The following is a 115,343-nucleotide window of genomic DNA, read 5'->3' as shown; positions in this document are numbered from 1 at the left end:
TAAGGATAAGGCCATGTGTTTTCTGTCCATCAATAGGCTCATTATTACAGGCGCTTCTTGCTGATATTTTTATCCATTTTGGTGGGAGGTAAGACAGATAAGCTGAAAAAGGTACGTTTATCTTTTGAGGTAAATAAGCAATAAAGCTAGCCTCTAATGGTGGGGTGAGAAACATCAACCGATGGGTCAATATGGTTATGCATTTATGTACTGGCTAACAATTTTGCATCAGGTTTTTAAGCAGCCCAATACGGTGACCATTTGTTTTACTTCTGGTTAATGAACGGCGACGTTACTAGAATAAAGCACCACATGTTTCAGCTAGCCAGCGGCGATATTAAAACTGTTTTCACCGTTTTTATTATTTAGTCATTCAAATATATAAGTGGCATAAGGGAATAAAGTTATTATTACCCTAAATTAAACTTAATTTTTGCATGTTTGATGAATTTTAAAATGAATGTATTAATTATTAATCAATTAAGTCTTTTATTGATATTCATTATTTGTTGTAAATGATTAAATAAATCTTAATCCGATTATTCAATAAAGATTTAAATCAATAATAGTGATTATTATATTTTTAGTTTTTATATATTTATAATATATATTGAAATGTTAACTTAATTTGTTTTTAATTTCATTATAAAATATAAGAAACTAAAGTTGTTAATTTAAAGTAAAATAACCATGCCTTATCTCGAATAAATTAAAGGCATGGTTATTTAATTAGTTTGCAGATATAGAGAAGGAGAGCGCGTTTTGGCTTGGCTCCAAAATTAGTTTCTGGTTATGTTGCACATTGAGTAAATCTTCACCTAGTTTGACCAGCATAAATAGTTGTAATTCTGAGGCGATTATTGCGCTATGAGAACGATGATCTCCTTTGGCAAGCGCTATGCCGAGGATCTTATCTCTTGCTAGTTTTATTACTGTTGACGGAAATAGCTCTTCAGCAATTAAAATAACGGGGTGTGATGATTTAAAAATAGGTTTTATTTTCTGTTGTAGATGGTAAAGAACTTGATTACACAGATCACGTAAATCAAGTTCACGAGCACGAATATAAGGATCGTGAAGATTTTGATAAGTTTGTGCACGTATTTGCATTTCATCAAACCAAGCTTGTTGTGTGCTGAGTTTGTTACTTTTTATGCGCTCAATAACAGATGTTATTAATTCCTCATCATCTAACATCATGATATGGCCAGTAAAAATGGCGGCAACGTGTTCGCCTATCTCTTTTTTTGCTTTTTTAGCATAATTTTTCAGATCATTAATCGTTTCATGTATTGCTTGAGTGAGCTGTTGTGTTTGTTCTTCAATAGTTAGTGTTCCTGTCACTTCGTCTGATGGAACAAGTTGAGTTTCTTGCCAAATAAAAGCAGGGGCTTTAATTGAGGAGGGAGGAACTAATACGCCATGTAATGTCACTTTATCTAAAGAAGAAGTAAGGTCTTCACCGAATCCATTTTCAGCTAACTTAAGAAATGCTGCAATGGCTTCATTTTCTTGTTCGCCAGAGGCGATTAAAGTTATCTCATCACCTTTACGAATTTGTATTAAGGATAATTGATTTAAGCTCAAAGGATTAATTCGGCGATCACCTTTAATTAACTGGTAGTCGGCTTGAAAAGTTGAAAGTAATTCGACAAGAGTGGCCGCTGGCCGAACATGTAATCCATGCGGATTACGTATCACCCAACGGGCCTCTTTACCTTGAATTTTAGTTGGCAAAGTGAGATTACTTTGAGGCTGAGAGAAATTTTCACCTAATTGAATTTTTTTTGGATATAACGATTGTGAGGCTTCTTCTAACACTTTTTCCAGTGAAGCACCTGAAGATGCAGCGACAACTGCGGCTAATGTGCCTTCAACTAATGGTGCAGAACAAAGTGTGACTTTATTAGCTATTTCCGGTTCAAGTAGTTCCAACGCGGTTTCTGTGCTTAAAATAGCACTGCCTAAATCCATCATCACGACTATTGATTGTGCATCTGCTAATGACTCTATTGCGGTCATAATTTTTACAGCATCAGTCCCAATAACATGTTCTTCATCATTAACACCTGCCGCGACAGCAAGCCGACAATGATCAGGATTAATCATTTGGCTTGCAAGTTCTGCTACACCTTCAGCAAGGTGTTTACTATGCGAAACAATAACGATATTAATCATAGCTGACCTTTTTATCCTATTGTTATTGTGTATTACGCGTTAATACTATTAACAAGCGCTTGCATTATTAGTACAACAGAAGCTGCACCAGGATCTTTATGTCCAATGCTACGCTCACCAAGGTAGCTGGCTCGTCCTTTTCTTGCTTGCATAGGAATAGTTTTTTCAGCTGCTTGTTGAGCTGAAGCGTAAGCCTGTGTTATCGCTTCTTTTATGGTTAAGTTTTGTTGATTAGCTTGTTCTAAGCTATCAATCACTGTCCACCAAACATCACACATGGTCTTATCATTAGGTTCGGCTTTACCTCTACTAACAATACCTTCAACACCGTCTATTATCATTTCAGTGAATTGGACTAAATTTAGATTTTGGCGTGATATCGTCGGTTTTGCGGCTCTAATAAAAAAGGTACCAAATAAAGGACCACTCGCTCCACCTATATTAGAGAGTAGTACCATGCCTGTATTTTTAAGGATAAAACCGATGTCTTTATCTTCAAATTCAGGTAATTTTTCTGCGACTTTTTTAAAACCCCTATTCATATTTAATCCGTGGTCAGCATCTCCAATTTCGCGGTCTAGATCGGTCAGATAATCACTATTTTGTTCAAAAAGTTCGGCACATTGTTGTAGCCAAAGAATAATTTGCTGATTTGTTAATGTCATTTTTTATTCCTTTTTAATCTTTATTAAATCGGCTAGTTAACCATCGCTGGCGTAGATACAGGGGCATCCCATAGCGTAAGTAATTCATCATCTACTTTTAATAGGGTAATGGAGATGCCTGACATATCTAATGAAGTGCAATAAGAGCCAATTAAGGTGCGTTCGATGGATAAGCCAAATTTTTTACAGCATTCAGTGAGACGATAATAAACGCCGTGAAGTTCAGATAAAGGTGTAGCACCAAGATTGTTCACTAGTGCAATAACATGATCACCGGGTTGTAGGGGAAATTTAATTTGGACTTCTTCGATCCAGTCGCCTTTATTGCGATCCCATTGTCGAATGGTGCGCTGATAATGACCATTTTCAATCAAGGTATTGAACATGGCATCTACAGTATCGTTTAGTGAAGTAAACCTCCGACGATCAATGCCTGGTTCACCATGAATTCCCACGCCAAATTCCATTTCATTTTCAGGAAGAGTAAAAGAAGGTTTTCCCGCCGCTGGAACAGTACAAGCGGTTAACGCAATGCCAATTGAAAAGCCATTATTGTTAATTTGATGACCTAGTTTAACCAGTTCATCTAAAGCGTCACCGCGCTCGGCAGCAGCACCAAGTAGCTTTTCCATTAATACCGTATTCGCTACGCCACGACGTCCTGCTGTATATAAGCTGTCTTTCACCGCAACATCATCATCAACTAAAACAGAGGCAATTTTGACACCATCATCATGTAGAAGCTCAGTTGCTGTTTCAAAATTGAGCACATCTCCCGTATAGTTTTTAACAATCATTAATACGCCTTCACCGCTATCAATGGCTTTAGCACATTCATACATTTTATCTGGAGTGGGGGATGTGAATATCTCACCAGGGCAAGCACCATCTAACATGCCTTTACCTACAAATCCGGCATGCATAGGTTCATGACCACTGCCGCCGCCAGATAACAGAGCCACTTTTCCTTTTATGGGAGCATCCTGACGTGTGACATAAAAAAGAGAGGGATGTAATTTGATTTCAGGATGAGCTTTTGCAAAACCTTGCAACTGTTCAGATAAAACATCATCAACACGATTAATAAGTTTTTTCATCTTAACGCTCCATTTGAAATGTGGCTTAGCCTAAAAGTGGAAAAATAAATTCTCCATATTAGGTCTTGTGCTTTTTTGATTAGAGACTGGATAAAATCATGACTTTTTTAGCAAAACAGCCGAGCTGCTTGTAATAAACATAAGAATTATTTTTTGTTTGGGTTAAAAATGAATCTACATCATTTATGTTTTTATAAGAACATGATAGTCAATTAACCTGCCAGAATGGGAGCAAGATCATAAAAAAAGAAGAGAAGGGAGTTACAGAGAAAAATTAAACACCTTGTAATAGTGCTAAAGCTTTTTCCCGTTGCTCTGGTGACAAGTTTTTTATCACACTTAACAAGAGGGCATCTTTGTTTTTTGCACTGGGCATTAATGTATGGCTAAAAGTAAGATTTAAAACAAAAGTGTGCCCACATTCAGGATCGCTACATGCACAATAGAGATCCGATAACTCTTTGTGTTTTCTGTTACTTTTTTTAACCATCGCTTTTTCACCACACTCAGGACAAAAAATTGTTAATACACGCATGTTGTTTTTCTCTTTTTTTATTCACTACGAGTTAGATCCTATTTTAGCTAAAATTTGTATTATAACCAGATAAATATTGTTTTTTTATATATTCATTTGTTTTCAATTACTAAAACATAGTTTAAACAAGTTTATTTGTTTTTAATGTTGTGGATATTTCGGTTAAATTCGGTTAATGGTGTTTAACCGATATTAACCGAACAACCTTACTGGCATAAAATACAAACTTTATAGATAATAACTCCAGATTAAATCACTCACAAAGATACTCAACATATTGAATTTATTTTAGATTTAATTTGTTTCTTTGATAATTGTGTGATGTGAGATAGAAAATGGATAGCCTATCTTAAATTAACAAGGAATTTAGTAGGAATATAACTTTATAGATATTTGTCTGTCATAAAGGGCATTGTGTATATTCCAAAATAAAAGGAACTTGGATTATCTCATTAGCAGTTATCTATTTCGTTGCATAAGGATGTGAGTGGCTACGAATTCCGTACAGATTATCTTATTGATACTGGGAGGTGAGGGTTCTTTTTACGGTTTTGAATACTGTAACCAGATACGAGGTATATTCATGGATGAATATGATCACACACTGATATCGTTAGTTATCGTTGGTGTTTTTATTGCTTTAGGTAAAATGCTAGTTGCTAACGAAACTATCACGTTACGCTTATTTATAGGCAGAATTATTTTAGGCTCGGCAGTTTCTGTTGTTGCTGGTGCATTGCTTATCTTATGGCCGGGTATTAATCCTATCGCGGTGTTGGGAATTGGTTCTGCGCTGGGAATTGCGGGCTATCAGTTAGTTGAAATCTGGCTACGTAAACGTGGTAATCAACTGTTCTCAGGGAAGGGAAAAGATGACACTAAGTGATAAGCAGCAACAATTTACTGTTATGGTGGCTAAGCTAATTTTATGGGCTCAATCTAATGGATATGGATTAACCTTTGGCGAAGCTTATCGAACGGCGCAGCAATCTCAATGGAATGCAAAAAATGGAAAAGGAATTCGGCAAAGTTTGCACACTCAACGATTAGCGATAGATTTTAATCTATTTATCAATGGGGTGTATCAAACACAAAGTGAGGCTTATCGTCCTTTAGGGGAATATTGGTGCTCATTAGGTGGAACTTGGGGAGGGCATTTTTCTTACCCCGATGGTAATCATTTTAGTCTTGAACACCAAGGTATTCGGTGATTTTTCTAGTATTAACGCGATATGCAAGGATTGCACTGTTGGCGTTGAGTAAGGAAATAAGCTAAGGATGGTATCAAGACAGCAGTACGTTAAAACAATGGATGTTGATAACGGCAATAGAAGAGCAGATGCATAAGGATATGCGTCTGCTCTTCAACCTATTTTTAGTGAACGTCAGGACCCGTCCATTCGGCAAATACATTTACGTAGCCACTGGCTTCTACTACGCCTAACCAATCTTCACCTTCCAATGAAAATAGCGAAACACCTTCATCCATTGGAAACGAGAGCTGTAAATCGGTGCGGTAAAAAGAACCTTCTGATTGATAAGGTTCAGGCCATGTAGTTTGTGCCCATAATGCATCTTTAAGATCTACAGGAGCATTATTACAGGCACTTCTTGCTGATATTTTTTGCCCATTTTGACTGGTATAAGAAAGATAAGCTGAAAATGGTACGTTTATCTTTTTATCTTTTGAGGTAAACAAGCAATAAGGCTGACCTCTAATGGTAGTTTGTGGGCCTTCAACCGATGCGGTAATTTTATCAGCTTGACGAAATGCACTCGTGGTAATGATGTAATCGAAGATGAGAGGAGGGGCTTTATTTCCCACTTTCCCTTCACGATAAGGTTTATTCACTAAGTCTTTAGAAACAATACTCACACCATAATCACGTGGCTTAATAATAATGGTATTAGAGGGCGTAAATTCATAAAAGCCAGACTGGGGTACTGCTGTATTGGTAAAACTAAAAGTAAATAAGTCCTGACTTTTTGATAAATCTACGTTTCTTTGAATTAACTTCTTAAGAAAGCTCTTTTTAAAGTGAACGTAAACACCCCCATCACCTATTTTCATTAATAAAGGTACAGATGTTGTGGATGAGTAATAGTAAAGAGGCGCTACACCTGCGGAAGAAAGGTAAATATCAGACGGAGCAGGTGTGAATTTTAATGTTGCTGTATCGACTTTCATCGATAAATACATGCTCGAGAACGCAGAGCCTGAAAAGTTATAATCAACCATTTTGCAAATAACTTCATCTTTACCTAAATCACAAAATTTAGATCCTAAACCTAATATTGCATTACCTTCGCTATCAACAAAAATCTCTTGTAAGGCATTGGTGGATTTTAATTTGATATGTCCTTCTTTGGTGATGGCAAAACTTTGTTCATAAACAGTCCCTTTAACAGAACGACAAGTTTCACCTAATGAAGGGTTATAATCTTTTTTGGTATAACAGGAAAAATAGTTAAAAAGCTCTACCGCGCCAATAGGAAGTTGTCGTATATACTGATAAAAAGAGTCAGAAAAAATACCACGAGGAATACCTGCTTCACCACCGTGGGTATTCATATAAGCACGGTACATACCATCATTTAGCATCTGTTGAGGTCTTTGCACACCATCAGCAGGACAATCTTTATAGGTTCTCCAACAACGGTTACCAATAAATGGCATTTTAATGGGGGAGTTTTCTAACCAAATATCAAAGTAATTATAAAGAGGAATAGAACCTCCATATCCCATATAGCCCAAGCTGAGTTGGTTAGTTGCACTGTATTTGGTAAATACGTTAGCGCCACTAAAACGTGGGTCAGTGGTTTTAGGTGTAATGAAATATTCATTATCAATATTGTTTTCAATAAACACGATGCTGTTTTTATAAGTAACAGCACTATAAGAAAATGTAGAAAAGAGAGTCAGCATTAAAAATAGGCAAGCTTTTAACATAACATTGTTTCCTTTAATCTCGACTCGCTAAAATAGTTTGAGGGTCACAAATAATATCCCCTACCCATAACACGCCACGGGCTGAAGAAAGATCAAGCTCTGCCTCACAGATTTGTTTGTCGTCTTGTTGCAATGAAATTACTGGATAACGCTTATCAACGTCCATCGCAAATTGCCCTTGAGTATCGGTTTGTGTACGCCCAATGTGATTACGCACTTGTGCACTGGCTAACAATTTTCCATCAGGGGTTTTTAAGCGGCCAAATACGGTGACCATTTGTTTTAATTCTGGTTGATGAACTGCGACGTTACCAGGATAAAGCACCACATTTTTCACTCGGCCAGAGGCGATATCAAAACTGTCTTCACTATTTTTATCATTCAGTAATTCAATTTTATAAGTGCCATAAGGCGATAACGGAATAAAGTTATTATTACCAGAAAGAATAAAGCGTTGACCATTCACATTAGCCGCAATATTCCCTTTGCCATCAATACCTGTTTTTACAATCACACCGGCATTTTCTTGTTTGCCACTGGCGGAGAAATTCATGTCGCTGTATGCAAATGAGCCTCTGGCGGTCAATGTGGTATTGAGTCGGTCATTACTTGGGCGATTCATGGTTAAGGTACCGGCGCTATATTTCGTATCAAACATGCCATAGCCATTCACAGCAAAATCGCTATCTGCACCATCTTTATCATGTAAAAGTGTTGAAACAGAAAGCCCTGCACTGCGAATAGCCGAGTCTTCAAAGTTTTTCGAGGCAGAAAGTTCGCCACGGACGTTACCATTGCTCGAAGAAACCCCCGCACTGAGCCAAGTGGCTAAAGGTAATGAGAAATCGAGGGTGATATATTTTTCATTGGTGCTGTTTTGGTTATCGTAATGATAACGCTGAACGCCGGCACGTAAACTCATTGAACCATAACGACCGGTGTATAAAGAGGTTGAATATTCAAAGCTTTTTGATTTGTTTTGGTCACGTAAATCTTTGGTATAAGAATAAGTAATTGAGCCTGCGTATTCCCAAAATTGCGTGAAATTCAGCGTGGTACCAAAAGAGTAGTTATTGGAATCATACATTGGGAAATCATCTTTCATGCTTCCTCGTTCTTTATTGACCCACAATGAACCCAAGCTTTTGGGTAAAGAATATGCCGCGGTTAAAATATTACGATGACTACCATCTTTGGCGATCATCGATTGCCAGCTGGTGGATAAAGTATCGGTTAATTGCAGATTCGTATTGCTTTCTAAAACAGCAATATTATCAAAAGCATAGGTCGAAGCCTGTAAATTTAGCCCAGAGAATACCCCTAATGTTACGGAGCCAGCTCCCCCAACTAACCATGTGTTATCGCCATTGCTGGTCGTGTATTCATTATTATTTTTTCTAACGCGTTTTTTATAATCAACATAACCAGAAAACAGTTCCCAACGAAATTGATTCAGTGTGGCGCCACGCATATTGTAGGATTTATTCACGGTTTGGCGCTGTTTTGAACGCACTTTACCGTCAATAACCACTTCAACATCCACCTCATAAATACCAAAAGGAAGCTGTGAAGTATCTACTTCGAAGCTCCCCATTGGGAAATTTTGAATGCTGACTAATTTACCATCGCGATAAACGCGTACTTCACCTGCACTAGGTAAGAACACGGTGATCGGTGTGAGTGAAAGTTGAGAATTACTGATCTTAGATGAGGCGTTATTACCGTAGCTTATCCCATACACTTTGCTGCTATTAAGTGCTGACATACTGGCGAGTGATTGCAGATTCCAAGTATTTAATAGACCAAAAGCCAAACGGCGGCCATTAAAATCACGTTCAAACATCGCGCGATAAAAATCAAAGCTTTGATTAGCGGTGCCCAAACCGTAAGCGGTTGCGCTGAGGTTTAAGTGGTTTTCAGCAAAACTTACAATACTATCAATAGATAAGTAACTGTTGGTATTGTCTTTTTGACTTTTAAGCTGATTGTTGTAAACCCCTAAATCATACGTTGTAACAGCAGAAACATTTCTAACCGTTGATTCTCCCAACATTTCAGTACGGGTTTTCACTTGCGTTGCAAGGCCCGCCTCATTGACGTCCAATGTCATGATAAAGGAGTTTAAATCAAAATTAAGCGAAGCATCAGGAGAGAGGACAATTTTACTGCTCTGATCAAATTGCTTATCTTTCAGAGCACTTAATAATTGAACCACATTTTCGTTGATCGACGCGATTTGTGCATCATCAGCATCAAAGGTCGGTGTAACGGAACTAATCGCAATATTATTATCTTTTAGTACCACGAGGGCATCGGCAATTTTATTACGGCTTTGCTCTTCCAACACAGATTGCTGTGAAAGATCGTAACGTAAGTAAACGGGGATTGTCATCCCCTCTTCCAAGGCAGTGGCGAAGACACTCGGAATAATATACTGACCAATCTTTAAATTGGTTTGGCTATATGTATTCTCAGACAATAGGCATATAGCAATACCCAGTGCCACCATGGATTTACGCACAAGTAATCCTTATAAAATAAAAATAAAAAATAAAATTAATTCACAATGATAAAGTCTTCTTTATGCCAAATACCGACAGTGGCTTTCTTACTTTGCACATCGACTTGTTGTAATTTCACGCCTAAGCCAGGCATCACGTAGTAGCGTTCATTGCAACGATTGTTTTCATTACGAGTGACGGCATTGGGCATACAATCCCCGGTGGCTACAGTACGAAATGCACTATTACCGGTGTTGTAGACTACGCGTTTTTCTTTATCGAAACGGTAGCTAAAATTTTCTTGGCGAGGCGCGACCACTAATATGGTGCTGATAGTGGCAGAGGTCGTCGCAGTGGCTGATTTTTTATTTTGGGTTGATCCATCTTCAGTGACGGGATCATCACGCCAAACTAAACGATAATAACGTTCTTGATTGTCAGCGGGGCCTTTATAGAAGATCTTAAAACTCTCAGTGGTTTTACCCGGTAAAATTAAATTAGCCGGAGAAGAAAGTAGTTCGTTATTGTCCATCGGAATAACTTGACCATTTTCTAATGGCGATGAAACTCGCTCAATAGATAAGCCAACTAAACGCGCTTGATCGACATTATTTTCAATTTCTTTAGCTAGGATCGTTTGGTCAGAGGTCATCATTTCAGTAATGGCCCCAACATGAATAGCTGCTGCGAAATGACTATAAAAAAATAAAGGACTCAAACACGCTAATATTATTTTTTTCATCACGAATCCTTCAGGGAGAGCGAATATTCGCTCATCCCTTATTGCATTAATAAAATACGTTAGTTGATTTATAACTTATGGAGCTTTAGTGAAGTCACCTTCCCAAGTTGCAGTGAATTGCACTTTTACATCGCCATCCCAGTAACCATCAGCTAAATCAGCAAATTTAGCGTCAGCACCGGCGACTTTTGCAGAAGCGATATTGAAAGCAAATTGGCCTTGACCACTAACACGGTCTTTACCGTTGTAAGCACCGTCTTGTGCTAAGAAGTCCAGACCTGCTGTGGTACCAGCTGCAACGTCAACCATAGTGGTATCTGTTGTTTTGCTTAATTCAGCACCATTCCATTTAACGCCAACTGTTAATTCGCTGTCATCTGCAGCACGAGTTAAAGTGTCGCTGATGATTTTTGAAGTTAATTTAAAATCAGTTGCTTTTTCTTGACCTTGGATTGTGATATCAAAAGCACCATCTTGAGTATTAAAGCTTTTAACACCTTCAGCGTAATTAAAAGTTAATGATTTTAATGGTGTTACAACTAACATACTTTGAGTATCTTTAATTGCTTTTGCATCCCATGAAGCAACAGCTTGGGCTTTACGAGTGTCTGCTTGAGCAAGGGTAGTCGCACCCATAATAGCAACAGCAAGAACGGCTAATGTCAGCTTTTTCATACAGTATCCTTTAATGATTATCTATAATAGAGCGGGTATCTTTCAAGCAATTAAAGCAGAAAGAAATTTTTATTTATGTTTAATTAATAATGAAAAGCACATCTTTAAAATGAATTGATAGAAAATTATTCAGCTTAAAGATTAAGTGTCTAATAAATTAGATTTTATATTCCAGTTATGACGTAAAATTTATTAATTTATATTTTCTCAATATTCTTTATAAGAAAGTAAGTGGAGTTAATACATCCATTACTTTGAAATTAAAAAATTAAGACTGGGTTTTTATTACTAATTAAAATACTTATTTTTTTACTCTTAATGAGAGTACGGAGGCTAATTTAACGAATAAATATAAGATTTTGCATAAGAATATTCTCATAGGTTTTTATGCTCACAAAATGAAGCATAAGAAATATTTATGCTTTATTGTGTTTTTTTATTAAATTAAGGTTTTTTTGATTGATTTTGTTTAGTTTTTATTATGTCTTTCTACGTGTATTCTGGCGTAATTAAACTTAAATTTGTGTTTATTTAGATTTATATTTCTATTTTTGTTTATTTTTTTATATTAAATACTATTTTTTGACTTTTAATGAACCAATTGCAAATGATTAAATAGGTTTTCTATCATTAGATATATTAATTCCTATAAAGATAATCTTAATAAGACCTTAATTACGTATTTATTCTTATTGGTCTTTATATATTAATGATTGAAACAGTAGTTATTATTAATTCAAGTGAGGTTGTTATGTGTTTAAATATATTTTAGAAAGGTAAAAATAAGATCTTATTTATTTTATGATCCAGATCAACCATGTTAAATAAATGTAAATGAAAGGTTATTTATTATATATCTTTATTTTATTAGTGAGTCTAAATTAAATTTAATATAGTTATTGTTGTTATGCGTTATTAGTTTTTATTTTTAATATATTTTTGTTTTTTTATATAATTTAATGACCATTGTTTCATTTTTTTCATTATTTATTATCTAAAAAATATTTATTATAAAAAGCCTTTAATTGAATATTGATTTTTATAATTATTTTTCTGTTATGATTGTCTAATACGTTACTAAATAAACTTAAATATTTTGCTTTTAAAATTTCCATTTGAATAATTTCAATACTTAACTTGTGTTAACTTTGCTTGATTGAGATAGCGTTTGGCTAAAAGGTTTATCTTTGGTTCAAAGTGATATCGTTGTCATTGCACTGATATTAGTATTCGCAATTAGCGTGTTTAATTAGCAATAATGCAAGCTTTGATATTATTTAGGGCTAATCAGTTGCCCTTGTATATCAGCAATACCGATGCTTGCGATACAACCTGCATTAAATTGTAAATAGTCGTCTTCAATACCATCAGAGAAAATAATGCCATTTTCTGGCATTAGCGATTCTAATTCTAAAGGAGAATTTGCATCAATAGTGCCAAAAGTAAGGGCGATGCCAGTTGTTTTACTTGGAAAGGGCTCTCTGACACTAAATTGTAGTTTTTTATCTCCCCAACTAAATCCTTGTAAAAAAGGGTGCGAGGTGTTGCCTGTAATCGCCATCGCGCCCGCTAAAATAGACTGAAACCAGCCTGTTGAGCCTAATCCAGTTGAAACAATAATCCCCGAAGATGACTGTGCTTCTTTCGCACCTTCCCATTGCAAAATATAACGCGCTGAAGTGTGGCTTTTAGGACCAATAAAGAGGTCATTTACTGCTAATAGCGATTGACCATCGTTAGTTGTTGCTTGGGCAAAAGTGACTGCTTTAAAAGGCATTTTCTCATTTAGCGTATTAATAACAGTTTGTTTTAATTGTCCAATTTCAAATGGCAGCAGTTTGCCATCCCAGCGCGATGGGTCTGGATTTATGGCAATAACTGGTTGTCCCGTAAGATATTTTAGTGTGTTAGCCACAAGCCCATCTTGACCAATAACGACCACAATATCGTGAGCAGCGAATTGATAGCTAGGTAATAACGTTCTTTCCAATAATTGAAAACGACCAAATGATTTGAGAATTAATTCTGCTTCAGTTAACTGTTTTTGATACAAATTATGTTCGTTGAGGTAATCCTTTACCTCAACATTGTTATGTTCTAAATAAAACTTGGCTTGTGACCAAGTGTTGAAGCGTTCAATTAATTCCTGTAGGCGGCTTTTGCGCATCACAAGCACAAATCTAACCTCTTTATTATTTTCCATTATTTGTTTCCTTTTTTCATAAATTGGCTGAAGAGGTCAGGGGTAATATTTAATTCACCAATTTTTCCTGAATTAAGCGCTAAGGTTTCAAATGCCATTGCCATTAATTGCTGAGAATCCATTTTGGCTAATGCCATGGCTTTTAGATTTTCAACGGGTAATTCACGGTAAGCACGCATTGTTGCCTCAATGGCATAGGCATCGGCTTGTGATTGTGTACGTTGGTTTTCAGCACTTAAAGCGACTAATTCTTTACGTTTAGCTTCTGCATTGACTTTGGCTTCTAATCGCTCTTTTTCAATTTCTGCTTGTTCACGTAATAGCGCACGCTCGTTTTCTAATCGCGCTTCTTCGATTTCTTGTCTTTTACGTTGTACCGATAAGTCAGTTTCTAGCTCAGCTTCTTTAATGGTGCGTTCTTGTTCTACTGAAAATTTACGGCGTGCATAAATAGCGTCATCCGCTTCTTTAAGTAGCGATTCTCTTGCTTGGGCTTCTAATGCTTTTAATGTTTCTGGTGAAGGTGTAATTGCCGCAATAGAGACATCAAGAATAGCTATTCCTAATGCATCTAATGACGGATGCTGTACAAGTTGTGACATCACAAAAGAGACTAAAGATTGACTCAACAACAAGGCTTCTCGTAGTGGAGTACTTTGAATTTTTGCCTGAATTAAAGTTTGAGCGATACGTACCACACGATCACTTAATTTTAGTGGATCTTCTGAGGCATACGATTTGCCATTTTTACTTAAGTTAAAATTGAGTACTTCAGCCGCTTTTTCAGGTTCTTTCACTTGAAAAGAGATCTGTCCTTGAATGCGTAAACCTTGGTAGTCCGCAGTTTGAAAATTAAAGATAAAAGGGGCTTCTTGTGCGTTTAAAGGTAATGCTGCAATTGAGGTAGTCGCCGCGTTATACCAAAAACTCAGTCCTTTACCTTGCTGGCGAATTTTGCCGTTAACGGATTTGATAATAAAGGTTGATGAATCTGCTTTGAAATAATTTAAGTTAAACATAGTACGTCTCCAATTAGTGTCCTTATGACAATAACTGAATTGTGTCTTATAGACACTATCATTGTCAACAGATTTAGTGTCTTTATGACAAAATTTGATTTTCCAACATTTCGCTCTAAAATAGAGACATCTTTTTTTAATAAAGCTGACACCATGAATGAGCAACATTTTTTAGCCAGTTATAACCGTCGTGATTTTTTATCTCCGCTTATCACCGTTGATGCGGTGTTATTTACTTACCATGAAGAAATGTTAAAGGTGCTGGTGGTTAAAAGAGGGGATCACCCTGAAAAAGGGAAATGGGGATTACCTGGTGGGTTTGTCGATGAAGCTAAAGATAGTTGTTTAGAAGAGACAGTATTGCGTAAGTTAAAAGAGAAAACGGGTGTTACGCCCCCTTATATTGAACAACTTTGTGCTGTCGGTAATAGTCAGCGTGATGCAAGAGGGTGGTCGGTTACCGTGTGTTATACCGCATTAATTGCGCATCAAGCGTGTGAAACTCATATTGAATCAGTAGACAGCGTTATGTGGCTACCTATAGAGGACGTAGCTCAAAAAACATTAGCGTTTGATCATAATGAATTAGTTGATCAAGCAAGAGAGCGTTTGAAACAGAAATCACTCTATTCAATAGTACCTGGTTTTGCATTACCTGAAGTGTTTACCTTGCCTGAATTACAGCATGTACATGAAATTTTAATAGGTAAAGCTATCCAGAAAAAATCATTCCGTAGGCGTATTGAACAAGCAGATTTATTGATTGATACCGGTGAAAAACGTGCTGAAAGAGGACGCCCCGCAAGTCTTTATCGACTAAAAGAGGCGTCAGCAGATTATCGTTTTATTCGTAATCTTGAATTTTAATCAGTAAGTTGTTTTACAAAATAGTTGGCGCCATCGCGTATGGCGTCATCAGCGACTTTCATCATACGAGAGTAATGTAAAAAGGCATGTAATGTGCCGGAATACATTTTATATTCACAAGGTAAATGGTGGGCTTCTAGAGTTTTAAATAGCGTAATGCTGTCATCAATTAATGGATCATATTGCGCCCCAGCAATAAAACAAGGAGGAATATCGTAAGTTAAGTCATTATTAAATAAACAGTAATAAGGGGCATTTCTATTGCCCAATGCAGTTAAATAGGCGTTGTCGTACTCTTCTAAATCTTGTTGGCGTAAGCCATCCCATTCACCACCATAAAGTCGGCGGCTGGTGGAATCGCGTAATCCATATAATCCATACCACAGCAAAGCTGCACAAATATTGCCACAGTGAATGTTGTTATCTCGTAACCAGAGTACAACAGCAAGAGATAGCATGGCGCCCGCCGAATCGCCCGCAAAACCAATATTTGACATGTTTATGCCATGCTTTTGTGCCTTTTGGTGGTAAAACTGACAAATTTGCGCTGATTCTTCAATTGCTTGTGGATAATATGCTTCTGGTGATAATGAATAATCGATACCAATAACCGCACATCCGCTATAGCGTGCAAGTAAACGCATAATCCGATCATGGGTATCTAAGTTACCTAAAATAAAGCCTCCGCCGTGAAGGTAAAATAGTGTTGCTGGTGTTTTTTCTACAGGTTTATAAATACGAGTTAACACTTGTCCATAAGATGTGTTAACTGAAATATCGTTTATGCTAAACATTTCAGGTGCATCGGCATTCCAATAACGTCTATCTTGGTTATAAGCAAGACGCATAGCAGGGTAATCGTTACTTTCAGGCGCTGGCTGCGGATTATCTGCATAAAATTGCATGACTTGCTGCATTTCTGGCGAAATAAGTTCTAGCACATTGATTTTATTTTTAGTTTTCATTAATGCCTCCAATTATCACTGTGCGGTATTGTAAATAATGGGGCTTAATAAACTGAGATCTTGGTAGCCAATATTGAATGTTTGTCAATAACCGAGCATGGATGAGTAGAAAATGTGATTTATCTTTTATTTAAGAAAATAGCTAAAATATGACAGATTAGACAATTTTTCTTAACTAAATAATGAAATAAAAATAAAAATAAAAATAAAAATAATTATTAGAAGTATTAATGTATATAAATCTTATATCTGATTTTAAAAGAAGAAGAATGAAAACTAAATTTATCATTTTTAGCTTAGTCAGTAGCATTTTTTTATTTGCTGATTACACCATTCAAACCGCTCAAGCTAATGCACTTGAGACACGACTAAAAGCGCAATTTTATATACAAAAACCGATACAAAAGGAATTTGATAAACAGATCGAGGAAAAACCGCAAGCCTTATCACAGCAACTTCCTTATTATCCCGCGAGAGCTAAAGAAGCAAAAATTGAAGGTAGTCTAGAGATTAAGTTTGATGTTGATGAGAATGGGCAAGTACAAAATATTAGGATGTTTGATTCTCCTGCTGTTGATGTTTTTGGTTTATCACTTCTTCAGGCAATGGAACACTGGCGTTATGAAACCGGAAAACCTATTAATAATTTAAAAATGATAATAGAGTTCAAATTATCGAATATAAACTAATTTTTTAACAAAAGCAGTGTGAAATTACATCAATAAAAAGAGAATAACCCTTTGTTAATTAATAGAATTATTCTCTAATTATCGTTAATTTGACACTAACTGCACTACAACAAGCCTTCCACCTTCTTCGGTAGATAAAACAAATTGCAGCCCATCAGTTAAAGCAATTTTATCTCCTATTGGGATTGGCTTTTTCTCTGGTAATACCATTAATCCATCAATTCGTTCGTTAACTAGCCACCAGGTTGAGTTGTGATAAACAAAATAACCCACGCGTTTTTTTTGTTCATCTGTAGTGCGCTCATTGGGGGCGATAAGGCGATTAACGTGCCACGGAAAGAGGGATTGATTGCTCCATACCATTAAGCGGTGGTCGTCAGGTCTAAAACTACCTGCTTTACGTGAAGAGTAGAGATTTAAAATTGGTAGTTGACCTTTATAAGGCGTGTGGCAATAAGGACAAACGGGATGTGTTTTCCCAGAGAAAACATACCATTGCTGTTCGCAATCGTTATTTTGACAAGGCTGAACTAAATCCACCGTTTTTACTAGTGCGGTTTCCCATTCATCAGCTGTTGGGCGTTGGGTTGGGTCGTGTAATCCCGTGATAAAGGCTCTTTCAAACAGCGGCGTTAAATAAGGACCCATAATGGTGTAAGGGATTTTTTGTGGATCAGCCCAAGGCAGAGAAGAAGGCCTCACTTGATTTAATTTTACTGTGTTACTTTTATCTGTAGGGTGTTCAATAAAAAGCGCTTTTTCCCCCATAGAAAGGGTTTCATCTCGCATTTCATCATTAAGATCGTGAATTTTACCACCACGTAATGGGTGACGATAAAATAGATACATATAAATTAGTACAGCAAGCGCATGTCGGTCTGTCGTGATATTTGGCAATATACGGTTAGGATCTTCTTTTGGTAAATGGCTGGTTTCCACTACTTCTGGTGCAATAAAATCAGGCGTTCCTACTACATCAGGCGGGTATTTTCCGGGAACAACTAAGCCATCAATATCGATAACACACGCATGACCTTGCTCAGGATCGATAAGTACATTTTTATAGCTAAGATCACTGTGGCATAAGCCAGCAGCGTGCATTCGGCGTACCGCTCGAGCCAGTAATAAACAGACTTTCAGGTAATTTAACATATTGCCACGTTCACGAGGATCGAGAAATTTATTCTGGTTATTAGCACTAGCAAACCATTTACCTTCTTTTTCTCGGCCTTTTATCGCCAGAAAGTCGTTATTTTTAGAGCCATATTTAAAGAAGAAATGCGATTGATAAGTTGGAACAACAATACCAATTTTACCTTGATGTTCTACTACATCGGTAGGCCAGCAAAAGAGATTTTTCCAATAATCGCCCCCGCTTTGTTCAAATATATTATGACGATATGCACTGGTTATCATATCGATACGATCTTTTGCCTGCACATTTTGTGGTGTTTTATAAAAGGCCACGACATAGGTTTTATCAGGGGAAAAATAGACATCTTTCATTGATCCAGAGCCAATTATTTCATTTACATACTGGATTGTTTTTCCGCTTTGTGTTGTACAGGTAATGATATCTGCCATAAAAATCACCAATTCTCTTGTTTAAATGATCACCAAGCCACAATAATGGTGCGGTCATCGTGATTACCTGCGGAAAAGAAATTTAACCACTGCGCAAGTGCTTTATCTGCATTTTCAGGTGCGGCTAAACAAGGCGATAGTTCATTAACTAATGCAGTCCATTTATCGGTGTTTTTTAAGCCGTTGTCAGTTTCAAAATAAGGGTCTGAAACACCGTCTGTCATTAAAATAAGATGAGAAACATCAGTCCATTTACCAATCATAATACGCCGATTAAAGGCATTATCATTAATTGCACTATCATCGAGAAAACGTGTTTGCCCAGCATATTCACCACTGTCAGGCACGCCTAATAAGCGCACATTACCAGTAGGACTAAATGCAGCAATAGCCCCATCTCCCATCCAAAATGAAGCGGCAAAAATAGCATCGTCAAGTTGTAAAGAAACAGTGGCTAATAATGTGGTAGAAAAAGATTTTACTGGCTCATTAACGCGTATTGCTTCATTTTTTAAGTGATTAACGGCGAGCTGTGAAGCATTGTGAAAGAGGCGAGAGAAAAAGTTTCCTACTTGCTTTTTTTCATCTTCGTTATCCCATTGATGAATGGTATTAAGGTAAGGCGCTAATGTCGGGTTGTTATCAATCTTGAGCTGTTCTTGTAGATATTCACTGACAATATTGGTGACAATACGTGAGCCTTCTCGAGAATAGCGCGCACTACCTGCACCATCAGCGACAATGAGAACATTCCATTTACTTTGCTTGTCATGATGAATATAAAAGTCATCATCACGAAATGTACCTGCATGTTCATGAGAGCGCCCACGACGGCTAGCTGCGGCAATATGTATGCCATCTTCAATAATAACTTTGCTATCAATATGTTTTTTAGGGTATGGGCTATCAGCAGGTGGCTCGTTAATTTGCCATAAACTACGAGGATCAGGATTAATAATGAGTAAGATCTCGTTACTGTAGTGCTCTTGTTCAGAAATCCAATTTACAGTCAGTGTAAAATTACCACTTTTAGTTGGTATCCCCGTTAATGATTGGGTTTTAGGATCAAAGTGAATACCTAGATCATCAGGGATTAAAATAGATCCTATTTCTGCGTTTTGATGAGTATCTAGTGTTATTTCAACAACTGAATTAAATTCAGTGCCGACTTTGGCATTTGAAATTGTAATTTGCGCAATGGGTGCACGAACAAAGGGTTTTTTAGTTAGTCGTGACGAGGCATGTTGCGGAATTTGTCCTGGTTTTAATAGTGCCATTTCTTGCGTTGTTATTTTATTTATTTCAACTGCTTCAATATTGGCTGTAACTTCTGTTTCTATTTGGGGCATAATTGCTTGTGCTGGCGGTAAAAGCATAAGTAACAGCGGATCTTCATTTTTTTGTGTATTACTTTTTTCTTGTGAGTCTTCTGCTTTTACTTTGATTTGCATCGCAATAGCATTGATAGCCTGAGTTAATTCAATATCTTCATACAGCGCAATAAGCGTCTCTTCTGATAATGGCAGACGATATTGTGTAATAACGCTCTCAATCAGCAGTTTGGTCAGCATAGCTGTTTTATCCATTAGCCTTTACCTCGTGTTACATCAAAATCAGATTGGTTGCTGTTGTCATTAAAGGCAATAGTATTATCGCACCAAGGGCAAATCACGGTTTCTGGCCCATTAACACAAAGTAGTTTTCCACATTGACAGACTGCAAATGCCGTTGCATTACCGCAATAAGGACAGCCCGGCGTACCGTGTAATTCACTGGTGTTTACTTGGTATGTGGTTGCACTGTGATCACTCCAAGTAAAATAATCTTCATTAAGGGGATAGCAACCCGTTAAGTTAAAACCATTTAAATTAAGTTTAAAATCGAGACCTGAAGAAGCCATTGGCGGGCGTTCATATTTCATTAAATAAGCTGAGCGGGTTTGATTACAGCGACCAACAAAAGTGACACAGGATTCATCATAAGCGCGAGCAATATCATCTTTGGCTAAACGAACAATATGTTCTGTTTTACTTAAAAGTGGTGGCGCTTCTTCGCCAACACTACGGCTATGAGAAACCACGGACATGGTTATCCACTTAATAAAACGAGTAAAATCACCTTCTTGTGCTTCAGTAAATAACAATACGTTTTCTGTTAATTGCGATAGCACATGTAGATCGGCGCTGAGTCCTAATCCAATAGCAATAAAATTAACTCTGTTGGCGTATTTTTCTTTCCAACGTGTGATTTCTTGTGCGTAATCATCAGTAGGACGACCATCAGTAAGAAGATAAACAACGGGTTTCCAATCACCTTTTTGCTCTGTTGTAGTTTTTTTAACTTGAGTTTCAATTTGGTGTGATAATTCTCTTAATGCGCTACCTAAAGAAGTTCCACCCCCAAGAGGTAATTGTGGTGGATAAAAAGAGACAACTTCTGTCAGTGGCACAATAGTTTTAGCCATTCCAGCAAAGGCAATAACAGATACCCAAGCAGTTTCTAGTGCATGAGGATCTTTTCTGAGATCACTAATAATCGTTGTTAGACCATCATTCATCTTTTTTAGATTTTCGCCTATCATCGATTCTGAGCAATCAAGTACAAAAAAAATCGGTAGCCTTCTCATCGTTATACCTTATGTTCTTTTATCAGAGCGTTTTATCGTTATAAAAGTATTGCGGTTATGCGCAAGAAAATATGAAATTTGACAAAGTGAGCACATAAAAATAAAGCAAAGCGCAGTAAAGACGCTTTGCTTTGTTTGATTACAATACCAATTGAATTTCAGGTGGCGGCGGCGGTAGGGTGTCTTTGTTATCTGTATTTACACCCGCACTTGAACTTCCTGATGCCACACTCGCTGATACCCACTTAAAAAAGCCTGAAAATGCATTAGAATCTAAGGTTTCTAATGCCACAACTTGAGAAGTTAATGCTTTTAAATGGTCATGTTTTGCTTTCGGGCCTACAGCACAAGCAATAATAGAACCAAACGAGCGTTTTTTAACTTCTTTGATTGCTTCACCATAAGCGTAAGAGTCTGATGGTGTGCCATCCGTCATTAAGAAAACCAGTGGACGCCAATCGCCTTTTTGATCACCATCAGAACGTTTAATATCACGATCAACGCATTTGATTAAGCATTCCAGTGCTGCCCCTGTAAAGGTGCCGCCTGAGCTAGGAACAGTGATATCAGAGAATTGAAAATCCTCTAATGCTGTCATTGGAATAAATTCACGAGCTTCATTATCGTAAGTAATAATTGAGATATGTACGCTCTCTAATGCATAAGGATCTTGCCTTAATGCATTAAGCATAGTTTGTATGCCTACGTTAACCGCATGAATAGATTCGCCTCTCATTGAACCTGATGTATCAATAAGAAGATAAACCGGTAATCTTCTCATTTAGGTGAAATCCTTTAAGTAAGAAACAAAGCTATCTGAACTTGACGGCTCACCAATGGCATTAAGTTTCCAACCGCTCTCTTCTCTGACTAATTCAGCGAAAAGCATTGAGCGTTGATTATTAAAGGCTTCTCCACCGGATAGATCAAAACGTGCCATTTCTATATTTTTGGCATCGACAGCACGAATAAAAGCATTTTGTACTTTACCAAAGTGTTGTTGCAGCTCTTTGCCATTATAAATCTGAACAATAAAGACGATTTTGGTAAATTTATCATCAAGGGTATTGAGCTTAACAATGATTTGTTCATCATCGCCATCACCCGCACCGGTGCGGTTATCACCCGTTAGCCAAATTTGTCCTGATTTATGTTTTAAGCTATTAAAGAAAATAATATCGCCATTGACTAGAGAAGGTTGGCCACCTTCAATTTGACCCAGATCGTTAACTTTGCCATTGGCACCACACAAAAATGCGATAACGTCTAAATCATACTCTTCACTTTTTTTACCAAAAAGCCCGCCAAGAAACCCACGTTTTTCTTCGTTGATATCCCAACCTAAGCCAATGGTGACAGATGAAAGGTCATATTCATTTTTCTTTAAACTAACACCTTGTCCTTTTTTTAAACTGACAGACATATTCATTCCTTTTTAAAGTACAACATTAACCTCTGGAGGCGGTGGCGGTAAGTCATCAAGATTGCTGATATCTTTTTTGCTGAGATCAACTTTCTGACTACCTACGGAAATACTGGCAGAAACCCACTTAAAGAATGACTTTATAGTCGAGGGATCTGCGGTATCTAACTGCAATACAATTTCGGTAATATTTTTAAGAATATCGGTTTGAGCAGCTTGCCCAGCAGCACATGCAATGACAACACCTGTTCGTGCTGTTTTGAATTTTTCTATGCCTTTTTTCCACTCATCTGTGGGTGCGCCATCTGTCATGATAAATACGATAGGTCGCCAATCACCTTTGGTTTCAGCTGTAGTTTTCTGTACTTCACGCTCAATGCAGTTTGTTAGTAATGTTAATGCTTCACCAAGGGCTGTAGTGCCACTTGCAGTTAATTCTGGTGATTTAAAATTGATGATATCAGTGAGTGGTACCACTTGTTGCGCAGATGAATTAAAAGTAATGATTGAAATATAAGCTGTTTCTAACGCGTAAGGGTCTTGGCGCAATGTTGATAGGAGCATTTCAACGCCATTTTTGACAGCCTCAATAGGCTCGCCATACATAGAACCGGAGGTATCAAGCAAAAGGTAAACTGGCAATCTTCTCATGCATTTATCCTGTAATTTAGATAGGAATACGCATTAATATACTAATTGATTCACGTATCCTTTCAATTGAGATTATGCTTAGTTTAATTTAAATAAGGTAAAAAGGCAGTGATGACCATCCAATATTATTAATCTGAAATAAGATCCTATAAAAAGAAAGATAAAAATAATATTAAACTAAAATTTTCTTTTTTCTGTTTTATTGATACTCGTTTTTCGAGTATTTAATAAAGAGGGTTGTTAATTTAATCTAAATTAGGATATAAAAAATCAGAAAAAAAACACAAAACAATAAAAATAAATATTTTAGACTAAATTTCTTATTTTTCATTGTGTTGCATGTGGTTAACTAAAATAATAGCATTCTATTATAATAATTAATATTTGATGAGTATCATTATTTATATTTAATTAATTATTTTTTATAATAAGGTGTTAATAGAGTTTTAATATAAGATATTTAAAAATAATCAATAATTAGTTAATAATAATTATAAAATAACTTGATATTTAGAGGGGGGTAAATATCAAGTTTATCAAATGAACAGATAATGAATAACTATTTTTCTTTTTGTGATGCAGCAAGGATTAAGTGTTCAATATAGTTATCAACTAATAATTCAACCGCTTCGCTTCGTGTTGAGTCATTTAAATGTGATAGCCTATCTATTTTACGTAATGCTGACATTTTTAATGATAATGAAACAGATTTTTTCTTATCTTTATCGAGATAAACACGACTAGCCATTTCATGGTGACGCAGCTCTTCATGTGCAGATAATGCTTCTCGCATACGGCGTAATGTTTTGTTATCAAGCTGTCCGCGCTCAGTCATTTGATAAGCACGAGAGGATTTACTGTATTTTATTTCAGCACCATAGGAGTCTCTTATCTCTTTTAATACACGAGTAAGCGTAGGCTCTGAACATTCAAGAGCTGAAATAATTTTAATTGTTGGAACCTTTTTCCCTGGGCTTAAAAGCGTTGCCAGTGTAAAGACTCTGACCTGACGAGTGCTTAGTTGCATGCTTAGTTACCACTTATCTGTAATTCGTATGTTAAAACATTCAGACATTATTATCTGATATTCTTATGTTCTTTATTTAAGAATAATTTGAAATAAGTCATATGTTAAATATAGTATAAAATAATAAGTAAAGTGAAAAAATATATTATTTTTAACATTACAACATAAAAGAATATTGCTCTTTTATTGAGCTATAACTAAAGAATAAAACTTTAGTTATAGCGGTGTAAGTAAAATATATTCAAAATAAATATCAACAACAAAAGATATTTTAAATATTAAACGTAATATTAATAGCGATAAAAATTAATATCACGTGACATTAAAGCGCTGAGCATTATTTTGTTGATTAGGCATAATGCCATAAATTTTTGCTCTTGTTAAAACACTTAGCGCCCAGCGACGATGTGTTGCGGGTTCGCACATTGCACCTTGAGATTTAAACACCGCTTGTGTGGAGTTTAATATACGTAATGCATCTGAGTGATCCGATTGAGAAACCATTAATGCTTGCTCAATTTTGTGGATCTGTTTTGGATGAATTGCCGTTTTACCAACAAGGCCATTCGCGATATCAAGTGCGAGCTCTTTATCCATAATTTGGTGATCATCAATATGCTCGCAAACAGGAGCTGTTAGTGCAAACTGACGAGCACCAAATACAGCCACTAGCATTTTTATGACATATCCCATAGGGCCATCGTAAAGTGTTAAATGACGATTTCTTCTCAGGGAAATCACATTCATTAAGTCATTTCCACCAATACGCAAAGCAATAATTCGATTATGACAAGGATGAGTAAGTAGCAAATTTGCCAGTTCAGTCATTTGAATAACATCAAATACTTCTTCAGTTTCAAGGGTTGGCATCATACACAAATGTGTGTTTTCCATGATGTCCCACCAAACGGGTAGCGACGCTTGAGTAAATTTAGGCAATACAAAACCATCAATAGCGCTGAGGTCTAAATTGTTAGTGATCCATTGGCCCATTTCGGTATGACGAGGGCGAATAAAAAGCAGTGGCCAATGGCTGCAATCACTGTTTTTCTTGCTTTGTGCCAAGGTGTTTAACAGCGTTTTTAAATTCTGTAATGCAACAGGAATATCTGCTTCACTTACCGCATCTTCTAAACAGATGATAAGTGAGCGTAATCCTGCAATTTTTTGATTAATAACAGTCTGTGCAATGTCAGTACGTGTTGCTGGCATATAGAGTGTTGCCCCTAAATTCCAAGGGGATAATCGTTCAATCATTATTTCACCTTTTTAATGATAGTCACTGCACGATATTGTCCGATAGCATCTCCAGCCTCGATAACAGCGATATTTTTTTCCTGAGCGAGATAAACCAGCAGGGCAACATCGGGATCTGTTATTTTTCTCACTAAAACATGATCGGGTACACGGCGTAATACGGCGCGTGTGGCTTCAGCAATACCGGGTTTTATACGATTGATATTTGAAATATCATATTTTTTTGCAAGTGAACTAACGACGTTTTCGCTAAGTTTTTTTAAATCTGACTGTTGTTCTTTGAAAGTCGCAATATCCACATTTGGGATATCAAGCTTATCAATAGATTTGGCTACGGTATCGACTAGATAGCGGCTGCACTCGTATTGTTTTAGGTGTTGGCAGTTTACAAAACCATGAAAACCTTGTTGAGTCCAAATTGAGCGTGAAATCAAACCAGAAACAGGTGCCCCCATAATACCAAAAGGGATTAGCCAATCTTCATCGCTAGCGCTTAACCATGCGCAGCCACAAGGGTCAGCTAATACGACTAATCGGGGTTGAGCTGGGTAGCCTTTTCTTCCTGATAGTGAACGAATCAACTCACCGGTGATTGCACCTTTTCCCGTCCAACCATCAACGAAAACAATACCTTGCGTACCGTGACGTTCTTCTATCCACGAAAGTGCTTGGGTATCAATTCCTCTATCTCTAATGATGCTGATGCCATAGTGATAAGAGGTTTTGCCCATTTTACGAAGCGTTTGTTGCAACATAACCCCTAAAGGCACGCCCGCACGCACTAAACTAGTTAAAATAATCGGCGTATCACCAAATCGCTGGATTAACGCTTTCGCTAACATAACCACTTCATTGGCTAAACGAGAGGCACCCGTTTCAAGTGCTTTTTCAAACAGATCTAAATGCCACTGAGTCGGCTCTGGCTCTTGGCTTAACATATCGGAATAGTGAAATTTACCTGATTGAATCAGTTCTTCTTTTATTTCAACAGGGGTCATTTCAATATTGACGGGTTGCAGTAGAAAATCGACATCACCCGATAAATAAGAGCCTGAAAAAGGCTTATGATCCATCATGCTTGTTCTCCAAAAATTTTGCTATTAATGGCATCTGCAAACTGACTTTGACGAGGTACACCAAACCAGCTACATAATTTCATAAAGCGATGATCACTTAAGCTATCACCTAAGCCAATAACGGGAAAAATACCTCGCTCAGCTTTTAATTTATCGAGCAAATAAGTGACCGCTTTTCCTTTTTCTATCGGTTCAGGTAGCCACGCAATATTGTTACTGTTGCGATGAATATAAAAGCCATCGGTTGAGAGGGTTTCTTCTAACTCATCACCTATAGCATTCAGTTCATCGAGTTTTGTGCTGTCATTATGTTTCATCACTAAATAAATAGGTAAATCACCATATTCATAGTTAATTCGTGCCCAACCATCGATTTGACGTTTTGCCATTACATCAGTAATAAATTTTTGTAAGGTAAGTAAACGTTGAGTATAAGCCGAAAGATGTTGAGTAATCATCGCTTGCCACTGTTTATCTGCTTTACCTTCAGGGGTTAATATGACGGCTCCATGAGTGGTTATCGACCAAGAACGAAACGGAATAGAAACACGGCTGATTTCTTCTGTACCGCGTGCGGTAACGGGGATTAAATCAGCGTGTTCCAGCAACCAATTTACTAACATGGCTTGTTCTTCAGTCATAAAACTACGAGGTTGTAAGCTTCTATCAAGCGCACCAGTTTGGTAAGGCTCTAAATTAAGTTCATCAACCATTTTGCGACGCGTTTGAAATAATGTGTCGTCTAAGTCAGAAAAAATAACCGGTTTAGTCATAACTTAGCACCTCGACAATAGGCGCCACTTTTTGTAGTGCATTAATAAGCTGAGGATCTACGCTCTGAGTTGGCGTTTCGCAGCAAAGAATTATGCGATCAAATTGCTGGTGAGCAACGTTATATACAAAATTAGGAATACCTAAACCATAGTTATCTGTAAATGTAATTGCTGACTGAATAGCAAAATTGGTTGCAATTGGTGAGCGCGTCGTTGAGCTATATTTCACTGATGCACCTTGTTTTTCAAGGCGTTCAGCAAGTAAGAATGGTTCCCAGACAAACTCGCCAGATCCTAAAACAAGAATTTTTTCATTTTCTGATGCTTGAACAGATGCGCCCAAATCATTTGCAGGCGTTGTCATTCCTAAACGCCCCCAGCTCTGTTTTCCGGTAATGGCGACATGGCCAGATGCGGTCACATTTACATTCGGCATTATTGGTAACGGTGCATCAGGGTTGGCTTCCCAGAGCCATTTTCCTTGTACTAATGAAATAGTTTTTACCGGTAATGGTGAACGCTGTGCGATAGCGTTTTCACTCCAATCGGTCAGTGTAACTGTGATAACCTGTTTTATCTGACATAGGCCGCCATCTTCGCGTAGTGCAGAAAGTAAATTGATAAAGGTATTGCCCGTGGTGGCTTCATCATCAATTAATACAACAGTTTGCGCTTGTTGCACCCATTGACGTTGCTGTGTATTTTGCGGTAAATAGAGCAAGTGATCAGTGGCATGGCTGTGATTTTCTTTAAACTCACACAGTAAATCAGCATGATCAATTGGGTGACGAGTTGATGTTAAGTACACCGCATTGTTATAACGATTTCTGACTTCATCAAAAATGCCAGCGCCAAGGCCAACTGCTGTTTCTGCCATGCCAATGAAAAGCACAGGGCCTTCAAGAGTGTCAGGAAATTGCGTAGCAATTTTTTGGTAAATACTGCGCATGGTGTTAGGTGAAACTGGAATATGACGACCTAATACTTTACTTACAAAAAGGAAAGCACGTTTAGGATTGCGTCTTTCAGCAATATCAAATAACTCATCAAGTAACTCTATTGGGCAATTTGGCGTTACGCTTAATGTGCCACAGGTAAGATGACGACGGTAAACTAAAGGGTCAGTCATACTATTCATTATTAATTATTATCCGTACTTATTAAGTTTGTCAGTGTGGAATTAAACACAACAGAATCGGTGATTGAACGTATTTTTGTTGGTGAAAAATGGCTACTTTCAGCTTTTGCCGCTTCAACACTCATTAAATTTAATTGGCGTAGGGCAAAAATTCCGGCAAGGTTGATGCCGCAATGCTGGGTATAACCAATACCGCCAGAAGGACGCATATTGATTTCAAGTAAAAGAGGACGGCCTTGATGATTATTACGGGTTTGCACATTTACAATCCCGTCGGCTTTCATCGCTGTGGCACAAGCTTTGCCCAACTCATAAGCTTCACCAGAGATTTCTAGGTGCTGAATCGCCCCTTCTTTACGACGAGCGACTGCTGCAATGACCTCGCCTTGTTCAACTACCATATCTACAGAATATTCAGGCCCTGGTAAATAAGGCATGAGCACCATTGGCTCAAAGTGTTCAACTTGTTTTAGCGCATCAAGATATTGCTGAGGATTTACTCGGCGATTTTCAGGATGACTAAAAATTGCCATTGGTGAAACCGTGTTATCAAAGCACCAAAAACCCATACCATAGATGCCTTTTACTGGTTTGATACACAAAGGGGTGTCACCAAAAACGGGGTTTTTAAGCTGCTTTTCTAGCTCATCAATAGAAGTGATACAAATAGAAGGCACCACAGGTAAACCACATTGTTCCATTGCTTGCGCAAATGCGACTTTATCATCCGCAAGTTGCAGTTGGTCAAGGTTAGTTGCGCCTGTTGTTAATTTAACACCTAATGATTCAATGTCGTTACGATGGTTTTCAAACCATGCGCAGTTTCGCCCGGTATGTATGGCATCGACATGGTGTTTTTTAACCGTATCTACGATAAATGCGAGACGTTGAGACTCATCTTGAGGTTCATAAAAAGCATTATCAGCTAGCGATAAAATCTCATTTCGTGGATGACGATGAGAAGCCAACAACGTAATTTTTTGGTGTTGTTGATCTGCAAAGCGTTTAACACTTTGAATTATATCGCGTTGGGAAGATAACCCTTCCATTAACCAAATCGTGTTGTTCATTAATCTTTATACCGTGAGATAGGTTGCTAGAAAACTTATCCTACAATCATGATGTTTCCTTTGATTAGTGTCAATCATAATATGATTTATTTCACATAAGTTTAAAACTAATAATTTATCTGATTGCTGTTGGGGTTATTCTTAATTTTCGAGTGGTTGTAATAATAAAAATACATTATATATCAACAAATTGACAAAACTTTAATCTGGAGTTGTAAAAATAAACTTGCTCAACTACTTCATCATGATATGATGATTTTCATCATAAAGATTTAAATGCAAAAGGCTTTGTTATTTCACTCTACCTCTGAAGGAAGTTAATTATGGTTTCATTAAGCAAGAATCAAACCGTTTCTCTCAGTAAACAAGCACCTACACTGAGTCATTTAATGTTTGGTTTAGGCTGGGATCCGATTAAGAAAAAAGGATTTCTCGGTGGTCTTTTCGGTGGTGGTGGTTCTATTGATTTAGATGCCAGCTGTGTTTTGCTTGATGCCTCTGGTCATCAAATCGATACCATTTGGTTTCGTAAACTAAAATCAAGCTGTCAGTCGGTTGTTCATTCAGGCGATAATTTAACGGGTGATGGCGATGGTGATGATGAAACAATTTTTGTCGATTTAAATCGTTTACCAAGCAATGTTGAATACTTGGTTTTTACGGTAAATAGCTTCCGTGGGCAGACATTTAATGAAGTTGAAAATGCTTTTTGCCGTGTTGTTGATAAAACAACAAGCAAAGAACTTGCTCATTACAAGTTAACTGAACAAGGTTCTCATACTGGTATCGTTATTGCTGCGCTACAACGCAATGGTGGACAGTGGGACTTCACCGCTTATGGTGCGCCTTGTCGAGGCCGCGTAATTAACGACATGATGCCTGATATTTTGGCTACGGTGGTGCGATAAATGAATATGACACCCGGCGGGAATCTTCCTGTACCGACGCAAACATTAATTGTCCGTATTCAATCTGGCGCAGCTGTTGATGCTTCTGCGTTTAGACTTTTCGCTTCAGGTAAAGTCAAAGGTGATGCGGATATGGTGTTTTATGGTCAAACAGCAAATGATGACCGTACTATTATTTATGCAACTTCAGGAAATAGCACTTCGTTTACGGTTGATTTAACTCGTTTACGCCCTGATGTTGATAAAATTGCTTTTACAGCAACGTGCGACGGACAACAAACTATTGCGAATTTACAACGACTCTCTATTCAAGTTGATGCCAACAATGAAGTGGTTGCCAATGGTAATGTTGAAATAAATGGACGCCAAGAAGCGGCGTTAATTTTAGGTGAATTATATCGTCGTAATGATAGCTGGAAATTTAGATTTATCGCACAAGGGTTTAATGGTGGTTTAAAACCATTAGCTGAGCATTTTGGTGTTGATATTGCTGATCCTACGCCAGCGCCAGCGCCGGCTCCGGCTCCAGCAGCACCGACTCCAGTACCAACACCAAGTAGTGTGAATTTAAGCAAAGTTTCTTTAACTAAAGAAAAGCCTGCTATTAGCCTTACAAAGCGTGATGATTTCGGCAAAATTCGCATCAACTTGAATTGGCACCGTGAAAAGAGCAATAACTCAGGATTACTTGGTGGCTTGTTTGGTGGCAATAAAGGTATAGATTTAGATATCGGTGCATTTGTTGAATTACAACAAGGTTATAAATCGGTTATTCAAGCATTAGGCAACGGTTTTGGTGATTTCCAACGTGAGCCTTATGTTGAGTTACAAGGTGATGATCGTACAGGTGATATTTCTGGTGGTGAGTGGATCTTCGTTAATGGGCGCGAATGGAAGAATATTAAGCAAGTGCTGATTTTTGCTTTTATTTATGAAGGCGTACCAAATTGGAGTAAAACAGATGGTGTCGTCACCATTCATGTACCTGACCAACCACCTATCGAAACGCGTTTAACTGATGGTAATAATGGCCGAGGTATGTGTGCCATTGCTCGATTAGTTAACGAGAACGGCTCGATAAAAGTTGAACGTCTTAATGAGTTTTTTAAAGGCCACCGTGATATGGATAATGCCTATGGGTGGGGATTTCGCTGGACAGCCGGTTCTAAGTGATCTAGTCGATAAAAGGAAAATCAACATGAGTTTTTTCAATAAATTAAAAGAAGGTTTTAATTCAGGTCGTTCTGAGTTAGCTAAACAAGTTAATCGCTTTAAAAACAAAAAGTTTATGCAAGGTACCGTTGCCGTTTGTGCTCGAATCGCGATTGCGAGTGACGGTGTAAGTTCAGAAGAAAAACAGAAGATGTTGGGTTTTTTAAAAGCATCGGATGAACTTAAGGTATTTGATACTTCCGAAGTTATCGAATTCTTTAATAAGTTAATTACGAGTTTCGAGTTTGATACTGAAATCGGTAAAGGTGAAACGATGAAGTATATTTTGGCGATGAAAGATCAGCCAGAAGCTGCGCAATTAGCTATTCGTGTTGGTATCGCTGTTGCGAAAAGCGATGGTGATTTTGACAATGATGAAAAAGAGGCTGTGCGTGCTATTGCTATTGCATTAGGTTTTGAGCCCGCAGAGTTTGGTTTGTAATTAATTTAATATAGGGAACCGTCCAGGAATTATTATGGTATCCACACATATTGGTTTTCCGACAGAAACTGTCATTGTTTTTATCGTACTTGCGATTGGCGCTATTTTTATCGACTTATTTATGCACAGAGCAGATAAGCCGGTTTCATTGAAGAATGCCATATTTTGGTCGTTATTCTGGGTTGCCATTGCAATGGTATTCGCAGGATTCCTTTACATTCATCATGGTTCAGAAGTCGCCAGCCTATTTGTAACGGGTTATGCGTTAGAAAAAGTACTTTCTGTTGATAACCTGTTTGTCATGATGGCTATTTTCTCATGGTTTGCAGTGCCAGATCGCTTCCGCCACCGTGTGCTTTATTGGGGGATTATCGGGGCTATCGTTTTCCGTGGAATTTTCGTTGCTATCGGTACAGGACTATTAAGTTTAGGGCCATATGTTGAAGTTGTATTTGCGCTAATTGTTGCTTGGACGGCAGTCATGATGCTGAAAAGTGGTAATGAGAGTGAAGAAATTGAAGATTACTCACAACATCTCGCTTACCGCTTAGTAAAAAGATTTTTCCCGATATGGCCAAAAATCAGTGGTCACGCTTTCTTATTAACACAAAAAGAAGTTGATGTTGAGCTGGCTAAGCCAGAAAACAAAGATGTTACGATAGGGCGCGGTACCAAAGCGGCATTATATGCAACACCATTAATGTTGTGTGTTGCTGTCGTAGAGCTTTCTGATGTGATGTTTGCTTTCGACTCTGTTCCCGCTATTATCGCAGTAAGCCGTGAACCACTTATTGTGTATAGTGCAATGATGTTCGCAATCTTAGGCTTACGTACGCTCTACTTTGTGTTGGAAGCGTTAAAACAGTACCTTGTTTACCTTGAAAAAGCGGTTATTGTGCTGTTGTTCTTTATTGCTGCAAAACTTGGTTTGAATGCAACCGACCATATCTGGCAGCATGGATATAGCATCTCCGCGACAACCAGTCTGTTTGTAGTACTTGGTGTTTTAGCTCTTGGAATTATTGCAAGCTTTGTATTCCCAGAGAAAAAGGAAGATGAAGGTAAAAAAGAATAATCAATATTCTTGAGAAATCAGAATATAAAAATCTAAAATTAAAGAGGTTAAAAAATGAGCGTTTCTCTTTCTAAAGGTGGTAATGTCTCTCTGAGCAAAGCAGCCCCAACGATGAAAAACGTCCTTGTCGGACTAGGTTGGGATGCCCGTTCTACAGATGGTCAAGATTTTGACTTAGATGCATCTGTATTTTTGTTAGCAGCGAATGGAAAAGTGCGTAGCGATGCCGATTTCATTTTTTATAACAACTTAAGATCAGCTGATGGTTCTGTTGTTCACACTGGCGATAACCGTACTGGTGAAGGCGACGGTGATGATGAAGCACTGAAAATCAAATTAGATATGATCCCAACTGATGTCGATAAGATTATCTTTGTTGTCACTATCCATGATGCTCAAGCGCGTCGCCAAAGTTTTGGCCAAGTATCAGGTGCATTCATTCGTTTAGTTAATGATGACGATCAAATTGAAGTCGCTCGTTATGACTTAACTGAAGATGCATCAACAGAAACCGCGATGTTATTTGGTGAACTGTATCGCCATAACGCAGAGTGGAAATTCCGTGCTGTTGGTCAAGGTTATGCTGGTGGTTTAGGCTCTGTATGCGCACAATACGGCATCAATGCCTCTTGATAGATTGTTATGAGATATTAATCACTGACAGCCATTATAAATAAATGGCTGCCAGTTTACTCAATAAAGTAGGAGCTTTGATATGGCAGTTTCCCTTGTTAAAGGTGGTAATGTTTCACTAACTAAAGAAGCACCAGCAATGACTGTTGCAATGGTTGGTTTAGGATGGGATGCCCGCGTGACTGATGGCGCTGAGTTCGATTTAGATGCGTCAGTATTCATGGTCGGTGAAGATGGAAAAGTACTTTCAGACGCAAGTTTTATCTTCTTCAACAACAAAGTCAGCCCATGTGGCAGCGTTGAACACCAAGGAGATAACCGTACTGGGGAAGGCGATGGCGACGATGAACAAGTCAAAATCAGCTTGTCAAAAATCCCTGCTGAAGTGAAAAAACTGGTATTCGCAGTGACTATTTATGATGCTGAAAACCGTAAACAAAACTTTGGTATGGTAAGCAACAGTTTTATGCGCGTTTATAATAACGACAATAATACTGAGATTGCTCGTTTTGACCTTTCTGAAGATGCATCAACAGAAACTGCGATGATTTTTGGTGAGTTATATCGCCACGGCGAAGAGTGGAAATTCAAAGCCGTAGGCCAAGGTTTTGCAGGTGGTTTAGGTGCTTTAGCCGCACAGCACGGTGTTAATATCTAAGTTAATGTGTTGATTATTGTTTATTAATTAAGCATTACATAAAAAAGCCCTCGTTTAAAACGGGGGCTATTTATTTTAATCGCTTTATTACTCGTTATATGTTGATTGCCGGTTATTTTTTTACAGTCACTTTGATTGGCGATTTTTTAGCCTGTGTGTTTTTTGTATGAAAATGACGCCAATGAGGATCTTGAGCAGCTAACAGCAATTCATGATCACCGCGCGAATCACCCCATGCCCTTAAATGGTATTGAGTTAAATCGCCATAAATACCTTCTAAACGCTGTATTTTTTCACCACAGCGGCAGTTATTACCAATAATTTTGCCTGTTAATTTACCATCAATGACTTCAAGTTGAGTGCCAATAAGTTTGATGCCTAATTTATCTGCAAAAGGTTGTAGCACCATTGCTGGTGATGCAGAACAAATCGTGACTTCAGCACCAATATTCACTTCTTCGGCAACGGCAATCAGTCCTTTAGGGCGCATTAATTTAGCCCAATAAAGTTGGCAAAAGGCCTCTGCTTTCTCTTTTAACCATTTTTCATCAATGTTGGTTAAAAAGGTTTTTATTAACACTTCTTTTAATTCATCACGCGTCAGTTTGCGTCTAAAACAACGTAATGTTGGCAACACCATTTTGATTAAACGGCGTGAAAATTTACGTTTTCCAAAAGCAAACTTTAAAAAAGGAATAAAGCTGTCGTGATAGGTTAGCGTGCCATCAAAATCAAACACTGATAACGTTTTTACGGTGTTTTTTGAGTTTTCAAACTGAGGTTGCATAGTAGAGTTAAGCTCCGTAAATCATCAGGGTTCGAAGAAAATTTTACTTATTATATCATTGTTGCAGAAATGAGGTAGAGGAGAGAACGGTAGTTGATAATCGGCTAGATAAGCTCTTATTGTTTTATTATGTTTATTCTTAATAAAATATTAGCTATTAATTAATAATAATATTTGTCGAATTTTTTAATAATCTATTAAATATTTTTTTAAAAAGATGAATAAAATAAATAATAGAGTTTTTTTATTATATAAAAATAATAAGATTAATTAAAATAATAACTTGAATTTATTTTTGTTTATTCAATTAAAAAGAAATTTAGCCGATAAGAAATAAGTTTTAGTTAATCCAATTATGGCGGTGGAATTTATTGTGAATATTAAAAGAAAATCTCAAGTTGGCACGGCGATATTATTGTTAATATTTTTTATCTCATCAGGAGTATCGTCTTTTCTTATTTATAAAATGCAATCTAATTTTGTTCAGGTTGAAGCGCTCTCTACGCGTTTTATTGATCTACAAGAAGCGCGATATAATTTGGCGATAATACGCTCGAATATCAACAGTTTTATACAAAACAAAGAAAGTAATAATGCTTACCGTGATGAAATTATTCAACAAAATAAGTTACTTATAACAACATCAAAAAGTATCATTGCCCATTGGGTGAAAGAGAAAAAAATGACTGATGATGCACAAAAAAGTGCAGAGAAAGTCGCTAAATTATTTAATAGCCTTGTTGATAAACTAGTATTATCGCTAAATAATACAGGCTCACTAGTGTTTAACGATAAAGTATTTCTTGCAGATTTTAATCAACTGTCTTCATTGTTCGATAATTACTTTACTATTACCTCAAAAAATAATGCCACAATTAGTTTTCAGCAGTCATTAATGACTAAAATTTCTGTTTTTTCGACTGTTTTGTTATTTGTTATTACATCAATTCTTTTATGTCTTGTTATTCGGTGGGTAAATAAAACATTTATTTTTAATCTTAATTTACTGTCGGAAATACTAAAGAAAGTGGGTGAAGGTAATTTAATCTTCACATTACCAAACAAGAGAGATGATGAGTTTGGCACTTTATTTTTACATGTTAGTGAAATGCAAAGTGCATTAACGTCGACTATTTTTACTGTTAAAAAAGAGACGTTGGAGATGAAAAAAGAAGCAACTGATATTGCATCAGGCAATCAAGAGCTTTCATCTCGCACTGAAGAACAAGCTAGTGCATTGCAGCAAACAGCTGCCAGCATGGAAGAGATAAAAACAGCTGTTGCTAATAATACAGAAAACACAGTATTGGCTAATGATATCACCACAGAAGCTAATAGCATTGCTATGGATGGCTCAAGTATTATGAAAGATGCTATTAATTCAATGAAAAAAATAGAAAATGGTGCTGTGAAAGTGGGTGAAATTAATGATGTGATTAATAGCATTGCGAGCCAGACCAATATCTTAGCCTTAAATGCGGCGGTGGAAGCGGCCAGAGCGGGTGACCAAGGTCGAGGTTTTAGGGTTGTTGCTGCCGAAGTAAGAAATTTAGCGGCTAAAAGTGCAGAAGCAGCAAAAGAGATCCATCAGATTATTAAGGAGTCTATGGCGGATGTTTCTCATGGTACTGTGTTGGTGAATAAAACCGGTGAGCATATGGAGGCAATGGTTTCTTCAATAACCAAAGTGAATAAAATTATGCAGGGAATAAGTCTTGCCTCTGAAGAGCAACGATTGGGTATTGAACAAATAGCAGTCGCAATTAATCAGATGGATACAGTAGTACAACAAAATGCATCATTGGTTGATCAAAGTGCGACATCAACCATGATGTTAGACGAGAAAGCACAGCTTTTAATGGATAATGTGGCGGTATTTCAGATTGAGGAACAAGCGTAATTGAGACTGAAATAATTCACTCCGATAGACTCTATTGGAGTGAGATTTTTAGGCTGTGATGGTAAATAGAATAACGATTAATAATATTCAATCATAAAAGTGGCTGCACCGTTAGCTGAACCTGCTGATAGTCGGCCATCAGTACGAATATAACGTGCACGTAATGGAATATTGACTGTATCTGCTTTATCTTTTTCGGGATAATTTATATTAAGTTGCATCCTTGCAATATTAGTTAAATTAAAAGTGCTGGGTTGAATAGAGCCAATTTTAATTAATGAGCAATTTAATACTGGGTGCGCCCAATATGTTATACCTTCTAACTCTTTTTTTGAAAGGACACGTTGGCCTTTCTAAGAAAGTTTAGAACATAAGCTATTTCTATTTGTATAAAATACTATACCAAGAGCAGTGTTATTGGTTCTATAAACATTGGCAGAAATACCAGAACTAATAGCAAGGGTTCTTGTTATATTTATCATTTTTAATTCTTGTTTTTCTAAATAATGAACATTTCCTAACCCTGTTTAAGGAACGTTAAAACCACACTTATAGCTTCGGGTATAACTCTCGTAATCTATTTACCTTGATAAAGGACAGAACCTATAGGCATCAGATCTAACATAAATTGCGCCATTAATTATCATGGTATGAGTCTCTGGGGATCAATAACGACACTTCAATAAATAAATATAAGCTATCCGTAGCAAATAATTTCCCGAATCTAAATTTAAATAATTAAATGTTTTATTTTTATGGTAAGCACTTAGCAAAGTGAAAGCCTATTTATTATTTTTTACTTATCAGATGAACAATAAGTGATGTATCTAAAACTGCGGAAATACAAATTACTCTTTTTGTGTGTATTGGTTGTAGATTGTGGTTGTAAGATTACTCTGAACAAATTTTAAATTTGCACTATATGATAAAAATAAATGATTGAATTTTTATTTTTTATCGTTTTTTATTAAAAGCAATAACTATAAAAATCGATCTAGCGTAATAATCTTTATAAGAAATATCTTTCTTTAATAGGACTGTTTTCTATGTTATTTAAATCAAGAGCTAGGTGTTTTTACTTGGTTTTTTCTCAGGGAAAAATGTTATTAATTTACCTTAAGGTATGCGAAATAATATTTACATTAGAAAAATTTTTTGATTTTATCTTATGTAATCTATTGTTAAATAAAGATTTTTAAAATTAATGATATAGAAAATAGGCTGAAGAGCCCAACAAATAGCGAATAATTAGCAAATAATAGAAAAAGATTGTGTTATTGGGCGATATAAAAATAAAAGAGGATCCCATGTCAGAGTAAAACTCTGAATTTAATCACTGATGAAGAAATTAAAAGGAAAAATATACCGATTATTCTGATTAATGAGTAAATAAAATCTATTTCTTGCCGATATAAGAGTGGGTTTTATCAATTGATTACTGAGGTAGATAGTTTCATGAGTATAGAGAGATCGGCTAAAGTTGGTTCCCTTATTTTATTACTAATTTTTTTAATGTCGTCGGCATTGTCATCATTTTTTATTTATAAAATGCAAGATAACTTTGAGTCGCTTAACTCATTGAATACGCGACTCACCAATGTTCAAGAGGCAAGATATGAGTTAGCAACGATTCGCTCTCATGTTAATTACCTTATGTTAATGCAGAGTATGGATAATAAAGAGACGACGACAGCTGCTATTGTTGCAGAAGCTAAAAAGTTGGCAGTTGAATCTAAAGCAACGATTTCACATTGGGTGCAAGTAAAAAAAATTAGCCCTGATGCTCAACGAAATTCAGAAGAGCTATCTGTATTATTCTTTGCGCTACTCGATGAGTTAATCGACCCTATCGACACGATGAGTTATCAAGAAAAAAATCTATCTGGTGATTTTAATAGGCTTTCAGATTTATTTGATGAATACTTTATTATCACCAAAGGTGTTAATGATAGCATTGCAGCGCAACAAGCGTGGATGGTGCAACTTTCCATCTATTCAACGATTATTGCCTTACTGGTTATGTTAACGTTACTTTATGGCGTTGTTCGTTGGGTGAATAAATCTTTTATTTTTAATCTTAATACGCTGTCTGACATTTTAGCGAGAGTTGGTCAGGGGGATTTAAGTTTCTCTTTACCGAAAAAGAGAAAAGATGAATTTGGGGTTTTATTCTCTAACGTGGGCGATATGCAACAAGCATTAACTTCAACAATAAAAATTGTTAAAGAAGATGCTATAGAGATTAAAAAAGGTTCTGCGGAAATTGCTTCGGGCAACCAAGATCTTTCATCAAGGACAGAAGAACAAGCAAGTGCATTGCAGCAAACAGCCGCGAGTATGGAAGAGATAAAAACAGCGGTTGTGAATAACACAGATAATGCGATGCTCGCTAATTCTATTACTGCGCAAGCGCGTGAACTCGCCGTTGATGGCTCAAACATTATGAATGATGCCATTGACTCGATGAAAAAAATCGAGATTGGTACATTAAAAGTCGCTGAAATCAATGATGTGGTTAATAACATTGCAAGTCAAACAAATATACTGGCATTAAATGCGGCGGTTGAAGCGGCTCGTGCGGGTGAGCAAGGGCGTGGATTTACTGTTGTTGCAACGGAAGTCAGAAACTTAGCCGCAAGAAGTGCAGATGCGGCTAGAGAAATTAATCAAATTATTAAAGCATCAGTAACGGATGTGGCTCAAGGCACAGAACTTGTAAATAAAACGGGGGCTCATATGCAGGAGATTGTTTCTTCAATCACTCAAGTGAGCAGCTTAATGCAAGGCATTAGTATCGCCTCTGAAGAGCAAAAAGTCGGTATTGAGCAGATTGCAGTTGCTATTAATCAGATGGATTCTGTCGTACAACAAAATGTTGCTTTAGTGGAACAAGCTGCAACTTCGACAATGATTTTAGATGAGAAAGCACAAAATCTAACGGATAAAGTGTCAGTGTTTCAAATTAAAGAACAATATTAACTTTTGAAATAGCGCTTTAATGTTCGTATTAAAAACAAGCTCACTTTGATAGCAATATTGAAGTGAGTTTTACTATTTGTAAAAGGCGAATACGTTGTAAAAGGCAAATACGATGAACATTCCTTCATGAAAATCTGGTTCATATTTGCAGATATGAACCAGAAAGATAAGGTTATATTACTAAATAGGAGCATTAGAAACGTGATAGTTTATGAATGATTTATTTGATACGTTAATCATAATTCAGCAGCCTCCATAACGGTACTTAGCACGGAACCCCAAGTAAATGAAGATGAAGGAAGCACTGCGGAAGCTTCCGCCAGTTCATTATTTATATTTGTCATGGATAATCCCATAACAAGATGAGGTAAACTATTTATTTTTGATGGAGTATAGCCTTTATATGGGTCAACTGATGACTGTGTTGTTTCTACAGCATAATGAGGATTTGTAATAGTTTCTTGAATAATATCACTCCCTTTTTTAGTATAGATAGTGACAAGCTCTATTAATTGATTTGGAATATTCATATATGCAGAATATTCTTGTTCTGCCGTTAATACGGCTCTTAGCACGTCACTGACACGCTCCTCAATTTTATCATGATAATAATAGACAGTATCTAATGCTGAATAGAAATTATGCGTAGCTCTTATTTGATATATATAAGATTTATTGTCTGTTGAAACATTGAGTAAATCTTTTGCGAATTTTTCACTTGATTTAAAATTTGATGTTGTCGGAATAAATGCAGAGTCTTTACTTCCTCTTCTTCCTGAAACACCATTTACATGAGCATGAAAATTAAGATTATTCCCCCAAGCAAAAAATCCTTTTTTAAACACTTCTTCTGGTGGTCTTGAATCTGCTCGATATACTTTACTGACAGGTCTTGCGTGTGATAGTTGTATATTAAATAAAACAAATAATATAATTAAAATTATTTTTTTCATTATAACCTCTTATGATTTTATAAATACTTTATAGAGTTATGTTATTTTCCTTTTTATTTAATTATAATTTTTTGTATTTTTAGGTAATTAATTTTTTGATAATCCAATCATATATAGGGCATCTTTACCAGGGAACGTGTTTTCATTCCCAACGCATATGGCTATATTTGTTTGTGTCAGATATGAAACCTTAGCTATATCGTAAAGCGCAGTTGCATTGTATATAATACCATAATGATATGTACCACCAGTTGTAGGCTTAAATTTTATATTGGCGGTTAAAACTGGGTTTTTCCCATTATTATAACTATTAGTTACAACCGTGAGGCTGATAATTTTGCCATTTTTTACAGTTCCATTTAGGGTTTTGCAATAACCATCAAAATCAACGCCGGCATATGATAATGCTGAAAAAGAAAGAAGACCGATAATAAATAAATTTTTCATTTATAACCTCTGTGTTTATTTACGATATTTATATGTGATTGTTGCTTATTCCATTAATTTAATAACAGATGTTTATTGTCGAGCGTGGTATGTACATCAATATAATGGAAGCGATTTAAATATACAGAGGTGGGTTATTTTTAAAATATGTATTTTTAATATATTGTAGTGGAAAAATAATAATTATAATGTGAATGAGTTGTTTGAGGATTTTATCTAGTATAGATGAATATAAAAATAATATGTTGTATTTTTCTGAGGAAAATATTTTTTGTAGATAAAAGGATTTTAATATTCTATTAATAAAAAGATAAAACTTGAGGGGTGTAAAAGAGAATATGATAAAAGATTGATGAATTAATAGTAAAAAAATTTCGTATTTACGTGAGATTGATTATCCATATTTTATGTGAGAGCAATTTAGAGAATATTATTTTTCAGTGGGTTATATATTTTTGAAACTGAAATAATTAATAAAATTTATTTTTGAGATGCTTGATTAACATAGAGTAGGTGAGAATGGATTATCTGGCTTTATTGTTTTTTAATGGTTTTTTTATTCTGTTTGTTTTTTATTAATTATTAAATTTATTACGACTAATTATTTTTAAATAAAATCGATAACTTTTGGCTTTCGGAAGAGCTAGATAAAAAACTCTGTCGCCATTTGTCTATAAAAACAAAAAAGCCACTTACTAGGAAGTGGCTTGATGTGCTGATTTAACAGCTAAAATTTGGTGGCCCCTACTGGACTTGAACCAGTGACCAAGCGATTATGAGTCGCGTGCTCTAACCAACTGAGCTAAGGGGCCTTAATGGAGTGTGATTATACGTGTCATTTGGCACGAGGTCTAGCCTTTGAATGACTGTATGCGCAATTAATGTGCAATATAAACGAGAAAATAATTAATAAAATAATAACTGTTATATCAATAACATAGTTGAGATGTGGAGTGAGCGATAATTAAGAGTGGAAAAAATATAAATAAAAAGGTTCTTTTTTATAAAAATAGGGGGAGCTGCTTTTGTTCATTTTATTTCTATGATTGAGCTCATGATAAAAAAACGCCTGTGATTTAAATTTCACAGGCGTTTTATTTTGAGCTTCAGTCACTAAAGATAGTTAGTGAAACACAATCATAGATTACTCATCTAGGAAGCTACGTAAGACTTCAGAGCGGCTAGGGTGGCGTAACTTACGCAGTGCCTTCGCTTCAATCTGACGAATACGTTCGCGGGTAACATCAAACTGTTTACCTACTTCTTCCAAGGTATGGTCGGTATTCATATCAATACCAAAACGCATACGCAGGACTTTCGCTTCACGTAATGTTAAGCCAGCCAGCACTTCATGTGTTGCTGAACGTAAGCTTTCTGATGTCGCAGAATCCAGTGGTAATTCGAGAGTAGTATCCTCGATAAAATCACCTAAATGTGAATCTTCATCGTCACCGATAGGGGTTTCCATGGAGATTGGCTCTTTAGCAATTTTCAGTACCTTACGGATTTTATCTTCTGGCATCAGCATGCGTTCTGCTAACTCTTCTGGTGAAGGTTCGCGTCCCATCTCTTGCAGCATTTGGCGAGAAATACGATTCAGTTTATTAATCGTTTCAATCATATGTACCGGAATACGAATGGTACGAGCCTGATCGGCGATAGAACGAGTGATAGCCTGACGGATCCACCATGTTGCATAAGTTGAGAATTTATAACCACGACGATATTCAAATTTATCAACCGCTTTCATCAGACCAATATTCCCTTCCTGAATCAGGTCAAGGAACTGTAGGCCACGGTTAGTATATTTTTTGGCGATAGAGATAACCAAACGTAAGTTTGCTTCTACCATCTCTTTTTTCGCACGACGTGCTTTCGCTTCACCGATAGACATACGACGGTTAATATCTTTAACCTGTTCGATAGTCAGTCCAGTTTCAACTTCAATTTGCTGTAGCTTTTGTAAACTACGTTGTACTTCTTCTTCAATACCAGCCAGTTTTTCAGACCAAGGTTTATTCATTGCGCGAGCAGCAGTAAACCATGTGTCGTTGGTTTCGTTACCAGTAAACAAGGTAATGAAGTTTTTCTTAGGCATTTTCACTTGGTCAACACAAAGACGCATAATGTGTCTTTCTTGTGCACGAACACGATCCATCATGTCACGCATGTTGTTAACCAGATAATCAAACTGTTTTGGTACCAAACGGAACTGTTTGAATATCTCAGACAACAGTAAAATTTCAATTTCTGTGTCTTTATGGTTGCGGCCTTTAGCTTTGATTGTTTGACGAGTTTTTTCGTATTGCTCACGAAGTTCTGAGAATTTTTGACGCGCTAATTCAGGATCGATGCTGTTATCATCATCGCTATCACTGTCGCTATCGCTCTCTTCGTCTTCGTCCTCATCCTCGTCATCCGCATCTTTTGCGATTTCTTCGTCTTCTTTACCTAAATTAACATCTTCGCTTTCTGCCACTTCTTCAGCATTAGGATCGATGAAAGCAGTAATTAAATCAGAAAGACGAGCTTCACCGGCTTCAACACGGTCGTATTGTTCTAGTAAATAGGTAATAGCTTCAGGATATTCTGCAACAGAGCATTGAACTTGGTTAATACCATCTTCAATACGTTTTGCTATATCAATTTCACCTTCCCGGGTGAGCAGTTCAACAGTACCCATTTCGCGCATATACATACGCACAGGGTCAGTTGTACGGCCAATCTCAGATTCTACACTAGACAGTACCTGAGCTGCGGCTTCTGCCGCATCATCATCAGTGTCATTTGAATTTTCTGCCAGCATCAGATCATCGGCGTCAGGTGCTTCTTCCATAACCTGAATGCCCATGTCGTTAATCATCTGGATGATGTCTTCGATTTGATCTGAATCGACGATATCTTCCGGCAGATGGTCATTGACCTCAGCATAGGTCAGGTAGCCTTGCTCCTTACCTTTAGTGACAAGTAGCTTCAGCTGTGACTGCGGGTTTTGCTCCATAAGACGGTATCCACACTTCAAAGTAATTTGGGTTGGTGTCGGTCGGCGATAACTGTTCAGCCAACAATAACTACGGAGGGGCATTTTCATGTCGATTGCTACGGTCCCCTCAGCGTAGCAAATGTAGGTTTATTTCCTACCGATAGCGGCAATTAAGCCGTGTTTTTAATCTTAATTCTGGTTTTACTTTCTGACACGCGCCTGTATTATCAAACGGACTTCTTCGCGCTCATCTTGTGTCAGACCTTCAGTTCTTTCTTTGGCAATAAGTGAGTTTAGTCGCTCATCCATTGCTGTTAAAAATAGATGGTCTAATGTATCTGTAAATGTTTTTTCTGCAATTTCATCTATATCTATATCGTTCCACATGGCCAGTTTTTCAAGTTGTTTACCGAATTTATTCTCTCTATAGAGTTCGATAATTTGCCCCGTATTAAGGCCTGGCTGAGCTTGGCAAATAGAAACTAATTCAATAAATAGTGATAAACCTGCAATTTTTTCAGCATTTAGCCCTTCAAGTGGAGGAACTAATTTAGAAAATTCCGGATTCTGTATCAATAATGCAATTAATATACGCATTGGTGTTGTGCGTAATTTAGTTGCTTGATAAACATTTTCGTGATTTACCGGATTTCTACCAAATAAGCGATCCATTTGCTCAATATCAGGGTTACCCGTTAAGCTTCCCAGTTCCCTTAATAAATAAAGACGTAAGGTTTCACTTGGGATCTGATCTATTAATGGTCGAGCTAAACTATATAACTTACCATTACCTTCTTGGGTGCTAAGATCCACTTGTGGAACCAGTGAATCAAATAAAAATGTTGATAATGAATGTGCTTGCTCCATACGTTGTTCAAATGCGTCTTTGCCTTCTCGGCGAACCAGTGAGTCAGGATCATCGCCTTCAGGTAAAAACATAAAACGTAATGAGCGTCCATCGTTTAAAAAAGGAAGCGCTGTTTCTAATGCTCGCCATGCGGCATCGCGTCCAGCCCTATCTCCATCATAGCAGCAAATAATGTTATCTGTTGTCCTAAAGAGCAACTGAATATGTTCTGCTGTTGTTGATGTGCCTAACGAAGCAACGGCATAATCAATACCAAACTGCGCTAATGCCACAACATCCATATAACCTTCAACAACTAATAGCTTTGTGACGTTATCATTAGATTGTTGTGCTTCATAAAGTCCGTAAAGTTGACGTCCTTTATGGAAAATCTCTGTTTCTGGTGAGTTTAAATATTTAGGTAAATCATCACCTAATACTCGACCACCAAAAGCAATCACTCGGCCACGACGATCTCGAATCGGAAACATAACCCGTTGTCGAAAACGGTCATAAGTACGACCATTGTCATTTGTTATTACCATACCTGCTTCAAGAAGTAGGGTTTTATTATCGGCATTTTGTCCAAAACGTTTGAGAACATTATCCCAACCTGCGGGTACAAATCCGATAGAGAAACGAGTAATAACATCTTCACTGAGTCCACGATTAGCAAGGTAATTCCTTGCTTCTTGTGCTTGTGGCGTATTTAGCATACTGCTGTAATAGTGATTGAGTTTCTCCATCACTTGATAGAGATTTTGTCTCATATGTCGTTCAATAGGGCTACTACCAGTTCCTGACTCATAAGGAACTTCTAACCCATGCATTGCTGCTAACTCTTCAATCGTTTCGACAAAATCGAGTCTGTCGTAATTCATTAAAAAATCAATAGCATTGCCATGCGCACCGCAACCAAAACAGTGATAAAACTGTTTGTCGCTATTTACTGTGAAAGAGGGCGTTTTTTCATTATGAAACGGACAACACGCTGAATGATTCTTGCCTTGTTTTTTTAACGGCACTCTAGCGTCGATAAGATCGATGATATCTGTTCGAGCTAATAAATCATTGATAAATGAACGTGGAATTCGTCCAGCCATAAGCCCTTTTTACGCCTGTTGTTGAACGAGAATAAGCCGCGCTTTCATGAGAAAGCACGGCCTTTAACTGCGACTACAGTGTCTGCATAAGTTGCGGGATAAGCCGCAAAATATTAGTACAGACGAGTACGACGTGCGTTTTCGCGAGCTAATTTTTTAGCGTGACGTTTTACTGCTGATGCTTTAGCGCGTTTACGCTCAGTCGTTGGTTTTTCATAAAACTCACGACGACGAACTTCTGCTAATACGCCTGCTTTTTCGCAAGAGCGTTTGAAACGACGAAGAGCAACGTCAAATGGCTCGTTTTCACGTACTTTGATTACCGGCATGTGCCTCTCACCTCAATAGAAATCGGTTTGCGCTGGCATTATTTAAGCCAGCCGACATTTAAAATGGTGCGGAATTTTACTTCAAAGCAGGGCACTTTGTAAAGAGATGCACAAAATTGAAACGCAAACTCTCACTTTAGTGTCTTTTTTAATAAGAACATAAAGCGATAGTCGCTAACCACACATTTAAATTACATAAAATAGGTGGATAATTATAGACCAGAAAAAGAAAGTTGTCACATGTTGCTGTGTAAAAGATGTTGCGAAGGCATATAAAATCACCGAAATAATGATACAATTGCCACATTACGCGATTACGCGAGGAAGAATTTGGAAAGCGTCATGCGAGTTTTAGGTATTGAAACATCTTGCGATGAAACCGGTATCGCAATATACGATGATAAAGCCGGTCTATTAGCGAATCAACTTTATAGCCAAGTAAAACTTCACGCTGATTATGGTGGGGTTGTGCCTGAGCTTGCATCACGAGACCACATTCGTAAAACGGTTCCTTTGATTCAAGCCGCGTTAAAAGAAGCTAATTTAAGTGCAAAAGATATTGATGCTGTGGCATATACCGCAGGTCCTGGTCTTGTAGGGGCATTACTTGTTGGTGCAACTATAGGCCGCTCTTTAGCTTTTGCTTGGGATGTTCCTGCTATTCCTGTCCATCATATGGAAGGCCATTTATTGGCGCCAATGCTTGAAGAGAGAACACCAGAGTTTCCTTTTGTTGCTCTGCTGGTTTCTGGCGGGCATACCCAATTAATTAGTGTAACGGGTATTGGCGAATACGTCTTATTAGGTGAATCTATTGACGATGCTGCGGGGGAAGCTTTTGATAAAACAGCTAAATTACTGGGATTAGATTATCCTGGTGGGCCAGTGTTATCAAAAATGGCGCAACAAGGTGTTGCTGGACGATTTGTTTTTCCTCGACCAATGACAGACAGACCAGGGCTTGATTTTAGTTTTTCTGGTTTAAAAACCTTCGCGGCTAATACTATTCGTCAAAATGATGATTCTGACCAAACTCGCGCCGATATTGCTCGTGCTTTTGAAGATGCGGTAGTTGATACTTTAGCAATAAAATGTCGTCGAGCTCTAGAGCAAACGGGTTTTAAACGTTTAGTCATGGCTGGTGGTGTAAGTGCTAACCGCACATTACGTGCGAAAATGGAAGCAGTAATGAAGCAAATTGGCGGAGAAGTGTTTTATGCGCGCCCTGAGCTTTGTACTGATAACGGAGCAATGATTGCTCTGGCGGGAATGATCCGCTTTAAAGGCGGCACTGAAGGGCCTCTTAGCGTTACAGTGAGACCACGCTGGCCATTAGCTGAATTACCCGCATTAAAAAGTGAATAAAGTATTGATAAATACTTTTAGCGCCCATTAAAGTAAAAAAAGCCACTTAATTAGTGGCTTTTTTTACTATCAAAAGAGTTACTCAATAAAATCGACGATTAATCCTCTTTTTCTTGCTCTTTTGCTTCTTGAATAATTTCTTTTTCGGTCTTTTCTGTCTTTTTCTTTAACTTATGCCAGATACGGCTTTCTTGACCGCGCCATAAACGTTGAATATTGTCGTGATGACGGTAAAGTACCAGACATGATAGTAAAGCAACGGGATAGGTGAATTCGGGTTTAAACCACCAAACGTAGAATGGCGCTAATAGAGCACTGATTATCGCACCCAGTGAAGAATAGCCACTGAGTAGCACAGTAAGAAGCCATGTTCCTGCGATAAGGCCACTTAAATCCCAACCAATAGCAGCAATAGCGCCAAATGCGGTCGCAACACCTTTTCCACCTTTAAAGTGGAAAAAAACAGGGTAGATATGGCCAAGACATGCGGCTATTGCCACGATCCCAAGATAAAATGGAGGCACATTTAAATAGTAGGCGATCCAAACGGGGATCATCCCTTTTAGGACGTCGCAAATAAGTACTGCGGCAGCAGCAGCTTTACCGCCGATACGTAAAACATTAGTGGCACCAGGGTTACCAGAGCCAAATTTTCTTGGATCAGGAAGCCTCGCCAGTCGGCAAATCAAAATCGCGCTGGAGATTGAGCCGCACAAGTAGGCGAAGATGATCATTCCAAGTGCGTTAGCACTCATTTGTATTCTCCAATGTTTATGTAAGTTCGTTAGACATGTATGGATAATACGCATATTTCATCAGAAGTGGTATCTGATGGGCAGAAAAAATAAGAGATGGCGTGATGGATATCGTATTTATTGAGCAATTATCCGTAATAACCACAATCGGCGTTTATGATTGGGAAAAAACAATTAAGCAAAAGCTAGTGTTCGATATCGAAATGGATTGGGATAACAAACGCGCATCCCAAACTGATGATGTCACTTATTGTTTAGATTACGCAAGTGTAAGTAATGCAATTATTGATTATGTTGAAAATGGACGTTTTGAGTTAGTTGAACGTGTTGCAGAAGAAGTGGCACAGCTTTTGATTACTCAGTTTGCGGTACCTAGAGTGAAAATTAAATTAGCGAAACCTGGCGCAGTCGCTCAAGCCAAAAGTGTTGGCGTGATTATTGAGCGTCAAGCTTAATGATTTCGCTATATAATTTCGCTCTATAAATAATGCGGATTAAAGTCGCGATTTCCATTGGATAATCGCGATTTCTCTTTGTTTTGTAAGCGCTTCTCTAATGGCAATGCCTTTTAAGCCACTTGCAATAATTGGTTTAATATCCACACTATTGGCGATATTAAATGCTTGCTGAAGAAAATCTCTTTGTGGATAAACGAGAGTTTCTAAACCTTGACGCCCTCTTGCATCCGCTTCACTTACCATCGCTAATTGAGAAACGCGCTCTGGTTTACGCCATGCATCTATCGCATCGAATAAACGGATCACTTTCGAAGGGCGCATTCTGTCAATACGATGAATATGATCGTGGAATCTAGCCGTTAATCGGGCTAGGTCACGAATATGATTTGGTATGCGATAGCGTTGACATAATGCTTCCACTAAAGGCACACCCGCAGGGCCGTGATCGTGATGATGAGGCCATTTTTCCGCTGGGGTTAATCCTTTACCTAAGTCATGGCAAAGTGCACTAAAACGCACTGCAATATCATCAGTTAGCTGACTGGCAATATTTAATACCATCATGGTGTGAATACCGGTATCTATTTCGGGATGCCACTTTTCTGGTGCTGGAACACCGAATAATGCGTCAATTTCAGGGAAAAGCACCTTTAATGCACCACATTGGCGTAAAACATCAAAATAGACTTGAGGAGCTTTACTCTCTAGGGCTTTTTCTGTCTCTTTCCAAACGCGTTCGGCAGTTAATGCATTCAGTTCTCCACTTTGAGTCATCTTTTGCATTAATAGCAGCGTTTCTGGTGCGACTTTAAACCCTAAGGGAGCAAAGCGTGCTGCAAAGCGAGCAACCCGCAGAACTCTTAGTGGATCTTCAGAAAATGCGCTGGAAACATGACGAAGTAATCTGGCCTTGATATCGTCTCTACCATGATAAGGATCGACATATTCACCATCAACGCAATAAGCAATAGCGTTGATGGTTAAATCACGCCGTTGCAAGTCATCTTCTAAAGTCACATCAGGAGCCGCATAGCAAGTAAACCCAGTGTAACCAGAACCTGATTTTCGTTCTGTGCGCGCTAACGCGTATTCTTCATGAGTCTCAGGATGAAGAAACACAGGGAAATCTTTCCCAACTTGTTGATAACCCAACTCTAATAGTTGTTTGGGGGTTGCACCAACAACCACCCAATCTCTATCTTTTACTGGCATATTTAACAGTTGGTCGCGTACAGCACCACCGACAAGGTATGTTTTCACTGGATTATTACCCTTAATACTGTGCTTTTAGTTCATCCAACGATCATTACGTTTGCGACGGCGTGGAATAATATGAGGAAGGATCAGACCCAAAACAAGTCCAGCACCTGCAACACCACCACCATACATAAACCACTGTAAGATAATATCGCGCTGTCTGTCATCTAGCTGTTGATTAGCAAAATCGAGCTTTTTCTCAGCAACCGCTAATTTGGTTCTCATTTGCTCATTCTCTTTTTTCAAACCATTGATGATATCATCGCTGCCTGAAACTTTATTTTGCATATCTATCGTACGCTGATTCCAGCTTTGATCGATATTGGCAAGTTTGTCACGTAATGTTTGGATCTCTTTTTCCATTGCTGGGATACGAGTACGCATACTTGGTTGTGTACTTAGCTGATTTTCAGGTAGCCAAACAACACGATCTTTATCGTCTTTGATTTGCACATAACCCGTTGCTGCATTACGCGAAAGTACAGTAACGGTTGAGCCTGAATTTAAAGAGCCTAAAATTCGATACTGATTTCCTGGTCCACTATGGACATAAGTGGATAATTCATCGGAAACATAACGAGTTTCATTTGCGTGTGAACTTAGTGAAAAGCCTAAGCCAAGTAAGGAAATAAAAAGTAAGGGTAATTTTCGCATTATGTTTTCAACTTTTTTATCTATACAAGAGAATATTTTTACTGATACTAAAGAGTAAAGTTTGCGTAAGCAAATAGTAAACCAGAATGAGAACAGTCTTAACTGATGGAATATAGGGGAAATCTGCCTTTTATTCATCCGCGTAATAAGGCTATCACTTGCTTAATGAAAAATCGTTAAATATTTTACTAATCAATTGATTTACTTAAGGGAAATAGAATGAGCCAAATAGAGACAGAATTAAAACTCAGTGCGATATCCGCCGCTATTCCTCATATTATTCAGCGAATTTCAACGCTTCCTCATCAGCATAGCATCGCTAAAAAGCTGACTAATCTTTACTTTGAAACACCAGATAATCAAATCCGTCGTTGGGATATGGGGCTACGTATTCGTGGGGTTGATAATCACTACGAAATGACAATTAAAACAGCGGGTAAAGTTGTTGCGGGCTTACATCAACGTCCTGAATATAACGTGAAATTAGAACAACCAAAATTAGATTTAGCACGTTTTCCCGCTGAAATTTGGCCGCAGGATTGCGATTTATCCCAATTAGAAGCGCATTTGCAGGTATTATTTAATACCGATTTTAATCGTGAAATTTGGTTGGTTAACTACCAAAATAGCCAGATTGAAGTGGTGTTGGATCAAGGTGCGGTTCGTTCAGGTGAAAATGAGCTGCCTATTAAAGAGTTTGAACTAGAGCTAAAGGCAGGCAATGTGTCTGATTTAATTGCTTTAGCCACATTTTTGGGTGAAAAGGGCGGATTACGCCTTGCTTCTCGTAGTAAAGCCGCAAGAGGTTATTATCTAGCAAAGGGTAAGCCTGCATTAACCTTGAGTGTCGTTAATTTATCCCCTGATGAAACTATCGCTCAGCAACTCACTAAATGGTTGTCATCAATTCAATCTTTAGAAGAAGCTATTTTTGCTAATCCAACACCGCCGACAATCACAATGCCTGCAATGTTAGCGTTATTTTCAGATTGGTGTAAAAAACAGCCTGAATTACCGGCGTCAATGCAGCAAGCGTTAAGTGAGATGTCACCGTTATCATTTACATCAGCGACTGATTATTATCATGTGCTGTGGTTAAGATTTAAATTAGCGTCAATGGCGTGGTTGCTATCTATTGCTTAATTTACTGATAATTTGAGAGCCTATTTATGTCTGCTATCGATGTGTTTCAACAATTGTGGGATAAAACACAATGCAGTTTATCTTCTTCGCTCAATGAGTTAGCACCTTTTAGTGAGCAAGAGCAGCAGTTTTTAACTTTTAGCCCCTTTGCGGCTGAGCATTTGCGTGTAAACCCTCAATGGTTAATCGATATTAGGCAAGCTGAGCCAATAGGTTCTGAATGGCAAACGTATGAAACTCAATTATCAGAAAAACTAGCAAATATTGATAATGAAGATGATTTAATGCGTATTTTGCGTCAATTTCGTCATCAACAATTAGTGCGCATTGCGTGGCTACAGTTTTTTCTGTTATGTGATACGCCTTGTACGCTAAAACAGCTCAGTGTATTAGCTGAAACCTTAATTTGTGCAGCAAGAGATACGCTTTATCAGCAGTGTTGTCAGCAGTGGGGCACACCTTGTGATAGCGCAGGAAAACCTCAGCCATTACTTATTTTAGGAATGGGAAAGCTCGGCGGTTTTGAGCTTAATTTCTCTTCTGATATCGACCTGATTTTTGCCTATCCAGAAAATGGTGCCACTCAAGGCGGACGCCGTGAACTCGATAATGCGCAATTTTTTACTCGATTAGGGCAAAAATTAATAAAAGCGTTAGATCAGCACACTATTGATGGCTTTGTTTACCGTGTTGATATGCGATTACGCCCTTTTGGCGAAAGTGGCCCCTTAGTCATGAGTTTTGCTGCGCTAGAGGATTATTATCAAGAGCAAGGGCGTGATTGGGAACGCTATGCAATGATAAAAGCACGGGTTTTAGGGGCAGAAAAAAGAGATTATTGCCAGATATTACGCCAAATGCTGCGACCTTTTGTTTATCGCCGTTATATCGATTTTAGTGTGATCCAATCACTACGTAATATGAAATCAATGATAAGTCGTGAAGTTCGTCGCCGCGGTATGATCGATAATATTAAATTAGGGGCTGGTGGTATTCGTGAAATTGAGTTTATTACGCAGGTATTTCAATTAATTCGCGGTGGTAGAGAGCCTGAATTACAAAGTAATTCGTTGTTATCTGTGCTAAAAGTTATCTCGAAACTTGAATTATTAACTGAAGAAGAGACGGCGCAACTGACTGAAAGTTATCTTTTTTTACGCCGATTAGAAAATTTATTACAATCTATTGGTGATCAGCAAACTCAAACTTTACCTGATGATGAAAATGATAGAAGTCGCCTTACTATAGCGATGGGTTATAACGATTGGGCAACGCTTTATCAGAACATTGGTCAGAAAATGCAGGCTGTTTCTATTATTTTTACTCAATTAATTGGTGATGATGATGAAAATGAAGATGAAGCAGATCTTTCTGCGTTTAAAACATTTTGGTTATTAGGCCATTTCCCTGAAGGTTCAGCATTATTTCATCAATCGCTGACTCAAGAAGAAATTGAAACCCTCTGCCAGACATTACAGATTTTTCGCCAAGATATTGGCAAACGAACCATTGGGCCAAGAGGACGCGATGTTCTTGACTTATTGATGCCTAAATTATTAGCCAAAATCTGTCAGCAACCACAATCTGCGATGATATTGCAGCGAGTCACGCCTCTTTTACTCAGTATTGTGAGTCGCACAACCTATTTAGAGTTAATACAAGAATCTGATGAAGTATTAACCCATGTTATTCGTTTATGTGCCGCATCGCCTATGATTGCAGAGCAATTAGCACTGCATCCCCTGCTATTGGATGAATTACTCGATCCTAACTCGCTCTATCAGCCGCTTCCTTTAGATGCTTATCGTGATGAGTTACGCCAATATTTACTTCGCGTACCAGAAGAAGATGAAGAACAACGCTTAGAAGCATTGCGGCAATTTAAACAAGCACAACTTTTACGCATTGCCGCTGAAGATATAACCGGTGTATTGCCAGTGATGAAAGTCAGCGATCATTTAACCTATTTAGCAGAAGCTATTATTCATGCTGTGGTTCATCAAGCTTGGTCATATATGGTAAAACGCTATGGTGAACCGGAACATTTAGCCCATTGTGATGGTTTAGGTTTTGCCGTTATTGGGTATGGGAAATTAGGCGGTTGGGAATTAGGTTACAGTTCTGATTTAGATTTGGTATTTTTATTGGATTGCCCACTCAACAGCGTGACAACCGGTGAACGTTCTATTGATGCTTGCCAGTTTTATCTACGTTTAGCCCAGCGAATTATTCACTTATTTAGCACCAGAACCTCTTCAGGTGTGTTGTATGAAGTCGATGCGCGTTTACGGCCTTCTGGCGAATCAGGCATGTTGGTGAGTACTATTCAAGCGTTCGATGAATACCAAAAAACACAAGCATGGACATGGGAACATCAGGCTTTAATTCGTGCTCGAATGATTTATGGTGATGATGAATTGCAACAGCAATTTTTACGAATTCGTCATGAAATATTGTGCCTTTCGCGTGATCCGCAGGTATTGCAAGATGAAGTAAGAGAGATGCGTAAAAAAATGGTGCAACATTTAGCGCCAACACAAGCCGATAAATTCAATTTGAAACTTTCTGCTGGTGGCATTACTGATATTGAATTTATCGCTCAATATTTAGTGTTACGTTTTTCTCATCAATATCCAGCATTAACGCGTTGGTCTGATAATGTGCGTATTTTTGAATTAATGGCGAAATATCAAGTGATGACAGAAGAAGAGGCTCAAGCATTAACACATGCTTATGTTACTTTGCGTAATGAGTTGCATCATCTTGCGTTGCAAGCACTACCCGCGATAGTGGATAGCAGTTGTTTTATACCCGAACGACAAAATGTATTACAAAGTAAAATGAAATGGCTCGATGAATAGCATAGAGAATATGAAACCAATAATCTGATGTGTTTCTCTATTTGGTTATCGAGTTATGGTATTATTTGGGCTTATTTGAAAAATAATGTGGAGTATGGGATGAAAGTAACGCTGCCGGATTTTAATAAAGCCAATGTGCTCGTTGTCGGTGACGTCATGTTAGACCGCTATTGGTATGGCCCAACAAGCCGAATTTCACCTGAAGCCCCAGTACCGGTGGTTAAAGTGGATACAACCGAAGAGCGTCCCGGTGGTGCGGCTAACGTTGCTATGAATATTGCTTCTTTAGGCGCTAATTCGCGTTTAGTTGGATTAACAGGTATCGATGAAGCAGCAAAAGCATTGAGTAACACATTAAGTCAGGTCAATGTGCGTTGCGATTTTGTCTCTGTTGCTACTCATCCAACGATTACTAAATTGCGCGTACTTTCTCGTAATCAACAGTTGATCCGCCTTGATTTTGAAGAAGGTTTTAGCAATGTTGATCCACAGCCTATTTATGAACGTATTGAGCAAGCCTTGCCTTCCATTGGCGCATTAATTTTGTCGGACTACGCTAAAGGTGCACTTTCTCATGTTCAAGAGATGATCCAACTTGCGAGAAAATCTGGCGTGCCTGTTTTAATTGATCCCAAAGGTAGTGATTTTGAACGTTACCGTGGTGCCACATTATTAACACCAAATATGTCTGAATTTGAACAAGTAGTTGGCGTTTGTAATAGTGACGAAGAATTAGTCGAAAAAGGCGCTAAGCTGGTTCAAGCGTTAGATCTTGAAGCGCTATTAATTACTCGTTCAGAACGAGGTATGAGTTTAATTCGTGCCAATGAAGCGCCATTACATTTACCAACACAAGCACAAGAAGTTTATGATGTCACTGGTGCTGGTGATACGGTGATTGGTGTTTTAGCGACCTCTTTAGCAGCCGGTAAATCATTAGCTGAAGCCTGTTTCCTTGCTAATGCAGCGGCAGGTGTAGTTGTTGGTAAATTGGGTACTTCTACTGTTTCGCCTATTGAACTTGAAAATGCTATTCGTGGACGTTCTGATAACGGCTTTGGGATGATGGCGGAAGAGCAATTAAAAAAGGCCGTAGAATTGGCTCGCCAACGTGGCGAACGCATTGTCATGACAAATGGCTGTTTTGATATTCTTCATGCAGGGCATGTAAGTTATTTGGCTAATGCTCGAAAATTAGGGGATCGCCTAATTGTTGCGGTCAATAGTGATGCTTCTACTAAGCGCTTAAAAGGCGAAACTCGTCCGGTTAACCCATTAGAACAGCGTATGACGGTGCTTGGTGCTTTGGGTGCCGTTGATTGGGTAGTGGCTTTTGAAGAAGATACGCCACAGCGCCTAATTGCTTCTGTATTACCCGATATTTTGGTAAAAGGCGGCGATTATAAGCCAGAAGATATCGCAGGCAGCAAAGAGGTTTGGGCGGCCGGTGGAGAAGTTAAAGTCCTTAATTTTGAAGATGGTATTTCTACCACAAATATTATTAATGCGATTAAAAAGAAATAATAGTGTTAAATCATTAAATATTAAAAGCGCTCTTAGGAGTGCTTTTTTTTGTGTGAAAAAGCGTATTAGCAATAATATTCTTTTATGATAATAATTATTGTTCTCTTTTTAAATGATATTCAACAATATAATCTTGGGTATTACGGTACATGATCGAGTAATTAATATAATCACCATGAACGCTATATGACAATGTGCTAAGTCTTAATATAGGTATATTTATTTCAACTTGTAGTAGCTGGCAGATATTGTGATCAGGAATGATAGGATGAAAAGTTTCATAACTCCCCGCAATTTTTATTTGGCACACATTTTCAATAAAATCAAATTTAGAACCTTCTAAATGTTTTAAGGTTAAATTGCTAAAATATTTTACTGGCATATAACTATCTTCCAGAATAAGAGGTTTATTATCGACGTAACGTATTCTTCTAGAATAAAATATGCGTTCATTAGTATTAATTCGTAATTTACTTGCTATGGATAAAGGGCAGTGAATAACACTAAACTCAATAACTTCACTTTTAACGTTATGTCCCGTATTTGCCATTAGCTCTACAAATCCTTTTAAGCTGGCATTTTCATGATGAAAATCTTTTTCTTTTATATAAGTTCCTGAGCCATGTTTTCGCTTTAATAATCCAGCATCAACTAAAACATCAATTGCTTTACGTACAGTCATTCTTGAAACACCGTATTGCTTTGCCAATATTTTTTCAGCCGGTAATGCCTCGCCAATTTGATAACCTTCTGAGTTTATTTGTATTCGCAAGTTTTTTGCTAGATTTTTATAGATCACTTTTATACCTCTTAAACTGTTAAAAATAGACATAAAAAATTTAGGTTTATTTAATCTAATTGATTGATAAATAAACTGTTCAATTTATCAGTAAAAATGTGAACGTTATCAAAAAATAAAAAGAGATCTGCAATTTTAGTAAAAAGTAGATCACTTTAACTAAAAGATTAATATGAATTAGATCACGAATAAATTATTTTTACTGAGAGAATAAATAAAAAAGCACCTAATCTAATTTTACAGAATAAAAATGAAATAAATCGATACTCATTTAAGTGGCAGTAAATAAGAGGATATTTTTATGCTCAGTCAAATACAACGATTTGGCGGAGCAATGTTTACCCCTGTCCTGCTATTTCCTTTTGCAGGTATTGTTGTAGGCATTGCTATTCTATTACAGAATCCGTTATTTGTTAGTGAAGCGTTATTACAGCCCGATAATTTATTTGCACAAATTGTTCATATTATTGAGGAAGGCGGTTGGACTGTTTTTCGTAATATGCCTCTTATTTTTGCAATAGGTTTACCAATAGGTTTAGCCAAATCAGCACAAGCAAGAGCATGTCTTGCTGTTATGGTGAGTTTCTTAACTTGGAATTATTTTATTAACGCAATGGGAATTGTGTGGGGCAATTATTTTGGTGTCGATTTTAGCAATGAAATTGGTGGTAATAGCGGACTAACCATGATTGCTGGAATTAAAACATTAGATACAAGTATTATTGGCGCTATTATTATTGCTGGTATTGTAACGGGAATACATAATCGTTATTTCGATAAACAATTGCCGGTTTTCTTAGGTATTTTCCAAGGCACTTCTTATGTTGTTTTAATTAGTTTCTTTCTAATGTTGCCATTAGCATGGGTAACACTGTTTATTTGGCCTAAAGTGCAAATTGGTATTCAATCCTTACAAGTATTTATGGTGAGCTCAGGTTCATTAGGGGTTTGGATATATACTTTTCTTGAGCGTATTTTAATTCCTACAGGTTTACATCACTTTATATATGGGCCTTTTATTTTCGGCCCTGCGATAACTGAACATGGTATTCAAGTCGATTGGGCTCAGAATATGCAGTATTTCAGTCAAAGCACACAACCTTTAAAAGCGTTATTTCCTGAAGGTGGGTTTGCTTTACATGGTAATAGCAAAGTCTTTGGTTCAGTGGGGATTGCTCTTGCACTTTATTTTACGGCGGCACCTAAAAATAGAGCGAAAATTGCTGGGTTACTTATTCCTGCAACATTAACCGCAGTTTTTGTTGGAATAACAGAGCCATTAGAATTTACCTTCTTATTTATCTCACCTTTATTATTTGCTGTTCATGCCGTATTAGCCGCTACGCTAGCGACTACGCTTTACCACTTTGGTGTTGTTGGAAATATGGGGGGCGGAATTATCGATAATTTCCTTCCTATGAATTGGATCCCAATGTTTCACAATCACTATGGAATGATTATTACGCAGATAGTTATTGGGCTTATTTTCACTGTTATTTGGTTTGTGGTGTTTAGAACGTTAATTATCAAACTTAATTTAAAAACACCTGGCCGAGAAGAAGACGAAGAAGAAATAAAACTCTATAGCAAGCAAGATTATAAAAATAAGAAAACCCAGACTTCAGACACTTTAGCGTTATCTAAAGAAGAACAGAAACTGGCATTCCCTCAAGGCATTTTAGATGGCTTAGGAGGAACTGCAAATATTAAGTCTTTAAATAACTGTGCAACACGTTTACGTATTGAGGTTATGGATGAAGGTAAAGTCAATACAGACAGTTATTTCAAGGAGTTAGGTGCCCACGGTGTAGTGCGGAAAGGTAATGCTCTGCAAATTATCATTGGGCTACATGTCTCTCAAGTCAGAGATAAAATTGAACAACTTATGAAAGAAGATACCCAAAATATCACCTTGTCGGAGGCTATATAATGAAGAAGTTCTCAGTCGTAATTGCAGGTGGCGGTAGTACATTTACACCAGGTATTATTTTGATGTTACTTGAAAACTTAAAACGTTTTCCATTAAGAGCCATCAAATTTTATGATAATGATGCACAACGGCAAGAGACGATTGCTAAAGCGTGTGAAATTGTTCTTAATGAAAAAGCGCCTGATATTGAGTTTCTCTATACCACAGATCCTAAAACGGCTTTTACGGATGTCGATTTTGTCATGGCACATATTCGTGTTGGTAAGTATCCAATGCGTGAAAAAGATGAAAAAATCCCTTTGCGTCATGGGGTATTAGGGCAAGAAACCTGTGGCCCTGGTGGGATTGCTTATGGTATGCGCTCTATTGGTGGTGTTTTAGAATTAGTTGAATTTATGGAGAAATATTCCCCAGATGCATGGATGCTAAACTATTCTAATCCTGCCGCTATTGTCGCAGAAGCGACACGCCGTTTGAAACCCAATGCGAAAATTTTAAATATTTGTGATATGCCAATTGGTATTGAATCACGCATGGCTCAAATCGCAGGATTGAAATCTCGTAAAGAGATGCGTGTGCGTTATTATGGCTTAAACCATTTTGGCTGGTGGACTCAAGTTGAAGACCTTCAAGGTAATGATTTATTACCCGTTATTCGCAAGCATGTTGCAGAGCATGGATATATCCCTAAAGTAGCGGGAGAACCTGTTGAAGCAAGCTGGAATGATACTTTTGGTAAAGCTAAAGATGTGTGGGCGTTAGATCCTACTACCATGCCAAATACCTACCTTAAATATTATTTATTCCCTGATTATGTTGTTAAGCATTCTGATCCTAAACATACTCGTGCTAATGAAGTTATGGAGCACAGAGAGAAGAATGTATTTGATGCTTGTCGAGCAATTACAGCAGCAGGTAAATCATCAGCAGGTCATTTAGAGATTGATGAGCATGCTTCGTATATCGTCGATTTGGCAACCGCGATAGCGTTTAATACGCAAGAAAGAATGCTGTTGATTGTGCCAAATAATGGCGCGATTATTAATTTCGATCCTGAAGCAATGGTTGAAATCCCTTGTATTGTGGGAAGTCATGGGCCAGAGCCGTTGGTTATGGGAAAAATTCCATTATTTCAAAAAGGGATGATGAGCCAGCAAGTCGCTGTTGAGAAATTAGTGGTTGAAGCTTGGATTGAAAAATCATATTTGAAACTTTGGCAAGCTATTACGATGTCAAAAACAGTACCAAGTGCAACCGTTGCAAAAGCAATATTGGATGATTTAATTGCCGCGAATAAAGATTATTGGCCTGAATTAAAATAGTCGTAAATTATATAACAATAACCCTGTATCTTTTTATTATGGATACAGGGTTTTTTATTACTGGATAATAAAGTGGAAATTTACGCTTTATTTTCAGTTGGCGTTTCTACCACTACTTCAGTAATTTCAACTTGGGCCACTTGAGTTTGTTGTCCCGCTTCTAACTCATTTAAACGTTGCTCTAAACGTGATAATTTTTCACGAGTACGTAATAGCACCTGTGTTTGCACATCAAATTCTTCACGATTAACGAGATCTAATTTGCTTAATTGAGACTGTAGAACAGTACGAATTTTTTTATCAACATCATCACCAAAATCTTTTAGTCCTTGTGGAAGAACATTTTGGATCTGGCGTGCGACCTGTTCAATTTTTTTTGGGTCCAACATGGGAAGTCCTCATTAATAAAATAGAAAGCTAGGTTAAGTGTAATATGTAGGCATTGGGAATAAAACCAGATATGAGGATTATTGTTACTTTTTTATTATAAAGAGTTAAATAACACGTATATCGTAAAACGATTATGTGACTCGACAGAGATTGTTACTGATAGATCATTGCCTCTTATTATTTTAAAGCGTATAGTTTCGTTGTTAATCTCAGGGCGGGGTGTAAGTCCCCACCGGCGGTAAATACCTAATTATTCAGGTAAAGCCCGCGAGCGCTTTGCTTTGCTATTGCAATTCAAAGGTCAGCAGACTCAGTGTAATTCTGGGGCCGACAGTTAAAGTCTGGATGGGAGAGAGTAAAATAGCATCAGTAGGATAATTGTATCCACCTCTGTTGTTTCTGCTTATTTATTGAGCAGAGATCCACTCCTAAGACTGCCCTGATTCTGGTAACTTTCATTAATTATTGAGGTTTTTTTTACCATGAATCAGACGCTACTTTCCGAATTTGGTTCTCAAATTGAACGTGTAGAACGTGCTATTGAAGCGCTTCGTGCTGGCAACGGTGTGATGGTGCTTGATGATGAGGATCGTGAAAATGAAGGCGATATGGTTTTCGCCGCACAAACAATGACAACTGAGCAAATGGCAATGTCTATTCGTCATGGCAGCGGTATTGTTTGTTTATGTATTACAGAAGAACGTCGTCAACAACTTGAATTGCCGATGATGGTTGAAAACAATACCAGCCATTTCCATACCGCATTTACAGTGACAATTGAAGCAGCACAAGGTGTAACAACGGGTGTTTCCGCTTCAGACCGTTTAACGACAGTTCGCGCAGCAATGGCAGATGATGCTAAGCCTGGCGATTTAAATCGTCCTGGTCATGTCTTTCCATTACGTGGTCAACCTGGCGGTGTATTAACCCGTGGTGGCCATACTGAAGCTTCTATTGATTTAGCCACGTTAGCAGGGTTTAAACCTGTAGCGGTGCTATGTGAACTCACTAATGACGATGGCACAATGGCAAGAGCACCTGAAGTAATTACTTTTGCTAAAAAGCACAATATGCCAGTACTGACTATTGAAGATTTAGTCGCTTATCGTCTTCGTGAGGAGAAAAAAGCTGGCTGAAAATAATACGTTGTAAGCGACACTGAAACACACACACACTTATATCAAGCCGTCTGAGGAAATTCAGGCGGCTTTTTTCATATTTTTTGAATAACTATTTCATACTTCTTTGACTATATTTCAAGTAAGAAGGCAGTATTCTATCGCCATATTATAACAAAGCCATAAGAGGTGATTATGCACACAACAATGATGCCGGCTCTGTTTATTGGACATGGTAGCCCAATGAATGTATTAGAAAATAATACATATACTCGCCTCTGGACGCAGTTAGGAGAGACACTTCCTCAGCCTAAAGCGATTTTGGTGATTTCAGCACATTGGTATACCGAAGGGACTTATGTGACGGCGATGTCTCAGCCAAAAACAATTCATGATTTTTATGGGTTTCCACCTGCACTCTATGAAATAGAGTATCCTGCAAAAGGTTCGATCAGTTTAGCGGCATTAATTGAAGATCTGATTGATCCAATTAAATTAAAGCTCGATATGGATCAATGGGGATTGGATCATGGCAGTTGGGGAATACTCGAAAAAATGTATCCTAATGCTAATATTCCTGTGGTGCAACTAAGCATAGATGCTCACCAATCTGCGAAATGGCATTATGAGTTAGGGCAAAAACTCACTGAATTGCGTAAAGAAGGTGTGTTAATTATTGGCAGTGGGAATATCGTTCATAACTTAAGAATGATGGATTGGCAAAACAGCGATGCAACGCCTTACCCGTGGGCATTGGCTTTTAGTGATACGATAAAAAGCAGCTTAGAAAGTGACACAATGCAAGAACGTTTATTTACAATATTATCGACTGAAGAAGGGCGCTTATCACACCCAACAGCAGAACATTTTTTACCTGCGTTGTATATTTTAGGTTTAAGGCAACCCAGTGAAAAAGTAACGCTATTGAATAATGATATCGTCAATAAATCATTAAGTATGATGACATTTCAAATTGGATAAATTCATCAAATAAACTTGTTGAAGAGCAGAAAGAGGCTAAATTCACTTTGTGGGATTTAGCCTTTTTATACTTAATTATAATGGTTTTGTATCAATCCAAAATAATATGTGGATAGAAACGAGAGAGATCTTGCGTAATCAGTTCTCTATCTTCTCTGATACAAATACCAGCAGATTGATCATTTACCAGCCAGCTACCAATTAAGGTGTAGCTATCGCCAAATTGTGGCAATGGATGGAAGTCTTGAACAATAAAGCCTTCTTCACCATAAGGGCCATCTGCAACCGCAATATCTTTACCATGATCAACGATACGAATATTTGCACCTTCGCGCGAAAACAGCGGTTTAATCACATAGCGAGATAATGATCCTGGCGCTTTACCATTATAAAAATAAGCAGGTAGCAGATTTGGGTGATTAGGGAACATTTCCCAAAGCATTGGCAATAAGGCTTTATTAGAGATAATGCTTTTCCAAGAAGGCTCTAACCAACGAATACCCGCATCAGCGAGTTTGGTTGAAAAGTCTTCGCGAAACATAAATTCCCACGGATAAAGCTTAAACATATTACTAATGATTTGATCTTGAGTATCTGTTAATTCACCGCGCTCACCCAAGCCAATATCTTCAATAAAAACAAAATCTGTTGCCACTTGTGCTTCTACCGCACAATCTTGTAGATATTGTACGGTACCGCGATCTTCTTCAGTATCTTGACAACATGCCATGTGCAAATAGCGCATACCATATTGATCACGTAATTGTGCAAAGCGGTCAATTATCTTTTCTTGAATGCTATTAAATTGATCAGCATTTTGCGGTAAACGACCTGCATTAACTTGGTCTTCAAGCCAAATCCATTGAAAAAAGGCAGATTCATACAGTGAAGTTGGTGTATCTGCGTTATTTTCTAATAGCTTCGCGGGGCTTTTACCATCGTATGCTAAATCAAGGCGTGAATAGAGTGAAGGTTGTGACGTCTTCCATGAGTCACGTACAAAATCCCAGCAGTGGCGGGGTATTTGAAAACGAGTTAGCAGCTCTTCACTGTTTGCAACTTTATCGGCCACTTGCAAACACATTTGGTGCAGTTCTTCGGTTGTCTCTTCTAGCTCTTCAATTTCTTGCATTGAGAATTGATAATAAGCATCTTCAGACCAGTAGGGTTCACCATACATAGTATGAAAATTGAAGCCAAACTCCGTGGCTTTCTCGCGCCAGTCAGGGCGCTCAATAATTAATTCGCGTTTCATGGTTATTAGCCACCTGAACGATAGGAGGATGAACCCGTAGAGCTGCGGTTATTATTGGTTGCCGCTTGTCTCGAAACTGTATTGCCGAAACCACCACGAGTCACTGTAGAGGTTGTCGAAGGTTTTGGCGTCATTGCGGTTTTTGGTACATCCATTTGGCGACCACCGACAGCTGGGCCATAATTACGGCCGGTTGCATCAACAAATTTACCATTAGCAGGGCTTGTTGGGTTACGTGAGCTAAAGAGTGGTTGTGAAGCGCCACCGCCCATCATTCGACCCATCATATAACCTGCCATTAATGGCATAAAGAAGCTGCCACCTGAGTTAGCCTGTGCCATTTGAGTATTATCTGGATTGAGATTATTGGCATTTTCAGTACTAACAGGTTGACCGTCAATTGATGCAGTTTGTGTACACTGTGCGTCACCGAATTCTGCTACACAGTCTTCAAGCGTCGCATATTTAGGCGCAGTACGCTGAGCTTCTTGTAATGCTGTGCGATAAGAGTCTTCACACTGGGCAGCTTGTGACGGATTAGCTTGCGCACATTCTTGTGCATTCATATACAGTGAAACTGTTTCATCACTCTCTTCACATCCAGAAAGAGCGAACACAGCTGTGATTGCGATAGCGACGGGCGCAAGGCGATAAGGACGAAATGCTTTACGAAAAGCATCACGATTAATCGATTTGGTACGTTTCATTGGCATATTGGTAAGATCCATTAAAAGTAAAACGTTCAAAATAAAAGCTAGGATAGGTTAAATAGTTTATAAAATAAATAAGAAACACCTTATCACAAGGGATAACAGAAAAATTGTGATCTTTATAAGGTTGAGACAGAAGAAATCAGCAGAGTTCTCTATTTTCAAAACTATTGTCGTTAATTTTTTTAGAGGTTTAGTTTAATACAAATGGAAAAATACTATCGTAAAACATGAAAAGTACTATCGTAAAAATTAAAGTAAAAAACCGCTTATCAGCATATAACTGAAAGCGGTTTGTTATTTTTAACCCGTTAAAAGGGCGTTAACTTAAGGCGCCGGATTAATTGTAGGGCTAGTTAAGTTACGAATAATATTATCCGGCGAAGTTGAAACTTCTTGACCCAATGCATTATTTAATTGGATTAAATCACTCTCGTTTAGCGTACCGCGAGCATACTGAATATTTAATTGGTTAATTAAATAATCATAACGAGCGCTTGATAGTTTTTGTTTTGCATCGTAAAGCGTAGTTGTTGCATTCAGTACATCAACAATAGTACGAGTACCTACTTGATAGCCTGCTTCAGTCGCATCTAATGAGCTTTGCGCCGAAACAACAACTTGTTGATAAGCTTTAATACTACTGATTGATGCAGAAATATTGTTGTAAGAAGAACGCGCAATTTGCACGATAGTGCGGTAAACAGATTCTAATTGTTCACTTGCACTGGTAAAGCCATATTGAGCTTGTTCAACTTGTGAACTTGTTCTGCCACCAGTGTATAACGGAATGCTTAAAGACAAACCTATACTGTTTTGTCCAGTGTAGCTATTACGGCTACTTTGGCTTGCTGGTGGTAATCCACTACCGTGGCTGTGGTCATTAGAAACGCCAGTAGAGGCATTTAAATCAACCGTTGGTAAGTGACCTGATTGCGCTAAACGAATATTCTCGCGGGCTAAATCTTGACCTAAACGAGCACTTAATAAGCTTAAATTACGTTCTTCTGCATCTTTTAACAGTTTTTCAATTGAATCAGGTGGTGTGGTTGAAAAACGACTAATGTTTAGTGATGCAAGATTGATATAGTAAATACCGCTGACTTGGCGCAGTTTTTCTAATGCATTATCTAATTCGTTACGACCAGCAACTTCTTGTGCCAGTACGCTATCGTAGTTTGCACGCGCATTTTGGACGTCAGTAATTGCAACTAAACCTACGTTAAAACGTTGAGTTGTTTGATCTAATTGGCGATAAACTTGTTCTTTTTGTGCTTCAATAAATGATAAAGAATCTATTGCACGTAGCACATTAAAATACGCCGTTGCGGTATCTAAAATCAGCTGTTGTTGGCTAGTTTGATAAGTAACATCGCTTATACCCGCTGTTTTTTCTTGCAGATTAAGTTGACGCCATAAAGACATATTAAACACTGTCTGAGTGAGCGTTAAATTAGCACCAAGAGAGTTTGACTCGGTATTGTTATTATCGCGATAGCCACTTTTATAACCTACAGAAGCGCCTAATCCCAATTGTGGTAATAATGGGCTACGCGCTTCATTAATTTTCTCAAAAGCTTGATTGCGTTCAGCTAATGACTTACGTAACTCAGGGTTACTGTCCTTTGCTTTTTGATAAACTTGAAGCAGATCCTCAGCCTGACTTGCAGTGCTGAATCCTGCCAAACTCATCGCGACCAAAAGAGAAAGCAGTTTTTTCATTTTAATTCCTTGTTGCAACAGTTTCGCTGAGTTGCCTCTGTTAATCTTTAATTGGGATAATTCTAGCAGATTGTTTCCCTAACTAGGGGTAGCCATTTGTGCCATATCCTTTTATTTTAGATTAACCTTACATGATTTGTCGGTAAATTTCTTTAAATCTGTATTAAACGTAAGCAATAAAAAGAGTCTTAAAGATAACTTAAGGAATATTGTATGAAGAAAAAGGAAAATATACCATTTTTATACTCTCGTGATGATGTGAAACTTTTAAGTAAACGAGATTTATATAAAGGTTTTTTTCGACTAACTGAATATCGCTTTAAACATCGCCTTTTTGAAGGAGGGTGGAGTGAAGAGGTTAAACGAGAAGTGTTTGAACGTGGTCATGCTGGGGTATTACTGCCTTATGATCCACTACGTGACGAAGTTGTATTAATTGAACAAATTCGTATCCCTGCTTATGAAACTAGCGAAACCCCGTGGTTATTAGAAGTGATTGCGGGCATGGTAGAAAAAGGCGAAAGCCCAGAAGATGTTGTAAGACGAGAAGCTCAAGAAGAAGCGGGTGTTGATGTTGCGCGTTGTGAACCTATTATTAGTTATCTTTCCAGTCCTGGCGGTACAAGCGAAAGAATGCATGTGTATGTGGGCGAAGTTGATGCTACAACCGCGAAAGGTATACATGGATTAGCCTGTGAAAATGAAGATATTCGGGTTCATGTTGTGAGCAGAGAACAAGCGTATCAGTGGGTAGAAGATGGAACTATTGATAATGCAGCATCCGTTATTGCGCTTCAGTGGTTACAACTTCACCATGTTGTGTTAAGAAAACGCTGGGCTGAATGTTGATTTATTAATAAGTGCAGTTATGTGTTTTAGCATGTATTCCAAAAGGTGTATTAAAATTGACAATTATCGTTAAGTGTACGATATAAAATGAATTAAATGATAAAATGAAGTGCAAAAAGAATGATTGAGAGCGAGAATATTTCTCAGTAATCTTTTGAAATGTGTAGTGGTTAGCAGATTTTTAATACGAAAACGCGTTAAAATACAGCTATTGAAAGTGAAACAAGGAAACCTTTTGGAAAGCCAGCTTGAATTGTCGGTGACGCAGAAAAACACCGTAAGAATCTTACAAATTACAGATACCCACCTCTTTGCTAATGTGGAAACTGCTGGGCATTAATACCTATCGCAGTTATCACGCGGTATTAAACGCGATTAGAGAGCAAGGATTAGAGGTTGATCTGATTGTCGCTACAGGTGATTTAGTTCAAGACCAAACCTTTGAAGCTTATGAGCATTTTGCGCAGGGCATTGCAACCTTAACACCACCTTGTGTTTGGTTGCCGGGTAATCATGACTATCAACCAGCGATGATTGACGCTTTAAATCAAGCGGGTATTTTGTCGGCAAAACAAGTGGTTATAGGCGAAAATTGGCAAGTATTGTTGTTAGACAGCCAAATCCAAGGTGTTCCTCATGGTGAACTATCGGATTGTCAACTAGATTGGCTAACTCGTTGTCTTGAAAGTAATAAGCAAAGAGATACAGTTATTTTACTGCATCATCATCCAATGGCATCCGGTTGTACCTGGTTAGACCAACATAGTTTAAGAAATTCTCAGGCGCTTTCTGATCGCTTAAAAGGGCATTCTCAAGTGAAAATGATGCTTTGTGGTCATATTCATCAGGAAATGGATGAAATGTGGAATGGTATTCGTTTATTGGCAACGCCTTCAACATGCATTCAATTTCGCCCTCATTGCACTAATTTCACGTTAGATACAGTATCTCCGGGCTGGCGCTATCTCGAATTATCTCTTTCACCTGATGAAAAAGGAAAAATAGAAACTCAAGTTTATCGTCTGAAGGGGACTGAATTTTGCCCCGATCTTGATGCAGATGGCTACTAAGTTATGCCTCGTATTTTGTATTTGCACGGATTCAATAGCTCACCTAAATCAGCTAAGGCGCAAGCATTTCGCCATTGGCTAACGATAACTCACCCTAAAATTGAATTATTGATCCCCCAACTCCCCCCTTATCCTCAAGAAGCGGCTGAGTTGATCGAGGCATTAATAAAAGAAAATGCCGATGATAAGTTAGGATTAGTGGGGTCATCATTGGGTGGATATCTTTCTATTTGGTTATCTCAACGGTTTCATTTACCTGCCGTTGTTGTTAATCCAGCCATTCGTCCTTTTGATTTACTGCAAAATTTTCTTGGTGATAACGAAAATCCATATACAAATCAAAAATATAGATTAGAGCCTTATCATATGGATGAATTGCTCGCATTACGTATCCCCTCGATTATCTCACCTGAACTTATTTGGTTGCTTCAACAAACCGGAGATGAAATACTTGATTATCGTCAAGCGGTTTCATATCTTGGCGCATGTCGGCAAACCATAGAATCGGAAGGAAACCACGCCTTTGTTGGTTTTGAGCGTTTTTTTCCACAAATTATTCAGTTTTTAAAGATAATTTAGCCTTTCGGTCGATTAACCTGTAAAAGATAGGTTGATGCATCTATCCGAAAATTAATATCATATTGCCGCTAACACCTGTTATTATAAACAGTATTTTCAAACAGCGAACCGCAGATTAATACAATGACTCAATCAAGTTATAATGCAAAGGATATTGAGGTTCTAAATGGTCTAGAGCCAGTACGCCGCCGTCCTGGCATGTACACGGATACAACTAGACCGAACCACTTGGCACAGGAAGTGATAGACAATAGCGTGGACGAGGCGCTTGCGGGACACGCAACGAAGGTCGATGTCATTTTATATGGCGACCAATCTATCGAGGTTATTGATAACGGGCGAGGAATGCCTGTCGATATCCATCCAGAATTAAAGGTTTCTGCTATTGAGCTGATCCTAGCTCACCTTCATGCCGGAGGAAAATTTTCTAATAAAAACTATCAATTTTCTGGCGGGCTACATGGAGTAGGGATATCCGTTGTTAACGCATTATCTAAACGCATAGAAGTTACAGTTCGTCGAGATGGCAAAATATATCAAATTGCTTTTGAGAATGGCGATAAAGTTGAAGAACTTCATGAAATAGGCACTTGTGCTAAACGTGATACGGGAACTAGCGTTCACTTTTGGCCTGATGTGTCTTATTTTGATATTCCTCGTTTTTCTACCAAAAGTTTAGCTCATGTCTTAAAAGCTAAAGCGGTACTTTGCCCTGGCGTTAGTGTTTCTTTTGTCGATAAAGTTAACAATACGCAAGAAAACTGGTGCTATGCCGATGGACTAACTGACTATTTATGTGAAGCTGTCGCCGAATTTATTCGTCTACCCGAAGAGCCTTTTACTGGAAAATTTGAAAGTGATAACGAAGCTGTTGAGTGGTCAATGCTTTGGCTACCAGAAGGTGGGGATTTACTCACAGAGAGCTATGTTAACTTAATTCCAACAGTACAAGGAGGGACTCACGTTAATGGTTTGCGCCAAGGTGTGTTGGATGCAATGCGTGAATTTTGTGAGTTTCGTAACTTGCTACCAAGAGGCGTTAAATTAACAGCAGATGACACATGGGAACGTTGCGCTTATGTCTTATCTGTAAAAATGCAAGATCCTCAATTTGCAGGCCAAACGAAAGAACGTTTATCTTCACGCCAAACTAGTGCATTTGTCGCCAATGCTGTAAAGAATGCATTTATTTTATGGCTTAACCAAAATGTTCAAGTTGGTGAATTGCTGGCGGAGATGGCAATTAGTAGTGCGCAGCGTCGTATGCGTGCATCGAAAAAAGTAGTCAGGAAAAAATTAACGTCAGGTCCCGCGTTACCAGGCAAATTGGCAGATTGTACTTCTCAAGATCTTCGTTATACCGAACTGTTTTTAGTCGAAGGGGATTCTGCTGGTGGCTCGGCCAAGCAAGCGCGTGATCGTGAACATCAGGCAATTATGCCGTTGCGCGGTAAGATCCTAAATACGTGGGAGGTCTCTTCTGATGAAGTTTTAGCATCACAAGAGGTTCACGATATTTCAGTTGCTATTGGTATGGATCCTGATAGCGATGACTTAAGCCAATTACGCTACGGTAAAGTGTGTATCCTTGCGGATGCGGACTCCGATGGCTTACATATCGCCACACTGTTATGTGCTCTATTTGTTCGACACTTCCCAGCATTGGTGAAACAAGGGCATGTTTATATGGCAATGCCTCCTCTTTATCGTATTGATTTGGGCAAAGAAGTTCATTATGCCCTTGATGAATCAGAGAAAAATGCCATTTTACAGCGCCTTAGTCGTAAAAAAGGAAAGCCAAACGTACAGCGTTTTAAAGGATTGGGTGAAATGAATCCAATTCAGTTACGTGAAACAACACTTGATCCTAATACGCGCCGTTTGGTGCAACTGGTTATTGATGAAGAAAATTATCAAGAAACACTTGGTATGATGGATATGTTGTTGGCGAAAAAACGCTCTGAAGATCGTCGCAATTGGCTGCAAGAAAAAGGCGATGAAGTTGACATCGAAGTGTAAATGGATACCACAAGAGTCTGAGGAAAATATTGAATGAGTGAATTGACTCATGATGGTGTAGAGCGCCAAGCGCTCCACTTGTTTACGGAAAATGCCTATCTCAATTACTCCATGTACGTCATTATGGATCGTGCATTGCCTTTTATTGGTGATGGGTTAAAGCCTGTTCAGCGTCGTATTATTTATGCAATGTCTGAATTGGGTTTAAGTAACAATGCAAAATTTAAAAAATCAGCGCGTACAGTGGGGGATGTGTTAGGTAAATATCATCCTCATGGTGATAGTGCTTGTTATGAAGCTATGGTGCTAATGGCTCAACCTTTTTCTTATCGTTATCCATTAATTGATGGACAAGGAAACTGGGGAGCTCCGGATGATCCAAAATCATTTGCGGCAATGCGATATACCGAGTCTCGGCTATCCAAATATTCACAAACATTATTAAGTGAATTAGGGCATGGCACCGTTGATTGGATCCCTAACTTTGATGGCACGATGCAAGAGCCAAAAATGTTACCCGCTCGTCTACCTAATATTGTACTAAATGGTACAACAGGCATAGCAGTCGGGATGGCAACGGATATTCCGCCACATAATACGCGTGAAATAGGGCAAGCATTAGTGATGCTATTGGATAATCCAGATGCAGGATTATCTGACATTATGCAATATGTTCAAGGGCCTGACTATCCAACTGAAGCTGAAATTATTACTGCTCCTGACGACATTAAGAAAATTTATAAAACTGGTCGTGGTTCAGTAAGAATGAGAGCAGTTTGGCAGAAAGAAGACGGCTGTGCGGTGATTACAGCATTGCCTCATCAAGTTTCTGGCGCAAAAGTACTTGAACAAATTGCAGCATTAATGCGGGCAAAAAAACTACCTTTAGTTGAAGATTTACGCGATGAATCTGATCATGAAAATCCAACAAGACTAGTTATTGTTCCTCGCAGTAATCGTGTCGATTTAGAGCAGGTGATGTTCTATCTGTTTGTTAATACTGATTTGGAAAGAAGTTATCGCGTTAACCTTAATATGATTGGGTTAGATAACCGTCCAGCAGTAAAAGGTTTACTCACTATTTTAAACGAATGGTTGGTTTATCGTCGCCAAACAGTAACAAACCGCTTAAATCATCGCTTAGAAAAAGTGCTACGTAGATTAGAAATTCTCAAAGGCTTATTAGTTGCTTATCTAAACATTGATGAAGTGATTGAAATTATTCGTCATGAAGATGAGCCAAAAGCAGAGCTAATGCGCCGTTTTGAGCTTTCAGATATACAAGCAGAAGCTATTCTAGAATTGCGTTTACGCCACTTAGCCAAACTTGAAGAGATGAAACTAAGAGGCGAGAGCGACGAGCTTGAAAAAGAAAGAGAAAGTATTGAAAAGTTACTTGGCTCACCGCGTCGTTTAAATACCTTATTGAAAAAAGAGATAGAAGCTGACGTAAAAGAGTTTGGTGATGACAGACGTTCACCGATTCGCCCTCAAGAAGAAGCGAAAGTGGTTAATGAACAGGATATGTTGCCATCAGAGCCTATTACTATCGTATTGTCTGAAATGGGCTGGGTTCGTAATGCAAAGGGACATGATATTGATCCTAGTGCGATGAGTTATCGTGCTGGTGACAACTATCATAGTGCTGTACGTGGCATGAGCAATCAGCCAGTGCTTTTTCTTGATTCAACAGGACGAAGTTATACATTAAGCCCAATGGATATGCCATCGGGGCGTAGTCAGGGCGAACCTTTAACCAGCAAACTGACATTCCCACCTGATGCAAGCGTAAAATATATGCTGGCGGGCAGTGCGGGGCAAGAATATTTACTGGCGACAAAAGAAGGCTATGGCTCGGTTCTCTCTTATGAAGAGATGGAAACGAAAAATAAAACAGGTAAAGGTTTATTAACTGTTTCTGAAGATACTGAATTATTAGAACCGTTCTTAGTTGATGCTCAAAAGAAAAACGATCAACATTGGTTAATTATCATCACAGATAAAACCCGTATTTTAGCCATTTCAGCAGAACAACTGAATGAAATGAATAAAAAAGGGCGTGGCACTCGCTTAGTTAGTTTAGGCAAAGAGCAGGGTGATGTTATTGAGCAAATAATTTTAGCACCGAAAAATGAAGCATTAATCTTTACGGTTGATGGTCAACATGAAGTGCTAAAAGCAGAAGAAATTAACTATTTCAGTGGTAATGCGGGGGATGAACCCATTCCACTTAAACATCTTCACCCTGAAGCAGTGACGGTGATTATGTCTGAAAATGGCCTGATCCGTTGCCAGAAAGGACATAATATTGATGCCGAATCTGTTGGCTTTAAAGCTGGCGATGGTTACTTTGATGCAATAGAGGGGATGAGTAATCAACCTGTACATTTAATTGATACAACGGGGCAAAGCTATACTGTTGATATTGATGCATTACCTTCAGGTCGAAGTAAAGGTGATACGCTGACTGATAGACTTAAAATTCAAAAAGGTGCGCAGTTACGCCATGTCATCATGGGTGAAAGTACTGATAAAGTCTTAATGGCATCCGATGCTGGGTATGGTTTTATTTGTCATGTTGAAGATTTAACGTCTAAAAATAGAGCTGGTAAATCATTATTAACACTCCCTGAAAATGCGCTACCATTACCACCACAACGATTGAATAATGAATCAAGTGATCTGATTATGATCATTACTCAAGGTGGCAGAATGCTTATTTTTGAAGCATCAGAATTACCAACAATGGCAAAAGGAAAAGGAAATCAAATGGTTTCTATTCCGGCTGCTCAGGCTGCAAGTGGCGAAGATAAAGTTGCTTGGTTACGTATATTGCCAGAAAATGCATCAGTCACATTGCATTTTGGTAAACGTAAATTAACGATGTCGATGAATGAATTATTGAGCTTTAAAGCAAAACGTGGGCGCCGAGGAACTTCTTTACCTCGTGGTGCACAAACAATAGATCATATTGATATCGAAACAAATTAATTACTCTATTTAAATTAATAATTTGTGGGTCATTTGACCCACTTGTATTAGGACGCTAAAACCTATGTTAGCTATTATTCGTGGCATCATTGTCATTTTGTACACCATTATTGTGGTGACGTTTGGCATGATCTACTGCATGTTTTCACCAAGAAATCCTAAACATGTCATGACTTATGGTCGTTTATTTGGCAAGTTATCGCGCGTTTTCGGCATCAAACTGGTGGAACGATTCCCCAAAAATGCGCAAAATTATGGCCCAAGTATTTATATCGGTAACCATCAAAATAATTTTGACATGGTAACTATGTCGAATGCGGTTCAGCCAAATACTGTGACAGTAGGTAAAAAGAGCTTAGTTTTTATTCCATTTTTTGGACTGCTTTATTGGATCACGGGCAATATTTTGATTGACCGCTCTAATCGTTCTAAAGCACATGGCACCATTTCTCAAGTTGCTGACCAAATAAAGTCAAAGAAAATCTCTGTTTGGATGTTCCCTGAAGGTACCCGTAGTCGTGGTCGTGGCTTGTTACCTTTTAAAACAGGCGCTTTTCATGCAGCTATTCAAGCTGGTGTACCTATTATTCCTGTGTGTGTCTCTACAACTCAAGGCAAAATAAAGCTAAATCGTTGGAATAATGGTTATGTTATTGTGGAGATGCTACCCCCGATAGATGTATCTAAATACAATAAAGATCAGGTACGAGAGTTGGCTGAAGATTGTCGCCAGATAATGAAAGCTAAAATTGAAGAACTCGATAAAGAAGTTGAAGAAATGAACCAACGAGATTTTGCGGGTAAATTGAATTAATAGAGATAAACTTCACTTAATTATCATAATATAAGCCTGTTTTTCAGGCTTATATTGTTTTTAATGTATGAAAATACGCTATGGTATTAACTATTTTTAGGATTTATGTCACATCCGCGCTATTATGCTCCCGTAATTTCATTTAAGTCCCCTGTATTTAAACATCACAGCAGCTTTTTTTTCCTAACACAGCACTTTTTATTGCGAATTAGGAATATTTGTATTTTGTTGCGGAGAAAGTATGTCATTTAGTCGTCGCCAGTTTATTCAGGCTTCAGGCTTTGCGGTATGTCTGGGCTCAATATCTTTTACAGTTCGTGCTGAATCAGCCATTGATAAACAATTACCGATCCCTCCATTGTTAGAATCTCGCAATGGTCAGCCTCTTTTTTTAACGTTGCAAAATGTTCATTGGGCATTTAATGGCACACAAAAAGTTGAGGCTTGGGGAGTCAATGGTTCAATGCCTGGACCTACCATTAAGGTAAAAAGTGGCGATGATATAAAACTGATTTATAGCAATCGTCTTAATGAACCTGTATCGATGACGGTAAGCGGATTATTAGTTCCCGGTACTCAAATCGGTGGAGCCGCAAGGCTAATGTCTCCGGGGGCTTATTGGTCTCCTGTGTTGCCTATTCGTCAAAAAGCAGCAACATGTTGGTATCATGCTAATACGCCTTTCAAAATGGCTCCTCACGTTTACAACGGCCTTATGGGAATGTGGATCATTGAAGATGATGAAAGCAAATCATTGCCATTACCTAAGCATTATGGCGTGAATGATTTTCCTATCATCATTCAAGATAAACGAATTGATAATTTTGGTGCTCCTCAGTACGACCAAGAGGCTGCATCAAATGGATTTTATGGTGATACACTCTTAGTGAACGGTCGTGAAGACCCTTATATTGAAGTTTCAAGAGGCTGGATCCGTTTGCGTTTAGTTAATGCTTCTAATGCTCGCCGTTATGAATTAAAAGCAAATGATGGACGCTCACTTTATCTCATCGCTTCTGATCAAGGTTTATTAACCGCACCTGTTGAGTTGAAATCTATTCCTATGGCCCCCGGTGAAAGACGTGAAATCTTAGTTGATATGTCTGAGGGTAATGAAGTCACAATCACTGCGGGAGAAAACGCAGGTTTTATGGACAAGCTACGAGGTATTTTTGAGCCGTCAAATTTACTGCGTAATGCGAATATTCTCACTATTAGACCAACGGGATTAATGTCATTAATGACAGATAAAGTCCCCCAACAATTAGCAGTAGATGACACACAAATTACGTCAGCGATTCAGCCTAGAAGCATTCAATTGCATGATAGCCCCCCTGGTATTAATAATGCCCGATGGGAATTATCAAGAATAGACTTAGTGGGTAAGCAAAATGGTTGGGAACGTTGGATGGTCACGGTGCCTAGCCCGCAACCTTTTCATATTGAAGGGGTCCGTTTTAAAGTGATTAGTCATAATGGACAAAAACCATCGCCTGCTGATTTTGGTTGGAAAGACACTATATGGATTGAAAATCAAAGTGAATTATTGGTGGAATTAAAACAGCCTTCTTACGGACACTTTCCTTTTCTTTACTATAGCCAAATGTTAGAAAATGCAGATAAAGGTATGGTAGGACAAATAGAAATTACGCCTGCGGAATAACACGAAACTTAATTAAAAAAAGTGCTTTTTATTTATTATTTACTAAAGTTAAATAATCTAAAAATATTTAATTTTTAGAATTGTTAACTAAATTAAGGTTATTGTTTCCTTATGTATTGTCTCTTTATTTAATTTATTTAATTTATTTAAATATTGAATCAAGGTACTATAAATTTATTAATCGTTAATTTTTAGAGTTTGTAAAATCGTTTGTATTGATCTAACTTCGTTTCATCTATCTGTATATTTGTGATTAACTAGTCATTCTATCTATTTTTATGGATGGTTTTTATATTTTTGCGATGTCTATCAAGTAATTATTTCTATATAAAACAGAGAATCCTTACGCCTTTATTTTTGACTTCTAATTGATGTTATTAATTTAAATTTAACTAAGGTATTAGAATGAACAAAGAAATAGCTTTAAGTCATCGTCACAATTCAAAGAAAAAAAATATAATAAATAAAAATGTATTTCAACTTTCTCTTGTTGCATCAGCGCTTCTCTTTTCCGGATATTCCGTTGCTTACTCTGAAACAGGACAACTTGGCGATAAACAAAGTTGGGAAAGTCAAGAATATCAAAAGGATTGGGGACTTGCAGCCATGAATGCCTCTAGTGCTTACGCATTAGGCTTTCATGGGCAGGGTGCTAAAATCGGTGTAATGGATTCAGGCGCTTTATTATCTCACCAAGAGCTGAGTGGCTCACGTTTTCATGCTGTAAAAGCGAAAGGCGAATATGGCACAACGGGAATGCGTTATCCTCAAGAAATGGGGGGGAATTATGAAAAAGGCCAAGTATTTGACGTAGATGGCGGTTGGATAAAAGGCGTAAATGATACACACGGAACACACGTTACCGGAACAGTAGGTGCTAACCGTGATGGTAATGGCATGCACGGTGTTGCATGGGGCGCTGATGTTTATCTTGGTAATACTGGTGCGACAGACAGTAATAACTATGGCCCTTATCAAGACTATCAGTATTTTTATACTGGCTGGAAAGCGATGGTCGATGCGGGTGCTCAGGTAATTAATAATAGCTGGGGAACTAATCCGCGTATTATTAATACTATACCAACAAAAGGTCCTGATGGTGGTAATACAACAGTACATATGCCTGTTGATACCACAGCACAAACAGAATATGAATATTTTTATTTCAAGAAAGTTTATGGCGATAAACCTTCTTTTGTTGATGCCGCTTATGATGCTGTAAAAGGGACTAATACCGTACAAGTATTCACAACGGGGAATCGTGACTTTGCCCAGCCTTATTATCGTCCTCTTTATCCTTATTTTAATCCAGAAGCAGAAAAGCATTGGATTGCAGTCGCTGGTCTTGAACAAACCGCAGATAAATCGGGGTATCAATTAATTAAAGTCTTCAATGAAGCCGGTAATGCGAAATGGTGGACAGTTGTTGCACCAGGTCGTGCAATTTACTCTTCAGTTGTTGATGAAGAAGGTAACGCAGGTTGGAATACTTTTAGTGGAACATCAATGGCAGCACCACACGTTACCGGTGCTATGGGTGTTCTAATGTCACGTTATCAATCGATGGATGCGATGCAAGTACGTGATGTGATGTTTACAACCGCTAATCATCGTAATCCAGACGGAAGTTTATATGATAGCTGGACTGCGGATGAAGGAACTCCAGATATTCGTTATGGCTGGGGTACGCCTGATTTAGATAAAGGCATGTATGGCCCAGGCCAGTTCTTAGGTAAATTTGAATATAAACTTGATGCTGTGCCATTAGATGTATGGACAAATGATATTTCACAAACCGCATTAGATTTACGTGAAAAAGAAGATCTTGCATGGTTGAAGGAATATCAAGATAAAGGAATTGCAGCAGGTGGCGATTATAATTTAGGCACTGATTTTGTTATTAATGACGGCAATCCAGATCCAACTTCGCATATTGTAAGCAAAGAAGATGCTGAAAAATGGCGTAAAGAGTATTACCAAAAACGTGCTGATGCTATTCAAGCTAAAATAGATGCGGGTTTATATAACGGCTCTTTAGTGAAGAAAGGTGAAGGAACATTAGTGATGACAGGTGACAACACATATCGTGGTGGCACAACTGTTGAGCAAGGTACTTTATATGGTTTTACTGAATCATTAGGTACGAAAGCTGTTAATGTGAATGGCGGTAAATTAAGTGTTATTAATCGTTATAACGATACTTTCACTCAAAAAGGCCAATTAGCTTCTAATGAAAGCCATAAAGCGAATATTAATATCAACGATAAAGGAACTTATTTAGTTACTGTTGGGCACGATGTTAATGTTGGCGATTTGGTGCTGAATAAAGGTGCTATTTTAGATGTTGGTGCTGATAATGTAGGACAATTACGTGATGTTTATCTTAATGATAATGTTACAACCGGAACAGTAAATGCCGATAATTTAACGGATAATCGAGTTAAAACTAAAATATTAGCCGCTAATAATGATATAGCGACTAACAATGATTATGCGTTATTTGATAAAAATGTTTCCGTAAAAGATAACGCAATTACAGGTACATTAAGTAAGAAAGAAAATACTTCTTTAGCGACTTTTGCAAATAATGAAAATGGTCGTTCTATTGCTAATGCTTTAGATAGCAATGGCAGTGGTGAATTATTTAATGCAGTATTACCAATGAATGAAAAAGATTTAAGTAAAACCTATCAGTCATTGGGTAGTGACATGTATTTAAATGCGAATAACGCTAGTGTTGTTAACGTATTAGGATTAACAAGAACAGTGAAAGATCAGGCAATTGGTATAGGCCATGGTCGTTATGCTCAACTTGATAATAGTAATGCGCGTATTTGGATGACGGGTATTGGCCAATGGGGCAGTGCTGACTATGGTCAAAGTAATATGGACGTTGATTTTTATGCCGGCTTATTAGGTGCAGAGATTGATATTACTGAAAATACCAAAGTCGGTCTGTTCTTTGGTGCGGGTTCTACTAAATATAAAGGTAATGAACAAGGTAAAATAGAAAGTAACGATATTCATATCGGTGCTTATGGGGTATCAAATCTTTATGATGTTGCTTCTTTAAATTATGGTATTACTCATACTAATCAAGATAGAGATGCAAAAAGAACACTTTGGGTAGGACAAAATACAGGTTATAACTCAACCAGTTATGATGCAAAGATCACTCAAATTTTCTTAGAAGGTGCTTATACCCAATTTAATACTGATAAATACTCTATTGAACCTTATGCTGGATTTAACTGGTTACGTGTATCAACAGATGATATTAATGAGAATGTGGGTAATATGAAGTTTACTACTCATACTGATTCACAAGATATTCAAGTGGGTACTGTTGGTTTACGTGGTGGTTATCCATTTATGGCCGGCAATGTAAATATGGCATTAAAAGGTGATATTTCTGCGAGCCATCTATTTGGTGATAATCGCCCTGAATCACGTTTATTCTTATCAAACTCTGGTGACGCAACATTACGTGGCGGTAAATTAGATAATTTATTTGGCGTTGGTTTAGGTGTTGATGCACAATTAAGTAAATCAACTACTTTGGGTATTTCTTACCAAGGCCAATATAACAGCGATATCAGTTCTAGTGGTGTTAATGCAACATTGAAAATTAATTTTTAATTAATATTTATTACGTTAAATATTAAAGCCCTTAGTGATAAGGGCTTTTTTTTATATTAAAATTTATTAATTTAATTATAAATATCATTATTTAACAGGGTGTAACAATTATGGTTAAATTAATAAATAATGATACTTTTTTTAATTGTGAATGTAATAAACTTATTGTTGATTTAAATAAAACTAGAAATAGAATTAATAAGATAGAAAATATCAATCTTTCTCTCTTTTTATCAGTCGAAAATAAATCTTTTATCTATAAAATAGTAGAAAAAATAAAGTCTATTTTTAATGTAGAGAAAAAAATAGACTTTATTAAAACAAAAGGGATGTTTAATTTATCAAAATTTTTAACTGATGATATACGCAGGAAGAAGGTAAAGGATCTTGACAAAATAACTATTAGCAAAAAAGAATTGCATGACTTTATTATTGATTATAATGATAATAATAAATTAAACTCATTTAATTGGTTTGTTGGTCAGTATGTTAAAACTAAAGGCGATTTGCTATTAGTAACAAAAATAGCATATTTCTTAGAAGATAATAAGTGTGAATTTAATCCATTTAATTTAATCATTGAATCAACTCGTATATCAAATTATTTATTTCTATTCAACTCTCTAATTACAGAAGTAAATAATGAAATAAAAAAGAAAATTTTCTTCGATGTTATCGAAGACTACTTTAATAAGAATAAAAGTGATTTTGAATCTAGCCTGAAAGTAAAACAACTAGATTTATTTTTAGAAAATAGTTATGTCATTGAACGTTCTGATGAATTAAAGCAAGCCTTTAAGAATATCATGAAAAATATGATTAATAAAAATATTGATTTTAATGAATTTATAAAAGATCTTATCAGTATTGTAGTTGAAGAAGTTGAAGAAACGAAAGAAGTAAAAAAATTACAAGAATATTTTAATCGTTATTGTTCGGCAGAATATTATTTAGAAGTTTTGAATGATGTGATAAATAAATATAAATTAGATGGTATAAACCGTGAACAATTTAATAAAATTATGAAACATACAAATAATATTATTAAAGATATTAATCGCTATGTTTGCCAACATTTAAATAAAATTAATGATGATTCATATATAGGAATAGATAAAGAACAATATCTTATTAGAGTGGATCAAATTTTAGATGTATTTAAACGGCTAGAGTGCTAAGTGAAAAGAAACGCACCTATAAAGGTGCGTTTCTCAGAAGATAAGGTTAACTTAATGCTACTTTAATTCCTAATCCAATTAATACAACCCCGAGCACTTTATCAATGCTTTTTTGAATTTTGTTTAGCATTTTTCTTACTGGCGCGCTTTGTATTAATAAAACCAATAAAGGCCAATAAATAATCGCTAAACCCCAAATAATAAATGCATACCACAGCTTTTCACTAATACTGGAATCAATACTTAGTACTTGAGTGAAAACCGCAAGGAAAAAGAGCGTTGCTTTGGGATTGAGTAAGTTACATAAGAAGCCTTGCATAAAGGCTTTTTTAAAGCTGATCTGTGAATGCTTTGCTGTGTTTTCATCAATCGTATGATTAGATTTTGACAGTAAGCTTTGTAAGCCAATCCAGAGTAGGTAAGCAGCACCAGCATATTTCAACACAGAAAAAAGCCATGGTGTTGTGGTAATTAATACAGCAATACCCGCAACACAATAAGACATATGAACCAGTAAAGCCGCGACAATACCCATTGCTGTCATCATTGCCGCAGAGCGTTGATAACGAGCCGCATTTTTTACAACGAGAAAAAAGTCTGGTCCCGGAGAGATCATCCCAAGTAAAGCAATTGTAAAAACGACTAAAGAAGTTTCAAGCATAATAGCGCCTTGTATATAACAATATTATAATGATTGTATCTTATATGATTAAGTTAACACTTCGAGTATAAAGCAATTATTTATTATCGAGGAAGCATAATTTGTATCGACTCAGGTTTTAGCTTTACGTATAGTGTGAACAGTTTTTTTTCCCCATCTTTACCCGTAGGTGTGTAAATGAATATTAGTTTAATCGCAGCATTAGCGATGGATCGCATTATTGGTATGGAAAAGGCAATGCCTTGGACATTACCTGGTGACCTCGCATGGTTTAAAAAAAATACGTTAAATAAACCCGTTATTATGGGCCGGGTTACTTATGAGTCTATCGGTCGTCCTTTACCGAATCGTCTTAATATAGTATTGAGTAGCCAACCAGGAACTGATAACGATGTTGTTTGGGTTAAATCAGTAGAGGAAGCATTACAAGCCGCTGAAAATCATGAAGAAATTATGGTTATTGGTGGTGGCAAAGTTTATGAACAATTTTTACCAATGGCGAGTTCATTATATCTGACTCATATTGATGCGGAAGTCATTGGTGATACAACTTTCCCTGATTACGAGCCCGATGAATGGGATTCTATTTTTATGGAATATCATGAGGCAGACGAAAATAACTCACATAATTACTGTTTTGAAATACTAAAAAGAAGAAAATAACATTAATTAATTAAAAAGGGAGATTAAATATCTCCCTTTTTATTATTTGTATTTTATTAATACATTTATATTTATAAGGTAACTCTAATATTCTAATAAAAATATTAGAACAAATTAAAATAGCTTTATTATTAAATAATCATTATTTATATTTTAATAAATTTGCTTTAAAAGAATAATATATGAGATATATATACATATATAGTGTTTTTATTCTATAAACACTTAAAAAAGACACTTAATTCACGACGATAAAAAAATAACTAATTGAATTTAAAGGTTTTATTTTCGTTAGAAAGAAAATAAATCTTTTATACTAATTAATTACCATTATTTGAGTGAAAAAAAATGGTTTATTAGAATAAAGTGACGACATTAGATATAAAAAGCATAGAAAACAAGCCATTCACTTTGCCGTTGTACGCTTGTATTCTATGTTAAAAAATTAGAGTAAAACAGAAATGTTTATTGTGATGTAGATAAGCTTGGTTGAGTAAAAAATTGCTTATCTTCCCAGCGTAAGCAAGTAAGATCACCGCCCCAACAACAACCTGTATCTAATGCATAAACATTATCAGGTGTGCCTTTGCCTTCAAGAGATGCCCAATGACCGAAGATAATGCTATAACCTTCTGGTAACTGGCTTGGTAAATCAAACCACGGTTTTAACGGTGCAGGGGCTTCTAATGGCTTATCTTTGCAAATCATATCGAGCTGACCATTAGGGAAGCAATAACGCATTCGTGTTAATGCATTAGTACTAAAGCGTAAGCGAGCAAGTCCTGTAAGTTCTGGTGACCAGTTATTTGGCATATCCCCATACATTGAGTTAATGAATAGCGGATAGCTATCACTGCTTAATATGGCTTCGACTTCACGAGCACAGATTTTTGCTGTTTCTAAATCCCATTGCGGTGTAATACCCGCATGTGCCATCACCAGTTTTTTTTCTTCGTCAACTTGCAACACGGGTTGGCGCCTTAGCCAATTAATTAGTTCGTCAATATCTGGTGCATTTAGTAATTCATTCAATCTATCTTTTGGTTTATTGCGACTAATTTTTGCAAAAACACCAAGTAGATGAAGGTCATGATTACCTAATACAAGTTTAAGAGAAGAACCTAAACTTTTTACAAAACGCAAAACCTCTAGTGAATCAGGACCCCGAGCAACAAGATCGCCAGTTAACCAAAGAGTATCCTGAATAGGATCAAAATTTACTTTATCAAGCAGATGGCGTAATTCTTGGTAACAACCATGAACATCACCAATTAAATAAGTAGCCATAATTAGTTTATCAATGTCGGAAGTGCAAGACGGAAAACAGGGATCTCTATTTGAAATAATCGGCCATTAGCATCTATCATTTCATAATGACCTTCCATAGTGCCCATTGGCGTTTCAAGAACCGCACCACTGGTATAGCGATATTGTGTTCCGGGTTCAATCAAAGGCTGTTCACCGACAACCCCTTCACCTTGAACTTCAGTGGTATGTCCTTGAGCATTAGTAATTAACCAATATCTACGCAGGAGGCGAATTGCACACTTATTCAAATTATGAATGGATACCGTGTAAGCAAAGACATAGCGTTGATTATCAGGTGAAGATTGACTTTCAATGTAAACGCTTTGTACTTGTATCGCCACTTTTGATGAGGTGAACATAGTGCCTCCTGTTTCTGGTGTTCTCTTATGCTTCTTGCTTTTGCGATAACCAGTTTGCCACTTTGCAGTACTGCTCAACAGAAATATTTTCTGCACGAGCTGTCGGATCGATATCAAGCGCAATCATATCTTCTGCTGCCAATAATCCACCCAAGCTGTTACGCAGTGTTTTACGTCGCTGGTTAAATGCTTGTGCAGTAATACGACTTAACATCGTTAAGTCACTAACTGGATAAGGTTTTTCTTTGTAAGGGATTAAGCGAACTACTGCTGAATCTACTTTAGGTGCGGGTCTGAATGAAGTAGGTGGAACTTCAAGAACAGGAATAATCTGGCAATGATATTGTGCCATTACACTTAATCGACCATAAGTTTTACTGCCATGACCTGCAACTAGACGATTTACTACTTCTTTTTGCAGCATAAAAGTCATGTCTGAAATGGCATCTGCAAAACTAAATAGGTGAAACATTAAAGGAGTCGAAATGTTATAAGGCAAGTTACCAAAGACACGTAGAGGCTGCTGACGTTCTTTTGCTAGTGCAGCAAAATCTATCGTCATAGCATCTTGCTGAATAATGGTCAGCTTGTCTTTTAATGTTGGATGAATCTCTAAGCGCGCAGCTAAATCGCGGTCGATTTCAACAACGGTCATTTTATCCATTCTTGCAGCAACTGGCTCAGTTAATGCACCTAACCCTGGGCCGATTTCAACAACGGCTTCACCTGGCTTTGGGTAAATGGATTCAACAATACTTTCGATAATATAGCTGTCGGTTAAAAAGTTCTGCCCGAAGCGTTTGCGGGCAAAGTGACCCTGATGGACTCTATTATTCATTACAATTTTGTATCATATTAATGGCTAAATTTAATGCGGTGCGAAAACTGCCAGCATCTGCACTTTTAGTACCTGCAAGTTCAAGGGCTGTCCCATGATCAACAGATGTACGGATAAAAGGAAGACCGAGGGTAATATTCACTGCACGACCGAAACCTTCGTATTTTAGCACAGGTAATCCTTGATCGTGATACATTGCCAGCACCGCATCTGCATGAGCTAGATATTTAGGCTGAAAGAGTGTATCTGCCGGATAAGGACCATGAAGATGAACTCCTTGATCACGTAATTGTGCTAATGCCGGTTCAATTATATCAATTTCCTCACGACCCATATGACCACTTTCACCGGCATGAGGATTAAGACCACAAACATAAATTTGGGGGGATGTAATACCAAATTTTGTTTTTAAATCATGGTTTAGTATAGTAATTATTTCATTGAGAAGCTGACCTGTTATTGCATCGGCAACGTCTCTTAAAGGGAGATGTGTGGTAGCTAAAGCGACTCTTAGAGTATCTGTTGCCAGCATCATTACAACACGTTCACAGTGGCTGCGATCAGCAAAAAATTCTGTATGTCCTGTAAATGGTACGCCAGCATCATTAATAATGCCTTTATGTACTGGCCCTGTTACTAATGCAGAAAACTCACCGTTAAGACATCCATCACAAGCCCTTGCTAATGTTTCTACAACATATTGCCCATTACGTGCATCAAGATGGCCAGCAATAACATCAGCATGGATCAGCGGTACTGGCAGTATATAGATTTGGCTAGGGATATGTACTAAAGGTGGCGTATTGGGATCGTATTCGACTACAGTAAGTGGAAGATCTAATAATTGCGCTCTGATTTTCAGTAATTGAGGATCTGCACAAACAACCCAAGGCAGATCCCAATTCATTTGAGCTAATGAAATGATTAGATCAGGACCAACCCCGGCTGGTTCGCCGGGGGTGATAACAAGTGGTTTATTAAGCTTAGTTTGCATTATTGTCGTTCATAATTTGTACATAAGCCCCTGCACGCAATTCTTGCATCCAGTTTTGAACCTCTTCACTAAACTTACGATTAAAGAGTAAACGGTAAGCTTGTTCTTTATTTGCTGCATCTGTTTTATCAACACTACGAGTGTCTTCTAGTTCAATTAGATGCCAGCCAAAGTTTGAGCGAACAGGTTGGCTCATTTCATTTTTATTTAAACGCATTAAGGCGTCGCGGAATGCGGGATCATAAACATCAGGCATCGACCATCCTAAATCACCACCACGTAATGCGGAACCTGGATCTTCAGAATATTCTTTAGCGGCATCAGCAAAGCTTATTTTTCCGCTACGAATATCTGCTGCAATTTGCTGTAATTTTGCGTAAGCCTGCTCATCATTCATAATTGGTGAGCTTTTTAGCAGGATATGGCGGCCTTTAACTTCGGTAACAGAAATAGTTTTTGAACCACCACGCACATCATTAACTTTGATGATATGCAAACCAACACCAGAATGAATCGGCCCTACAATTTCACCTTTTTGGGCGTTAGCGAGCTCTTTAGCGAAAAGCGTTGGCAATTCATCAATAGATGCCCATCCCATATTACCGCCATTGAGTGCTTGTGGATCGGCAGAATAGGTTGCGGCTAATTTACCAAAATCAGCACCACTTTTAATTTGATTCATAATACGAGCCACAACTTGTTTTGCTTTTTCGATTTCAGCTGGAGCCGGATTTTCTGATAATGGAATTAAGATATGGCTAAGATTTAGATCAACACTTTGACTACTTTGGTTCTCGATTTGTTTGGCTAAAGAATCAACTTCTTGAGGTAAAATAGTAATGCGGCGGCGTACTTCATTATTACGAACTTCAGCAAGCATCATTTCTTTACGAATATCTTGACGATAATCGTTATAAGAAATGCCATCTGCAGCAAGGCGTTTTTTCAGATTTTCAAATGAAACATTATTTTCAGCAGCAATGCCTTTAATGGTTGATTCAACAGCAGCTTCTGGAATATCAATTTGCATTTGTTGGGCCATTTGCAAAATGATGTTATCCATGACTAAACGCTCTAAAATTTGTTGGCGAAGAACTTGCTCATCAGGCATTTCTTGACCTGCATTTTTTGCGTTCATCTTCACGGTTTGTAGCATTCTATTGACGTCACTTTCTAAAACGACACCATTATTTACCACAGCAGATACGCGGTTTAATTCTTGTGCAGCAAATGCTGTTGAGCTGGTGGCTGCACCGACTGTGATCATAAAGCCGATAAACAGCGTTTTCCAATTTTTCATAAGTTTCCCATTATGTGTTTTCCGCATCTTGTTGCGGGGTGACATATTTATTCAGCCAATTTCGTAGTCTGATAACATCAGAATGCTCTTTGATAAGGTAAGATACCGCGTTCAAGCATTTTCTGGCTACCCAAACTATGATTGTTACTTAGGCCTCTGAGTTCCACATTGACAGACCATTTATTATCGATATCGCTGTGGTCTACTTTCCAGCCAACAATTTTGCGTTCATAACCGACGTTTACGGCCCAACAACAGGTATTATATTGTATACCAACCATTTGGCTAACAGGCTCTGATTCTTTGGTATCAAAGTAATAGGAGCCTACCAGTCCCCAGCGTTCAGCTAATGGCCAACTTCCCACCACACCGATTTGAGAAATTCCTTTTTGGTAATCTTTTAGCCAATTGTTCTGTGAATCTTCAAGGGTACGAATACGAGTTGCTTGAATATAATCACGGTCTACATAACGATAGTTTAACTGTAGAAGGTGGTCGCTATCTTTACGATATTCCATAATCGCATCACCCATAGACACACTACCTAAGCGGCGGTCATATTGTAATCCACCTCGCATACCCCACTCATCAGAGATACGCCAGTAAGCATCACCCGCCCAAACCATAGAGCCTGATTCATCTTTACTATTAATAATTTCATTAATTTTTGATGAAGGGCCTGTTCTTGGTCGCTCAAAGAAGTAGATTTGACCCACAGAAACGTTAAAACGTTCAACCAGTTCGCTATCATAAAAACGCGAAGTTACCCCAGCAGTTAATTGGTTTGCAGAGGCAATTCTGTCTAAGCCGCCATACATTCTGTCGCGAAATAAACCATTGTAGTTTGATTGCAGTAGTGACGAGTCAAAGTTATTGATATTGGTTTGATCTTTATAAGGAACATAAAGATATTGAACGCGAGGTTCTAAAGTTTGTGTGATATCGCCTTGACTATACTGGCGCTCAAAAACCACTTTCGCATCAGATTTAAATTGGGGCAGTACACGGTTAACATTATCTTTTAATACATCCCCGTATTTTTCTTTGTAAGCATCAGGAATATCTTGGTCGTAATGAGTGGCCATTAGCTTTAATTCGTTATTAAAGCTTGCCCAACCATTTGAGAGTGGTAATGAAACGGTAGGTTCGATGTGGAAACGATTTGCCTCAGGAGTATTGTCGCCTACGCTAGTAAAACGGACAAATTGAGCGTAGGTACGAAAATCAAATGGACCAATATCGTTTTTGTAATAATTAAGATCAAGTTGTGGTTCTGCACGGTATGCCTTGGCATTTCTATTTTCAGAGAAAATCTGAAATTGTTTCGTGGTGAGTGTGGCATTCCAATTTTGCTGTGCATAACCCGTACTGAATTTTTGTGTTGCGTAACCGTCAGTGGTATTACCGTACTGCGAGGTAAAATCGGTGAAGTATTTATTATCGCTTACTTTGGTGTAATCGATATTAAAACGCCAGACGTTATTCATTACGCCATTATGACCCCAGTAAAATAACCAACGACTTGCAGAATCACGAGGTAGATAGCCTGCATTCGCTTCGTTTTTGTCTTTATTATACTGTGTGTCGTGATTTATCCAGTCAACTGCAATAGTACCGCTTCCTGGCGTGGTTAAATAACGGAATTCATTATCTAATTTTAAGCCTCGGCGACTGATATAGTTGGTGGTAATGGTTGCATCGTAATTAGGGGCAATATTCCAGTAATAAGGCAGTAAAAATTCAAAACCAGAACTACGAGAATAACTTCCGTTTGGAATAAGAAAACCTGAGCGACGTTTATCACCAATAGGAAGTTGAAGATATGGGCTGTAAAAAATCGGCACATTTGCGACACGAAAACGTGCATTCCAGATTTCAGCAACTTGTTCTTCTCGGTCTAAGATGACTTCTGAACCTAAAACACTCCAGCTATCATCACCAGGTAAACAAGAGGTGAACATTCCTTTATCCATAATGGTATAGCGGTTTTCTCCACGCATTTGCATTTTATCTGCGTAACCACGGCCTTGACGGCCAACCATTTGGTAATCACCTTCTTCAATATCGGTGTCTTTATTGTTTAAATTAGACCAAGCACGAGGGCCTTTTAAGATGATTTGTGGATCATCGTAAGACACATTACCCGTTGCCGTTACCATTCTTAATGGTACTTCACCCTCAGTCTGTGTTAATTCAACACTATCAGCACTGAGAGTTTGGTTGCCTTGTGTAATACCTACATCACCTTTATATCTAACCATACGCGGGTATTCCCCTTGCATATCATTAGCTTTAATAGTGACTGGTAACTTATTAGGATCACCTTCTACGAGAGGTTTGTTATAAACAGGAACTCCCAGCAGGCATTGAGAGGCAAGATCAGCATAAGCAGGCTGACCATATATTGTGGCCCAAACCAAGGTGGCCAGCAGTGTGGGATAACTTTTTTTCATAAGTATTTATGTGCTTCCGTCATCAGTGGCTTCTTACTGCTAAACAGCCAGAAACTAACGCAGGGAGTTACGCGACATCAGCCCGACGTCCTGAACATTGTTCTAACGGTAACCGAAAAAATGGCGTTAACCTCATTTTTTCGATGTTTCTGTGTTGAAATAGGTTAATAGCTTTATTAGAAACAAAAAAACACCGCGCTTGTGCGGTATTTAATGCTGTATAACAACGCTAAGGTTATTCGTTTGGTCACTCATTTTACTTTAACACAATTTAAACGAAAACAGCATTATCTCTGTATAAAGAGAAAGGGGGATTTCGCTTATTTTAAGAAAATTTCTATTTGATGTCGGCTTGGCGTTAGGTGTGAAAGCAAATGAATAGTATGATAATGCAAATTTGTGAGCAGGGCATTGACGATTTGAGGAGTGTATGCGCTATTGGGGAAAATTATTAGGCCTTATCATTGGTAGCTTTGCTGGTGTGGGCTTTTGGGGAATTGTCATTGGTGTTTTTCTTGGTCATCTTTACGATGTGCAAAGAAGTAAATTAGGCAATGGCGGGCGTTTTACTCGTGATAGACAAGCATTTTTCTTTGCTGCGACATTTCAAGTGCTTGGACATCTTACAAAATCAAAAGGGCGCGTTACACAAACAGATATCACACTTGCTAGTCGTCTAATGGATAGAATGAATTTGCATGGTGCAGCTCGTCAAGCCGCGCAACAAGCCTTTAGAGAAGGTAAAGCATTTGATTTTCCGTTACGTGCAACATTACAACGAGTCAGACAAAGTTGTGTCGGTCGCAGTGACTTGCTTCAGATGTTTCTGGAAATTCAGTTACAAGCGGCATTTGCAGATGGAGAACTCCATCCGAACGAGAGAAAAATGCTGTTTATCATTATTGATGAGCTTGGATTTTCGCGCGCACATTTTGAACATATATTAGCAATGATGCAGGCTGGCCAAAATTTCCATTATCAAAATGGCAACGCTTATCAACAAACATCTCAAGGCCCAACGCTATCTGACGCTTGTAAAGTCCTCGGTATTAAAGAGAGTGATGATGTTAAAACGATAAAAAGAGCTTATAGAAAACTGATGGGTGAACATCATCCTGACAAGTTAGTTGCAAAAGGTTTACCACCTGAAATGATGGAAATTGCAAAACAAAAAGCACAATCTATACAAGTAGCTTACGATTTGATTAAAAAAGAAAAAGGATTTCGTTAATATCTTGTAAATGAAGATGAGAAAAGAGAGAATTATTCCGTGATAGAGATAACTTAGACTAAGTTGAGTTTATTATTTATCACGGTAAAATATAAATGAAATTTAATTATTTCATTCACTCTTCTCTTAAAAAAGGAACTGAATCAATGTCAAACGTCCGTGTTCTTGTTGGGGTTATGGGATTAGCGCTTTGCTTGCTCCTTGCTTCACTAAGTTCGGTGACCGTTTTAGTTTCGTGACAGAAGCTAAAAATCTGCAAGGCATTCAAAATGTATCGGCGTATGGAATGCTGGATGCGTAATGAATAACTCTTGAGCGTGTAACTGCAGGCGAGGTGCCATCACTCTTGCCTGCTGGTGAGCATAAAAACGATCTCCTAAAATAGGATGACCCAACGCCAGCATATGTACCCGCAATTGATGAGAACGCCCCGTAATGGGTGATAACTTTACGCGAGTTGCATTCTCTTCATATTCCAGCACTTCATAAAACGTTTGTGCAGCTTTTCCAGTTTCATGACATACCTTTTGTTTTGGTCTATTTGGCCAATCACAAATCAATGGTAAATCCACCAATCCTTCTTCTTTTTCAAGCCGACCCCATACGCGTGCGATATAGGTTTTTTTCGGTTCGCGCTCACGAAACTGGCGTTTCAGTTCTCGCTCTGCCGCTTTATTTAATGCCACAACCATCACACCACTTGTAGCCATATCAAGGCGATGCACTGATTCAGCGTCAGGAAATTCCGCTTTAATACGAGACATAATGCTGTCGTGATGTTCTGGTGCTTTACCCGGTACAGAAAGTAATCCACTTGGTTTATTAACAGCAATAATATGTTCATCTTGATAAAGAACATGTAACCAAGGGTCTGTTGGTGGGTTATAAACTTCCATCATGGTGGATATCTCACAAAATAACGGGGAGTGCAGACTCCCCGTTGTCAGTATACTTACTGGTGGGTAACAACAATAAGGCGAATAGCATCTAAGCGCCATGTTGCTTCATCTAAGTGATTCAGAATATGCGTGCGCTCATTTTCAATGGCTTCAACTTCATCATCACGAATATTGGGGTTAACAGCACGCAATGCAGCTAAACGAGAAAGTTCATGTGTTAATACACGGTCTGCTTGTGCTTTTGCTTTGCTAATTAGCGCTGTCGCTTCTGTTTCCATTAGTGGTTCAGAGGATTTCAGTACATGGTGAACTTCACTTTGTACAGCATTAACCAATTTACTTGATGTATGACGATTAACCGCATTTAATTGGCGGTTAAAGCTTTCAAACTCAACCTGAGAAGCAAGGTTGTTGCCTTTTAAATCGAGCAATAAGCGAACTGGCGTTGCCGGTAAGAAGCGGCTCAAATGCAGATGCTTAGGCGCTTGAGCTTCTACAACATAAATTAGCTCAATTAATAATGTTCCTACTGGTAGCGCTTTGTTTTTCAGCAAAGAAACGGCACAACTTCCTGTATCGCCAGAGAGCACTAAGTCTAAGCCATTGCGAATAATCGGATGTTCCCAACTAATAAATTGAGTATCTTCGCGAGATAGCGCTTGCTCTCTATCAAAGGTAATTGTGCAGCCATCTTGTGGTAATCCAGGAAAATCAGGGACTAACATATGATCAGATGGCGTTAATATGATCAGACTATCACTGCGATCTTCTTGATTGATGCCAACAATATCAAAGAGATTAAGTGCAAAATTAACCAGTTCAGGATCGTTATCTTGTGCTGCAATTTTACCTGCTAACTCAACACCTTTCTCACCACCATTAGAGTGCATTTCTAATAGACGGTCACGGCCTTGTTCTAATTTGAGCTTCATGTCATCGTGCTGTTTACGGCAAGACGCAATAAACTCATCAAAATCAGCAAGTTCATTAGGTTGAGCAAGATAATTAACTAACGCATTGTATTCATTATCATAAATTGTACGACCTGTTGGGCAAGTGTGTTCAAAAGCATCTAAGCCTTCGTGATACCAGCGAAGTAAAACAGATTGCGCAGTACCTTCAAGGTAAGGAATGCTGATATCGATATCACGGTTTTGACCAATACGATCTAGACGACCAATACGTTGTTCTAATAAATCAGGATTGAAAGGAAGATCGAACATCACCAGTTGATTTGCAAACTGGAAGTTGCGACCTTCAGAACCAATTTCAGAACATAATAGGACTTGAGCCCCTTCTTCTTCAGAGGCGAAATATGCCGCGGCACGGTCACGTTCAAGTAATGACATACCTTCGTGGAACACTGCGGCACGAATAGCCTCACGCTCACGTAATACTTGTTCTAATTGCAGCGCTGTTGCAGCTTGAGCACAAATAACCAGTACTTTTTCATGGCGATTTGCAGTTAAAAAGCCCAGCAACCACTCAACACGTGGGTCGAAGTTCCACCAAGTCGCATTTTCACCTTCAAACTCTTGGTAAATACGCTCAGGGTAAAGCATCTCTTTTGCACGAACTTCAATGCTTTTTTTCGCAGCCATAATCTCAGCAACTTTAATGGCTGTTTGATACTGTGTCGGCAACGGCATTTTTATCGCATGAAGTAAACGATTAGGGAAACCTTTAACGCCAGAACGGGTATTACGGAATAGCAAACGGCCAGTACCGTGTCTATCCATTAGCATATGAATAAGCTCTTGGCGTGATTGAGTACGATCATCACCTTTGGTATTGGCCGCTTTAAGCAGCGGCTCAATATCTTGTTCGCTGATCATTTCACTAATGATAGTTTGTTGCTCGACACTTAAATCGTCTTCAGACAGTAAAATAGTCACCGCGTCAGCAACAGGGCGATATTTTTGTTGCTCACTAATAAACTCGTTGTAGTCGTGGAAGCGGTTAGGATCAAGTAAACGTAAGCGTGCAAAGTGGCTTTCTTGCCCTAATTGCTCCGGTGTTGCGGTGAGTAACAGCACAGATGGAATTGAGTCTGCTAACTCTTCAATTACTTGATATTCACGGCTTGGTGCTTCTTCGCTCCACACAAGGTGATGCGCTTCATCAACCACCAACATATCCCATGTTGCTTCAACGAGATGCTCAAAACGTTGTTTGTTTTTGCGCACAAAATCTAACGAGCAAATAATCATCTGCTCAGTTTCAAATGGGTTATCGCTATCAAGCAGCGATTCGCTATAGCGGCTATCATCAAACAGTGAAAAACGCAGGTTGAAACGACGTAACATTTCAACTAACCATTGATGCTGTAAGCTCTCTGGTACGATAATGAGTACGCGTTCAGCACGACCGTCCATTAACTGCTGGTGGATTATCATACCTGCTTCAATGGTTTTACCTAAACCTACTTCATCTGCCAATAACACACGTGGGTTATGTCGTTTACCCACTTCGTTGGCAATATAAAGTTGATGAGGAATAAGGCTGGCACGAATACCGCGCAAACCACTTTGTGCTTGTTTAAATTGCTCGCTCATAAATTTACGAGCGCGATAGCGTAGTGCAAAGCGATCCATACGATCAATTTGCCCAGCAAATAAGCGGTCTTGAGGCTTATTAAAGGTCAATTTATTATCGAGGAACACTTCACGCAATTGTGTTGTTTCTTCAGTGTCGAGACGAACACCTTGATAGATGAGTAGACCGTTATCCTCTTCAACGTTATCGATCATCAGCTTCCAGCCTTCGTGACTGGTGACGGTATCTCCTGCATTAAACATCACCCGCGTAATTGGGGCGTCGTGACGAGAATAAAGACGGTTCTCTCCGCATGCAGGGAAAAGTAGGGTAACCATACGGGCATCAATTGCCACAACAGTACCGAGCCCAAGTTCGCTTTCTGTATCGCTAATCCAACGTTGACCAAGAGTAAAAGGCATATATATAAACTCAGCTCTCAAATATATAATTTAGAAGTTAATTATTAATGAATGCAGTATTGCGGTGTTGTCATTAAAATCTGGGAGATAAAAAATGTCTATTCTTTAAGCAAAGAAAAGATAATTATCACCAAAGGGGCGTTATGTTAATAGATGCAAGGCAAGCCGTCACCTGCAAAATGACACATCTTAAAATGAGAGTGTCATTTGTCCATTTAACAAGGTAGAAAAATCATCTTGTATAAAGGGGAGAATAGCATCTGCAATAGGCATTAACTGCTTATTGATATAGTGCTCGTAATCAGGTGCTGAGGTAACATGCTCTAACGGTTCAGGCCCTAAGAGGGTAATTATATAACTAATCCAGCCACCTTGCTGATATTGTTGCGGTCTATTTTTTGATTGATTATATGCATCTGCTAAACGTGCTGCTTTAACATGGGGGGGAACGTGATGCTGATATTCTGATAATTTGCGACGTAAGCGCTTACGATAAATAAGCCTATCATCGTATTTTCCTGCTAGCGTATCAGCCACGTAATCGCGAATAAATTGTTGATAAGGTTGCTGATGAAATATTCTCATATACAGCTCTTGCTGAAATTGCTGCGCAAGCGGTGTCCAGTCGGTTCTAACGGTCTCTAATCCTTTAAATACCATCTTATCGCCGCTCAATCCGGCATATCGCTTTTTACTGCCCGTATCCATATTGCGTATAGTTGGCATCAAAAAACGCCGATAATGAGTTTCATATTCAAGTTCTAGTTTACTATCAAGTTGATAAGTTTCTAATAAATAATCTTTCCACCATTGACTCACTTCTTTTGCCAATTGGTGGCCAATCGCTTTTGCTTGCTGTTCTGTATGTGTTTCTTTTAACCAGACAAAAGTAGAATCAGTGTCACCATAAATAACTTGATAACCCTTGGCTTCAATTAATTTTCGGGTGGTTTTCATAATTTCATGACCACGCAATGTAATGGAAGAGGCAAGGCGAGGGTCGAAAAAACGACATCCAACAGAACCTAATACACCATAAAATGCATTCATGATAATTTTTAACGCTTGAGAAAGCGGCGCATTTTGGTGCGATTTTGCGTTATCCCGCTCATGCCAAATATGTGACACAATTTCAGGTAAACAGTGCTGTTGGCGAGAAAACCAAGCATTACGAAAACCAGGAACAGCAAGTTTTTCTTCAGGTTGATAAGCGCCTTCAATCATTCCGACTGGATCAATTAAAAAAGTACGGATAATAGAAGGATAAAGGCTCTTGTAATCTAATACTACGACTGAGTCATATAAACCCGGAGTAGAATCCATAACAAAACCACCGGGGCTATGTTCTTCAGGCTTTTCACCTTGATTGGGCGCCACATAACCAATGCGGTGCATTGAAGGTAAATAAAGGTGAGTAAATGCCGCCACAGAGCCCCCACTTCTATCAACAGAAAGCCCCGTTACACAGGCTCTTTCTAACAGGAAGTCCATGAGCTTTGTTTTATCAAAAATACGATTAACCAGCACACAATCTTGCCAATTATAATAAGCTAGAGCGGGTTTATCTTCTTTAAAGCGTCGGTTGATTTCGTCCATTCTGGCATAAGGCGTATCTATGGCTTTGCCTTCACCTAACAATGTTTGAGCAACAGACTCAAGACTAAAAGAGGGAAAATTCCATGTCGCCATTTTTAGTGCTTCAATTCCATCAATGATTAAACGGCCTTGTGCAGAAGCAAAAAAATGTCCTTTTTTAAAACCATGCTCTCGCCACTCTAATGCACTATTTTGGCGACCTAATAGTAGGTTTATGCCATAACGTTGTGCATGGGTGTGTAAAATACGCAAATCGAATTGAATTAAATTCCAACCAATAATAGCGTCGGGATCGTAATGTTGTATCCATTCGTTAAGCCGTTCAATTAAATGCAAACGGCTGGTGACATAGTGCAGGCGATAGCCTTCTGGCTGCTGACTTTCTTGAACTACAGGCAAACTTTCTGTCAGCATAAACACTACATTATCGCCACAACCAGCAAGACCAATAGAATAAAGCTCGCCAAATTCACTGGTTTCAATATCTAAAGAGACAGCGCGTAATGTTGGTCGATAATCGGGGGCTGGTTTTAAGCTAACAGTATTATTTGTTTGATAACGAAACCAAACCGGCGCGGTGATAAAGCGCTCCATCATATAACGCTCGTGTGGGCGAATATCGCCCTCATCCGAATATTGTGTTCTTTTAATTGTTGTTCTAGCTGCGTTAGCTGGCGGTATTGCTTGCAGTAAAGACCAAAAACTGGCTCACGATTAAAATCTTTCAAATCAAGAGCACGAATTTCAATATCGCGATTATTACCCACTAATGAGCGCAATTGTGTTTCGTGTTGTTGAGAAACAAAACCGATAGCATATTGTATTGGAACTGTAATTTTACGAGCACCATTCTCAGTTGCTAACCAATAGGAAACGACCACACCTTTTGGTGTATCGCTCCAATGGCGTGTGAGAATAAAACCTTGCTCAGTATGACCAATCATTGAGTTCCTAATAAATACACTAAAAGAATAAAAAAACATCATTAAATATGTATTTATTATAGTCAAATCTATGGTTATTTATACAGTTATTTCAACTGGGTTTAATTTAAAGGAATACCTAAAATAAGTGATTGATCTACTTCACCATTAATCAAAGCTTGTGTATTTCCATTGTAAACAATAGTGCCATTATCAATCACTATTGCTCTTGACGCGATTTTAGCGGCATCTTCAAGGCTGTGAGAAACCATTAATAACGTGAGATTTTTTTCATCACACAGTTGTTCTAATAGCGCCAGCATTTCTATACGCAATGCAGGATCGAGTGCAGAAAACGGCTCATCAAGTAAAATAATGGGTTGTTCACGCACAAGGCAACGTGCTATTGCGACACGTTGACGTTGCCCGCCAGATAATTGAGCGGGTAATCGCTCGAGATATTCGCTTAATGAAACTTGTTTGGCGCGGCTTTCTAACAATGTTTTTTGGGTGGGCGTTAGCTTTAATCCGGGATTTAACCCTAAGCCAATATTTTGTCTTACGGTTAAATGTGGGAAAAGGTTATTATCCTGAAATAACATGGAGATAGGCCGTTTTGCTGGTGCTGTTTTGGTATGGTTTTCACCATTAAGAGTCAGCGAGCCGTTTTCTGAAGGTAAAAAACCTGCAATTAAACTTAGTAATGTACTTTTTCCTGCACCACTAGGACCTAGTATCGCGATACGCTCACCCGCATTAACATTTAAATTAAATGTAAGATGCTGATGTTCATAGGTGTAAGAAAGTTGCTCTAACTTAATCATGAGATTTTCCTGGTATGCGTTCTAGCAAACTAAAAAGAGCAAAACACAGTAGTAAAAGGATCATTGCTGTAATTGCACCATCTTGTGTGTGGTATGCCCCAATTTGTTGATAAAGATAAAATGGCAGTGTACGAAATGTTTCATTGCCAAATAAGGCCACAATACCAAAATCACCAATAGAGATAACACACGCAAAAGCAAGAGCTTGCGAAATAGGCTTTTTCAGTGCGCGTAATTCAATCCAACGTAGTCTATTGATACCCCGTAAATTTAATGACTGACATAACAAACTATAGCGAGAGGCAATATCATTCATTGGGTTTTCTAGTACTTTTAATGCATAAGGAATAGCCATTAATGCGTTGGTTAAAATAACCAAAATATAAGGTGATTCAGGCAGACCAATGGTGTTGTTTAATAAGAGGAAAAAACCTGTTGCCAATACAATTCCTGGCATCGCCAGAATAATTAATCCGCTCATTTCCATTGCTTGCCCTGCACGAGGGAAATGGCGTAATCGTAATTCGCGGCTACTCCATAACAGCATCATTGTGAGCACCACACAGACAAAACCAGCCCCTATCGCAATCACCAATGACGTTCTAAACGCTTGCCAAAGCACGGGTTGCTGTATTACTCGAATAAACTGACTATTCATACCATCTGTTATTACCGCTAAAATTGGCGGTATTAAAAACAGAACGGCAATAGTGATAATAAAAATATCACTAATTTTGGTAATTAATGGATCATCGGGGTCGCGCCAGTGCATTTGCTGGCTATGCCCAACAAATAGGGAACCATTGAGCTTTTGACTAATTAACACTAACCCTAAACAGCAAAATAGCTGTATTAGTGCTAATAATGCGGCGCGATGTAAATCATAGTCATAACTTAATGCTTGATAAATGGCGAGTTCAATCGTTGTTGCCGCAGGCCCACCTCCCAGCGCGAGTACTGTAGCAAAGCTGGCGAAACAGAGCATAAAAATTAGCGCCGCTGTGGGGAGTATTTGACGCCACAAGTAAGGCCATTCAAGAAAACGAAAACGCTGCCAGCCATTCATTCCTAATTGTGATGCTAACTGACGTTGTTCTGGTGAGATGCTCTCTAGCGCTTGTAACAACATTCTTGTGGCTAATGGCATATTAAAAAAGATATGAGCTAATAATATTCCTTGTAAGCCATAAGGTGTGAATTGGTAATCAATACCAAGCCATGCACAAATATGAGCAATCCAACCCGCTCTACCATAAACCGTTAAAATACCGAATAAAGCGACTAATACAGGTAGTACAAGGCTCATGGCACATAAACGTAAAAAGAGCGTTTTACCCCAAAATTGACGTCGAAAAAGCGCTTTAGCAAGCCAAAGTGCGGGCAAAATAGAAAATAATGCCGATAAAAAAGCCTGCCAGAAGGTAAAGCGAACGACATGCCATAAATAATCATCAGCAAAAATAGAGCTGAATTCACCACTTGGCGCATTAAACCACAATGCACCAAATGAAAGTAATGCAACAATAAGAAGTAAACCCGAGGCTAATAGCCCCGGGATAAGCCAACTTTTCATTAGCGGCTAACCGCAGATTGCCAATCACGAGTCCATTGTTGGCGCTCTTTGGCCACTATATCAGCATCAAATTGCAGCGATTTTTCAGGTTTTGGCATCACAGAGTAGACATCAGGCAGCGGCATATCGATAACAGGATACATCCAATTGGTTGTAGGAATCGCTTCTTGGAATGCGGGTGTTAGCATAAATTGCATAAACTGTTGTGCTAACTCAGGTTGTTGACTTGATTTTAATTTTGCCGCAACTTCAACTTGTAGATAGTGGCCGTCAGAGAAAATAGCAGCTGCATAGTTATCTTTTTTATCCGCGAGGATGTGATAACCCGGAGATGAGGTATAACTCAGCACAAAATCGCCTTCACCTTTTAAGAACAAGCCATAAGATTCGCTCCAGCCTTTGGTCACCGTCAGTGTTTTGTCCGCCAGCTTTTTCCATTCAGCTGCGGTATTTTCTGGATAAAGTGATTGCATCCAAAGCATTAAACCTAAACCTGGTGTGCTAGTGCGCGGATCTTGATACAAAATCTTCCATTTTTCTTTGCTATTTAGCAGTTCAGCCATGCTTTTGGGTGGGTTAGTAATGCGATTTTTATCATAAATAAAGGCAAAGTAACCGTAGTCGTAAGGCACAAAAGTGTCATCTGTCCATTTTTCTGGCAACGCAAGTTTTGATGTGTCGATGTTACTTGGTGCGAAAAGTCCAGTTTCTTTCGCGGCATGAATAAGGTTGTTATCTAATCCTAAAATAATATCTGCTTTGCTTTTATTACCTTCCATTCGTAAGCGATTAAGAAGAGAAACACCATCAGACAGGGCAACAAGCTTTAATTCACAATCGCATTGTTGTTCAAAGGCTTTTTTTATCGCAGGACCTGGACCCCAATCAGCAGTAAAGGAATCATAGGTATAAATAGTTAGCGTAGGTTTTTTCTGGTCGGCATTGGCTGAAAATGCAGCCATCATGCCTAATACGCCAATAACGAGAGTATGACGAATAGATTTTGTTAGCACGTTACGTTCCTCAGTGAAAAGTCAGGTAGGATCTGAGGAGTAAGGAAGGCAAATTAAGAAGATATTGCTGCATCCTGACTCAAATCCCTACGCCAGTATTAGCTGGATCAGGTTCCACGGGTTTTTCTCAGCCAAAAAGAGGGCACCCCGTTGAGACTTTCCCATTGTAGATAAAACGGGGCGCTGTGCAAAGTCTGTTGATAGAGGTTTACCGTCTGTGAGTAGTATGAAACAATAAGTTATCTTTCAAATTTTGTTATTGAGGTAGTCTGGTGATCGATGATGATGGCTACCGCCCGAATGTTGGGATTGTAATTTGTAATCGGCAAGGGCAAGTTCTTTGGGCCCGTCGCTATGGGCAACATTCATGGCAATTTCCCCAAGGTGGAATTAACCCTGGTGAGTCGCCAGAGCAGGCAATGTATCGCGAGTTGTTCGAGGAAGTTGGGTTAAGTCGTAAGGATGTCAAAATTCTTGCCTCCACACGTAACTGGTTACGTTACAAATTGCCTAAGCGTTTGGTGCGTTGGGATACAAAACCTGTTTGTATAGGTCAAAAACAGCGTTGGTTCCTTTTGCAGTTAACGAGTAATGACAAGGACATTAATGTTCAGCAAAGCAAAACGCCTGAGTTTGATGGTTGGCGTTGGGTGAGCTATTGGTATCCGGTTCGTCAAGTCGTCTCTTTTAAACGAGATGTTTATCGACGGGTAATGAAAGAGTTCGCCCCAATTGTTATGCCGTTACAAGAACAAGTGTCTGCATTACGTCAATCTTATGGATATCGCCGTAAAAGATATTAGATAACACTATGCTGACACGCTTACGGGAAATTGTAGAAAAAGTTGCGATGGCCGCTGGGTTGCCGGAAGCGCTTGAACTATTAGTTAAGGAAACGTGTCAAGCTATGCACACGGATGTGTGTTCTATTTATCTTGCGGATATGCAGCGTCGTTGTTTTTATTTAATGGCGACGAAAGGATTAAAAAAACCGAGAGGGCGCGCTGTTAGCCTCTCCTTTGATGAAGGCGTTGTTGGCGAAGTCGGCCGCCTTTCTGAGCTTATTAACCTTGCTGATATTCGTGAACATCCTAATTTCAAATACCTTCCCCAAGTCAACGAAGAGAGTTTAAGAGCTTTCCTTGGTGTACCAATCGTTTATCGCCGTCAGCTTCTTGGTGTGTTAGTTGTTCAACAAAAAGAACGTCGCTTATTTAATGAAAGTGAAGAGTCTTTTATGGTGACGCTAGCCACTCAACTGGGTGCCATTTTGGCCCAAGCTCAAACCAAAGGACTTTTTGGGCAATATCGGCAAAGCCGCATTAAGGCGCTATCTGTTTCTACAGGCGTAATAATGGCTTATGGTTGGCAAGAGGTTTCTCAGCCTATTCTTGAACATGTCTATAAGGCGAGTGCGTTAGACATTAAAGCGGAGCAAAATCGTCTTACTATTGCATTAGAAGATGCAACAGCAGAGTGCCGCCGCTTTAGCAAACGCTTTATGGCAAGTGCACAAAAAGAGAGTGCGGCAATTTTCGATCTTTACTCTCATCTTCTTAATGATCCGCAATTAAAACAGAAAATGACCACAGTGATTACCCAAGGCTATGTCGCTGAATGGGCGGTTAAAGTGGTAATTGAAAAGTTCTCCGCGCAGTTTTCTAGCCTTAAAGACGGTTATATGCGCGAGCGAGCGTCTGATTTAAAAGCATTAGGACAACGATTACTTTTTCATTTAGATGATGATTTAAGCTTTACCAATACGTGGCCAGATCGCTTTATTCTTGTTGCAGACGAACTCAGTGCAAGCTTATTAGCTGAGTTGCCAGAGCAGCAATTAGCTGGCGTGATTGTTCGTGATGGTGCAACCCATTCGCACTCTGCAATTTTAGTTAGAGCAATGGGAATACCCGCCATCATGGGGGCAGATATTCAGCCCGAACTCTTGCACAATCGAATGCTTATTCTTGATGGATATCGAGGTGAGGTTTTTATTGAACCCGAACCCTTTATCATGCAGGAATATCGTCAAATCATTGATGAAGAACGTGTTTTAAGTCAAATAGCTGAAGATCAATTAGAACAACAAGCGGTATTAAAAAATGGTGAATCAGTCAGTGTTCAACTTAATGCGGGATTAAGCATTAAATACGAACAACGCATCAGCGTTGGTATTGATGGTGTGGGCTTATATCGCACTGAAATTCCATTTATGCTACAAAGTGGTTTTCCATCAGAAGATGAACAAAAAAACCGCTATCGTGAAATTCTCTCCTTTTTTCCTGATAAACCCGTTGTACTGCGTGCACTTGATATTGGCGCTGATAAACAGTTGCCTTATATGCCAATTAATGAAGAAAATCCTTGTTTAGGCTGGCGAGGGATCCGGATCTTGCTCGATCAGCCTGAAATTTTTCTTATTCAGTTGCGTGCAATGTTAAAAGCAAACCTCGAATTTAAAAATTTGAAAATATTGTTGCCGATGGTGACAAGTATTGATGAAATTGATGAAGCCAAATTATTGTTACTGCGCGCATGTGATGAAGTTAGCCGAGAAATGAAATGTGAATGTACTCCGCCAGCATTAGGAATAATGCTAGAGGTACCTTCTTTAGTTTTTATGTTGCCGCAATTGGTACATCGCGTAGACTTTATTTCTATTGGTACTAACGATTTGACGCAATATTTGCTAGCAGTAGATCGTAATAATACCCATGTGGCATCACTCTATGATAATTTGCATCCTGCGCTATTACGTTCTCTTAATTTAATTGTAATGGAATGCCAGCGTTACCAAGTTCCTGTCAGTGTTTGCGGTGAAATGGCAGGTACGCCAATAGGTGCATTGCTGTTAATAGGGCTAGGTTTTAGGCAGTTAAGCATGAGTGGACGTAGTTTACCTAGGGTAAAATACTTATTGCGCCATCTTGATCCCATTGTGTTGCAACCTTTTATGCTACGCATATTGCAAGCGCAAACAGCAACAGAGATCAAAGCGTTGTCTTCTGAATTTATGGAAAGGCAAGGATTAGGTGGATTAATTCGCGGAGGTATTTAATTGACCTTCGTATAAGCCTTTTTCTGTGCTGTGCTATTATTCACAGGCAGAAATATCACTGATTAAATGAAGTAGGGAATAAATGAGCATAAGCTACCTTAAATTTCCAGAAATCGACCCTGTTATGTTCTCTATCGGGCCAGTGTCTTTACATTGGTACGGTATGATGTATTTGGTTGGATTTGTATTTGCGTTATGGCTTGCAAATCGTAGAGCGGCAAAACCAAACAGTGGTTGGAACAAAAATGAAGTAGAAACATTGCTTTACGTTGGCTTTGTTGGTGTATTTATCGGTGGTCGCTTAGGATATGTTTTATTCTATAATCTGCCTGTCTTCTTAAATGATCCCCTCTATTTATTTAAAGTTTGGGATGGCGGAATGTCTTTTCATGGTGGCCTAATTGGGGTTATTTGCGCCATGATTTGGTTTGCTCGTCGAACTAAACGTCATTTTTTCCAAGTTGCTGACTTTGTTGCTCCATTAATTCCATTTGGTTTAGGTTTAGGTCGTATTGGTAACTTTATTAATGGTGAACTTTGGGGACGCGTTACTTTAGATACTCCTTGGGCTATTTTATTCCCAAGCTCACGTTCTGAAGATTTACAATTGGTTGCTCAAGATCCAACAACATTACTACCAATTATTCAGCAATATGGCGTGTTACCACGACATCCTTCTCAGCTTTATGAAATGCTATTAGAAGGTGTGGTGCTGTTTATTATTCTAAATATTTTTGTGCGCAAAAATCGTCCTATGGGCAGTGTTTCTGGTTTATTCCTGATTGGTTATGGCGCGTTTCGTATTATTGTCGAATTCTTCCGTCAACCAGATGCACAATTGGGGCTGTTTAGTGGTGTGAGTATGGGACAATTATTATCTATCCCAATGATTATTTTAGGTATTTTCTTTATGGTTTGGGCTTATCGCCGCGATAAAAAAACACCTCAAAATTCAACGCCATCGCACTAATTAAATTAATATAAATTTTACTACTTAGCTAACAACAAAAGAGAGTCAACATGAAGCAGTATCTAGCATTGTGTCAACGCATTATCGATGAAGGTGAATGGATTGATAATAAACGGACAGGAACCCGTTGTTTAACGGTCATTAATGCTGATCTGGAATACGATGTTGCTAACAATCAATTTCCATTAATTACAACGCGAAAAAGCTTTTATAAAGCCGCTATCGCTGAATTATTAGGTTATTTGCGTGGTTACGATAACGCGGCACAATTTCGTGAGATTGGTTGTAATACGTGGAATGCTAATGCAAATGAAAACAGCGCATGGCTAAATAATCCTCATCGTAAAGGTGAGGATGATATGGGACGCGTTTATGGTGTTCAGGGTCGTCAATGGCAACGTCCTGATGGTTCTCACCTAGATCAATTACGTAAAGTTGTCGATAACCTTGCAAAAGGTATTGATGATCGCGGTGAAATCATTACATTTTTTAACCCAGGTGAAATGGAATTGGGTTGCTTACGTCCTTGTATGCATACACACACGTTTTCATTAGTTGGCGATAAACTCTATTTGACATCTTATCAACGCAGCTGTGATGTTCCACTAGGTCTGAATTTCAATCAGATTCAATGTTTTGTGTTATTAGCGCTGGTGGCTCAAATTACGGGGCACAAACCAGGCAAAGCATTTCATAAAATTGTTAATGCGCATATTTATGAAGATCAACTGCCATTGATGCGAGATGTACAGTTAAAACGCGAGCCATTTCCTTCACCAATGCTACATATCAATCCTGAAATTAAAACACTGGAAGATATTGAAACATGGGTAACTACCGCTGATTTTACGGTTGAAGGCTATCAATGTCATGAAGCAATAAAATATCCGTTTACTGTTTAATCTTATCTATTGAATGTAAAGCCCCTGCTTAGTAATAAACAGGGGCTTTTTTTATGTCTTGAGAAGTATAAATATAAACAAATAAAACACACTTATTCTGTATTTACTCTGAAAGATTAGTTATTGCGTGGTGGCTCTGAAATGTTGTTTTTCTTTATTTACCGTTTTGATATTTGTAGGCATTGTCATCACAGGGAATAAAAGGAAAAAACAGATGGAATATGAACACAATAACCAATATCAGCAATATCAGGTAAATAATGAATATCAGGTAAATAATGAATTAGGCGTCAGTCTGTTCGAAATTTTAATCGTCATGACTATTATTGCTATACTGAGCCACTTTTCATTATCGGCTTACCAAAAAAACACTAAAAAACAGCAATTAATTCATAGTGTAAGAGAAACTATTGCATTTCTCTCCTCTCAGCGCCAACAGGCAATTTTATTCAATCATAAAATACAAATAGTATTGTCGTTATCGCCAATTAACGACATTACAGCAAGTACTCTATTGTCTTTATCATCTTTTCAAAATCAAAAACGTTTTCAGTTTAATTCAGATATTCAACTAATACAGGCAACAGCAACGCAATTTACCTTTAGTAGATTACGTCAAACCTTAAAACCGATGAGTTTTATTATTGCTGATACTCGTATTGATGCTGAAGTGAAAATTATTATTTCCTCATTAGGCCGAATAAGGGCATGCAGTAAGCAAATTAAGGCCTTTTCATCATGTTAAAACCTACTCCTACTGTATTTGTATTTTCATCTGGTGTGATGTTGATGGAATGTTTATTCGCTATTGCTATTAGCGGGATCCTATTTGTTTGCATCAGTCGAGTTTATCCTCAACTAGTCAATACATTGACTCACTCTTATCATCAGTATCGATTAGATATTTATTTAAGAGAAAAATTGATTGTATTAGAAACAGAATTAAGGCGTACGGGGTATTGTAAAGGGGTTTGTGATAATAATATTGATAAAGAAAAAAAAACCTTTTTACCAAAATCGGCATTAAAAATAAGCGCTTATCCTCATCAGCCTAACGGCTCATGTATTATTTTTATTTACGACCTAAATAACAATGGGCAATGGGATAATCCGTCATCGAAAGAGAGTGATTACTTTGGTTATCGCCTAAAAAATGGGCAGTTAGAACAACGCCGAGGTGTAAACGATTGTACTTCAATGGGTTGGCAGAATTTTTTCGAAAGTAATGAAATTAAAGTTACTGAATTTTTATTGAAACCCTATTCGCGCCGACATTCAATTACGGGAGAGACTCTTTTTTATTTATCATTATCGTTAAAATTTGAATTAACTGAGGTACCAGAAGTGAAATCTAATTATCAGTCGATCATTTTTTTACGCAATGTATCTTATTTATGATTGATGTTTTATATAACGAGAAAAAACAGGCCGGCTTTGTCAGTTTACTCGCTGTAGTGAGTTTTGTGGTTATGAGTTTATCGGTACTTTTTAGTTTTAGTTATCATTACCGACAAGCACAGCAAATGGTGATGCAAGAATTACAGGCAAGACAAACCTTTTTACTCGCAGAATCTGCATTGTTATGGGGGATTACGCTGAATTGGGATATTTCAGTGACATCGTTAAAAAAGTGGCAGTGTCAAGTGTTTGGTGATGAAGCGAATATAATGAGCTGTTTTCTTTTAATAAATCAAAACTTGGCTTTGCTTCAGGGACAATCAGAAAGTAAAAATGGATATAAAATATATCATTATCAGTGGCTAAATATTTCAAAGAGCATGGGTTCAGTTATAACACCTTATAGAAATGGCTGGATTGATTATTGTCCATTAAAACTTGAGGAGTGCACACCATAGTTATTTATCACCGTAAGAGTGAACATGGAACAATTTTACTTAGTATGATGTTTTCACTACTCTTTTTTAATATCAGTTTTATCACTATTATAGGCTATAGTCAGTCATTACAAATTGATTTTCATAAGCTAATAAAAATTCAACAGACAGGGCAAGCAATTTTTTCCTTATTTGAGCAGGGCTCTCATAAACCGCCATTCATCACTGTCTATAATCAACAAATAATGACACAATCATTTTCATACTCAGTAGGTTGCCAAAAGATAACAGGGTATTTAACTGATGAGCAATTCCCTACAATAAGTTTATATCGCTGGTCATGCTATTAATAAAATGAGGGTCTGATGTTTCATATTTATCATTCAAATCAGTTGTCACTATTAAAATCACTGATGGTGCATTTTATGCAGACAAGACCTTTATCATCACCGTTTGAGCAAGAAGTTATTTTGGTTCAAAGCCCCGGTATGTCTCAGTGGTTACAAATTCAGTTAGCAGAAAGCTTAGGCATTGCAGCCAATATTCACTATCCATTACCTGCAACTTTTATTTGGAATATGTTTACTCGTATTTTAGAAGGAATACCGAAAGAAAGCGCGTTTTCCAAAGATGCGATGACATGGAAATTAATGACTTTGTTGCCCGATTTTCTTGATAAAGAAGAGTTTAAGCCTCTGCTACAGTATCTTGAAGATGATGAAGACAAACGTAAACTTCACCAATTAGCTGGAAGAGTTGCTGACTTATTCGACCAATATTTAGTTTATCGTTCAGATTGGTTGGCAGCATGGGAAAATGATGAACTAATTGAAGGGCTAAGTGAAAATCAGCACTGGCAGAAAACATTGTGGTTGGCACTACAACAATACACTCAAACATTAGACCAACCCCTGTGGCACCGCTCCAACCTTTATCAGCAATTTATTTCAACACTAAATAATGCACCAGAAGGAACACTTCAGCACTGTTTTCCGCCTCGCATCTTTATTTGCGGAATTTCAGCACTACCTCAGGTCTATTTACAAGCATTACAAGCAATTGGCCGACATACTGAAATCTATTTACTGTTTACTAACCCTTGTCGAGAATATTGGGGTGATATTCAAGATCCTAAATTTTTAGCTCGCCTTAATAGCCGAAAACCACGACATTATCAGCAGCTTAATGAATTACCTTGGTTTAAAGATGAGGAAAATGCTTCCTCACTTTTCAATGAAGAAGGCGAGCAAATTGTAGGTAATCCGCTATTGGCTTCATGGGGAAAATTAGGCAAAGATAATTTCTATTTTCTTGCTGAACTTGAATATACAGATGTGCTTTTTGCTTTTTCTGATATCTCTCGTGATAGCTTATTACATCAGTTACAAGCAGATATCTTAGATTTAGAAGATCATTCCCAGTTAGGTAAAACCTTTGAGACCTATAAAAGCAGTGAAAATAAACGCATCATTTCTAATGATGATCATTCTCTGACTTTTCATGCCAGCCATAGCCCACAACGTGAAGTTGAAGTATTACAAGATCAATTGCTTCATTTATTAGAACAAGACCCTGAATTATTACCGAGAGATATCATTGTCATGGTGGCAGATATCGATAGTTATACCCCTTATATTCAGGCTGTTTTTGGTAATGCTCCTTTTGAGCGTTACATTCCTTTTGCTATTTCAGACCGAAAAGCACGACAAGCACATCCGGTTTTACAAGCTTTTATTACGTTGCTAGAACTTCCTCAAAGCCGTTTTACGGCTGAACAAGTACTTGCTTTACTTGAAGTTCCAGCTTTAGCAGGGCATTTTTCGATTTTTGAAAACGAATTAAAATTACTGCGTCGGTGGGTTGAAGACTCAGGGATCCGTTGGGGGTTAGATGATGAAAATGTTGCCTCATTTTTACTCCCTACAACAGGGCAGAATACATGGCATTTTGGTTTAATAAGAATGTTATTAGGTTATGCTATGGAAAGCGAAAATGGTCCGTGGAAAGGTATACTTCCTTACGATGAATCCAGTGGATTAGCCGCAGAACTTGCAGGGCACTTAGCTGATTTTCTCTATACATTAAGTGAATGGCGCACACGTTTAAGTGAAACTCGTTCACTCGGATCATGGTTAGATATTGGTCAGCAATTAGTTGACGCCTTCTTTGAATCTGATGATGAAACTGAATTAGTTTTAGCGTTAATCACTCAACAATGGCAAAAGGTGATTAACAATGGATTGGATGCTCAATATCAAAGCGAAATTCCACTGGTACTTATTCGCGATGAACTTACCGTTCGCTTCGATGATGAAAAAATCAGTCAGCGTTTTTTAGCGGGTAGTCTTAATTTTTGTACATTAATGCCAATGCGTTCGATACCTTTTAAAGCGGTTTGTCTGCTAGGTATGAATGATGGTGTTTATCCTCGTAATATTCAGCCGCTAGGTTTTGATTTAATGGCTGAAAAGCGTCGCCGCGGTGATAGAAAACGTCGTGATGATGATCGATATCTATTCCTTGAAGCATTAAGTTCAGCTGAAAAATATTTGTATATTAGTTATATAGGAAAGTCGATTCGAGATGATAGAGAATGTAATCCTTCGGTTCTAATTAAAGAGTTACAAGATTACATAGGACAAAATTTTCGCTTAGAGCAAGATGGCGCATTGAATGTGGATGAAAGTGCAACTCGAGTGAATGCACATTTGCTAACACAACATAGTCGTGTACCTTTTGCTCAAGAAAATTTCCAAGCTAATGCTTTACTGCGCTCTTATGCCGCAGAATGGCTTCCTGCTGCAAGCGGGCAAGGTGAAGCTCATCAAACATTTGCCACGACATTAAATAAAACAATAGAAAAAGTATCACTTGATGAGTTAACTCGTTTTTATCGCCATCCCATTCGAGCATTCTTTCAGCAAAGCTTGAAAACTAACTTTGTGATTGAAGAAACTGAACTACCCGAAGAAGAACCTTTTGTTATTAATTCATTGCAACGTTATTTGCTTAATCAGTGGTTATTAAAGGCATTAATTGAAGAGACATCAACGAATGTGCTCTTTGAACGTATCAAAGCCGCTGGGCAATTGCCTGCTAATGCATTTGGTCAAATTTATTGGGAGCAGCAAATACAAGAGTTGCTTCCTTTAGCTGAAAAAGTGAGAAGTGAACGTTCAGAAACACATTCTGTCACAATAGAGCACTGCTTCAGTACGATACCGCTGTTAGGTCGTTTAAATGAAATACAATCTGATGGCTTGCTTCGCTGGCGACCTGCAAGCTTAACGGCAAATGATTTATTACAACTTTGGATTGAACATCTTGTTTATTGTTTAAACCAAGGAACTGGTGAAAGTCGCTATTATGGAAGAAAGGACACACAGTGGCATTTATTACCTGTAGATCCGACTTTTGCCTCTGAAACGCTAGATAATTTAATTTGTACCTATCAGGCTGGATTAAATACACCATTAGCATTGTTTTCTAAGAGTGGTTGGGCATGGCTACAAGCTTGTTATGATAAAAAAACAGATCAATTCTTGTTTGATGATGAAGAAACGCTCGAAAAAGCAGAATTAGTCCTGATTCAGTATCTCACTGATAGTTATAATCGAGATGGTGAAATGAGTGATATTTATATTCAGCGAGTATTTCATCAAATAGATGAGTCTTTTTTACATGCAGTAAAACAGATCGCATTGACCATATTTAAACCAATAATTCCATTTTTAAAAAAATAAGGGAGCTCATATCAGATGAGAAAATACTTATCGCAACTTTGGATCATGTTGCTATTGATGCTTGTGAGTATCAACAGCTTTGCTGCTGATCCACTATGGCAAGTGTTGCCAGATAGCATTGAGAAAAGTGAAAGTGATCCTAGGCAATATCAAGCGATTAAATTGCCAAATGAAATGACAGTATTACTTGTTTCTGATGAAAAAGCGGTGAAATCACTCACTGCGGTTTCTCTCCCTGTTGGGGCTTTAGAAGATCCTGATAGCCAACAAGGTTTAGCTCATTATCTTGAGCACATGGTGCTAATGGGATCAGCGAAATATCCTCAATCTGGCAGTATGTCAGAGTTTTTGCAAAAAAATGGCGGATCTCATAACGCCAGTACGACGACTTACCGTACTGCATTTTATTTAGAAGTTGAGAATAGCGCGATCAACGAAGCCGTAGATCGTCTTGCTGATGCGTTAGCGAGTCCGTTACTTGATCCTAAAAATGCAGATCGTGAACGTAATGCAGTAAATGCTGAACTTACAATGGCTCGTTCTCGTGATGGGATGCGTTTTTGGCAAGTAAGAGCCGAAACACTTAATCCAGAGCACCCAAGCTCACGTTTTATGGGTGGAAATTTAGAAACATTAAGTGATAAACCAGATAGTAAGCTGCAAGATGAATTACAAAAATTCTATCAGACTCACTATTCTGGCAATTTAATGAATGGTGTTATCTACAGCAAAAAACCTCTAAATGAATTAGCGCAATTAGCGTCAGAAACTTTTTCACGTATTCCCAATAAACAAGCCAAAACACCTGTAACAACCGTACCTGCGATGACAGAAAAAGAGAAAGGGCTAATGATCCATTTAGTACCTGCTCAACCACAAAAGACCTTACAAATTGAGTTTGGCATTGATAACAACGTAGCTGATTTTCGTAGCAAAACAGATCAATACATTGGCTATTTAATTGGTAATCGTAGCCCTGGCACTTTGGCTGATTGGCTACAGGAGCAAGGTTTAGCTGAAAATATTAGTGCGTTCTCAGAACCTTATATTGATCGTAACCAAGGTTCATTTACGTTGTACGTCTCATTAACAGATAAAGGATTAGCGCAAAAAGATACCGTTATTGCGGCGATATTTTCTTATTTACGTTTAATGCAAAATGAGGGAATTAGCCAACGTTACTTTGATGAAATCGCTAATGTTTTAAATCTCTCTTTCCGTTATGGCTCGATAGTTAGAGATATGAACTACATTGAAGATCTCTCTGACATGATGCTGCGTTATCCAATCAAAAATATCCTTAATGCGGATTACCTTGCTGATGACTATGAGCCTTCAGCAATTAAGTCTCGCCTTGAATCAATGACGCCAGAAAATGCACGCATTTGGGTTATTAGTCCAAATGAACCTTCTAATAAGCAAGCCTATTTTGTTAATGCGCCTTATCAAGTTGATAAATTAACGCAAAAGCAATTCGATACATGGCAAACATTAGCGGATGATATTAAGTTATCAATGCCTGCATTGAATCCTTATATTCCAGATAATCTTTCTCTTATTGATGCAGATAGCAAAATAACGAAGCCACAGCTCTTGTGGGAAGATAAAAGCGCTCGCTTATTTTATATGCCATCACACTATTTCTCTGATGAGCCTAAAGCGAGTGTGACATTAAGTTTGGTGAATAAAAGATCCGATATTACGGTAAAACAGCAGGTTATACAGACATTAACGGATTACCTTGCTGGGTTGTCGTTAAGTGAACTTTCTTATCAAGCATCTGTTGCAGGAATGAATATTTCTTCGTCATCTGGCCAAGGTATTGATTTTTCAATGAATGGTTATACTCAGCATTTACCTGAGTTAGTTAATGCCACGTTGAAAAGCTATATGACATTTACATCAACACAAGAAGAGCTGGATCAAGCTAAATCTTGGTATCGTGAACAACTTGAAGTTACTCATAACTTAAAAGCATTTGAAGCCGCAATGCTTCCTGCTCGTCGTTTGAACACCATTCCTTATTATGAAGAGGTAGACAAACTGAAAGCACTTGAGTCTATTACATTAAAAGATATTAGTGATAATCGACATGAAGTGATTGAAAATGCCACTTTACAAGCATTAGTTATTGGTAATTTAACACCAGAACAGAGCCGTGAAATTGTTAAATCAGCTCATGAGTTGCTCGGAAATAAAGGTACAGAGTATTGGATTGGTGAAACGTTGGTGTTTAACCAATTAAATGAGGTTGAATTCCAAAATAAATCTAACAGTACCGATAATGCACTAGGTGAATTATTTATCCCTGTTGGTTATGATCGCTTGGAAGGCCATGCCATCTCTTCTGTTCTAGCCTCTGTTATTAAACCTTGGTTTTACGACCAACTTAGAACTGAAGAACAATTAGGCTATGCAGTTTTTGCCTACCAAGCCACGATGGGACAACAGTCAGGATTAGGCTTCTTATTACAAAGTAATGCCAAACCGCCTGTTTATTTAAATGAACGTTATCAAGCATTTTATCAGCAAGCTTATGAGCGATTGAAAAAAATGAGTGATACTGAATTTAACCAATATAAACAAGCATTAATTACCGAGATAAAACAACCACCTCAAACATTCTATGAGGAAGTTTCTCTTTATCGTAATGATTTTTATCGTAACAACATTAAATTCAATGAGCGTGAAAAAATGCTAGCTGAATTTAATAAAGTGACTTTAAAACAAGCTATTGAGTTTTATGAAAAAGCAGTAATAAAGCCAACGGGATTTGTTTTTGTTTCACAAGTTATCGGCAAAGAAGGTAATAATGCCGATTACGCGCAAGATAAACAGTGGAAGCGTCATTCGACAGTAAGCGAATTACAAAAAACGTTACCTGTTGAGGAAATTAAAGAGTGAGTGAAGTGATACAGGCGCAGCCGTTAAATCCATTTACACTTCCGTTGTATCAGCGACGCCTAATTGAGGCGTCTGCTGGAACAGGTAAAACCTATACAATTGGATTATTGTATTTACGACTACTTCTTGGACTTGGTGGCGAAAGTGCTTTTCTGCGTCCGTTGAGTGTCGAAGAGATTTTAGTGGTGACATTTACGGAGGCGGCAACTGATGAATTGCGAGCTCGTATTCGTAATAATATTCATGAACTAAGGCTTGCCTGTATCCGCAATGATATTGAAAGTAGTAATGATGCTTATAACAAACTGTTAGAACAAATCCAAAAT

The 115,343-nt window shown here is 38.0% G+C and carries 91 protein-coding genes, 1 tRNA gene, 2 pseudogenes and 2 riboswitches; of the genes and pseudogenes, 42 read left to right on the top strand and 52 right to left on the bottom strand.

Annotation, left to right across the window (positions count from 1 at the left end):
* Positions 1-729: 729 nt before the first annotated feature.
* The 4 genes from dhaM to M997_RS15860 all read right to left on the bottom strand — a co-directional run bounded on the left by dhaM (position 730) and on the right by M997_RS15860 (position 4,475).
* A complete protein-coding gene (dhaM, locus tag M997_RS15875; RefSeq protein WP_064721088.1) occupies positions 730-2,178 on the bottom strand; it encodes a dihydroxyacetone kinase phosphoryl donor subunit DhaM in 1,449 nt (482 codons plus the stop codon).
* Between the two features lie 32 nt (positions 2,179-2,210).
* A complete protein-coding gene (gene dhaL, locus M997_RS15870; RefSeq protein WP_064721087.1) occupies positions 2,211-2,843 on the bottom strand; it encodes a dihydroxyacetone kinase subunit DhaL in 633 nt (210 codons plus the stop codon).
* 32 nt (positions 2,844-2,875) lie between these two features.
* Positions 2,876-3,940 carry a dihydroxyacetone kinase subunit DhaK gene (gene dhaK, locus M997_RS15865; RefSeq protein WP_064721086.1) on the bottom strand — a complete coding sequence of 355 codons (1,065 nt, stop codon included), beginning with the start codon at positions 3,938-3,940 and terminating at the stop codon, positions 2,876-2,878.
* Positions 3,941-4,214: 274 nt separating this feature from the next.
* Complete coding sequence (locus M997_RS15860; protein ID WP_064721085.1) at positions 4,215-4,475, bottom strand: Ogr/Delta-like zinc finger protein; 261 nt, start codon at positions 4,473-4,475, stop codon at positions 4,215-4,217.
* A gap of 583 nt (positions 4,476-5,058) precedes the next feature.
* Between M997_RS15860 and M997_RS15855 the strand changes: the two genes are divergently transcribed.
* A complete protein-coding gene (locus M997_RS15855) occupies positions 5,059-5,361 on the top strand; it encodes a phage holin family protein (protein ID WP_064721084.1) in 303 nt (100 codons plus the stop codon).
* The gene (locus tag M997_RS15850) at positions 5,348-5,686 is read left to right on the top strand and encodes a M15 family metallopeptidase (protein ID WP_064721083.1); all 339 of its coding nucleotides are present in this window, start codon (positions 5,348-5,350) and stop codon (positions 5,684-5,686) included. The genes M997_RS15855 and M997_RS15850 overlap by 14 nt, the downstream gene beginning before the upstream one ends.
* Positions 5,687-5,850: 164 nt before the next feature.
* On the opposite strand, the gene M997_RS15845 is transcribed toward M997_RS15850, so the two are convergent.
* From M997_RS15845 to M997_RS15820, 6 genes are all read right to left on the bottom strand, one after another.
* On the bottom strand, positions 5,851-7,425 hold the full coding sequence (locus M997_RS15845) for a hypothetical protein (RefSeq protein WP_064721082.1): 1,575 nt from the start codon (positions 7,423-7,425) through the stop codon (positions 5,851-5,853).
* A gap of 13 nt (positions 7,426-7,438) precedes the next feature.
* Positions 7,439-9,946 (bottom strand): CS1-pili formation C-terminal domain-containing protein, encoded by a 2,508-nt coding sequence (locus M997_RS15840; RefSeq protein ID WP_064721081.1) that lies wholly within the window; start codon positions 9,944-9,946, stop codon positions 7,439-7,441.
* Between the two features lie 35 nt (positions 9,947-9,981).
* Positions 9,982-10,668 carry an EcpB family pilus assembly chaperone gene (locus M997_RS15835; protein ID WP_064721080.1) on the bottom strand — a complete coding sequence of 229 codons (687 nt, stop codon included), beginning with the start codon at positions 10,666-10,668 and terminating at the stop codon, positions 9,982-9,984.
* 75 nt (positions 10,669-10,743) lie between these two features.
* Entirely contained in the window at positions 10,744-11,343 is a 600-nt protein-coding gene (gene ecpA, locus M997_RS15830; protein ID WP_064721079.1) for a common pilus major fimbrillin subunit EcpA, read from the bottom strand.
* A 1,273-nt stretch (positions 11,344-12,616) separates the two neighbouring features.
* The gene (locus tag M997_RS15825; RefSeq protein WP_064721078.1) at positions 12,617-13,546 is read right to left on the bottom strand and encodes a diacylglycerol kinase catalytic domain-containing protein; all 930 of its coding nucleotides are present in this window, start codon (positions 13,544-13,546) and stop codon (positions 12,617-12,619) included.
* Positions 13,546-14,565 (bottom strand): SPFH domain-containing protein, encoded by a 1,020-nt coding sequence (locus M997_RS15820; protein ID WP_064721077.1) that lies wholly within the window; start codon positions 14,563-14,565, stop codon positions 13,546-13,548. The genes M997_RS15825 and M997_RS15820 overlap by 1 nt, the downstream gene beginning before the upstream one ends.
* 153 nt (positions 14,566-14,718) lie before the next feature.
* Here M997_RS15820 and M997_RS15815 point away from each other — a divergent pair, with 153 nt between their 5' ends.
* Complete coding sequence (locus M997_RS15815; RefSeq protein ID WP_064721129.1) at positions 14,719-15,432, top strand: NUDIX hydrolase; 714 nt, start codon at positions 14,719-14,721, stop codon at positions 15,430-15,432.
* Here M997_RS15815 and aes read toward each other — a convergent pair.
* Entirely contained in the window at positions 15,429-16,397 is a 969-nt protein-coding gene (gene aes / locus M997_RS15810) for an acetyl esterase (RefSeq protein ID WP_064721076.1), read from the bottom strand. The genes M997_RS15815 and aes overlap by 4 nt on opposite strands.
* 269 nt (positions 16,398-16,666) lie before the next feature.
* Between aes and M997_RS15805 the strand changes: the two genes are divergently transcribed.
* The gene (locus M997_RS15805; protein WP_064721075.1) at positions 16,667-17,086 is read left to right on the top strand and encodes a TonB family protein; all 420 of its coding nucleotides are present in this window, start codon (positions 16,667-16,669) and stop codon (positions 17,084-17,086) included.
* 84 nt (positions 17,087-17,170) lie between these two features.
* Here M997_RS15805 and M997_RS15800 read toward each other — a convergent pair whose 3' ends face one another.
* The 12 genes from M997_RS15800 to M997_RS15745 form a co-directional block, all read right to left on the bottom strand.
* A complete protein-coding gene (locus tag M997_RS15800) occupies positions 17,171-18,670 on the bottom strand; it encodes a helix-hairpin-helix domain-containing protein (protein WP_064721074.1) in 1,500 nt (499 codons plus the stop codon).
* A gap of 29 nt (positions 18,671-18,699) precedes the next feature.
* Positions 18,700-20,256, bottom strand: coding sequence for a PP2C family serine/threonine-protein phosphatase (locus M997_RS15795; RefSeq protein WP_064721073.1), 1,557 nt, complete (start codon positions 20,254-20,256; stop codon positions 18,700-18,702).
* Positions 20,256-21,296 (bottom strand): TerY-C metal binding domain-containing protein, encoded by a 1,041-nt coding sequence (locus tag M997_RS15790; protein ID WP_064721072.1) that lies wholly within the window; start codon positions 21,294-21,296, stop codon positions 20,256-20,258. The genes M997_RS15795 and M997_RS15790 overlap by 1 nt, the downstream gene beginning before the upstream one ends.
* A gap of 139 nt (positions 21,297-21,435) precedes the next feature.
* The gene (locus tag M997_RS15785) at positions 21,436-22,077 is read right to left on the bottom strand and encodes a vWA domain-containing protein (protein WP_064721071.1); all 642 of its coding nucleotides are present in this window, start codon (positions 22,075-22,077) and stop codon (positions 21,436-21,438) included.
* On the bottom strand, positions 22,078-22,719 hold the full coding sequence (locus M997_RS15780; protein WP_064721070.1) for a TerD family protein: 642 nt from the start codon (positions 22,717-22,719) through the stop codon (positions 22,078-22,080).
* 12 nt (positions 22,720-22,731) lie between these two features.
* Positions 22,732-23,370 carry a vWA domain-containing protein gene (locus M997_RS15775; RefSeq protein WP_064721069.1) on the bottom strand — a complete coding sequence of 213 codons (639 nt, stop codon included), beginning with the start codon at positions 23,368-23,370 and terminating at the stop codon, positions 22,732-22,734.
* Positions 23,371-23,929: 559 nt separating this feature from the next.
* Positions 23,930-24,397: a hypothetical protein gene (locus tag M997_RS15770; protein ID WP_064721068.1), complete on the bottom strand. Its 468-nt coding sequence runs from the start codon at positions 24,395-24,397 to the stop codon at positions 23,930-23,932.
* Between the two features lie 312 nt (positions 24,398-24,709).
* On the bottom strand, positions 24,710-25,654 hold the full coding sequence (locus M997_RS15765) for an HpcH/HpaI aldolase/citrate lyase family protein (RefSeq protein ID WP_064721067.1): 945 nt from the start codon (positions 25,652-25,654) through the stop codon (positions 24,710-24,712).
* Positions 25,654-26,730: a cysteine protease StiP family protein gene (locus M997_RS15760; RefSeq protein ID WP_064721066.1), complete on the bottom strand. Its 1,077-nt coding sequence runs from the start codon at positions 26,728-26,730 to the stop codon at positions 25,654-25,656. Before M997_RS15760 ends, M997_RS15765 begins: the two co-directional genes overlap by 1 nt.
* Positions 26,727-27,503, bottom strand: a complete 777-nt coding sequence (locus tag M997_RS15755) for an HAD family hydrolase (protein ID WP_064721065.1) — start codon at positions 27,501-27,503, stop codon at positions 26,727-26,729. Before M997_RS15755 ends, M997_RS15760 begins: the two co-directional genes overlap by 4 nt.
* Positions 27,496-28,641 carry a phosphoribosyltransferase domain-containing protein gene (locus M997_RS15750; protein ID WP_064721064.1) on the bottom strand — a complete coding sequence of 382 codons (1,146 nt, stop codon included), beginning with the start codon at positions 28,639-28,641 and terminating at the stop codon, positions 27,496-27,498. Before M997_RS15750 ends, M997_RS15755 begins: the two co-directional genes overlap by 8 nt.
* Positions 28,642-28,643: 2 nt before the next feature.
* Entirely contained in the window at positions 28,644-29,711 is a 1,068-nt protein-coding gene (locus M997_RS15745) for an ATP-grasp domain-containing protein (protein WP_064721063.1), read from the bottom strand.
* Between the two features lie 323 nt (positions 29,712-30,034).
* Between M997_RS15745 and M997_RS15740 the strand changes: the two genes are divergently transcribed.
* The 6 genes from M997_RS15740 to M997_RS15715 all read left to right on the top strand — a co-directional run bounded on the left by M997_RS15740 (position 30,035) and on the right by M997_RS15715 (position 34,639).
* On the top strand, positions 30,035-30,619 hold the full coding sequence (locus M997_RS15740) for a TerD family protein (protein WP_064721062.1): 585 nt from the start codon (positions 30,035-30,037) through the stop codon (positions 30,617-30,619).
* Positions 30,620-31,792, top strand: a complete 1,173-nt coding sequence (locus M997_RS15735; protein ID WP_064721061.1) for a TerD family protein — start codon at positions 30,620-30,622, stop codon at positions 31,790-31,792.
* A 25-nt stretch (positions 31,793-31,817) separates the two neighbouring features.
* Positions 31,818-32,273 carry a tellurite resistance TerB family protein gene (locus M997_RS15730; protein ID WP_064721060.1) on the top strand — a complete coding sequence of 152 codons (456 nt, stop codon included), beginning with the start codon at positions 31,818-31,820 and terminating at the stop codon, positions 32,271-32,273.
* 34 nt (positions 32,274-32,307) lie between these two features.
* Positions 32,308-33,348: a TerC/Alx family metal homeostasis membrane protein gene (locus M997_RS15725; protein ID WP_064721059.1), complete on the top strand. Its 1,041-nt coding sequence runs from the start codon at positions 32,308-32,310 to the stop codon at positions 33,346-33,348.
* A gap of 54 nt (positions 33,349-33,402) precedes the next feature.
* Positions 33,403-33,981 carry a TerD family protein gene (locus M997_RS15720; RefSeq protein ID WP_064721058.1) on the top strand — a complete coding sequence of 193 codons (579 nt, stop codon included), beginning with the start codon at positions 33,403-33,405 and terminating at the stop codon, positions 33,979-33,981.
* Positions 33,982-34,063: 82 nt separating this feature from the next.
* Positions 34,064-34,639, top strand: a complete 576-nt coding sequence (locus M997_RS15715; protein ID WP_064721057.1) for a TerD family protein — start codon at positions 34,064-34,066, stop codon at positions 34,637-34,639.
* A gap of 112 nt (positions 34,640-34,751) precedes the next feature.
* On the opposite strand, the gene M997_RS15710 is transcribed toward M997_RS15715, so the two are convergent.
* Positions 34,752-35,426 carry an HAD family hydrolase gene (locus tag M997_RS15710; RefSeq protein WP_064721056.1) on the bottom strand — a complete coding sequence of 225 codons (675 nt, stop codon included), beginning with the start codon at positions 35,424-35,426 and terminating at the stop codon, positions 34,752-34,754.
* A 373-nt stretch (positions 35,427-35,799) separates the two neighbouring features.
* Here M997_RS15710 and M997_RS15705 point away from each other — a divergent pair, with 373 nt between their 5' ends.
* Positions 35,800-37,326, top strand: a complete 1,527-nt coding sequence (locus M997_RS15705) for a methyl-accepting chemotaxis protein (protein ID WP_064721128.1) — start codon at positions 35,800-35,802, stop codon at positions 37,324-37,326.
* A gap of 77 nt (positions 37,327-37,403) precedes the next feature.
* Here M997_RS15705 and M997_RS17535 read toward each other — a convergent pair whose 3' ends face one another.
* On the bottom strand, positions 37,404-37,547 hold the full coding sequence (locus M997_RS17535; RefSeq protein ID WP_156510829.1) for a fimbrial protein: 144 nt from the start codon (positions 37,545-37,547) through the stop codon (positions 37,404-37,406).
* Positions 37,548-38,781: 1,234 nt separating this feature from the next.
* On the opposite strand from M997_RS17535, the gene M997_RS15700 reads away from it, so the two are divergent.
* On the top strand, positions 38,782-40,305 hold the full coding sequence (locus M997_RS15700; protein ID WP_064721055.1) for a methyl-accepting chemotaxis protein: 1,524 nt from the start codon (positions 38,782-38,784) through the stop codon (positions 40,303-40,305).
* Between the two features lie 236 nt (positions 40,306-40,541).
* Here the strand turns inward: M997_RS15700 and M997_RS15695 are convergent, their stop codons facing one another.
* From M997_RS15695 to rpsU, 6 genes are all read right to left on the bottom strand, one after another.
* Positions 40,542-41,258, bottom strand: coding sequence for a scabin-related ADP-ribosyltransferase (locus M997_RS15695; RefSeq protein ID WP_064721054.1), 717 nt, complete (start codon positions 41,256-41,258; stop codon positions 40,542-40,544).
* An 87-nt stretch (positions 41,259-41,345) separates the two neighbouring features.
* Positions 41,346-41,705 (bottom strand): hypothetical protein, encoded by a 360-nt coding sequence (locus M997_RS15690; RefSeq protein WP_064721053.1) that lies wholly within the window; start codon positions 41,703-41,705, stop codon positions 41,346-41,348.
* 735 nt (positions 41,706-42,440) lie between these two features.
* Positions 42,441-42,517 (bottom strand) — tRNA-Ile (locus M997_RS15685).
* Between the two features lie 332 nt (positions 42,518-42,849).
* A complete protein-coding gene (rpoD, locus tag M997_RS15680; protein ID WP_064721052.1) occupies positions 42,850-44,706 on the bottom strand; it encodes an RNA polymerase sigma factor RpoD in 1,857 nt (618 codons plus the stop codon).
* A 183-nt stretch (positions 44,707-44,889) separates the two neighbouring features.
* Positions 44,890-46,638: a DNA primase gene (gene dnaG / locus M997_RS15675; protein WP_064721051.1), complete on the bottom strand. Its 1,749-nt coding sequence runs from the start codon at positions 46,636-46,638 to the stop codon at positions 44,890-44,892.
* Positions 46,639-46,751: 113 nt separating this feature from the next.
* Positions 46,752-46,967: a 30S ribosomal protein S21 gene (gene rpsU, locus M997_RS15670; protein WP_001144069.1), complete on the bottom strand. Its 216-nt coding sequence runs from the start codon at positions 46,965-46,967 to the stop codon at positions 46,752-46,754.
* Between the two features lie 342 nt (positions 46,968-47,309).
* On the opposite strand from rpsU, the gene tsaD reads away from it, so the two are divergent.
* A complete protein-coding gene (gene tsaD / locus M997_RS15665; RefSeq protein ID WP_064721050.1) occupies positions 47,310-48,332 on the top strand; it encodes a tRNA (adenosine(37)-N6)-threonylcarbamoyltransferase complex transferase subunit TsaD in 1,023 nt (340 codons plus the stop codon).
* Between the two features lie 98 nt (positions 48,333-48,430).
* Here the strand turns inward: tsaD and plsY are convergent, their stop codons facing one another.
* The gene (gene plsY / locus M997_RS15660; protein ID WP_064721049.1) at positions 48,431-49,087 is read right to left on the bottom strand and encodes a glycerol-3-phosphate 1-O-acyltransferase PlsY; all 657 of its coding nucleotides are present in this window, start codon (positions 49,085-49,087) and stop codon (positions 48,431-48,433) included.
* Between the two features lie 104 nt (positions 49,088-49,191).
* Between plsY and folB the strand changes: the two genes are divergently transcribed.
* The gene (gene folB / locus M997_RS15655; RefSeq protein ID WP_064721048.1) at positions 49,192-49,542 is read left to right on the top strand and encodes a bifunctional dihydroneopterin aldolase/7,8-dihydroneopterin epimerase; all 351 of its coding nucleotides are present in this window, start codon (positions 49,192-49,194) and stop codon (positions 49,540-49,542) included.
* Positions 49,543-49,581: 39 nt separating this feature from the next.
* On the opposite strand, the gene M997_RS15650 is transcribed toward folB, so the two are convergent.
* Together M997_RS15650 and M997_RS15645 are read right to left on the bottom strand one after the other, a co-directional pair.
* Complete coding sequence (locus tag M997_RS15650) at positions 49,582-50,805, bottom strand: multifunctional CCA addition/repair protein (RefSeq protein ID WP_064721047.1); 1,224 nt, start codon at positions 50,803-50,805, stop codon at positions 49,582-49,584.
* 27 nt (positions 50,806-50,832) lie between these two features.
* Positions 50,833-51,456, bottom strand: coding sequence for a TIGR04211 family SH3 domain-containing protein (locus M997_RS15645; RefSeq protein WP_064721046.1), 624 nt, complete (start codon positions 51,454-51,456; stop codon positions 50,833-50,835).
* Positions 51,457-51,675: 219 nt separating this feature from the next.
* On the opposite strand from M997_RS15645, the gene M997_RS15640 reads away from it, so the two are divergent.
* The 3 genes from M997_RS15640 to hldE all read left to right on the top strand — a co-directional run bounded on the left by M997_RS15640 (position 51,676) and on the right by hldE (position 56,984).
* The gene (locus M997_RS15640; RefSeq protein ID WP_064721045.1) at positions 51,676-52,599 is read left to right on the top strand and encodes a CYTH domain-containing protein; all 924 of its coding nucleotides are present in this window, start codon (positions 51,676-51,678) and stop codon (positions 52,597-52,599) included.
* Positions 52,600-52,625: 26 nt separating this feature from the next.
* A complete protein-coding gene (glnE, locus tag M997_RS15635) occupies positions 52,626-55,460 on the top strand; it encodes a bifunctional [glutamate--ammonia ligase]-adenylyl-L-tyrosine phosphorylase/[glutamate--ammonia-ligase] adenylyltransferase (protein ID WP_064721044.1) in 2,835 nt (944 codons plus the stop codon).
* Between the two features lie 99 nt (positions 55,461-55,559).
* Positions 55,560-56,984 (top strand): bifunctional D-glycero-beta-D-manno-heptose-7-phosphate kinase/D-glycero-beta-D-manno-heptose 1-phosphate adenylyltransferase HldE, encoded by a 1,425-nt coding sequence (hldE, locus tag M997_RS15630; protein ID WP_064721043.1) that lies wholly within the window; start codon positions 55,560-55,562, stop codon positions 56,982-56,984.
* A 94-nt stretch (positions 56,985-57,078) separates the two neighbouring features.
* Here hldE and M997_RS15625 read toward each other — a convergent pair whose 3' ends face one another.
* Positions 57,079-57,783 carry a GntR family transcriptional regulator gene (locus tag M997_RS15625; RefSeq protein WP_064721042.1) on the bottom strand — a complete coding sequence of 235 codons (705 nt, stop codon included), beginning with the start codon at positions 57,781-57,783 and terminating at the stop codon, positions 57,079-57,081.
* Positions 57,784-58,084: 301 nt separating this feature from the next.
* Here M997_RS15625 and M997_RS15620 point away from each other — a divergent pair, with 301 nt between their 5' ends.
* Together M997_RS15620 and M997_RS15615 are read left to right on the top strand one after the other, a co-directional pair.
* Positions 58,085-59,713 (top strand): alpha-glucoside-specific PTS transporter subunit IIBC, encoded by a 1,629-nt coding sequence (locus tag M997_RS15620; protein ID WP_064721041.1) that lies wholly within the window; start codon positions 58,085-58,087, stop codon positions 59,711-59,713.
* Positions 59,713-61,035: a 6-phospho-alpha-glucosidase gene (locus M997_RS15615; protein WP_064721040.1), complete on the top strand. Its 1,323-nt coding sequence runs from the start codon at positions 59,713-59,715 to the stop codon at positions 61,033-61,035. Before M997_RS15620 ends, M997_RS15615 begins: the two co-directional genes overlap by 1 nt.
* 80 nt (positions 61,036-61,115) lie before the next feature.
* Here the strand turns inward: M997_RS15615 and ubiK are convergent, their stop codons facing one another.
* Positions 61,116-61,424, bottom strand: a complete 309-nt coding sequence (gene ubiK, locus M997_RS15610) for a ubiquinone biosynthesis accessory factor UbiK (protein WP_064721039.1) — start codon at positions 61,422-61,424, stop codon at positions 61,116-61,118.
* Positions 61,425-61,626: 202 nt separating this feature from the next.
* Positions 61,627-61,786, top strand: a riboswitch (FMN riboswitch).
* A 121-nt stretch (positions 61,787-61,907) separates the two neighbouring features.
* Here ubiK and ribB point away from each other — a divergent pair.
* Both ribB and ygiD read left to right on the top strand, forming a co-directional pair.
* On the top strand, positions 61,908-62,561 hold the full coding sequence (ribB, locus tag M997_RS15605) for a 3,4-dihydroxy-2-butanone-4-phosphate synthase (protein ID WP_064721038.1): 654 nt from the start codon (positions 61,908-61,910) through the stop codon (positions 62,559-62,561).
* Between the two features lie 177 nt (positions 62,562-62,738).
* A complete protein-coding gene (gene ygiD / locus M997_RS15600; protein ID WP_064721037.1) occupies positions 62,739-63,524 on the top strand; it encodes a 4,5-DOPA-extradiol-dioxygenase in 786 nt (261 codons plus the stop codon).
* A 91-nt stretch (positions 63,525-63,615) separates the two neighbouring features.
* On the opposite strand, the gene M997_RS15595 is transcribed toward ygiD, so the two are convergent.
* From M997_RS15595 to tolC, 3 genes are all read right to left on the bottom strand, one after another.
* Positions 63,616-64,779, bottom strand: coding sequence for a glutathionylspermidine synthase family protein (locus M997_RS15595; protein WP_064721036.1), 1,164 nt, complete (start codon positions 64,777-64,779; stop codon positions 63,616-63,618).
* A gap of 5 nt (positions 64,780-64,784) precedes the next feature.
* Complete coding sequence (locus tag M997_RS15590; RefSeq protein ID WP_064721035.1) at positions 64,785-65,492, bottom strand: DUF1190 family protein; 708 nt, start codon at positions 65,490-65,492, stop codon at positions 64,785-64,787.
* Positions 65,493-65,816: 324 nt separating this feature from the next.
* Positions 65,817-67,211, bottom strand: a complete 1,395-nt coding sequence (gene tolC, locus M997_RS15585; protein WP_064721034.1) for an outer membrane channel protein TolC — start codon at positions 67,209-67,211, stop codon at positions 65,817-65,819.
* Between the two features lie 213 nt (positions 67,212-67,424).
* Between tolC and nudF the strand changes: the two genes are divergently transcribed.
* The 9 genes and pseudogenes from nudF (at position 67,425) to M997_RS15540 (ending at position 82,013) form a co-directional block, all read left to right on the top strand.
* Complete coding sequence (gene nudF / locus M997_RS15580) at positions 67,425-68,060, top strand: ADP-ribose diphosphatase (protein WP_064721033.1); 636 nt, start codon at positions 67,425-67,427, stop codon at positions 68,058-68,060.
* Positions 68,061-68,295: 235 nt separating this feature from the next.
* Positions 68,296-69,130 (top strand): annotated as a pseudogene (gene cpdA / locus M997_RS15575) (3',5'-cyclic-AMP phosphodiesterase).
* A gap of 3 nt (positions 69,131-69,133) precedes the next feature.
* Positions 69,134-69,709, top strand: coding sequence for an esterase YqiA (gene yqiA / locus M997_RS15570; protein WP_064721031.1), 576 nt, complete (start codon positions 69,134-69,136; stop codon positions 69,707-69,709).
* A 123-nt stretch (positions 69,710-69,832) separates the two neighbouring features.
* On the top strand, positions 69,833-71,728 hold the full coding sequence (gene parE / locus M997_RS15565) for a DNA topoisomerase IV subunit B (RefSeq protein ID WP_064721029.1): 1,896 nt from the start codon (positions 69,833-69,835) through the stop codon (positions 71,726-71,728).
* A gap of 33 nt (positions 71,729-71,761) precedes the next feature.
* A complete protein-coding gene (gene parC, locus M997_RS15560) occupies positions 71,762-74,719 on the top strand; it encodes a DNA topoisomerase IV subunit A (protein ID WP_064721027.1) in 2,958 nt (985 codons plus the stop codon).
* Positions 74,720-74,783: 64 nt separating this feature from the next.
* The gene (locus tag M997_RS15555) at positions 74,784-75,533 is read left to right on the top strand and encodes a 1-acylglycerol-3-phosphate O-acyltransferase (protein WP_064721026.1); all 750 of its coding nucleotides are present in this window, start codon (positions 74,784-74,786) and stop codon (positions 75,531-75,533) included.
* A gap of 241 nt (positions 75,534-75,774) precedes the next feature.
* On the top strand, positions 75,775-77,196 hold the full coding sequence (gene ftsP / locus M997_RS15550) for a cell division protein FtsP (protein WP_064721024.1): 1,422 nt from the start codon (positions 75,775-75,777) through the stop codon (positions 77,194-77,196).
* A gap of 405 nt (positions 77,197-77,601) precedes the next feature.
* Positions 77,602-80,835 carry an autotransporter Pta gene (gene pta, locus M997_RS15545; RefSeq protein ID WP_064721022.1) on the top strand — a complete coding sequence of 1,078 codons (3,234 nt, stop codon included), beginning with the start codon at positions 77,602-77,604 and terminating at the stop codon, positions 80,833-80,835.
* 110 nt (positions 80,836-80,945) lie between these two features.
* Positions 80,946-82,013 (top strand): hypothetical protein, encoded by a 1,068-nt coding sequence (locus M997_RS15540; protein ID WP_064721020.1) that lies wholly within the window; start codon positions 80,946-80,948, stop codon positions 82,011-82,013.
* A 46-nt stretch (positions 82,014-82,059) separates the two neighbouring features.
* Here M997_RS15540 and M997_RS15535 read toward each other — a convergent pair whose 3' ends face one another.
* Positions 82,060-82,674 (bottom strand): LysE family translocator, encoded by a 615-nt coding sequence (locus tag M997_RS15535; protein WP_064721019.1) that lies wholly within the window; start codon positions 82,672-82,674, stop codon positions 82,060-82,062.
* A 177-nt stretch (positions 82,675-82,851) separates the two neighbouring features.
* On the opposite strand from M997_RS15535, the gene folA reads away from it, so the two are divergent.
* Positions 82,852-83,337 carry a type 3 dihydrofolate reductase gene (folA, locus tag M997_RS15530; protein WP_064721018.1) on the top strand — a complete coding sequence of 162 codons (486 nt, stop codon included), beginning with the start codon at positions 82,852-82,854 and terminating at the stop codon, positions 83,335-83,337.
* Between the two features lie 465 nt (positions 83,338-83,802).
* On the opposite strand, the gene apaH is transcribed toward folA, so the two are convergent.
* From apaH to lptD, 6 genes are read right to left on the bottom strand one after another with little or no spacing between them, the layout of a single operon-like run.
* Positions 83,803-84,624 carry a bis(5'-nucleosyl)-tetraphosphatase (symmetrical) ApaH gene (apaH, locus tag M997_RS15525; protein ID WP_064721017.1) on the bottom strand — a complete coding sequence of 274 codons (822 nt, stop codon included), beginning with the start codon at positions 84,622-84,624 and terminating at the stop codon, positions 83,803-83,805.
* Between the two features lie 2 nt (positions 84,625-84,626).
* Positions 84,627-85,004 (bottom strand): Co2+/Mg2+ efflux protein ApaG, encoded by a 378-nt coding sequence (gene apaG, locus M997_RS15520; RefSeq protein WP_064721016.1) that lies wholly within the window; start codon positions 85,002-85,004, stop codon positions 84,627-84,629.
* Between the two features lie 25 nt (positions 85,005-85,029).
* Positions 85,030-85,842: a 16S rRNA (adenine(1518)-N(6)/adenine(1519)-N(6))-dimethyltransferase RsmA gene (gene rsmA, locus M997_RS15515; protein WP_064721015.1), complete on the bottom strand. Its 813-nt coding sequence runs from the start codon at positions 85,840-85,842 to the stop codon at positions 85,030-85,032.
* Positions 85,835-86,836 carry a 4-hydroxythreonine-4-phosphate dehydrogenase PdxA gene (pdxA, locus tag M997_RS15510; RefSeq protein WP_064721014.1) on the bottom strand — a complete coding sequence of 334 codons (1,002 nt, stop codon included), beginning with the start codon at positions 86,834-86,836 and terminating at the stop codon, positions 85,835-85,837. Before pdxA ends, rsmA begins: the two co-directional genes overlap by 8 nt.
* The gene (surA, locus tag M997_RS15505; protein ID WP_074379368.1) at positions 86,826-88,163 is read right to left on the bottom strand and encodes a peptidylprolyl isomerase SurA; all 1,338 of its coding nucleotides are present in this window, start codon (positions 88,161-88,163) and stop codon (positions 86,826-86,828) included. The genes pdxA and surA overlap by 11 nt, the downstream gene beginning before the upstream one ends.
* A gap of 50 nt (positions 88,164-88,213) precedes the next feature.
* The gene (gene lptD, locus M997_RS15500; RefSeq protein ID WP_064721012.1) at positions 88,214-90,589 is read right to left on the bottom strand and encodes an LPS assembly protein LptD; all 2,376 of its coding nucleotides are present in this window, start codon (positions 90,587-90,589) and stop codon (positions 88,214-88,216) included.
* Positions 90,590-91,019: 430 nt separating this feature from the next.
* Between lptD and djlA the strand changes: the two genes are divergently transcribed.
* Positions 91,020-91,820 (top strand): co-chaperone DjlA, encoded by an 801-nt coding sequence (gene djlA, locus M997_RS15495; RefSeq protein ID WP_064721011.1) that lies wholly within the window; start codon positions 91,020-91,022, stop codon positions 91,818-91,820.
* Positions 91,821-92,065: 245 nt separating this feature from the next.
* Here the strand turns inward: djlA and rluA are convergent, their stop codons facing one another.
* The 6 genes and pseudogenes from rluA to thiB all read right to left on the bottom strand — a co-directional run bounded on the left by rluA (position 92,066) and on the right by thiB (position 101,557).
* A complete protein-coding gene (gene rluA / locus M997_RS15490) occupies positions 92,066-92,719 on the bottom strand; it encodes a bifunctional tRNA pseudouridine(32) synthase/23S rRNA pseudouridine(746) synthase RluA (protein ID WP_064721010.1) in 654 nt (217 codons plus the stop codon).
* Between the two features lie 53 nt (positions 92,720-92,772).
* Complete coding sequence (gene rapA / locus M997_RS15485; RefSeq protein WP_064721009.1) at positions 92,773-95,676, bottom strand: RNA polymerase-associated protein RapA; 2,904 nt, start codon at positions 95,674-95,676, stop codon at positions 92,773-92,775.
* A gap of 189 nt (positions 95,677-95,865) precedes the next feature.
* Positions 95,866-98,216 (bottom strand): annotated as a pseudogene (locus tag M997_RS15480) (DNA polymerase II).
* A 101-nt stretch (positions 98,217-98,317) separates the two neighbouring features.
* Entirely contained in the window at positions 98,318-99,019 is a 702-nt protein-coding gene (thiQ, locus tag M997_RS15475) for a thiamine ABC transporter ATP-binding protein ThiQ (protein ID WP_064721008.1), read from the bottom strand.
* Complete coding sequence (thiP, locus tag M997_RS15470; RefSeq protein ID WP_064721007.1) at positions 99,012-100,592, bottom strand: thiamine/thiamine pyrophosphate ABC transporter permease ThiP; 1,581 nt, start codon at positions 100,590-100,592, stop codon at positions 99,012-99,014. Before thiP ends, thiQ begins: the two co-directional genes overlap by 8 nt.
* Positions 100,592-101,557 carry a thiamine ABC transporter substrate binding subunit gene (gene thiB / locus M997_RS15465; protein WP_064721127.1) on the bottom strand — a complete coding sequence of 322 codons (966 nt, stop codon included), beginning with the start codon at positions 101,555-101,557 and terminating at the stop codon, positions 100,592-100,594. The genes thiP and thiB overlap by 1 nt, the downstream gene beginning before the upstream one ends.
* A gap of 114 nt (positions 101,558-101,671) precedes the next feature.
* A riboswitch (TPP riboswitch) is annotated at positions 101,672-101,765 on the bottom strand.
* Between the two features lie 112 nt (positions 101,766-101,877).
* Here thiB and rppH point away from each other — a divergent pair.
* The 10 genes from rppH to M997_RS15415 form a co-directional block, all read left to right on the top strand.
* Positions 101,878-102,408 carry an RNA pyrophosphohydrolase gene (rppH, locus tag M997_RS15460; protein ID WP_064721006.1) on the top strand — a complete coding sequence of 177 codons (531 nt, stop codon included), beginning with the start codon at positions 101,878-101,880 and terminating at the stop codon, positions 102,406-102,408.
* A gap of 8 nt (positions 102,409-102,416) precedes the next feature.
* Entirely contained in the window at positions 102,417-104,663 is a 2,247-nt protein-coding gene (gene ptsP / locus M997_RS15455; protein WP_064721005.1) for a phosphoenolpyruvate--protein phosphotransferase, read from the top strand.
* Positions 104,664-104,745: 82 nt separating this feature from the next.
* Positions 104,746-105,633: a prolipoprotein diacylglyceryl transferase gene (lgt, locus tag M997_RS15450; protein ID WP_064721004.1), complete on the top strand. Its 888-nt coding sequence runs from the start codon at positions 104,746-104,748 to the stop codon at positions 105,631-105,633.
* Positions 105,634-105,683: 50 nt separating this feature from the next.
* Complete coding sequence (locus M997_RS15445) at positions 105,684-106,535, top strand: thymidylate synthase (protein ID WP_064721003.1); 852 nt, start codon at positions 105,684-105,686, stop codon at positions 106,533-106,535.
* A gap of 214 nt (positions 106,536-106,749) precedes the next feature.
* Positions 106,750-107,280: a potassium:proton antiporter gene (locus tag M997_RS15440; protein WP_239994698.1), complete on the top strand. Its 531-nt coding sequence runs from the start codon at positions 106,750-106,752 to the stop codon at positions 107,278-107,280.
* A complete protein-coding gene (locus tag M997_RS15435; protein ID WP_064721002.1) occupies positions 107,274-107,933 on the top strand; it encodes a prepilin peptidase-dependent protein in 660 nt (219 codons plus the stop codon). Before M997_RS15440 ends, M997_RS15435 begins: the two co-directional genes overlap by 7 nt.
* The gene (locus M997_RS15430; RefSeq protein WP_064721001.1) at positions 107,930-108,391 is read left to right on the top strand and encodes a DUF2509 family protein; all 462 of its coding nucleotides are present in this window, start codon (positions 107,930-107,932) and stop codon (positions 108,389-108,391) included. Before M997_RS15435 ends, M997_RS15430 begins: the two co-directional genes overlap by 4 nt.
* A gap of 344 nt (positions 108,392-108,735) precedes the next feature.
* Positions 108,736-112,113 (top strand): exodeoxyribonuclease V subunit gamma, encoded by a 3,378-nt coding sequence (gene recC / locus M997_RS15425; RefSeq protein ID WP_064721000.1) that lies wholly within the window; start codon positions 108,736-108,738, stop codon positions 112,111-112,113.
* Between the two features lie 15 nt (positions 112,114-112,128).
* Positions 112,129-115,017 (top strand): pitrilysin, encoded by a 2,889-nt coding sequence (gene ptrA / locus M997_RS15420; RefSeq protein WP_064720999.1) that lies wholly within the window; start codon positions 112,129-112,131, stop codon positions 115,015-115,017.
* The coding region (locus tag M997_RS15415; protein WP_156510828.1) for a UvrD-helicase domain-containing protein at positions 115,014-115,343 on the top strand (330 nt) is incomplete at its 3' end. The genes ptrA and M997_RS15415, both read left to right, overlap by 4 nt.

Source organism: Proteus hauseri ATCC 700826, from assembly GCF_001654965.1.
Classification (GTDB): Bacteria; Pseudomonadota; Gammaproteobacteria; order Enterobacterales; family Enterobacteriaceae; genus Proteus; species Proteus hauseri.
Note: the sequence above shows the minus strand (reverse complement) of the source record. Positions and strands in the feature narration are given on the sequence as shown.

What these genes read in the sequence shown, in the direction of transcription:
- dhaM (WP_064721088.1), bottom strand. Translation starts at nt 2,178, where the DNA reads ATGATTAATATCGTTATTGTTTCGCATAGTAAACACCTTGCTGAAGGT.
- dhaL (WP_064721087.1), bottom strand. Translation starts at nt 2,843, where the DNA reads ATGACATTAACAAATCAGCAAATTATTCTTTGGCTACAACAATGTGCC.
- dhaK (WP_064721086.1), bottom strand. Translation starts at nt 3,940, where the DNA reads ATGAAAAAACTTATTAATCGTGTTGATGATGTTTTATCTGAACAGTTG.
- M997_RS15860 (WP_064721085.1), bottom strand. Translation starts at nt 4,475, where the DNA reads ATGCGTGTATTAACAATTTTTTGTCCTGAGTGTGGTGAAAAAGCGATG.
- M997_RS15855 (WP_064721084.1), top strand. Translation starts at nt 5,059, where the DNA reads ATGGATGAATATGATCACACACTGATATCGTTAGTTATCGTTGGTGTT.
- M997_RS15850 (WP_064721083.1), top strand. Translation starts at nt 5,348, where the DNA reads ATGACACTAAGTGATAAGCAGCAACAATTTACTGTTATGGTGGCTAAG.
- M997_RS15845 (WP_064721082.1), bottom strand. Translation starts at nt 7,425, where the DNA reads ATGTTAAAAGCTTGCCTATTTTTAATGCTGACTCTCTTTTCTACATTT.
- M997_RS15835 (WP_064721080.1), bottom strand. Translation starts at nt 10,668, where the DNA reads ATGAAAAAAATAATATTAGCGTGTTTGAGTCCTTTATTTTTTTATAGT.
- ecpA (WP_064721079.1), bottom strand. Translation starts at nt 11,343, where the DNA reads ATGAAAAAGCTGACATTAGCCGTTCTTGCTGTTGCTATTATGGGTGCG.
- M997_RS15825 (WP_064721078.1), bottom strand. Translation starts at nt 13,546, where the DNA reads ATGGAAAATAATAAAGAGGTTAGATTTGTGCTTGTGATGCGCAAAAGC.
- M997_RS15820 (WP_064721077.1), bottom strand. Translation starts at nt 14,565, where the DNA reads ATGTTTAACTTAAATTATTTCAAAGCAGATTCATCAACCTTTATTATC.
- M997_RS15815 (WP_064721129.1), top strand. Translation starts at nt 14,719, where the DNA reads ATGAATGAGCAACATTTTTTAGCCAGTTATAACCGTCGTGATTTTTTA.
- aes (WP_064721076.1), bottom strand. Translation starts at nt 16,397, where the DNA reads ATGAAAACTAAAAATAAAATCAATGTGCTAGAACTTATTTCGCCAGAA.
- M997_RS15805 (WP_064721075.1), top strand. Translation starts at nt 16,667, where the DNA reads ATGAAAACTAAATTTATCATTTTTAGCTTAGTCAGTAGCATTTTTTTA.
- M997_RS15800 (WP_064721074.1), bottom strand. Translation starts at nt 18,670, where the DNA reads ATGGCAGATATCATTACCTGTACAACACAAAGCGGAAAAACAATCCAG.
- M997_RS15795 (WP_064721073.1), bottom strand. Translation starts at nt 20,256, where the DNA reads ATGGATAAAACAGCTATGCTGACCAAACTGCTGATTGAGAGCGTTATT.
- M997_RS15790 (WP_064721072.1), bottom strand. Translation starts at nt 21,296, where the DNA reads ATGAGAAGGCTACCGATTTTTTTTGTACTTGATTGCTCAGAATCGATG.
- M997_RS15785 (WP_064721071.1), bottom strand. Translation starts at nt 22,077, where the DNA reads ATGAGAAGATTACCGGTTTATCTTCTTATTGATACATCAGGTTCAATG.
- M997_RS15780 (WP_064721070.1), bottom strand. Translation starts at nt 22,719, where the DNA reads ATGTCTGTCAGTTTAAAAAAAGGACAAGGTGTTAGTTTAAAGAAAAAT.
- M997_RS15775 (WP_064721069.1), bottom strand. Translation starts at nt 23,370, where the DNA reads ATGAGAAGATTGCCAGTTTACCTTTTGCTTGATACCTCCGGTTCTATG.
- M997_RS15770 (WP_064721068.1), bottom strand. Translation starts at nt 24,397, where the DNA reads ATGCAACTAAGCACTCGTCAGGTCAGAGTCTTTACACTGGCAACGCTT.
- M997_RS15765 (WP_064721067.1), bottom strand. Translation starts at nt 25,654, where the DNA reads ATGATTGAACGATTATCCCCTTGGAATTTAGGGGCAACACTCTATATG.
- M997_RS15760 (WP_064721066.1), bottom strand. Translation starts at nt 26,730, where the DNA reads ATGATGGATCATAAGCCTTTTTCAGGCTCTTATTTATCGGGTGATGTC.
- M997_RS15755 (WP_064721065.1), bottom strand. Translation starts at nt 27,503, where the DNA reads ATGACTAAACCGGTTATTTTTTCTGACTTAGACGACACATTATTTCAA.
- M997_RS15750 (WP_064721064.1), bottom strand. Translation starts at nt 28,641, where the DNA reads ATGAATAGTATGACTGACCCTTTAGTTTACCGTCGTCATCTTACCTGT.
- M997_RS15745 (WP_064721063.1), bottom strand. Translation starts at nt 29,711, where the DNA reads ATGAACAACACGATTTGGTTAATGGAAGGGTTATCTTCCCAACGCGAT.
- M997_RS15740 (WP_064721062.1), top strand. Translation starts at nt 30,035, where the DNA reads ATGGTTTCATTAAGCAAGAATCAAACCGTTTCTCTCAGTAAACAAGCA.
- M997_RS15735 (WP_064721061.1), top strand. Translation starts at nt 30,620, where the DNA reads ATGAATATGACACCCGGCGGGAATCTTCCTGTACCGACGCAAACATTA.
- M997_RS15730 (WP_064721060.1), top strand. Translation starts at nt 31,818, where the DNA reads ATGAGTTTTTTCAATAAATTAAAAGAAGGTTTTAATTCAGGTCGTTCT.
- M997_RS15725 (WP_064721059.1), top strand. Translation starts at nt 32,308, where the DNA reads ATGGTATCCACACATATTGGTTTTCCGACAGAAACTGTCATTGTTTTT.
- M997_RS15720 (WP_064721058.1), top strand. Translation starts at nt 33,403, where the DNA reads ATGAGCGTTTCTCTTTCTAAAGGTGGTAATGTCTCTCTGAGCAAAGCA.
- M997_RS15715 (WP_064721057.1), top strand. Translation starts at nt 34,064, where the DNA reads ATGGCAGTTTCCCTTGTTAAAGGTGGTAATGTTTCACTAACTAAAGAA.
- M997_RS15710 (WP_064721056.1), bottom strand. Translation starts at nt 35,426, where the DNA reads ATGCAACCTCAGTTTGAAAACTCAAAAAACACCGTAAAAACGTTATCA.
- M997_RS17535 (WP_156510829.1), bottom strand. Translation starts at nt 37,547, where the DNA reads ATGCAACTTAATATAAATTATCCCGAAAAAGATAAAGCAGATACAGTC.
- M997_RS15700 (WP_064721055.1), top strand. Translation starts at nt 38,782, where the DNA reads ATGAGTATAGAGAGATCGGCTAAAGTTGGTTCCCTTATTTTATTACTA.
- M997_RS15695 (WP_064721054.1), bottom strand. Translation starts at nt 41,258, where the DNA reads ATGAAAAAAATAATTTTAATTATATTATTTGTTTTATTTAATATACAA.
- M997_RS15690 (WP_064721053.1), bottom strand. Translation starts at nt 41,705, where the DNA reads ATGAAAAATTTATTTATTATCGGTCTTCTTTCTTTTTCAGCATTATCA.
- rpoD (WP_064721052.1), bottom strand. Translation starts at nt 44,706, where the DNA reads ATGGAGCAAAACCCGCAGTCACAGCTGAAGCTACTTGTCACTAAAGGT.
- dnaG (WP_064721051.1), bottom strand. Translation starts at nt 46,638, where the DNA reads ATGGCTGGACGAATTCCACGTTCATTTATCAATGATTTATTAGCTCGA.
- rpsU (WP_001144069.1), bottom strand. Translation starts at nt 46,967, where the DNA reads ATGCCGGTAATCAAAGTACGTGAAAACGAGCCATTTGACGTTGCTCTT.
- tsaD (WP_064721050.1), top strand. Translation starts at nt 47,310, where the DNA reads ATGCGAGTTTTAGGTATTGAAACATCTTGCGATGAAACCGGTATCGCA.
- plsY (WP_064721049.1), bottom strand. Translation starts at nt 49,087, where the DNA reads ATGAGTGCTAACGCACTTGGAATGATCATCTTCGCCTACTTGTGCGGC.
- folB (WP_064721048.1), top strand. Translation starts at nt 49,192, where the DNA reads ATGGATATCGTATTTATTGAGCAATTATCCGTAATAACCACAATCGGC.
- M997_RS15645 (WP_064721046.1), bottom strand. Translation starts at nt 51,456, where the DNA reads ATGCGAAAATTACCCTTACTTTTTATTTCCTTACTTGGCTTAGGCTTT.
- M997_RS15640 (WP_064721045.1), top strand. Translation starts at nt 51,676, where the DNA reads ATGAGCCAAATAGAGACAGAATTAAAACTCAGTGCGATATCCGCCGCT.
- glnE (WP_064721044.1), top strand. Translation starts at nt 52,626, where the DNA reads ATGTCTGCTATCGATGTGTTTCAACAATTGTGGGATAAAACACAATGC.
- hldE (WP_064721043.1), top strand. Translation starts at nt 55,560, where the DNA reads ATGAAAGTAACGCTGCCGGATTTTAATAAAGCCAATGTGCTCGTTGTC.
- M997_RS15620 (WP_064721041.1), top strand. Translation starts at nt 58,085, where the DNA reads ATGCTCAGTCAAATACAACGATTTGGCGGAGCAATGTTTACCCCTGTC.
- M997_RS15615 (WP_064721040.1), top strand. Translation starts at nt 59,713, where the DNA reads ATGAAGAAGTTCTCAGTCGTAATTGCAGGTGGCGGTAGTACATTTACA.
- ubiK (WP_064721039.1), bottom strand. Translation starts at nt 61,424, where the DNA reads ATGTTGGACCCAAAAAAAATTGAACAGGTCGCACGCCAGATCCAAAAT.
- ribB (WP_064721038.1), top strand. Translation starts at nt 61,908, where the DNA reads ATGAATCAGACGCTACTTTCCGAATTTGGTTCTCAAATTGAACGTGTA.
- ygiD (WP_064721037.1), top strand. Translation starts at nt 62,739, where the DNA reads ATGCACACAACAATGATGCCGGCTCTGTTTATTGGACATGGTAGCCCA.
- M997_RS15595 (WP_064721036.1), bottom strand. Translation starts at nt 64,779, where the DNA reads ATGAAACGCGAATTAATTATTGAGCGCCCTGACTGGCGCGAGAAAGCC.
- M997_RS15590 (WP_064721035.1), bottom strand. Translation starts at nt 65,492, where the DNA reads ATGCCAATGAAACGTACCAAATCGATTAATCGTGATGCTTTTCGTAAA.
- tolC (WP_064721034.1), bottom strand. Translation starts at nt 67,211, where the DNA reads ATGAAAAAACTGCTTTCTCTTTTGGTCGCGATGAGTTTGGCAGGATTC.
- nudF (WP_064721033.1), top strand. Translation starts at nt 67,425, where the DNA reads ATGAAGAAAAAGGAAAATATACCATTTTTATACTCTCGTGATGATGTG.
- yqiA (WP_064721031.1), top strand. Translation starts at nt 69,134, where the DNA reads ATGCCTCGTATTTTGTATTTGCACGGATTCAATAGCTCACCTAAATCA.
- parE (WP_064721029.1), top strand. Translation starts at nt 69,833, where the DNA reads ATGACTCAATCAAGTTATAATGCAAAGGATATTGAGGTTCTAAATGGT.
- parC (WP_064721027.1), top strand. Translation starts at nt 71,762, where the DNA reads ATGAGTGAATTGACTCATGATGGTGTAGAGCGCCAAGCGCTCCACTTG.
- M997_RS15555 (WP_064721026.1), top strand. Translation starts at nt 74,784, where the DNA reads ATGTTAGCTATTATTCGTGGCATCATTGTCATTTTGTACACCATTATT.
- ftsP (WP_064721024.1), top strand. Translation starts at nt 75,775, where the DNA reads ATGTCATTTAGTCGTCGCCAGTTTATTCAGGCTTCAGGCTTTGCGGTA.
- pta (WP_064721022.1), top strand. Translation starts at nt 77,602, where the DNA reads ATGAACAAAGAAATAGCTTTAAGTCATCGTCACAATTCAAAGAAAAAA.
- M997_RS15540 (WP_064721020.1), top strand. Translation starts at nt 80,946, where the DNA reads ATGGTTAAATTAATAAATAATGATACTTTTTTTAATTGTGAATGTAAT.
- M997_RS15535 (WP_064721019.1), bottom strand. Translation starts at nt 82,674, where the DNA reads ATGCTTGAAACTTCTTTAGTCGTTTTTACAATTGCTTTACTTGGGATG.
- folA (WP_064721018.1), top strand. Translation starts at nt 82,852, where the DNA reads ATGAATATTAGTTTAATCGCAGCATTAGCGATGGATCGCATTATTGGT.
- apaH (WP_064721017.1), bottom strand. Translation starts at nt 84,624, where the DNA reads ATGGCTACTTATTTAATTGGTGATGTTCATGGTTGTTACCAAGAATTA.
- apaG (WP_064721016.1), bottom strand. Translation starts at nt 85,004, where the DNA reads ATGTTCACCTCATCAAAAGTGGCGATACAAGTACAAAGCGTTTACATT.
- rsmA (WP_064721015.1), bottom strand. Translation starts at nt 85,842, where the DNA reads ATGAATAATAGAGTCCATCAGGGTCACTTTGCCCGCAAACGCTTCGGG.
- pdxA (WP_064721014.1), bottom strand. Translation starts at nt 86,836, where the DNA reads ATGCAAACTAAGCTTAATAAACCACTTGTTATCACCCCCGGCGAACCA.
- surA (WP_074379368.1), bottom strand. Translation starts at nt 88,163, where the DNA reads ATGCGGAAAACACATAATGGGAAACTTATGAAAAATTGGAAAACGCTG.
- lptD (WP_064721012.1), bottom strand. Translation starts at nt 90,589, where the DNA reads ATGAAAAAAAGTTATCCCACACTGCTGGCCACCTTGGTTTGGGCCACA.
- djlA (WP_064721011.1), top strand. Translation starts at nt 91,020, where the DNA reads ATGCGCTATTGGGGAAAATTATTAGGCCTTATCATTGGTAGCTTTGCT.
- rluA (WP_064721010.1), bottom strand. Translation starts at nt 92,719, where the DNA reads ATGATGGAAGTTTATAACCCACCAACAGACCCTTGGTTACATGTTCTT.
- rapA (WP_064721009.1), bottom strand. Translation starts at nt 95,676, where the DNA reads ATGCCTTTTACTCTTGGTCAACGTTGGATTAGCGATACAGAAAGCGAA.
- thiQ (WP_064721008.1), bottom strand. Translation starts at nt 99,019, where the DNA reads ATGATTAAGTTAGAGCAACTTTCTTACACCTATGAACATCAGCATCTT.
- thiP (WP_064721007.1), bottom strand. Translation starts at nt 100,592, where the DNA reads ATGAAAAGTTGGCTTATCCCGGGGCTATTAGCCTCGGGTTTACTTCTT.
- thiB (WP_064721127.1), bottom strand. Translation starts at nt 101,557, where the DNA reads ATGATGGCTGCATTTTCAGCCAATGCCGACCAGAAAAAACCTACGCTA.
- ptsP (WP_064721005.1), top strand. Translation starts at nt 102,417, where the DNA reads ATGCTGACACGCTTACGGGAAATTGTAGAAAAAGTTGCGATGGCCGCT.
- lgt (WP_064721004.1), top strand. Translation starts at nt 104,746, where the DNA reads ATGAGCATAAGCTACCTTAAATTTCCAGAAATCGACCCTGTTATGTTC.
- M997_RS15445 (WP_064721003.1), top strand. Translation starts at nt 105,684, where the DNA reads ATGAAGCAGTATCTAGCATTGTGTCAACGCATTATCGATGAAGGTGAA.
- M997_RS15440 (WP_239994698.1), top strand. Translation starts at nt 106,750, where the DNA reads ATGGAATATGAACACAATAACCAATATCAGCAATATCAGGTAAATAAT.
- M997_RS15435 (WP_064721002.1), top strand. Translation starts at nt 107,274, where the DNA reads ATGTTAAAACCTACTCCTACTGTATTTGTATTTTCATCTGGTGTGATG.
- M997_RS15430 (WP_064721001.1), top strand. Translation starts at nt 107,930, where the DNA reads ATGATTGATGTTTTATATAACGAGAAAAAACAGGCCGGCTTTGTCAGT.
- recC (WP_064721000.1), top strand. Translation starts at nt 108,736, where the DNA reads ATGTTTCATATTTATCATTCAAATCAGTTGTCACTATTAAAATCACTG.
- ptrA (WP_064720999.1), top strand. Translation starts at nt 112,129, where the DNA reads ATGAGAAAATACTTATCGCAACTTTGGATCATGTTGCTATTGATGCTT.